Genomic DNA, 115,343 nt, shown 5'->3' on the forward strand with positions numbered 1-115,343 from the left:
TTATTTGTATTTTTTTTAACCTCAACTTTAAGTTGATTTTTAAGCCTGGCCTGTCTCTCTTCCTTTGATTCAAGTTTTAATTCAGGAAACTGCTCATCTACACCATATCTTGGATTTTTTGTAAGGACGGCGTAAAAATAATCATTTTGGTTCCAGATATTCTGGTATTCAAAAAATGTCACTTCCGCATTTACATCCTTAGAAAGCCTAGAAATTACTTCAAAATCGATATCCTCATCGACGGGCTGCAAACCTTTAGGATTGTTCTTTTGCAACCAAAGTTGATGGAATTTTGAGGGGCATGCCATGATTATTCTTCCTTGAGAGCTTAATATTTTGTTCAAAGAAAGATTGAATGCCTGACGATTATCTTTTGGAATATGTTCATATACATCGATCATGACAATTATATCAAAAAGGTTTTCCGGTAATTCCCTTGTAACATCCAGTGTTTCAAATCTTAGGTTTTCCCTTGAAAACAATTTACTGGCAGTATTGATTAAAACCGGACTTAGATCGACTCCTACTACCTTAGAATGGGGTAATGCTTTTGCAAATTCATGAGTGCTCCAGCCTATTCCACATCCAATATCGAGTATATTTTCAGTACTAGAAGGAATAAAACTACCAAGATTAATTATGGCCGATTCCATTCTTTTATTACTGATAGTATAATCACTAATCAATTTCGATTGAAAATTATTATAGAACTCCCTGGGTTTTGACATAAGTTTAATAGTATTTATATAAATCAAGATTTAGAGATAATTGTTCATCTAATTGTCGATTAGAATCATAATATCGCCTTGAGACTGTTTTCAGTAATTGTAAGTCTTCTTCGTTAAAAAAATTTCCGATTCGTAAAAAATCTGAATCTTGCCACCAAAACCTAATTTTAGATTGATTAATTATATGTGGAGGAATTATATATTTTTCAGATATTGGTGTCTGAATAAATCTATTCAAATTTTTAAGAAGTCTAAGTTGAAGTCCATCCATACTTCTATAAACAACCTTATTCTTTTTTAAAATTATATTTTCATTTTCGAAAAAATCATTCAGATCTCCGATAAACTCAGTAGGATTAATTTTAAACTTTTCGTAAGGTAAAATTACGATATTGGAATTACCAAAAACCGATTTATACCTATTATAGGTTTCTAAAAAATTAAAGGCATTTAAATCAATACGGTTCATCCCCAAACTATCTTTTTTTAAAAAATTATAAAGGCTATTGGTCCCACCCTGATGTATATATTGTATATAAATTGACCTGAGCAAATCTTCCTGCCTTCTAATCGTAATAAGAACTTTTAGCTCCTTTCCGAAAATTTTGAATAGTCTGTTCGGTATTTCATCAATCATTATTGACCCCTGAAACAATGGGCCTGAAAGATCTTCAAATGATATAAAATTATTATTATTACTACGAAATAATTCTTTTAGATTATCATAATCAATACTTCTATCAGCTTTCCATATTAGATTTATCAGTCCTAATTTCCGAAATTCAGAATGACCTATGAATTTATGGTTTTTTAATTCTTTAAAAACTTCTCTTTGTAAAAATGTGGTGGCGGTTTTAGGATAACCTATGTGAATTTTATTCATTGGAAAAGCTTCTATATTTTGCATCCAAAACAGGAGTATTTCTTCTGCGATTGTCCTTACCCGCTCCAAAATAGTCTCCCGGAACAACCTCGAGCTCAACAGCACCCTCTATAGCATCTAACTTATTTAGAGTATTTTGATTTCCTATTATAATATTTAAAAAGTATAAACCTCCATATAATGGTAGCTTATCAAATTCGAGATCAAAATAGCCTTGGCCTTTTTTTACCTTCAGAAAATAACCTTGTTCATCGTTATTGATTCCGCTTAACATATTTCCATTTCTGTCAAAAAAAGCAATACCAACGATGACTTTATTCAAGTTTTCTTGAGCGTAATAATATAATCTAATTGTACTTTTTAAACCCGAAATGAGTTTGTCAACAGGTCTTTTTGCGGCATTCAAAAACTGAATTTTCTCCAGTTTAACTATTCCGCTTCCTGATCTATCGATTCTATCTTTCAAGCTTTCACCTGCGCTTCGAAGATTTTTTGTTAAATAAAAGTTTATTGCCTCTTCAGTATCGCCGTCAAAACTAATCCCACCATCATCTAAGACAATAACTCTATCACACAATGACTTAATAGATCCCATATTATGGCTAACGAAAAGAACGGTCCTACCCTGTCCTTCCGAAAGGTTCTGCATTTTCCCAATGGCCTTTTTCTGAAATTCAGCATCTCCTACCGCTAATACCTCATCTACCACCAGGATATCTGGTTCAAGATGTGCAGCAACTGCAAAACCAAGTCTTACTGTCATACCACTACTATATCTTTTAACCGGAGTATCTATATACCGCTCACAACCAGAAAAAGCAATGATCTCATCCAGCTTCTTTCTTATTTCGGTTTTAGTCATCCCCAAGACCGCTCCATTCATAAAGATATTCTCCCTTCCCGTAAGTTCCCCATGAAAGCCTGTTCCTACTTCAAGCAAAGAAGCTATTCTTCCTTTTGTTTTAATGCTTCCGGTGGTGGGAGCAGTTACACGGGAAAGCAGTTTAAGCAAGGTAGATTTACCTGCTCCGTTCTTCCCTATGATCCCTAAAACCTCTCCTTCGTTAACTTCAAAATTAATATCTCGTAATGCCCATACATAATCTTCGCCATCAGCCTTACTGTTCCTCTGGTTAACCGCTCCAACTTTTAAAAATGGATCTTCCTTTCCCTGTATCTTATACCAGATTCGTTTAAGGTCCTCTCCTAAAGTTCCCGCACCAACGGTTCCCAGGCGGTATTGTTTGGAAATATTTTCTGCTTTTAAAATCATAAATTAATTAAAGGGAATACTTAATTCTGAAGGTTCCATTAAATTGATCTTTTCAGGATGAGAGACTAAGTAATCATAGTCCAATTTATCTATTCTTGAAAAAATTTCTTCATCAATTTGAAAAGAAACTTCATTAGTTGGCTTATTAATATTTATAATACCAATTCCATAATCTGTATTATATACTTTTATATCTAAAAATGGAATTTTTTCTTGAAGATATACTACAGTCTTCCATACATCACCACACCATTCATTAGTCCAGCCCTGTAAATTAAGATCCCTTGCCTCCTCATAAGATTTAGCCTTTACCGAAGCAGCTTTATTAGGAGGATAACAATCATGCATTACAATAAATCCATTCGTGCATATATATTTTAGGGAATTGAGGACATCCTTTAAACTTGCTCTAAAAGTGTGTAATCCATCAATAAAAATTACCTGTGGTGGTCTATTCTGAAGAGAATCCCTTTGATCCAGAAAAAATTGATCGCTAGTAACTTCAAAATACTGGTTCCTCAAATTATTAAGATCCCTGCGAATATTTCTGAAAATGGTCTTCTTTGTAAAAAGAAAATTTGGATCTACTGCAATCTTATTCCTGCATTTAACTTTAAAAAAGGTTTTTCCATCCAAGACTCCAATTTCTATATACCTTTTTAAATTATGGGCAGATATTAAACTATTTATAATTTCTGTTCTATGCATTTAATTGATTCTTGTATATGGTTCTAAAAACCTTAACCATAAGATTTTTAAATTCATTTAAATTCATAATCTTAATACTACTCCATATTACCAGTCCTAGATTCTCGAAATATAGGTCTTTATTTTTACTAAACTCTCGCTCACAAATTCTAATAACCGTATTCCTGTTTTTAGATTTAAATCGACCGATTTGATTTAATAAAAATCTAAAATATTGCTTCGTGGCTAAGTTTTTAAATGAAGTATTCTTTAAACTTCCAGAAACACTCAATTCGGTAAATCTAACATAAACTTTTGCTTGGTTGATGGAATAGATTTCTTTATCATCTGAAAATTCTAACCATGCTCTATCGTCAGAATGCCATCCAAGCGGGTAATCAAAAAAACCGAACTTCTTATAACTCTCCAATGTAAAGACATGTTCTGAAAGAGAGCTACGATTTCCTTTAGCTAACCTTCTAAAACAAGAACAATATGCGGATTCCCAAACGGGATTGCTTTTATTTATTTGTAAAACTTCACAATTTTCATTTACCAAAATTCTGGAAAATCTTACCACATTGGTTTTATTCAAAAAGGTTGAAATATGGTTGTAAAACTCATTTATTACATTTTCACCTAAATAATCATCATCTCCCAAAATCATAATCCATGTTTCATTATCTATTAAAGAAACACAACGTTCCCACTGTTTTATTAAACTTTTGGATCCCATATTTTCATCGAACCTATGATATTTTATCTTTAAGTAAGATCTATAATATTCAATTATTGAGGTAGGATCTTGAGGAGAATTGTCATCTCCTATATACACTTGAAAATTATTATTTTCCTGCTGTTTAAGTGATTCTAAGGTTTTTGCGAAAAATTGAATTTTATAATATGGGATAACTATAGCAATCATAGAATGCTTCTATTTAGTATATCTTTGGTTCAGCCTATTAATATTCCAGGAATTTGAACTACCCGCTGTTTCCTGATAATAAAGTTCATTTTTTGTTAATTGCTGCTCATCACGATACCACGGTAAATGCTTCGCCATATAAGGTTCATTGGTCCTAATAGCCTTATAACTCACGCTCTTTACACCTGGCCTATAGAGCGCGAAAGTTGTATCAATTTCAGCTATAAAATCTCCATTTTTATTTTTTTTAACCCAGTATTTTTTTTCCCATTCAATAATATTCTTTTTTAACGGATTTTCGTTTGGTAGATCATCGATTTGGAGACTAAATCCTACCTTTTTCACTTCTGGATTTCCATCTAAAATTTTCATAAAGTGTTTTAAAAAATCTGAAGGACAATTTTGATTTGGCAATATATCTGGATCTGTAAGGACAAAATAACCATTGGTGAATTTTTCGAATAAATTCATTTTTTTCCAAAATACTCTATAACCATAATTCTTGTCAAGCCTAAAAATTTTGATTCTATCTTCTATTGAATTGTAATAATCTAATAAAGGGGGATATGTTGAATTATTATCAATTATTTTAATATTTCTATAATTATGTTTCCACAAATAATCAATTAGTCTTTTCATATAGTCCAACTGATTAAAACTGATAATAAATATTGGAATCCTTTTATAATCTAACTTTTGGGCACGAAAGGATTTATGAAAGAAAAATTTAAGAAGATTTGTAAATTTTAATTTCAATTTACGAAAGAATATTCGGGACTTATTTACTTTTTCAGGATTCAAAGATGGAAACTTTTAAAGAATATAAATAAAATTTGGTTCCTACTTTGAAATTTTTACTTATCATCAATTTAGCAAACATTTTAAAGGATTTGAAGTATTTTTTTTCCTTATTGTAACTCGAGATCAAACCAATTTTATATTTTAAAAGCGATTTTTCTAAATCGTGGACCTTATCCTCAAATTCTGTGATTGAATAAATATTCTTTAGAATTTGGAAATTGATTTCACCTATTTTACTTTTTTGATTTCTTAACACAGCTGAAGTACCAAAATCCTTACGATAAACAGCAGTTATATCTGGCATAAAATAGACCTTTCTATTATTTCTTAGGACCCATAAATAAGTTGGCCAGTCACAATAAGGTAGTTCACACATCCAGCTTTTCATAGATCCTGGTAATGGATCGTTTCTGAACATTACAGTAACCGAAGCTATATAATTAGAATAAACTAATTCCTGGAAATCACTTATTTCAGGAATCTTCTTTGCATTCCTAGGATATTTCTTCGTGGAAGGAAAAAGATTGTAATTATTTGTAAAACAGATTCCGAAATTTTGGTTTTTCTCCAAAAAATTCGCCTGCTTTTGAATTTTGTAAGAATCTATCCAATAATCATCGGCATCACATATAGCCACATATTTTCCTTTACACCTATCTAAGGTTTTTACATAATTCGATCCAATCCCCAAATTTTTATCGTTAAGAACTAGGGTGATTTTGTCAGGATATTTTCTTTGATAATTTTCACATATCTCCCTGGTACCATCTGTACTTTTATCATCGCCAATTACAAGTTCAAATGGAAAATCTGTACGTTGGGATAAGATGCTTTCTATTGACTGGTTGATATAATCTTTTTGATTATACGCCAACATAAATACACTTACTAAGGGAATACTCATCTATTTTATTAAACGCTGGAATTTACAATATTAAGAAATAATTATTGTGCCGACTGTTGAACATGAATACTTAAAAGTAAAATTATCATAGATTTGAAATTAGATCTAATACAGAGATGACAAAAATTAAAAATGCTATAATAATCCATGGGCCGGGAAAAAGCGGCACTACATTGATCAATAACATTTTAGGAACACATAAAGATCTTTATTGGATTTCCACTTACCTAAATAAATTTCCGAAAATTCCGGCTTTGTCCCTGTTCAACGGCCTTACACAAAATAATTTGATAGGTGAAAAAATTAGAAGATTAGATAAATCACCAAAACCAGCGGAAGCCTATAATTTTTGGTCTACCTATTTAAAAGATTTTCGATTTAATGATTCTAAATTCAGTAAAACCGATATTCAGAATACTGCGAAAGTCATAAATAAGATTAAACATTTTCAAAATAGGAATAGATTCTTAACCAAAATAACTGGCCCATCGAGATATAATTTTATTGATGAGTTATTTGAAGAGCCATATATAGTTTGGTTAGACAGGGACCCAAGGGCCATAATTTCATCCTACTTTACCAGTAACTGGAGATATAAAAATTCAAATTCACCTAGCGGCAAATCAAGAAAAGAGGTTATCAAAGAATATGTAGAGTATTATAAATGGTTGCACATAGAAAAAGAATGCTTGAAGGAATTTAATTTTAGACTTTTTAATTATGAACATTTGGTTAATGAACCCAAAGAATTTTTCGAAGATCTATGCGAATTCCTAAAATTGGAGAGAGATAACTCTTTCTTTCAATCGATCGAAGACTGGAAATTAGATAGAAGCAAAAATGAAAAATTTCGAAAGGTTTTTAGCAAAAAAGAATTAATGTATATAGAAGAGTTACTAAAATAAAACCACCTATTACTTTGGAAGACTATATATAATTACCTGGCTTCTTGCTAGGGGTCTATTGATAAACATCGGCAAATTTGACTCTGCTTTTAAAGCCTTTCTCCGGAAAGCCTCTCTCTTTTTACCCCATTTCATAAATCGACTAAATCTTTCCAAAGTTCCTACCGGGTAGATTTGAATTTCTCTAAAAAATTCTTTTCCGGCCAATTCGAAATGTTTCGAACTAAAACTTCGATCTGGATGAGGATCATTATCCTTCCATTTTTTAAATTTATTTTTATCCAATTTAGATGGCCTATTTCCTACGGGTATATACCATCTAATTTTATCAAGGATTTTTAGATTAACTGCAGGCTCAAAAAACCTTGCCTGTCCGTTGACTTTTAATAAACGAGCGGTCTCCTTTAAAAATAATCTTTCAAGTGGAATATCCAGGTGATGTAAAAATGCTTTACCTACAACCAAATCAAAACTCGAAGATTCTAGCTTGTTTTCAATGAAGTCTCCAGGAATAAATTTAATAGGAAATTTAAATTGACAATGTTTATTTAACTCCTCGACTATTTTACCACTTGAGGAAGCAATATCATTTGCATAAACTTCAGCACCCAATGCAGCCATAACGCCTGCATTCAGACAATTGCCACACCCCATTTCAAGAACTTTTTTTCCCTTCAATTCATATCTAAGCCCATCCTTATATAAGGCATGCCAACTTGTATCAGTTTTTAGAGAAGCGTCAAGAAACGCATCAAGATTCTCAAGCCAGTATAAAATATTCTTTATATTATATTTAGCATGAATCTCCTCATAATGCTCCTTGTTTCTAATTCTTGAATCTTCAGTTTTCATAAAATTCCTTTAATGACTGTGAATGGACAAGATTCCAATAGTTTCTCTTTAATATTTTCAATATCCTTAGTCCTTGGCAAATTAGGATATGACTCAATTAAAACCATCCATTCTCTCAATCCTTTAGCACTTTCTGATTTTATTGGTTCATAAAACTCAACATTTACCGATTGTAAATAATCATAATATTTTATGTCATTCCCGAAAATTTTATTTGAAAATTTCACCCATAAACTTGGTATGGCATAGGCGTGGGATACAATAAGACCATGCAAGGAGGAAGAAATGGTTCTTTCACAAACTAAAATTTGATCGGTAACAGATTCTATATCATTTGTCATAAGATCAATCACTTTAATTTCAGAATTATTCTTATATGCCTCCCTTACCATTTCATAATCCTGATAATGAGGTATAATGCCCAGAGAGAATCTTTTTGGTAGATTTGGGTTATAAATACTTGGCAGCAATAAAGCTGGGTCTCCATATACTTCAGGACATTCATATCCGAAATTCAACAAATATTTACGGGTTTGAGGACCTCTAACAGCTAAGAAAGTTGCTTTACTTATTAATTGATCATTATCGATAATACCGCTACCCCATACAACACTTTTCTCCGTGGCATGATGAATTATACTTCCAGTTGATAGATAGTTTTTTTTGTTTCGTTTAAACCAGGATTGCTTCTTAGGTTGAACCCATTCAACTGTTTTTTCTGAAATTTTCTCTACAATATATTTAGAGAGCAAATCTCCATAATTTTCCCTCTGCTTTCCCATAAGACGGGATTCAGACCACCAAAAAAGAGGTATTTTAGCAGAATTTGACTTCATAAAGGGATTTAAAATTAATGTAGTTACACTGTATCAATAAAATTCTTTTCAGTTCGATTAAAAATGAGCAATCCTAACAAAAAGATAAAAATTGACAATATAAAAGTGTAAATAAAACCCTGCCAGGAAAAAATTCCGGTATCGAGAATCATATAACGAAACCCTTCTATTATTTGAGTTAATGGATTATATTTTACTAACCAAGCCCAATCTGGCATTTTCTTAGAAACTTCGCTCAGCGGATATGGCACCGCTGAAAAATAGACAAGTAAAGAGGTAGCGAAACCAACCAAGACATTTAAATCCCTGTATTTTGTTGTTAGAGCGGAAATCGTCATCCCAAGACCCAAGCCTAATAATGCCATCATAAGCACATATATTGGAAATAAAATTAGGTTAGAATTAGGACTTATTTCAAGCCCGTTAAAAACAAGATAGACATAGATAACAATCAATATTCCCAGTTGGATTCCAAACTTAAAAAGACTGGTTATTACACTACTCAAAGGCATAATAACTCTTGGAAAATATACTTTTCCAAATATGCCTGCATTAGATCTAAAAGTATTAGAGGTTCCAGTAAAACATTGATTAAAATAATTCCAGGCAGTGATCCCAGTAAGATTAAATAAAAATGGTGGAATTGCACCTGTTGGAATATTTGCTATATTGTTAAAAACCAGAGTAAAAGTTAAAGCTGTAAATAAAGGTTGAATTAAATACCACAACGGTCCAAGTATGGTTTGTTTATAAACCGTAATAATATTTCTTTTAACGAACAGAATTAATAGATCCCGGTAATTCCAAATCTCCTTAAAATTAAGATCAATTAAACTTCTTTTTGGGCTTATTTCGTATAGCCAATCATTATTTTCCTTCTCCACCAATCCTAATTCTTTAACATTACTCAAAATTCCTCATAAATTTTTTCCAGGATGCCTTAATTTGGGATATTTTATTTGGAGCAGCCCCGTAATAACCTTTGGCATATCTGTTATAACCATAACCGTAACCATAGCCATAACCATAGCCATAACCATAACCGTATTTAGCGCTATGTACAAAATGGTTCAGCACAAAACTGATATTTTTTATTTCACCTTTGGCATATTTTTGATTTATGGTTTCCAGCATTCCCCTTTTAGTATAATCCTGTCTTACCATATATAATGTTGCATCGGCATGTTTAACCAAATTCAATGCATCTGCTACCATACCGATTGGAGGTGTATCTAAAATTATATAATCGTATTCATCCTTAAGGGATTCTATAAGGTCATCCATTTTTTTTGTAAGTAGTAATTCTGAAGGATTAGGAGGTACCGGTCCCGATGTAATAACATCTAAAAAAGGAATTCTACTCTGTTGTATAATCTCTTCTGGGGTTGCTTGATCGATTAAATAATTTACGATCCCAAGATCATTATTCAATTCAAAGTCATCGAAAATCTTTGGTTTTCTAAGGTCCACCCCAACCAGCACGGTTTTCTTTTCACTTAGAGCGAAAACAGTAGCCAGGTTCATAGCACAAAAAGTTTTTCCTTCTCCAGATACTGATGAGGTAATGAGTACTGTCTTAGAACCCGTAACCCCCTGCCTTTTATACATAAATTGTAGACTAGAGCGAAGTCCTCTAAAACTTTCGGCGATAGAGGATTTAGGCGATTCAAATACTGCAAGATTGCTACTCATCTTATTTTTCCCTATTAAACCTATAATAGGAATAGGAGACAATCTGGTTATTTCCTGGGCATTATGAATATTAGTGTTTAGAAAAACTAGTAAGAAGACAAAACTTAAAGGTATAAGACCACCAACCATAATAGCCATTACATAGTTTAGTTGGGTATCTGGGCCTATTCTTCCTCCTCCGGTATCTTTAGCATTATCTATAACTAATACATCGCTTACATTGGCTGCTTTGATCAATCCTGCTTCACTTCTCTTCTCAAGGAACATATTATAGGTTCGCTCATTAATAGCATATTTTCGTTGGATTTTTAGAAGGTCCTGTTCTTCTTGAGGTAGTTTTTTTACCTGGCTTTCTAATCTATTAATTCTGGAATTCAGATCTTGCAGTTCACTTCGAATTAAACTTTTTGAACTTGAAATATTTTCAATTAGAATAGATTTCACTGAATTGATCTGACGATCTATATCATCAAATACCGGTGAGTTTTCTTTTAAGGTATATTGATAATTTTGTCGTTCCTCAGCTAACTGAATAATCTTTTGGACTCCTGCAGAAATACTCCCTTCCTGAATACCAGCAACGGAAGGAGCAGGAACATTTGAATAATCCGTTCTCGTTTGAAGATATTCTTCTAAATTATTATAATAAGAAAGTCGTCGTCTTATTTGCTCTTTTTCAACATCCAATTGAGAAAGCTGGCCTGATAATTCTCCGCTTTCCGCAGAAATATCCATGATCGAATTTTCATTACGAAAATCATTTAATTCATTTTCCACTTCCTTTAATTGTGCAGCCTGTACCGCAAGGCTACTGTCAATAAATCGGATAGTTTTGGTGGCAAAAAGATTTTTCCGTTCCAGCATGTTCTCGCTTAAAACCTGAACCGATCCATTTAAATAGTCTACTATTCGGGGCTTATTTAGGCCTGTCTGACTGAGATTAAGTACCGATGAACCCGGTGACTGAGGAGCAATACTGACACCGCGAAATCTACCCACTGCCGAATTAAAAGGCATAAAGCTTACATAATATACCTTCCCTCGATTTAATGGGTTTTCAGTTCTTTTTAAGTAACCCGAAAAAAAAGGTAGATTAATAGGATCTCCAATTTTATAATTTCTACTAAACTCTCTGGGTTCCACAGTTCTATTATCCGTTTCTGTAGTAGTGTAGTTCGTACGACTTAGATTTCCAGGTACCTTTGCTGTAATATTATAGGTGATATCATCAACCATACTAATCTGCATGGTTACGTTGTTTGCCTGATAAACATTGGTATCGGCTACAACTTTAAACGGGGTATACCCATAAGCATCTACTCGTTGATATTCTCCTTGTTGAAGATAATTTATATAGAATTGTAATTTTTGGACTACCTCCTCATTGTGGGACCGTGAGCGTAAAATGGTCATCGCCGTATTTACCTTATCTGAGGTTCCTCCCCAGTTAAAAGTTAAACTGGTATTGGAAGTGAAAAATGGGTTCTGATCATCCTTAATGGAGATGGTATTCCCCAGTCTGTAAACAGGTAGTTTTCTTACGTTGTTATAGTATGCCACTGCAAGACTAATCCCTACTGAGAGGAGAATAAGTTTCCAATAGCTTATAACTTTAAGAATAAACCCCTTAAAGTCAAAGGTAGAGCCTACATCTGATATATGATCATCTTCATGTGCCATTATCTGGTAGTTAAGAAATAAATTGAAGTTGCTAGTGTAATCAAACTTGTCACTGTTCTGAAGACTTCAAGCCCTGTGGTACCTAGTCCAAGAGCCTTTCTTGGTAGGGGATTCACCACGATCATATCATTAGGTTGTATATAGTAATAGGGGCTTTTCATGATATCGATATCGGTTACATCTACTTCATGAACCTCCTCCCCCTGTGGATACTGCCTGATTATCTGAACATTTTCCCTATCTCCATAATCCGTTATTCCTCCGGCGTTAGCTATTGCTTCCATAATGGTTACCTGGTCCTTATAAACCACCTGGCTTCCCTGCCCAATTTCACCTAGGGTGGTATATCTTATCCCGGCCAGCTTTACGGTCACGAATATATTAGCTTCTTCCTTGAAATATTCCTCGAGTAATTTCTTTTCAATTTTTTCACGCACTTCTTTTTCAGTAAAACCAAGAACATTGATCTCACCCATAGTAGGAACCCTTATATTTCCATGGTCGTCTACAGTAAAACCATCAAAATAGACCGCCTCTTCTGTAGTAGCATTTGGATTTTCGCTACCTATAGGATTAAACATCCCAACAATATCCTGATCCAATGCCTTAACCCTTATACTTAAGAGATCTCCGGTCTGGATTCTATACGGTTTGCGCAATCGCTGTACCTGCACAATACTATCTACTTCTTTCTCATGTTCCTGAAGATAGGACATCTGCTTTGTAGATACACAGGATGATAAGGCTAGTAGGGAAGCGAATAAAAACAAAAAGGATTTGAATCGCATAGGGGGACTTCACATTGTTTTAACAAATATAGTTTTTACGGGCAAATATCAAAACATTCGGATGTAATTATGTTTGGAGTTGGGAGTTTGTGGTTCGTGGTTTATGGTTTGGGGTTTGATGTGGAGAGTGGAGAGTAGAAAGCTTATGTTTATTCGTCGATTTTTATCTGTTGTCTGTTGTCTGTTGTCTGTTGTCTGTTGTCTGTTGGCTGTTAAAAGCTATCAAATATTCTAAAACGATCATTCATAATCCGAATTTATTTACCATTTAAAAAAACCTATTACTATGAAGATAATTAGAAATCTTTTTAAATATAATTTCAACTCAAAATCCTAATTTTCACATTAACTCCCAAGTAATTCGGCCTACCGAAAGTTTCACGTAGATTTTGAAGTGAAGAGATCGTAAAATTTTATGCTGTTCGAGCCGTAACGATGATTAGTAATTTTACGTAAACAAATACCAGAAGGCGAGTTCATAAAATTTAGATCTCGAACAATAAAATCAGGGAAACTTTCGTAAGCCTAGACCTTTTTGTTTCTTTTTCCGGCGATGGGAAAAAGAAAGGACATAATTTTGAAATTAAATAATACCACATTTTGAAGAAGACCCCGTCTCTTAGCGGCAACACAGGCTGAACTTTATGTTGGATGCTATTAATTGACTTTAAAAAATGGAACAAAAGAAATTTCTTTCCTGACCAATCGGGGTCCAAATGACAAAATCAAATTTGAACATTAAGACTCTGAAATAATTCTGACACTTCGGGACGACTGAGAAATCTCTTAGTATAGACATTTATTAATTAGATTTCTCTCTGCAGTTGAAATCATCTGATATAATTAAAGAGTTAAAGAATTTAGAGACCCTGAAATAAATTCAGGGTGACGTTCATAGGGAAGCGTCCTGCTGTTCCGAGGGATCGGAAGTTTCAGCATCTCTTAGAGTCACACCCCCAACTTATAACTGATAAGTGTTTATTAATAATTGTTCCTTGTTACTTCGTACTTTTGCCATCATACTACAGACAAGCGTCTAAAGTCTAAAGACTAAATAACACATGAATTACCTCTCAGTAGAAAATATAGCCAAATCATACGGCGAACGCAGGCTTTTTGAAAATATAAGTTTCGGAATTAACAAAGACCAGAAGGTCGGTTTTGTCGCCAAAAATGGAACCGGGAAGACCAGCCTTTTAAACATCCTGGCGGGTACCGATACTCCCGATGAGGGCCAGGTGATCTATCGCAATGATATCCGGGTAGCTTTCCTTTCCCAGGAACCCAACCTGGATCCTGAACTTACCATTGAGCAAAGTATATTTTCCAGTGAAAACCCAACGCTTAAGGTTGTGGAACAGTATGAAAAAGCCCTGCAAAATCCGGAGGATGCCGATGCTTTACAAAAAGCCATGGACGCCATGGAAGCCAATAATGCCTGGGATTTTGAGACCGAATTCAAACAAATACTTTACAAACTCAATCTTGAAGACCTGCAGGCCGTGGTAAAAAACCTTTCCGGCGGGCAAAAGAAAAGACTGGCCCTGGCCAGAATGCTATTGAAAAAACCAGATTTTATCATTCTGGATGAGCCTACCAACCACCTGGACCTGGATATGATCGAGTGGCTGGAGGAATATTTCAGAAAGCAGGATTTCACCATCTTTATGGTGACCCACGACCGGTACTTTCTGGAAAGAGTTTGTAATGAAATAATTGAACTTGAAGACGGAAAGCTATATACCTACAAAGGAAATTACTCGTATTACCTGGATAAAAAAGAGGAAAGACATCAGCTGGAAGCCACCAATACCGACAAGGCCCAGCAGCTGTATAAAAAAGAACTGGAATGGATGCGGCGCCAGCCTAAGGCACGTACCACCAAGTCTAAATCCCGTATCGAGGATTTCCATGAAATAAAACACAGGGCAAGCCAACGCAGGCAGGATCATAAGGTACAGCTGGAGCTTAATATGGAACGCCTGGGCAGTAAGATCGTGGAGCTTCATAACATCTCCAAGGAATTAGGAGGAAAGCAGCTGATGAAGAATTTCAGCTACACTTTTAAGAAGGGAGAGCGACTAGGTATTATTGGGAAGAACGGAACGGGAAAATCCACTTTCCTGAATATGCTTACCGGCAATATGGAACCCGATACCGGGAAAATAGTGATAGGCGAAACGGTAAAATTTGGATACTACACCCAGAAGGGTATCAAGATAAAACCCGGCCAAAAGGTCGTGGAGGTCATCAAGGAATTCGGAGATTATATTCCCCTTAAAAAAGGAAGGCAGATCTCGGCAGAGCAACTGCTGGAAAGGTTCTTATTCGATCGTAAAAAACAGTATGACTATGTAGAAAAACTGAGCGGTGGGGAAAAGAAAAGATTGTACCTGTGTACCGTTTTAATCCAGAACCCTAACTTCCTTATCCTGGATGAGCCTACCAACGACCTGGATGTACTTACCCTGAACGTGCTGGAGAACTTCCTGATGGACTTCCCGGGATGTATCATCGTGGTGTCCCACGACCGTTATTTCATGGATAAGATCACCGATCACCTTTTTGTTTTTGAAGGAAAAGGCGAGGTATCAGATTTTCCAGGTAATTACACAGATTACCGGGAATACGAGCAATCCAAACCTAAAGACAGCAAACCTGCCTCAGAAGAATCTCCATCGAAAAAAGAAAAAAAGGAATATAAATCGAACAGCTCCGGACCAAGCCTGAGTTATAACGAGAAGAAAGAGTTCAGCAAGCTTGAAAAGGAGATCGCTAAGCTCGAAAAGAAAAAAGAGGAGGTCCAGCAGAAATTCCTGAAGGAACTCAGTGGGGATGAGATCGCAGAGAATTCGATGAAATTAAAAGAGATCGAAGATGATATCGAGACAAAAACTGAAAGATGGTTTGAGTTGATGGAGAAGTTAGAGGCTTAATTTTGAAGTTGTGAGTGGTAGATTGTAGGTTCGTGGTTTGTGGTTTGTGGTTTGTGGTTTGTGGTTTGTGGTTTAAAAATCAAAATATCTTATAAATGGGCAAAATTGAGAAATTTGAAGATCTTGAAGTTTGGCAACTGGCAAGAAAGATTTGCATATCTGTTGACAAGCTACTTAATCAAACACCATTAGGGAAAAATTACGCTCTGGCAAACCAAATGGAAAGAAGTTCTGGTTCAATTATGGACAATATTGCAGAAGGTTTTGGACGAGGAGGAAATCCTGAATTTCACAATTTCCTGAGTTATTCGAAAGGATCGGTTGCCGAATTAAAATCTCAATTCTATAGATCAATGGATAAGAACCTTCTTAATAAAGAAGATTTTGAAAGACTTGAAGCCGATTGTAATTTACTTGAGAACAAACTAGGTGCTTTTATGTACTATCTAAGAAGATCAGATTTAAAAGGTATTAAATTTAAAAAACCAGATTCTAATTAGAGACCTCCAACAATAAACACCAAACAATAAACCATAAACAAAGATTGTACTTCCAACTGCGCTCCTACCTAAACTTCCTCCTGAAAAGCCAGAACCAACACGGCCTCCACTCCCCTTTCGTATACGACCTGGTTACCAAATGTTTTTATGATAAAAGTAATTATGAGCAATATGACCTCATAAAAAACTATCGGAACGATCTTTTAAGAAATAAAGAATTCATCGAGGTAACCGACTTTGGTGCCGGAAGCAGGGTATTCAAATCAAATAAGCGTCCCGTTTTTTCAATTGCCAAAAATGCCGGTATCACTTTACACAGGGCAAAATTGCTATATAGACTAACCAATTACCTCAAAGTAGACAAGGCATTAGAACTTGGCACTTCCCTGGGCATAGCTTCCTCTGCCATCGCCGCTAATAAGAACACCGGGCTTATCAGCATTGAAGGCTGTCCCGAAACCGCAAATATCGCCCGACAACAAGTCCAGAAATACCAGCTTAATAATATAAGGCTCAGAGTAAATGAATTTGAAGCGGAATTAGATCTTCTGATCAGGAAAAATCAGAAGTTCGATCTGGTTTATCTTGACGGGAATCATCAAAAAAAAGCAACCTTAGATTATTTCGAAAAATTATTGCCTTCTGCACATAATGATTCGATATTTATTTTTGATGATATCCACTGGTCTGAAGAAATGGAAGAAGCCTGGGAAGAAATTAAACTACATCCTAAAGTTCAGGTGAGCATAGATACTTTCCAGTGGGGCCTTGTATTTTTCAGAAAAGAACAGGTGAAACAGCATTTCACCATCAGAGTTTAATAATCCACATTTAGAAACTAACCTACTGAAAATTTAGCTAAGAATTTAAAGTGTAAGCACCGTGAAATTTTATGAGAAAATATGATTGAGCAACCACTTTGAAATATTGCAATCCATAAATCTTCAGCAAAAATTTTTTAAACTTTTTTGTAAGTGTAGCATTTCTCTGGCGTTAGAAATTTTTGAAGCCCTCTAAAAAATTTAGCCAGGGAAGTGTGGTTCTAACTTTGTGAGAGCAAAATTGAAAACACCTCCCAAAAAGTGTCCTTTTTTTGATTCGTTTTTTTACATCCGACGACTGAAAGGAGAGGAATGCACGGGAAAAGAAAGATTAGTTGTAACAAAATTTACAAGTTAACGTCCTACAGTTGAAAATTCAGTCTTAATGAGCAAAGTAATCGAGATCCGAAATATTACCAGAGATTTCCCTCTAGGAAATGAAGTTGTGAAAGTTCTTAAAGGAATAGACCTAGACATAGATCGCGGTGAATATGTTGCCTTTATGGGACCTTCAGGTTCTGGAAAGTCTACACTAATGAACCTTTTAGGCTGCCTGGACACTCCAACTTCGGGATCTTATGTTCTTAATGGCAAGGATGTAAGCCAGATGAGCGATGATGAACTTGCCGAGATCAGGAATAAAGAGATCGGCTTCGTTTTCCAGACCTTTAACCTGCTTCCAAGAACTACAGCCCTGGACAATGTGGCGCTACCTATGGTATACGCGGGAGCCTCCAAGACCGAACGCAAGCAGAGAGCCGAAGAAGTTCTTAGAAGCGTTGGCCTGGGCGACCGGATGGACCACAAACCCAACCAGCTTTCGGGTGGACAAAGACAACGTGTGGCCGTGGGCCGTGCCCTGGTGAACAAACCCTCTATCATCCTTGCCGATGAACCTACCGGAAACCTTGATTCAAAGACTTCCGTAGAGATCATGAACCTTTTTGACGAGATTCATGCCGCCGGGAATACCGTGATCCTGGTTACCCACGAAGAAGATATCGCCGAACATGCCCATAGAATTATAAGACTGAAAGACGGGATAGTAGAAAGCGATGAAAGAAAACCGGTGGTCAGTCAGCAGTGATCAGTTAGCAGTTGGCAGTTGGCAAAAAATAAGATTTTGAATTCAGATTTTTTAATCTTGAATTCCTGTTTTTTGAGCTTTTAAAAATCTTTACTACCTTGTATCTAATAAGACCTTAAAAATGATCGATCTGGACCAGGAGACCTGGATTTATCTTGCCATAATAGCTGTTTTTCTAGCTTATTTCCTTTGGAATTCGAGAAAGGCCAAGAATATAAAAAAGCAAAGGAAAAACAGGAACTTCAGGCGCAGGTACATGGAGCGCAAAAAAGAAAAGGAATCAGATTCCCTGGCAAAATAACTCCTTACCAACTCCAATTATCTTCCCCGGCTTTCTTAGCCTACCGAATCTTTGTAACTTTAGGCACCTAAATTCAAACTGAAAAAGACAGGCTGGAAAAGCTTCAGCATTTTCTGAATTTCAGTCTTAGAACACATACCTAAATTTCAAAAATGAAGATCTATACCAGGACAGGAGATAAAGGAACTACCGCTCTTTTTGGCGGCACCAGGGTTCCCAAACATCATATTCGCATTGAAAGCTACGGCACCGTAGATGAGTTGAATTCACATATAGGGCTAATAAGAGACCAGGAGATCGATAAGGAAACCATGAACATGCTTATCGAGATCCAGGACCGGCTATTCACCCTGGGAGCGATCCTGGCCACCGACCCGGAGAAGGAGAAGCTAAAAAACGGCAAGGACCGGCTTAATATTCCTAAGATCTCAGAAGAAGACATCGAAAATCTGGAAAAAGCTATGGACCGGATGAATGAAGAACTTCCGGAAATGACACATTTCATCTTACCCGGAGGTCACCAGAGCGTGTCATTCTGTCACATAGCCCGCTGTGTGTGCCGCCGGGCCGAGAGACTTTCCAGCGCGCTTTATGACATTGAACCATTTGATGAAAGGGTTCTAAAGTACCTGAACAGACTTTCAGACTTTCTTTTTGTGCTGGCACGGAAGTTGTCTAAACAACTACAGGCTGAAGAAATTCAATGGATCCCAAAAAAATCCTGAATCCTTCTCAATGATCAAAAATTCTCTGCAAATCTTGCAAAGAATTAGATTAATTGTTATGTTCTTATTATTATTGTACAAATAATAGATTTTTTTCTTGGCTATTACGGCAAAAAATATATTTTTGCCAAAATTTAAAACCCGATTAATCAATGTATTGGACTTTAGAATTAGCATCCTATTTAAGTGATGCCCCATGGCCGGCAACAAAAGACGAGTTAATAGACTACGCCATTAGAACCGGTGCACCACTGGAAGTTGTCGAAAATTTGCAAGCTATTGAGGATGAGGGAGACTCGTATGATTCTATTGAGGAGATCTGGCCGGATTATCCAACCGATGAAGATTACCTCTGGAATGAGGACGAATATTAAATTGACAACACGCAAAAAATAGGGAAAAGTCTCATTCATGAGGCTTTTTTTTTGCTTAAATTTGAACCCCTTTAAATAAAAAAACCAACATGAGTTTTTTAGATTCTGTATTAAAAGCTTTCGTAGGCGACAAGTCGAAGAAAGATGTTAAAGAAATACAACCCATTGTAAATAAAATTAAGGCTCTTGAGCCTGAATTCGAGGCCCTCAGCCTTGATGAATTAAGAGCAAAGACTTCAGGATTCAAAGCTAAGATCACCGAAGCTACCAGAGAGGTAAAAGAAAAGATCGAAGCCCTGAACAAGGAGGCAGATGAAATTGATGATATAACCCGCAAGGAAGATATCTATGCTGAAGTAGATGCTTTAAAAGACAAATCTTACGAGCTTTCTGAAGCCGTACTTAACGATATTCTACCCGAAGCTTTTGCCACCGTAAAGGAAACCGCAAAACGCTTTGTTCACAACGAAAAATTAAAGGTAAAAGCCAGCAGTTTCGACCGTGAGATCTCGGCAGAGAAAGAATATGTGAACCTGGAGGATGATTACGCCATATGGAACAACTCCTGGGATGCGGCCGGAAAACCTGTTACCTGGGATATGATCCACTACGATGTTCAGCTTATTGGTGGTGTGGCCATGCACCAGGGAAAGATCGCCGAGATGCAGACAGGGGAAGGTAAAACCCTTGTAGCAACGCTTCCTGTGTACCTTAACGCCCTTACCGGGAACGGGGTACACCTGGTAACCGTGAACGATTACCTGGCCAAACGTGATAGCGCGTGGATGGCTCCTATCTTCGAATTTCATGGCTTAAGCGTAGACTGTATAGACTACCACCGCCCTAATTCGGCGGCTCGTAGAAAAGCTTATAATGCCGATATTACCTACGGAACCAATAACGAATTTGGTTTCGATTACCTAAGGGATAACATGTCTCACTCACCAGACGACCTGGTGCAGAGACCACATAACTACGCGATCGTGGATGAGGTGGATTCGGTATTGATCGATGATGCCCGTACACCGCTTATCATCTCCGGACCTGTTCCAAAAGGAGACACCCACGAATTCATGGAGCTTAAGCCTGCGATAGAAAATATCGTGGAAGCCCAGCGAAAATACCTGGTGAAGGTACTTGCCGAAGCTAAAAAACTAATCAAAGAGGGGGATACCAAGGAAGGTGGATTCCAGTTACTGAGAGTTTACCGCGGATTACCTAAGAACAAGGCTCTGATAAAATTCCTTAGTGAGGAAGGTGTGAAGCAGTTGCTGCAGAAGACCGAGAACTATTACATGCAGGACAACAACCGCGAAATGCCGAAAGTTGACGCCGAATTGTATTTCACTATCGAGGAAAAGAGCAACCAGATAGATCTTACAGACAAGGGTATCGAATTCCTTTCCGGTAAGGATGATCCGGATTTCTTCGTAATGCCAGAGATTGGTATGGAGATCGCCAGGATCGAGAAGGAAGGCCTTTCTCCTGAAGAGGAAGCAGAAAGAAAAGAAGAGCTTTATCGCGATTACAGCGTAAAAAGCGAACGGATACATACCATGCGCCAGCTGCTAAAATCCTATACCCTGTTCGAGAAGGATACCGAATATGTGGTGATGGATAACAAGGTGAAGATCGTAGACGAGCAGACCGGGCGTATCATGGAAGGCCGTCGATACAGTGATGGTTTACACCAGGCTATAGAGGCGAAGGAAAATGTGAAGATCGAGGATGCCACCCAGACCTTTGCGACGGTAACCCTTCAGAATTATTTCAGGATGTACCGCAAGCTATCGGGTATGACCGGTACGGCAGTGACCGAAGCAGGTGAATTCTGGGAGATCTATGAACTGGATGTGGTGGAGATCCCTACCAACAGACCTATCGCCAGAGATGATAAAGATGATTTGGTTTATAAGACCAAACGTGAAAAATATAACGCGGTTATAGACCATGTGACCAATCTTTCCAATGCGGGAAGACCGGTGCTAATTGGTACCACTTCAGTAGAGATCTCAGAATTGCTGAGCCGTATGCTGAAGCTTAGAAATGTACCTCACAATGTTCTTAACGCGAAAAGACATAAAAAAGAGGCCGATATCGTTGCCGAAGCCGGTAAATCCGGGATCGTGACCATTGCCACCAACATGGCGGGTCGTGGTACAGATATCAAGCTGAGCAAGGAAGTGAAGGAAGCCGGAGGTCTGGCCATTGTTGGTACAGAGCGACATGATTCGAGACGTGTGGACAGGCAGTTAAGAGGTCGTGCAGGCCGTCAGGGAGATCCGGGAAGCTCACAGTTCTATGTTTCCCTGGAAGATAACCTAATGCGTCTATTTGGTTCAGAAAGGATCGCCAAGCTGATGGACCGTATGGGTCTTGAGGAAGGTGAAGTGATCCAGCATTCGATGATCTCTAAATCTATAGAAAGAGCCCAGAAGAAAGTTGAAGAGAACAACTTCGGGGTACGTAAGAGACTGCTGGAATATGACGATGTAATGAACGCCCAGCGTGAGGTGATCTATAAGCGTCGTTACCATGCTCTTTTTGGTGAAAGATTACGGGTAGATCTTGCCAACATGATCTTTGATATTTCTGAATCTATAGCTGAAACCAACAAAGCGGCAGAAGATTATAAGAACTTTGAATTCGAACTTATCAGGAATTTCTCCATGAGTTCTTCGGTTACCGAAGAAGAATTCAAGAAAATGAACGCTCAAAAGCTTGCCGGTGAAGTTTATAAGGCTGCCTACAAGCATTATGACGAGAAGATGTCTCACAATGCCGAGCGTGCATATCCTGTGATCAAACAGGTTTACGAGGATGAAAGAAACAATTTCGAGAGAATTTCAGTTCCTTTCACCGATGGTAATAAAACCCTTCAGGTGGTTACCAATCTCGAAAAGGCTTATGAAACCGAGGGTAAACAGCTTATCAAGGATTTTGAGAAGAATATCACCCTGGCCATCATAGATGACGCCTGGAAGACTCACCTTAGAAAGATGGATGAGCTTAAACAGAGTGTTCAGCTTGCCGTACACGAACAGAAGGATCCTTTATTAATCTATAAATTCGAAGCCTTTGAACTGTTCAAAGTAATGCTGGAGAATGTGAATCGAGATGTAATGTCCTTCCTGTTCAAGGGAGAAATTCCATCAAGTGGTGCTCCTAATATCCATGAAGCACAACAGACCAGGCAGAAGGAAAAAGTAGAAACTACCAAGGAAGATATTCCTAACCTTGATGAAAGAGCCGCTCAAAGCAGGGCCGCTGGAAACACTCAGCGTCAGCCTGAAAAAGTTGAAACCGTGGTTCGCGACAAACCCAAGATCGGGAGAAACGATAAGGTGACCATCAAGAACGTGATGAGTGGTGAGAACAAGACCATGAAATATAAACAGGCTATCCCAATGCTCGATAAAGGAGACTGGGTGCTTGTAGATGAATAGACGTTAGACGTGAGATGTTAGATGTTAGATGTTAGATGTTAGATGTTAGATGTTAGATGTTAGATGTTAGATGTTAGATGTTAGATGTTAGATGAAATTAAAAATCCTGAAGCGATTCGCTTCAGGATTTTTTTATTCTCTGTATTTTAAGGTGTCATGCTGAACTTGTTTCAGCATCTATATTTTATATACCCTGAAACAAGTTCAGGGTGACATACTTTTTAAAGCCTATACTCATTATCCATAAGTCTTTTTAAAAACGGAACCTGCAAAAAGAATAGGGCTACGAAGGCGATAGCATATTGCATATTCCTTGAAAGATCGATCTTTGGTAAATTGATCCTTTCAAAAAGATCAAAATTGATGCTATAAGGAAAAGAAACCTCTGCATTGATGATGTATAAGCCTAACATGGAGGAGAGCATCACCCCGGCCAGCAGGAACCAGACAGGCGCAGAGATAAGCGGTTTATAGGGAGTAAGTTCTACTTTCCTGGCTTCGATCTTATGTAGAATCTGGGATTTGAAATTAACCGATGGTTTTTCCATTCCTGCTTCATTCAGCAACTTTTTAATCAGCTCGTCTTCTCTGTTAAATCGCTTTTCCATTGCTTTTCGTTATTTCTGGTTCTATATAAACCTGCAGCAGTGAAAATAGTTTCTTACGGCTGCGGTATAATTTAATCTTGATATTGTCTTCTGAAAGTCCGGTCACCTTAGCGACCTCTTTTACCGTCTGTTCTTCGAAATAGAATAAACTGATGATAGCCGCATCTTCTTCCGGCAATGAATCAATACATTTTTTGATAAGCCTGCTCCTTTCCTCGCTAAGCAGATATTCCAAACCGTTTTCGATATGATCCAAAGATTCATCAGTGATCTCTTCATTTATTTCATACGTCCTTTGCCGGTTATTCTTCTTTAGCCTGTCCAGGCTCTTATGATAAACGATCCTGTAAAGCCAGGTGGAAAACTTTGAGTCTCCACGAAAACTATTTAAAGAATCATAGGCCTTAATAAAACTGTCCTGCGCTATCTCTTCGGCTTCTTCCCTAACTTTCAATATCCTCACTGCGATCGTAAACACAAAATCCTGATACCTGTCTATAAGTTCTTCAAAGGCATGAGTATCGCCTTCAAGAGTGCTTTCAATGAGGTATTGGTCGGTTTTTGTGGTCATTATTAATTAAGACGACCTTTCTTAAGGATCGGTTACAAAAGAATCTGAAATAAATTTACATTTTTTTGTAACCGGTTCGAATTTCCAGGCGTCATAATAGCAAACGAACATTATTTTCACATTAAAAACTAAGAAATCATGGGATCAGAAGTTATTATTATGCCAATCATTTTCGGGGTTATTTTCGGGATGTTTTATTTATACATCACCGCCAGGAACCGCGAAAGGCTTGCTTTAATTGAAAAAGGTACCGAAGCCAGTATCTTCTACGGTAAAAGAAAACACGTTACTCCTATCTGGAAAGTTATCGTGATCAACTTGGCTTTGCTGCTGGTAGGGATTGGGATTGGGATCTTTATCGCCAACATCCTGACATATAACATGAATGTGGACGAAGGTGTGGCTTACCCCGGAACTATCTTTCTCCTGGCCGGGCTTGGTCTTTTCGCGGGATTCTTTGCTACTAAAAAACTAAACAAAGACGCCTAATACCCATTAAAATCATCATTAGAACCGGCTGAGAAGAACGCTTTCCAGCCGGTTTTTTTATTTAAGGAGTCCCATCCGGCGATTTTTACTAATTTTAATCCTGCAACCAATCAAACAAGTCAATGAAAAAATTCTCGATCGAAATCAAGTGGGGTATCATCTTCAGCGTGGTCTCACTACTTTGGATGTTCCTGGAAAAAGGACTGGGCTGGCATGATGAAAATATTGCTCAGCATGCTATCTACACCAATCTTTTTGCCATCGTGGCAATCGTTCTCTACGTCCTGGCCCTACTCGATAAAAGAAAGAATTTTTATAACGGGAAGATGACCTGGAGCCAGGGTTTTATATCCGGGATCGTGATTAGTACGGTAGTGGCGATACTTTCTCCGCTTGCACAGTATATCACCCACAAATTTATCACTCCAGATTATTTTAATAATGTGATCGCCTATTCGGTTGAAAGTGGCGCAATGAGCAGGCAGGCTGCCGAGGAATATTTTAACCTTACTTCCTATATCATCCAGTCTTTCTTTTTCGCATTGGTAGTGGGAGTGGTAACTTCGGCTATCGTGGCTTATTTTGTAAAAAGGAAATAAAGCCATAAGATAATATCTACGAGTCTTGCTGAACTTGTTTCAGCATCTCAGGATCAGACCCTGAAACGAGTTCAGGGTGACGGGAAATTTCCAAATATTAGAATCTTTAAGTGCGCGGAAAGTTTCAGCATTTCTTTTTTTGGAGGCTCTGAAATGAATCAGGATGGCAGAAATTCAGCTTTCAGAAGTGATGTTTTCGGGAACAAATGAATGGAAAAAATTTCAATCGCTGTGCTTCTTCAAAATGACATACACTAAAAATCATGAGCCCTGCGTCATTTCGACCGAAGGGAGAAATCTGTTATGAAAGAATATTTTGTCTATATAACAACGAATTAAAACAAATCCGTTTTATATATTGGGATCACAAGCAATCTGAACAACCGCTTAGATCAACATTATCAAGATATTATTAGATCTAAACAATCCTTCGCAGTGAATATAATTGCTATCACCTTATTTATTTTGAAGAGTTTGACAATCCTAACGAAGCCATTATAAGAGAAAAAGGAGCGACTCATTCAGGAATTTAATCCAAACTGGAGGTTTTTAGAAGGGGAAATATTTTGATAGAGATTTCTCAATCGCTACGCTTCTTCGAATTGACCTGCTTAAAAATCAACTATATCTTCAGCAACAAATTAGGGTCAGGGCAATTCTTTAAAAAATTGTCCAGGTCCTCTTTTCTAACCACGCCCGGGTAATCCCCATCCTTGTCTTGCAGATCTTCCATGATCTGGAAATGCAGGTGCGGGGCGTAATCGCCATTCTCATGAAAGTCGCCTAATTCGGCTATTTTTTGTCCGGCCTTTACCTTATCCCCTTTTTTCAGATCTTGTAAAGATGCCCTGGAAAGGTGACCATAGAGTGTAAAGAATTTTCGTCCGTTTTCGAAGTGTTCCAGGATGATGGTAGGACCATAATCCCCAAAATCATCGTTGTCCCTGAAACTGTGTACCTTTCCATCCAGCGGACTTATGATATCTGAATAAGCAGGTACCCAGACATCCAGACCAATATGAATATTGCGGTTTGCCGCCTCATTGTTGAAAAGTTCACTGCGCTGATAAAGGGTTCTTAATTCGTTATAACCTCCATAGGCGGCTTTCGCTTTGCGGTTCCAAAGGTATTCTTCTATAAATATGGAAAAAGCCTCAGCGGAGGCTACTTCAAGCTTTAAAAGATCGCGGTTATTTTCAGAAAGATCTATATAAGCATAATCTTCCTGTTTATAATCTCCACCGATCACGGGGGTAAACCCGCTAGTAAGGCTATCTATGAATTCAGAAAAATCTTGCATATACATCCAGCTTTGAAAAAGCCAAATGTAATGGCTAGAAACTAATTTATCAACACATCGCTAAAATTAGCCTTTATAGTAATATTGGCATTGCCTTCCCTGGATTTATTATAGCCGTTGAGGATCTCGTTGTCATAAGATTTGGTAGATTTCAGCTTAAGGTTCGATGGATGTTTGATGTTGCTTTGCATCCCGTTGAACGTAAAATTGAAAGCAGTATCTGGAATATCAAGTTCCAGGTCGCTGTTCTCCAGGCTGATGTTAAGCGTCTCAAACCCCGCCCCTAGCTTGTTAATATCAAGCTTGCCAAAAGACCCGGTTAACACTCCGGTCTTCTGAAGTTCATTGATCACCACATCGCTGGAGTTAGAATTAAGCTTGATGCTTACGGCCTTATCTATATTACAGGTCTTTACGAACTCGGTGGTAAGCACACCGTAATCCCAGAAGGCAATTTTCACGGGACTGTAGGCCGCTTTTACATTGGTATTCCTGCCCAGGATACGGTTAGCTGAAAGCCGACTGTGTGACAGGTCGGCCTTCAGGTTTTTTACAGTGCTGCCAAGTTTAAGTTCACCGTGGCGCACATTTAGATCTAATTTGGCATCTTTAGGGATCTTCAGTTTTATGGTCTTTTTGGATTTGACGCTTTTGCCGTTCTCCATCACGAACACACGCTGATCTCCATTCTCGAACTGGGCTTCGAACTGCTTACCGAATTGTTCGCCCCAGGCTTCCATTTTCTTTCCGAACTCTTCTCCCCAGGCTTCCATATCCTTTTCGAAATCCTTACCCCAGGCTTCCATTTTCACTTCATATTCCTTTTCCCATTTTGCAGAGTTCTTCTCCATTTCCTTGGCCCATTTTTCCATTTTGGCCTCGTATTCCTTTCCGAATTTCTTTTCGAAATCTGCCTCCCATTTCTGAAGATATTTATCTCCATCTTTTTTATAGGCATCATAATCGAATTTCATTCCCTGCATATCTTCAGCAAAACCAGGTGGTAATGGGTTCTCTGCAATATTATTAAGAATTGGCCCTACCAGGTTATCCATAAGCGGTCCCAGCATATCTGGCAATTCAGACAGGGATCCTTCCAGCGCAGACATATCGATGTTTATGTCCATATCCATATTGCTTCCCCCTCCAGATTCTATAGAGACCTTGCCGGTAGAGGCGGTGGTTTCCAGCTTCCAGGAATCCAGAAGTTTCCTGGTCATTTCCTTATCTCCGGTGTCACCCTCAAGGTATGCCTCGATTTGCACCTCGTTCCTGTCCCAGTTTTCGATGATGATATTAGTGTGACGGGAGTCTAGTTCCAGGTTCACATCTGGGGCGGTCTTATAGGTCTTGCTCAGCTTTTTGGTTTGAGCAAAACTACCTGTGGTGATGAAAAGCAGTGACAGGATCACATATTTAAGCTTCATAGTTCTCATATTTGTTGTTTTTTGATTGTTCGATTTCCTTTAATTTCGTTTTCAATTTCTTGAGGAGATCCAGTCTCAGCTGTAGGTTCGCGATCATCGCTTCAACGGTTTCCTCGTTAATGCCGGTTTCCTGAATTTCAGCGTTCAATGCTATATACTCTTCGTTCAGGGTTTCCAGCTTCTTCATAAATGCATCTATAAGTTCTTTGTTCTCTGGGGTCATATCCAGTTTCGCAAGCTGAATGTTCACACTTGCCATATAATAGTCTTCGATCTTTTTGAATTCAGGAGAAACGTCGCTAAGTCTGTATTCGGTAGTTGGGACTTTTTCCTCTTCAGCGGTTTCCTCTACCGGGCTGTCTGCAACCTGAATATTGTTCTGAACAGGATCCTGGTCTTTATTAAAAAAGAAGAATGCTCCAATTCCCAGGGCCACCACCAAGAGTGCGGCTATCTGAAGAAAACTGCTATAGTTTCTCTTCTTTTTCTCTACAGGCAAAGCTTTGTCCAGTTTAGCCTCAAACCTTCTTTGATGCCCTTTGCTCAGCTTGTCTTTTGTTATATGTTCCTCGTTTCGAAACATCTCTCTAATATCCTGTCCCATTGCTCAGTGTTTTTAGTTCTTCCTGTAATTTCTTTTTTCCTCTATGTACCAGCGTGCGCGAAGCCACCTGGGTAATATTCAGTATCTCGCTTATTTCTTCATGATCATATCCTTCTATGAGATATAACATCAAGGGATATTTATACTTCTCGGGCAGGTTTTCCATTTTTTGTTTCACTTCCTCGATCCCGATTCCGTCATCCACCTGCCAGTTGTTCTCTTCTTCCACTGTTCCCAGTGTCTGCTCGTTGATGGCCACGAGTTCCAGCTTCTTCGCTTTAAGCTTATCCAAACATTTATTGATCACGATACGTTTGAGCCAGGCCCCGAAGGTTACCTCTCCGTTAAACTGATGTAATTTTGAAAAGGCCTTGATAAAGGCTTCCTGCATGGCATCTTCGGCTTCCATCGAATCTTTCAAAAATCGCAATGCCACATAATACATCCCGTCACAATACTTGTTGTACAGCTTGAGTTGAGCCCTCCGGCTGTTCTGCTTACAAGCTTCTATTAGCTTATGCTGTATCAATTTTATTTGTTTTTGATGGGTTAGTTCACTTTAAAGACGAGACGAAAAGTCCCGCGTTGCAAAATTTCCTGAAAAAATTACGATTTTATTTCAAATTCTTACTTTTAGGGCAATATGCCTACCTAAATTGCGTTTGGCCGAATTTTTGAAAAAGCTAATTTCAAAAAAGAAATCATGAGCAGAAATACTAAACTATTCCTGAAGATTGGAGGAGCCATAGTCTTCCTTAGTCTGGTAATGGTGCTGATCTTAAGATATACCACCAAGGCTCACAGCCCTGAAGATACGGTCACTTACCGCGAAAATGGGCTAAAGCTGGAAGTTTTCTATAACCGCCCTTACAAAAAGGAAAGGGAGATCTTTGGAAACCTGGTTCCTTATAATAAGGTTTGGCGTACCGGCGCGAATGAGGCCACTACATTTGAAACTAATAAGGATATCCTCGTAGACGGCAGTTTGCTGAAAGCAGGAAAATACACCCTATGGACCATCCCCATGGAAGAAAGCTGGAAAGTTATTTTTAATGATAAGATGTATCCCTGGGGCATCAATTTAGATGAAGAGGCCTACCGGGATCCCAAATTCGATGCCCTGGTCCTCGAAAGGCCGGTGGAAGAGACAGACCTGAACCTGGAACAGTTCACTATTCTATTCGACGATTCTGGAGATTTCGTGAATATGGTGCTTACCTGGGACAATACCAGGATCAGCATACCCATAAAAAAAGAAGAGGCGCTAACCAGCACCTCTTCAGCAAAATAAATATTTTAAATCCTACTCGTCCAGAAGCAGGTTTAAAGTTACATCTATATTGTCCCTGGTAGCTCTGGAATAAGGGCAAACTTCGTGAGCTTCGTTCACCAGTTTTTCCCCGGTCTCCACATCTACTCCCGGAATATAAGAATCCAGGATCACCGATAGCTGCAGGTTACCAGAATCTGTTTGTCCCAGCTTCACGGTGGCGGTCACGCTGTAATCACCCAGGTCTACTTTATGCTTTTTGGCTACGTGCTCCAGCGCGCTACCGTAACAGGCCGAATAACCGGCTGCGAACAACTGCTCCGGGTTAGAATAATCTCCGCCTGGGCCACCAAGACCTTCAGGCTTTTTAAGTTCCATATCCAGAATACCATCTTCACTACGGGTATGGCCATTACGACCACCTTCGGTAGTTACTTTAGTTTTATACAAATTCTTCATTGCGTGAAATAATTTAAGTAATTTAGTTTTGCATCAATATACCAAGCATTTGATGATGCCTGCAAATCAATTTCATAAATTTCTGCTAAATATTCCCTTGTATTTTGAACGAAGAACAGCATAAATCTGCCTTAAGCGAATCTGGAAGCAATCCCTCCTCAAAGAATGTGAGTGCCGAATCGGCCAAAAGAATCAGGAGTTTCAGGAAGAATAAATTTTCTGAAAAAGATCTGCTGCAAGACCTGCTGAAGGGAAATAAAACTGCCCTGGGCCGGGGAATTACGCTTATAGAAAGCAATCAAAAAAGCCACCAAAAACAGGCAGAATATATTATTGAAGGAGCCTTGCCCCACGCTCACAAATCCATCAGGATAGGGATCACCGGAGTACCGGGAGTGGGCAAAAGCACATTTATTGAAAGTTTTGGTTCTTACCTGATCGAGCAGGGAAAAAAGGTAGCCGTACTGGCGGTAGATCCCAGCAGTTCCGTTTCTCATGGCAGCATCCTGGGAGACAAGACCCGAATGGAAAAACTGGTCACCCAGCCCAATGCCTTTATTAGGCCCTCCCCCAGTGGAGATTCTCTTGGCGGGGTAGCCAGAAAAACACGGGAAAGCATCATCCTGTGTGAAGCTGCGGGATTTGACGTTATCTTGATTGAAACCGTGGGAGTGGGACAAAGTGAAACCACCGTGCATAGCATGACCGATTTTTTCCTATTGCTGAAACTTGCCGGTGCCGGCGACGAATTACAGGGAATAAAACGCGGTATCGTGGAAATGGCCGATGCCATTGTGATCAACAAGGCCGATGGGGATAACCAGAAAGCGGCGCGGGATGCAAGACTGGAATTTAAAAGGGCTTTGCAACTATACCCTCCCAAGGAGAGTGACTGGAAACCGGAGGTGAAACTTTGCAGTGCGCTTTATAACGAAGGGGTTTCTGAGGTCTGGGAGATGATTTCTAGTTTCAAGAACAAGGCAGAGGAAAATGGCTATTTTCAGCATAACCGGCAGGAGCAGAATAAATTCTGGTTGTACCAGACCATCAATGATTATCTTAAAGGCAGGTTTTACGAGGAGCCAAAGATAAAATCGGCATTGAAGGAACAACTGGAACTTATCGAGAACAACAAGACCACCGCCTTCGCGGCAGCAAAATACCTTCTAAGCCTGGCTTAGGTCATTCTTAAGGATCTTTCGGGTAATGTACCGCCTTAACAGGTGGAACAGGTAACCAAAAACGGCACCTATGAACATTCCCGTGATCACATCTCCCGGGTAATGCACTCCCAGATAGATCCTGCTGTATGAGACTACCACTGCCCATATCAAAAGAAAAACGAATAGCTTTGGGTAATGTTTCTTAAAAAGCAGGCTTAGGAAGACCGCTACCCCGGTGGAATTGGCCGCGTGGGCAGAAAAGTAACCAAAACGGCCACATCTTTCTGCCACATATCGAGCATATTCCATTACCCCTTCCTGGCGGCAAGGCCTGGGTCTTTCAAAACCGTGTTTAAAGAGATTCGCCAGCTGATCTGTAGCCGTAATAAGCAGGGCTACCACCACCATGGTGATAAGGCTTGCCTGCCAGCCAAATTTTCTGAAGATAAGATAAAGCAGTAAGGCATACAGAGGAATGGCCATCCACTTATCGCTAATAGCGATCCATAACCAGTCCCATCTTTCTGAACCAAGATTATTCAGAAAAAGAAAAAGTTCCCTGTCTAATTCGGCCAGTTTTTCCATTTAGCCTTCTTCGTATCTGTTAACCTCGCGGTCATAAAATTCGTTGGCCTGGGTAATGAGACTTTCTGCTTCGCTGGAAAGTTCCTTCTCGTCCTCCTTATCAAAATCTTCAAGCCACTCTACCTCATCATCTTTTAGGTCTATGATGAATCTTGGGAATTCGGTATGAATCACGAAAATAGATTCAGGAAAATCGGTGTTATCACCTAATATAAATTTTGGAAGCTCCATATCTTTTAAGCTATTAAGGGTTCTTTGGTTCGAATTAATTTTCGGCTTAAATAATTAAAACGGAAATATAGCAATAATGCCGAGGATGTCAATCCTGCCAGCAGACCCAGCCAGATCCCCATACTTCCCAGCCTTTCGGCCTGCCCGAAATAAAAACTTACCGGAAAGCCGATGATCCAGTAAGAAATAAAACATATCACCGTGGGAATCTTCACATCCTGAAGTCCGCGTAAAGCCCCCAGTATCACCACCTGTACGCCATCGCTTAACTGGAATAGCGCTGCGATGATCAATAGTTGCGCGGCGAGGTTTATCACTTCAATATTGTCTATATAGAAAACCGGTAAAATATCTTTCAGGAGGATAAAGAGAAGGGCGAATACCGCTTCAATCAAAAATACGAGCAGGAAGATGGAATAACCTATCCTGCGCAATTCCCGGTACTGCTTTAATCCTACCTGGTTCCCTACCCTTATCGTCGCCGTAACGCCCAAACCTACCGCAATCATAAAGGTCATGGAGGCCAGGTTGAGGGCGATCTGGTTTGCCGCCTGCGAATTGGTACCAAGGTTCCCGGCAAGGAAAATGGTACCCGTAAATATGGCCACTTCAAAAAGCATTTGCAGCGCTGTGGGAAGCCCCAGGGATAGCAGTCGTTTGAAGATGGTCCATTTCAGCATTTCCTTTTTAGACCATTTGAAATATTCGGCAAATTTCGATTTTCTTCTCAAAATCTCCCAAACGAACCAGAGCATGAAGAACCTGGAGATAAGCGTCCCCCAGGCGGCCCCTTCCAGTTCAAGCCTTGGGAATATCCAGATCCCGTAAATAAGCAGGTAGTTAAAGACCACGTTCACCACATTGGCCAGCAGCGTGGCATACATGGCATAGCGTGTTTGGGAAAGACCATCGGCAAATTGTTTAAAAGCCTGGAAAGCCATCAAGGGCAGCATGGAAAGTGCCACTATATTAAGATAAGGAATGGCCAGCTCCACTACCTCCGGCGGCTGATCCAGGTAATACAAAAGAGGTTTGGCGATAAGCAGTAAAATGAATAATAATAAGCCGTTAATGGTACTCAGAATAAGGCCATGATGAAAATAGCTTCTGCCGCCTTCCAGATCATCGGCTCCATCGGCCTCGGCAATAAGCGGAGTGATAGCAAAGGAAAAACCTATACCCATAGACATGGCGATAAAAACCAGGGCGTTTCCCAGGGATACCGCCGCTAAAGGTGCGGCTCCAAGCCTACCTATCATAAGGTTATCTACCAGGCCAACCATCACATGACCCAACTGGCCAAGCATTACCGGGTAGGCGATATTAAGGTTTTTTCCGAATTCTTTGGTATAGGCCGATAGCTGCAAAACTAAAATTTAGGTCTGCAAAGGTAGCCTCTTTAAAATTCTTTGAAAGATTTAAGAGATAATTTCTTTAAGGGAAACGGAAACCTAATCAGGCATTTCTGTGGTCTCATTGCTGATATTCTCCATGCCATATTTGTCTACCAGATACATTAGGGAAGCCATGGTCGCAGCGCCCAGTTCCAGTTCCCTTTTGTTCACCTTATCAAAGGTATCGTTAGCAGCATGGTGATAATCGAAATAACGCTGAGAATCTGGTCTCAATCCGGCCAGAACGGTGTTCCCTCCTTCCAGCGGACTAATATCGGCTCCACCACCACCTCTTTCGAAATAATGGATTAGGTAAGGTTTAAAGAGTTCTTTCCAGCTCAGGATCTTACTATATTGGGCATCTGTCGCGGTAATTCCGAATCCTCTTGGAGTAAAACCTCCGGCGTCGCTTTCCAGGGCAAAAATATGATCCTCGCCTTTAGAGGCAGCTACTTCGGCATATTTATTACCGCCACGCAGGCCATTTTCCTCGTTCATGAACAATACTACCCTGATGGTCCTTTTCGGCGTATAGCCAGTTTCCTTGAATAGCCTTAGAACTTCCATAGACTGCACCACTCCGGCACCATCGTCATGAGAGCCATCTCCAAGATCCCAGGAATCCAGATGTCCACCTACGACCATGATCTCTTCAGGAAATTCAGATCCGGTGATCTCCCCTATTACGTTATAGGATTGTACATCTTCGTGCTGCTCACAGTTCAGTCTAAAATATACTTCAAGGTCATTCTGAATCTTGAGCAGACTGCTCAAATACTCAGCATCATTGGTAGAAACTGCGGCGGCAGGAATTCTCTGGTTAACCGGCAGGTCGCCATAGCTCATGGAACCTGTATGCGGGAAATCGTCCATTCTTAGGTTCATAGACCTAACGATCACACCAACAGCACCATATTTCGCAGCCTCTTTTGCTCCGGAGTAACGCTGATCTACACAACCACCATAGGCCTCAAAGGTTTGAATATGGTCTGCACGCATGGGACGGTTGTAAAAAACGATCTTACCTTCAATATTTTCACGACCGTATTCTTTTAGATGTTCAATGCCCTGCACCTCTATGATCTCAGCTTTGGTTCCACCTTCGGGAGTGGCAACAGAACCTCCTAGGGCCGTGATATTGATGTTACGGGTTGCACCGGGACCGGTTTGGATATAAGCAAACTCCCTTTCACCACGTGTCCATTTCGGCACCATTACCGGTTGCAGCCAGACCTTATCCAGGCCAAGCTTCTCCAGTTCTGCCTTGGTATATTCCACGGCCTGCTCTGCTCCATAACTTCCGGATAGTCTTCCGCCAATTTCGTTAGATAAATGATCCAGCCAGGAATAACTTTTCCCGTTAAGCAAAGACATATCATATATCTTCCGAATATTTAGAGAGTCATCGATTTTATTTGTTTGCGCAGTAGCGACAAATCCCGAAAAAACCAGGATCAGGCAAAGCCAGAAAGATCTCATTGCAATAAATTTTTGCTGCTAAATAACAGTATTTTTTTTACTTATGCGAGCCTGTGCCTCAATTCTTTTCCTTGCCCAGCAGCTCCCTGTATTCGGAAAGATTCTTCCTTATCTCAGGGGCGAGTTCGGGTTCCTGCACATCTTTATAGGTTGTTAGTTTGTCATAAAGAATTTTCGCCACGAGGTACCTGGCGGTAGGTTTATCATCTGCAGGGATCACGTACCAGGGAGCCTTCTCTGTAGAGGTATTGTTGATGGCTTGCTGGTAACATTTTTGGTATTCTCCCCACAAAGCCCTTTCCTTAAGATCACCGGGTGAAAATTTCCAGTTCTTATTCGGTTTATCCAGCCTTCTTAGCAAACGTTGCCGCTGCTCTTCTTTTGAAAGGTGCAGGAAAAACTTAAAGATGATCATCCCGTTATCTGCGATATGGTCTTCGAATTGCCTGATGTTCTCAAAGCGCTGTTGCCAGAAATCCTCATCTATATCTTCGACCTTATTAATGCCGGGAAGGTTCTCGTTCAAAATATACTCCGGGTGAACCCTGGTAACCAGCACATTTTCATAATGCGTCCTGTTAAACACCCCGAACTTGCCGCGTTCGGGCAAGGCTATATAGTGCCGCCAGAGAAAATCATGTTTCAGTTCCTTGTTTGAAGGTGTTTTAAAACTATGCACCACCACTCCCCTGCTATTAAAGTCCTTGAAAACTTCCCTGATAAGGCTGTCTTTCCCCGCAGTATCCATCCCCTGTAAACATATTAATACCGCATACTTGCTGTGAGCGTACAGGGTATCCTGCCAGTCCCCCAGCTCCTTCCTGGTTTCCTTCAGCTTATCCTTAATTTCATCTTTGTTGGCTTGCAGGTCGATCCTGGTAGCCGTTTTGGAGAGCTCTATCTTAGAGCTCACTTTAAAATCTGAGTGATCTATTTGCTTCATAACAGAGTATATAGGCTTAAAGATACAATCTTTATAAAAGTTAATTTTTTTATCTTCGCGGCAAATACAATTAGCTTGGATAAAATCGAGAGAAAAGATATCATTGAGAAGGTAACAACTTTGCTTAAAGAGATCCCTTCTTCAATGGATGTGGTAAAAAAAGGTGGAAACAGGGACAAAAGATTCGAGTACCTGGCCACCCATATGGTAGATAAAGCTATTGAAAAGGACGCCCTTATTGTTTCTGAAAACAAAAAAGGGATCGCTATTCTTTTTAAGACCAGCAAAAAAGACAATAATATCTGGAAGGACCTGTGGACTCAGCTTGGCCTGGTGATCAATGTTACCGGGGTAAGGAATGCCTACAAGATCATTAAAACCCAGGATTATATTAAAAAACAACGCCCGCAGGAGGGTGAATATCTATACTGCTGGTTCTGGGGTATCCTGAAAGATTCGCGTGGAGCCGATACCCAGGTAGGTAAAGAAATGAAAGATGAGTTCTACAGGAGGGCGAAATTATATAACCTGCCGTTATATGCCGAAACCCGGATGAGAAAGAACGCGATCGTATATCAAAAATTTGGTTTCAATCTTTTCCATGAGTGGGATCACCCCAGTGGGGACACCATGTATTTTTTAAGATACGATCCGCCGAAAGAATAAAATGAAAAACCCGCCGAAGCGGGTTTTTTAATATCTAGAATCTGCTTCCAAAGAGCTGTACATCCTCTTCGGTTATCTCCTTGCCTCCGAGTATAAAGAGCCGCTCCACCACGTTCCTTAGTTCACGTACGTTCCCGCGCCATTCGCTTTTCTTCAGGGCTTCTATCGCTCCCTTGGTAAATTCTTTTTTATTGGTTCCCTGCTCCTTGGCTATCTTCTCGCTAAAATAATCTACCAGTAGAGGAATATCTTCCTTACGGTCCTTTAATGCCGGAACCTCGATAAGAATGACCGCTAGCCTGTGGTAAAGGTCTTCACGGAAATTGTTCTCCTCGATCTCCTTTTTCAGATCCTTATTAGTTGCTGCCACAACCCGCACATCAACCTTGATGTCTTTATCGCTACCTACCCTGGAGATCTTGTTTTCCTGCAGGGCACGCAAAACCTTGGCCTGGGCTGAAAGGCTCATATCACCAATCTCATCGAGAAAGATAGTTCCCTTGTTAGCGGCTTCGAACTTTCCTGCCCTATCCTTATTGGCAGAGGTAAAGGCTCCTTTTACATGTCCAAAAAGCTCACTTTCTATAAGTTCTGAAGGGATCGCGGCACAGTTCACCTCTACCATGGGACCTTTGGAACGATCGCTTTTCTGGTGCAGCCAGTGGGCCACCAGTTCTTTCCCTGTTCCATTGGGACCGGTAACCAGTACACGCGCATCGGTGTGGGCCACCTTTTCGATCATTTCCTTTATATTCTTGATGGCTTCAGATTCCCCGATCATTTCATAATTCTTGCTCACTTTTTTCTTGAGCCTCGTATTTTCTACTACCAGTTCTTTCCTGTCCAGTGCATTTCGAACGGTATTTAAAAGTCGGTTAAGATCTGGCGGTTTGGAGATATAATCAAAGGCTCCCATTTTCATGGTATTTACCGCCGTGTCCAGGTCGCCGTGACCCGAGATCATCACTACCGGGATCTCCGGCTTGATCTTTTTTACGGCTTCCAAGACCTCTACCCCATCCATTTTCGGCATCTTGATATCGCAAAGGATAAGGTCAAAATCTTCATTTTTCACCTTTTCCATGCCTTCAAGCCCGTCTTCAGCTTCGGTTACTTCATAGTCTTTACTTTCTTCAGAAAGGATCTTGTTTAAAACCCTTCTGATAGATGCTTCGTCTTCTATTAATAAAATCTTTGCCATTAGAATATTGTAAATTTTATTCCGGATCTCCCGTAAAATGTGTTAGTCTCGTTAATATTATAAACATCCTGGTTATCTCTGTCGCGCAACCTGATGTCGTTCCTTAGGGTATGCCCCCCATAAAAGTAAAATTTAATATGATCTGTTAAACTGAACTCGTAGCCCAGGCCACTCAATACCACAGTCATGGAAATATTATCCACGATATTATCGTTACCGGTGTTCGAAGGTGTGGCATCAAAATTCTTCTGAACGTTCGCAAAAAATCCATCCAGGGTCACGAAAGCCTGGATCTCATGTTTGTCATTAAAATAATACTTTAAATTGGATTTAGGGGTCCCCAGGGTATAAGACCACTTTTCGTCCCACCTGCGATAGTAATTCACGATAGGCAAGGGAAACGGGAATCCTGTCGTGGTAGAATACTGTAATCCAAGGATCACCCTCCAGGCATTATCGTTTTCCTCATTCTCCTTGGTTTTCACAAAGAAGAACGCGCCGGTGTAGATAAGATCTCCGTTAGTAATATAGCCTTCAGAAAAGTTTGAGGCTATCTTCACCCCGGCCTGCGCTCCAAAGCGCCAATCTGTCCCGAACGGAAAGGTATATCCAAGCACCCCGGTAAAGGACTGGAACCTGTCCAGGTTGCCGGTCTCAAAAGCTTCAGGGTCGTTATATTTAAAATTTACATTTCTATATTCCACTCCCGGCACCAGGTAGGCTCCTTCTTTTTTCAAGGCGATTGGAAAGGCCGCCAGGGCCCTGAACCTCCTGAAGGAATTATCGGAATTTTTCTGCGGGAAGTAGGTGTATTCTACCCGCGCCAGATCTGTAGATTGGGCGAGCAGATTAGGTCCCATAGTGATCATTAGGGCAATTAAAAATAATCTAGGAATCCTCATTGCCTTCCAGCTCTTCTGTTTTCTCAGCATTCCGTGGATAGAACATATGTACATCTCTCTGCGGGAACGGAATGGTAATATTGTTCAGTTTGAATTTATTGTTCACCTTGAACCTGAGTTCACTTTTCACCTTGGGATCCACAAAACTGTCTGAAACATAAAAATGTAATCCAAACAGCAGGGCCGAGTCCCCAAAGTCTTCAAAAAGAACGAAGGGTTCAGGTTTTTTCAGGATACCCTTCTGCTCACGGGAACATTCCAGCAGCACCTCGCGAACCTTTTCCACATCACTTCCGTAAGCAACTCCCACTCTTACCACTTCCCTGGTGGTCTTATGGTTCTGGGTATAATTATAAACGGTATCACTAATGAATTTATGATTGGGAATGATCATAACTTTATCGTCCCTCGTAAGAGCACGGGTAGTTCTAAGTTTGATCTCGAAAACCCTGGCCACGCGGCCGTCCATTTCTATGATATCTCCCACGAGCAGTGATTTATCCAGAATGATAAATATCCCGCCTATAACGTCCTGAAACAGCTCCTGCAAGGCTAGACCAAGTCCCACGAACAGCGCGGCAGAGGCGGTAAGCAAAATGGTCACATCTACCCCGGCAGAACTCAAAGTAATGAGGATCACCGTCAGGTAAACAAAATATTTTATGAACTTAAAGACACTTATGAACTTAAGCTTGTCCTCTTCCATCAGCTTGGAAGTGATAAAAGACCTGATAACCCGTAAGACTACGCTGGTAACCAGGAACGCCAGGATCACAAGTACCACCAGGCCAACGGTGATCCTTAGGTCTTCCCCGCCAATACTGTAACTAAAGCCGGCATTCCAGATCTCCTTGATAAGGCCCCAGATGTCCTGCTCTATTACCTCGGTAACTTTTTCTTTAGTGGTTTGGTCCTGCATACTTAATATTTAAGCCATTTATACAGTTCTTTATAACTTGGTTTCTTACCGTACATCAAAATTCCTACTCTGTATATTTTAGCTGAAAGCCATAGCACGGCAAAATTGGTCGCGATCAATAAAGCAATCGAAATAGCGATTTCCCACCACGGCACCCCGAAAGGAATTCGCATTAACATCACTATGGGTGAGGTAAGGGGGATTATTGAAAATATGGTTGAAACGGTTCCGTGCGGATTCTCCACTACAGAAAAGAAACCAACATAGATCCCTAAGATCAGCGGAAGAATAATAGGAAACATAAATTGCTGGGTGTCGGTCTCGCTATCTACGGCAGCTCCTATGGCGGCATAGATGGCGCTATACAGGAAATAGCCTCCAATAAAATAAATGACGAAAAAGCTCAGCAGGCTGGCATAGGGCAATTTAAGTATATCTATCACCAGCTGGTTTATTTCGGGTTTCATGGCATTATCTATACCTGCTGAAGCGGGACTGCGTGCCGCCGTAGGATCTATGCCCAAAAAGGAAGAAATACCAAAGAGAAGTACCGTTCCCAAAATGATCCAAACCGAGAATTGGGTTAGCCCGGCCAGCGAGGTTCCCAGTACCTTTCCTAACAATAACTGAAAAGGTTTTACCGATGAAACGATGATCTCGATAATACGGTTGGTCTTTTCCTCGATCACGCTGCGCATCACCATGTTCCCGTAAATAATTATGAACATCATGAGCAGGTATCCGGCGGCACCGCCAAAGAACATCTTGATATAATTAGACATCTTCGAGCTTTGTTCCCCGGCAAAATTCTGTATCTGTACGCTAACGTCGGCCCTGGCCTTATCTATTTCAGAAACATCTATTCCCTTGGCGATAAGCTGCTCACGGGTAAGTTTGTCTGATATGGTCTTTTCAATATTTTCTACCGTTCCAAACCCAGGGGTGTCCTTTCCAAAAAATTCGACCTCAGGTTTACCGAAACTAGATTCGATCTTGGAAATATGGATAAGACCAAAATATTCATTTTCCAATACTTCCTGCCGTGCCGTTGCCAGGCTCTTGCTAGAATAATCTAAATACTGCACCTGCTCGCCATCCTTGAATTCAGCGGCAAACATTCCGCTTTCGTCATGAATCCCGATGATCTTTTGCTCAGTACTGTTCAGCATGCTCAAATAAGCAATAAGCAGGATCATCCCCACAAAGATCAACGGACTTAAAAAGGTCATGACGATAAAGGTCTTATTCCTTACCCTAGCCAGGTATTCCCTATTTATGATGAGCCGAAGATTACGCATTTTGAGTAACAGTTTTAATAAAGATATCGTTTACAGAAGGTATTACCTCTACAAAATGATTTACTCTCGCCCGTGACAGCAAATACTGCAGCAGGTCGTTCGAAGATTCCTTCTCTTTTAGCTTGATACTAATCTTCAGGTCGTCCTGTATACTTTTAAATCTGGCCGGGCCCGTCTGGAATTTTTCTTCAAGTTCCCTCAAAAGCGTCTCTTCATCCTGGGCATGCAGTCCCACTTCAAAAGTATTGGATTTATATTCTTTCTTTATATCGGAAACCCTTCCGTCAAGAAGCTTGTTGGATTTATGGATAAGGGCGATATATTCACAAAGTTCTTCAACGCTCTCCATCCTATGGGTAGAGAAAAGTATGGTAGCTCCCTCTTTTTTAAGCTGAAGGATCTCGTCCTTGATAAGATTAGCGTTTACAGGGTCAAAGCCACTAAAAGGCTCGTCGAAGATGAGTAATTTTGGCCGGTGCAATACGGTTATGACAAATTGTACCTTTTGGGCCATTCCCTTGGACAGCTCCTGTATCTTCTTATCCCACCAGGCCTCTATATCCAGTCTTTTAAACCAGTAATTAAGACGCTCTTTTGCCTCGGCCCTGCTCAATCCCTTTAGACGGGCAAGGTATAATGCCTGCTCTCCTACTTTCATGGATTTGTACAGCCCTCGTTCTTCGGGCAAATATCCTATATGGGCAATATCATCTGGTTGCAAAGGCCTGCCATCGAGGTATATCTCGCCCTCGTCTGGCATGGTGATCTGGTTGATAATTCGAAGAAATGTGGTCTTTCCGGCGCCGTTAGGCCCTAACAGACCAAAAATACTTTCTTTGGGAATATTTATTGAAACATTGTTGAGTGCAGTAAAATTTCCGAATCGTTTGTAGACATTTTCTGCAACCAAAAGATTTTCCATAGAAACATTTGAGAAATGTTAAAGATATAGAAATAGGCAGAGAGTTTTAGGCGATTAAGAAGATTTTATAATTTTCGGTTTTACCCTAAAAAACAAAACCCACCCTTAATTGAATTAAGGATGGGAAAAAAATTGCTATGAAAAAGAAAAATTATCACTAAAAGACTTAGTGATTCTCAAATATATAAATTTTTTCTTAAAATGGCCTTTTTAAGAAAACATATCTTTAACTTTTTCAAAGAATGATTTATCACTTTTTTCAGGATTTGGCTGGAAATTATCATCCTCGGCCATCCTTTCAAAAAAGTCTTTCTGTTCGCGAGAAAGGGTCTTTGGCGTCCATACATTTACATGTACCAGCAGGTCTCCCTTGCCATATCCATTGATACTGCTAATCCCTTTGCCTCGAAGTCTTAAAATTTTTCCAGACTGAACTCCTTCTTCGATCTTGATCCTGACCTTACCGGTAACAGTGTCGATCTCCTTAGAAGTACCGAGCGCTGCTTCAGAAAAAGTAATATAAAGATCGTAGTGCAGGTTATCCCCTTCTCTTTGTAAGCTAGGATGCTCCTTTTCCTCGATCGCTACCAGCAGGTCTCCAGGAATACCATTTCCAGGAGCGTCATTACCCTTACCGGAAACTTTTAACTGCATTCCATCTTCTACCCCTGCCGGGATCTTGATAGATACGGTCTCTTCCTGCATTACCAGTCCTTGAGCATCGGCTCCTTCTGGTTTTTTATCTATTATCTGGCCGCTACCTCCACAAGTGGTACAGGGAGAAGCGGTTTGCATTCTACCAAGAATGGTATTGGTCACTCGGGTTACCTGCCCGGTACCATTACAGGTAGTACAGGTTTTATAGGTAGTTCCAGAAGCCTGGACCTTGCGTTTCACCTTGATCTTTTTCTCACAACCATTCGCGATCTCTTCCAGGTTAAGGCTTACACGAATTCTCAGGTTACTTCCCTTGGCACGACGCTGGCCACCGCCAAAGCCGCCACCAAAGCCGGAGAATCCACCTCCAAAGCCACCTCCAAAGATATCTCCAAACTGGCTGAAGATGTCGTCCATATTCATTCCACCTCCGCCAAAGCCACCACTGCCATCAAAAGCCTGGTGACCAAATCGGTCATATTTGGCTCGCTTTTCCTGATTTCCTAATACTTCATAGGCTTCCGCAGATTTTTTGAACATATCTTCAGCCTTCGAATCGCCCGGATTTTTATCTGGGTGATATTTCAATGCCATTTTTCGATATGCCTTCTTGATTTCGGCTGCCGAAGCGTCCTTACTTACGCCTAATATTTCGTAATAATCTTCTTTCATGTTGGGTTTTTACAAATTTTGTAAAAGCGACTCTTATTTTCCGGTAACTACTTTTGGGTATCTAATGATTCTTTCCCCAAGTTTGTATCCGGGCTCTACTACATCAACAATCTTGCCTTTAAGCTTATCTGAAGGTGCAGGAACCTGGGTAATAGCTTCGTGTACTTCAGAATCAAAATCATCACCCTGCTCGATGGTCATTCTCTCCAGGCCTTTCGCCTTAAGGGTTTCCTTGAGTTTGTTGTGAATTAGTTCGATCCCTTTCAGCAGGTTTTCGTCACCAGATTTTTTCAGCTCGTTCATTGCCCTGTCAAAATCGTCCATAACAGGCAGCATAGCTGTCATTACTTCCTGATTGGCAGTTTTAAAAAGTTCCAGCCTTTCTTTGGAAGTACGTCTTTTATAATTTTCAAATTCAGCGAAAAGTCTCAGGAATTTATCCTTTTCTTTCTGAAGGTCTTCTTTTAATGCTTCCTCCTCGGTAAGTTCCTGTTCTTTCGAATCTGGCTGTTCATCTGCATTCTCTCCATTAGCACCTACCTCATCGATAGCCTCTTCCATCGCCTCTTCAACCTGATCTTTAACGTCTTTATGTTCGTCTTTAACTTTATCTTCTTTTCGACTCATTTCTTTAAAATTTACTTACACGCACTTCTGGTCAAAATCACTGCCAATTAGTTTAAAATGTCAAAATGTCACAAGATATTTTTAATAAAAAATTATGAAACGACGAAGCCTTTTCCTCTTACTTTTGGGGCCAAACTTTTTTAAAATTTAACCTGATGAAAAGAATTTTTCTAAATGCATTTGCAATTGCGAGTATTGGACTGGCGATCACCGGATGTAAAAACAACAATAACGAAGCTGAAGTTGCTGAAGCAAAAGAAGCAGCTACAGCCCAGGCTGAAGCCATGGAGTTTTCTGTAGACACCGCGGCTTCTGTGATCGAGTGGGTAGGCGAAAAACCAACCGGAGCTCACACAGGAACCATTCAGGTGGCTAACGGAACTTTCAAAGCTAACGACAGCATCATCGAAAGCGGAACTTTTGTAATAGACATGCAGTCTATCGAGGTAACCGATCTTGAAGGTGACGAAAAGGCTAACCTTGAAGCTCACCTTAAAGGAACTGTTGAAGGTAAGGAAGGTGACTTCTTTAAAGTTCAGGAATTCCCAAAGGCTACTTTTGAAGTAACAGGAATTACCGAAGAGGAAGGGCAGTCTATGTTACAGGGGAATCTTACTATTAAGGAAGAGACCAAGAACATCGCTTTCCCGGTAAATATTTCCCAGGATGGTGAAACTATCCAGATCACCAGTGAAGAATTCACGATAGATCGTACTAAATGGAATGTGAACTATGGTTCAAAATCTGTTTTTGATGGTCTTGGTGATAAGTTCATCAATGATGACGTAAAACTTAAGATAAACCTGAAAGCTAAAAAGGCTTAGTTTATAATTTGAATCTGAAAAAAGCCTCGCAAATGCGAGGCTTTTTTTATGTTAGATCTCCAAGTGCCCTCGAGAGATTGGTGTATTCAAAATTATAACCAGACTCTTCTATCTTTTTGGAACTTACCAGCTGGCTGGAAAGCACGATCTGGGACATTTCTCCTAAGAGGCCCTTCAGGGCGAATTTCGGCACATTAGGCAGCCAGATAGATTTCCCCATTTGGGAAGCCAGTTCTTTGGTCAGCTCTTTATTGGTGACCGGGTTCGGGGCCACGGCATTATAAATTCCGGTAAGCTGATTCTCTATTGCGAAAAGGAAGATCCCGGCCAGGTCTTTAATATGTATCCAGGATTGCCATTGCTTGCCACTACCCAGGGCTGCACCCATGTTCAGGGAAATAGGTTTTTTGATCTTTTCCAGCATTCCTCCATTTTCCGCGAGCACGAGACCCACCCTTATTTTGGCCACATCTATACCCTGCTTTTCGAACTGGTCTGCTGCGGATTCCCATTTCCTAACTACCTCACCTACAAAATTATCGGCTTTAGCCTTATCATCTTCAAAATATAATTTCTCCAGGGAACTGGGATATACCCCTATAGCACTGGCCGAAATGAAATTCTCTACCTGGTGGGTAGAATTCTCCAGCGTTTTATATAGCAGTGCAGCAGTTTCGGTACGGCTTTTAATTATGGTACGCTTATAAGACTGGGACCAGGGCTCAGCGATACTGGCACCGGCCAGGTGAACGATGGTGCGCACACCTTCGAGGCAGCCCTCTTCTATCCTGTCTTCTTTAGGATCCCAGTAAAAACCCTGGTAATCATCTTTCTTTTCGATCTTGGATTTACTGGTAGTTAGATAATTAACCTTGATACCCTTTTCGCGACACATTTCGCTAAGTTTTGAGCCAATGAGTCCTGTAGCACCTGTAATCAATATCCGCATCCTTGGTTTTTCTTGTTAAGATAATAAGAGCGCACGGCTATAGCTTATTTTTTTGAGAGGTTTAACGGCTTTTATTCGAAGATTTAACAGCCCTTAACATTTCTCGTTTTCCCGGTGGGCCGGGTAATTTTTCTACCTGGAAGCCCGTCGCGATCATGGCCCTGCGTACGCTTCCCTTGGCGGCATAGGTTACCAGCACACCATTCTCTTTCAGGGTGCGGTACATGATGCTGAATATTTCTTCGGTCCAGAGATCGGGTTGAACCCTGGCTCCAAAGGCATCAAAATAAATGAGGTCATATAAAGCTTCGTCCTCGATCTCAGAGAACTTCTTCTCCTGTTTTTCCAGGCTAAAATATGACGAGATCTTTGAGCTTTTTTCCCATTCAGTTGAATGGAGTTTCCTGAAAAAATCTGCTTTTTCTTCTGCGTCACAGGCCTCCGGGTAGTTGAGCAGTGCTACTTCCTCTAAAGCAACAGGATAGGCTTCAACTCCAGTATAGTAGATATTTTTCTGAAGCTTTTCGGCCTCCAAAAAAGTAAGAAACGCATTCAGGCCGGTGCCAAAACCAATTTCAAGTATGGATAATACTTCTTTATCATTATTCTCCAAAAAATGATGCAGGCCCATCTTCAGGAAAACATGCCTTGCCTCCTGCACCGCTCCGTGTTTGGAGTGATATTGTTCGTCCCATTCAGGCAAATGAATGGTTACCGAACCGTCACCGGTTTTTATGATCTTTCGTTCCAAATTATTCTTTTAATAGTACACCTATCGCCAGGAAAGCCGGGGATCTCTTAACTTCAGTGATCGCAGCGATCTCCTCTTTAGATCTGCCTGCATCTTCAGCATAATGTTTTTGATCTTCAACCGAGGTTTCTTCCATAAATGCGACACCTTCCACGATCACTTCCCTGCCTTCAATATCTTTGGGTACAAAGAAAGCGTAATCCCTGAACTTCACCATGGGATCGTTATCTTCCTCTGGCAGTTCCAAAGTCATCCAGCAGCCCTTCATTTTACATACCGAATTCACCGTGGTCCTGAACTTGGCCTTGATGCTGTCTCCAGGCTTCAGAGAGGCGTATTCAGCTTTCATCTGTGCGGCGTTAAGAGCGTTGGCAGGCGAGATCTCCTCGCCAAAGCTTTTATAATTATCCTGGCTGGTCTCTAACAAAGCAAGCTCTGAATTCTTTTCAGGATTAGACTGTTTACAGGAAATTAGGCAAACCGATAAAGCAAGAAGTAAGAAGTGAATTTTCATAGTATACGGGTATTATAAGGCATGAAAGCTCAAATTTACCAAAAGTTTAGATTTTGATTCTGCTTTTAATTAGGTAAATTTGTTGCTTATCTTATTAACTATGAAAAATCTCACATCAATGATAGACATACAAAGATCTCCCAATTCTAAAATAAACGATACCAATTTTGACAATCTTGTATTCGGGCAGGTTTTTACAGATCATATGATGGAGTGCGATTTTAAAGATGGTGAATGGCAGACTCCTGTTATCAAGCCTTACGGACCCCTTTCGCTGGAACCTTCAGCGAGGGTTTTCCACTACGGGCAGGCAGTTTTCGAAGGAATGAAGGCTTACAAGGATAAGGATGAAAAGATCTGGCTCTTCAGGCCAGACCAGAACTTTGAAAGGATCAATAAATCCAGTAAAAGACTTGCCATTCCTGAATTCCCAAAAGAATATTTCTTCAACGCGCTTGAAGAATTACTAAAACTGGACAAGGACTGGATCAAAAAAGGATTTGGGAACAGCCTTTATATAAGACCGTTTGTGATCGCTACTGAAGCAGGAGTTTCTGCATCTGCAGCTAAAGAATATAAATTTATGATCATTTGCTCACCTGCTCAGTCATATTACAGCGGCGAAGTAAGGGTGAAATTTTCAGAAAAGTTTAGCCGTGCCGCAGATGGCGGAGTTGGATTCGCCAAGGCAGCCGGGAATTACGGAGCCCAATTCTATCCTACTAACCTGGCCAAGGAGGAAGGTTTCCAGCAGATCATCTGGACAGATGCCAATACTCACGACTACCTTGAGGAAGCCGGTACCATGAATATTTTCTTCAGAATAGGCGACAAGCTTATCACTGCTCCTACCAACGACAGGATCCTAGATGGAGTTACCAGGAAAAGTGTGCTAACCCTGGCCGAAGAATTCAATATTGAAACAGAAGTTAGAAGGGTAAGCGTAAAAGAAGTTGTAGAAGCTGCCGAAAAAGGTGAATTAAAAGAAATGTTTGGTTCAGGTACAGCTACCGTAATTAATCCTATCGTAGGATTTGGTTATAAGGATCAGAAATTTGAACTTCCAAAACTTGAAGATTCCTACGCTAAGTTCTTTAAGGATAAATTGATGAAGATACAGTATAATGAAGCAGAAGATAAGTTTGGCTGGAGATACGAAGTAAAATAAACCCACTAAAATATTAGATATAGATCCCGGCATGCCGGGATCTTTTTTTTGACAACTTTAATAGAGGTCTGCCTTATGGCCTGAAACAGATAGGGCTACTTTTCCAGGATGCTATCAATATCTGGTTTAAAGTAATTCGGGCCTTTCAGCACTTTTCCGTCTTCCCGGTAGATAGGTTTTCCATCTGCCCCCAGCTTGCTCATATTACTGGACTGTATCTCGTTAAAAACCTCCTCTATCTTATGCTGCATCCCGTGTTCTATGATAGTTCCGCAAAGAATATAAAGCATATCGCCCAGCGCATCTGCCACTTCAGTAAGATCATTATTCTTGGCTGCTTCCAGGTATTCCTCGTTTTCTTCCTTCATTAAGTTATACCTAAGTAGGTTCTTGGCCTCACCAAGGTTCGCTACAGGCTTTTCCTGTATCCCAAGTCCAAAGGCGGAATGAAACTCTTTTACGGCAGCAATTTTATTCTTCATATGGCATCAAGCTTTAAAAAGTTAACTTTGCGTAAAAATAACCAAAATGTTTTCTACCGGTCAATTGATCTTCGCAGCCTTCTTTGTCGTCGCTTTTATCATTGTGATGATTTTTAGTTACAGGAAAGATATCAAGCTTCATAAGAAATATTACAGGGGCAGCGTATATGTCCTTGTAGGTTTTATCATTTTTATCCTGCTGCTGTTTTTAATCAAAACCAGGCTGAATCATTAGCCTATAGGAATTAACTTACGCCCGATTTTCTAATTTCTTTATATTAGCAGCTACTAATCTAACCAAACATGAAAATTTTCAAGTACCTCTTTTTCCTTCTTTTGATATTCATTATTGGAGCATCTATCTATATAGCTACCAAAGACGGGAAATTCCAGGTTGAACAAAAGCAAATGATCGCCGCTCCTCAGCAAGTGGCCTTTAATGAAGTGAACGATTTTACCACCTGGAAAAACTGGGAACCCTGGTCTGCCGAGGCTACAGATATGATCATCAATTATGGCGAAAAGACCAGCGGAGAGGGCGCTTCTTATTCATGGAGCAGTGAAGAAATGGGAGATGGCAGTATAACCAATGTCAAATCTAATCCCTATACGAGCATAGACCAGGAGATCACTTTTAAAACACCTTTTGGAGAGTCTACCAGCGATGTTTACTGGGAATTTCAGGAACGCGGAGACAGTACCCTGGTGGTCTGGGGAATGAAAGGGGAACAAAGCTTCATGGAAAAGGCCGCCTTCACCTTCCAGGAGCAAAGCCTATCTGAAATGATGCAACCCATGTTCAAAAAAGGTTTGGACAACCTTGAAGAAGCTTTAAAAAGGAAAATGGAAACCTACTCCATCAATATAGATGGCATCACCCAGCATGGCGGCGGTTATTATATGTATGTGACCACGGCCAGCAAAATAAGCCAGGTCACCGATAGAATGCCGAAGATGATCACCGAGGTAGGTAACTACATGGATGAAAACGGAATCGAAAAAATAGGCAGTCCTTTCGTTCTTTATAACCAATGGAACGAGGAAGCAGGGACAGCGATCTATTCTGCCGGTTACTTTACTCCAAGCGAAGTGGTGACCCCGGCTGAAAGCACAGTACTTACAGGATTTATGCCTAACCAGCGAACTTTAAAGACCACCCTTAAGGGAGATTACAAAAACCTGAAAGAAGCCTGGGATTCAGCCTATCGCTACCTCGAGGAAAATGGTCTTAGCGCCGACGATACTTCACAGCCTTTTGAAGTATACGCTGCGGGACCAGAAGATGTGGCCAACCCGGCTAAATGGATCACGCATATCTATATACCGCTTCAAAAACAAACCACGGCGAAACCATGATAAAAAACCTAATACTTGTTTTTATAGGGGGTGGTCTTGGCAGTAGCCTAAGATACCTCCTCAGCAAGTATTTGAACGCCGGCCAGCTTTTACCTTATGGTACTTTCCTGGTAAATATTCTGGGAAGCCTGATACTGGGAATGACTTTGGGCTGGGCCATCAAATCCAATACGCTCAACAGCCCGACCAACCTTTTACTGGCAGTGGGCTTTTGCGGAGGTTTCACCACCTTTTCCACATTTTCCTTTGAAAATTATTCGCTTATCAAATCTGGAGATTATTTAAGCTTTTCTGTTTATTTCTTCGGAAGTCTTATCCTGGGAATTATTGCTGTTTTTCTGGGAATTCTCATCTCGAAACTGTTCTGATCACTGAACAGAATATCAAATTCTAAATTATTTTAATTTTAAATACATACCCCTAATTTTTTAGGGGTGTTTTTTATTCATATAATAATTCACGTAAGACCACCCCTTCAACACAGGGGTTTTTTAAGTGATTTTTATAAATTTGCATCCGTTATCAAATTTTAATTATGAAAAAAATTGAAGCGATCATTCGTAAATCAGAATTCGATCAAACCAAGGAAGCACTTCACGAAATAGGAGTTACATTCTTTAGCTACTGGGACGTTACCGGGATAGGAAACGAAAAAATTGGCCATGTTTACCGTGGTGTAAGCTACAGTACGGCCGATATCCAGAGAAGATATCTCTCTATCGTGGTGACCGATTCATTTTTAGAGAAAACCATAGACACCCTGCTCGAATCTGCCTACACAGGTAAGGTTGGGGACGGGAAGATCTTTGTTTCTACAATCGATGAGGCATACAGGATTAGGACGAAGGAGAAAGGCGCAGAGTCTTTAAAGTAGAACCAAGAATCAACTAACAAAATTATTATGGATAGCTTACTTACAGTAAATAATATATGGATGATGATCTGTACGGGCCTGGTCTTTTTTATGCACCTTGGTTTTGCATTTCTGGAGATCGGCCTAACCAGGCAGAAGAATACTATCAACATACTTTTCAAGAACCTCTTTATTATCACCATGGGCCTACTGCTTTATTGCCTGCTTGGCTTTAACCTGATGTACCCCGGTGAATTCAACGGGTTTCTGGGTTTCGCCGGCTTTGGTCTAAGCAGCCCAATAGCAGACGGCTCACTGGATCTTGCCTATAATGAAGGTTATACCTATTGGACAGATTTTCTATTCCAGGGAATGTTCGCCGCAACGGCGGCTACCATTGTGTCTGGAGCGGTAGCCGAAAGGATCAAACTCAACAGCTTTTTCATTTTCGTAGTTCTTTATATTGGCCTTGTATACCCTATCGCCGGTTCCTGGAAATGGGGCGGCGGATTCCTTGACGAAATGGGATTCTATGATTTTGCCGGCTCTACCCTGGTACATTCTGTAGGAGGATGGGCCGCGCTGGTAGCCATATGGCTGCTTGGTGCAAGGATCGGAAAGTTCAAGGATGGCAAGATCGGGGCATTCCCGGGACACAATATGCCATTTGCCACCGCCGGGGTGCTCATATTATGGTTAGGATGGTTTGGCTTTAACGGCGGATCTGTACTTTCAGCAGACCCGGAATTAACTTCTCTTACGCTGGTTACCACCTGCCTGGCAGCTGCCGCAGGAGGGGTTTCTTCTTTCATAGTTTCTTCGGTGCGATACAAGAATTATGATATCACTATGTTCCTTAACGGGATCCTGGGCGGCCTGGTAGGAATTACCGCAGGTGCCGACCAGATGTCACCTACAGATGCCATTTTAATTGGCGCCGTAGCAGGAGCAATCATCGTGTTCGGGGTGGCCTTAATAGACAGGATAAGATTAGACGATCCAGTTGGAGCCGTGGCCGTTCACCTTATTTGCGGAATCTGGGGTACACTTGCCGTTGGGATCTTCGGAAACCTGGCCGGAGTGGACCAGTTCGTTACCCAGTTAATAGGCGTTGGCTGTTATGCCATAGTTTGTATTCTTGGTTCCTTCCTGATCTTCTATCCGCTGAAGAAGACAATCGGAATCAGGGTTTCGTCTAAAGAGGAAACTGAAGGCCTGGACATTCACGAGCATGGAATGGATGCCTATCCAGATTTTGGATTAAAGCAACACTAATTCTAAAGTTGGTTAAGTTAAACTGAAAAAGGAGCGTATTAAACGCTCCTTTTTTTAATGCTTTTTATAGGTTTTAACCCCGGCTTCTATCTCTACCTGCAGGTTATTCTCTTCCGGCGGAACGGGACAGGAATATTTCCCGCTATATGCGCAGTAAGGATTATAGGCTTTATTGAAATCAAGGATCACCTCATCAGATTCTGGGATCCTCATATCTATATACCTGCCGCCACCATAGGTAGCCTTTCCATTGGTAAGATCTGTAAAAGGCAGGAACAGGTAATCAAAATATTCCGGGTCCTGCACCAGGTCCTGGTTCTGGTAGACATTCAGCTTCATCTCCTTCCCTTTCAATTCGAAATACAGTTCCCCGTATTTTACATATATGGGTAGCCTGTCGGTGCTGGTTTTCATGGCAAAGGGAGGTTCCGCCGGGGTTCTCAGGAATTCAGCCTTTACGATATAGGCTGGATCCACCGGGAAAAAATCAAGACCTTCGAATTCCTTCAGATCCTTTTCTTCAAGGGGTGTCTCTTCAGGATCTGCGAACTCCCTGTTCAGTTCCTGTTGATACTCTATCGCACTCTTTTCCAGGGCTGATTCCTGGGCATAAATAAATGCGGAATTAAAGAAAGTAATCATAAGGACTATAATGAAAATTTTATTATTCATGTATTTTATTATTGAAAGGCTTTAAAATTAATAATAATACATTCGAAATTAATTTAATTTTGGTCTTTCATCACCAACCATGAAAAAATTATTCCAGTCTTACTTTGAATCTTTTGGAGGTTTACGAAAAGAGATTTGGCTATTATCCCTGATCACCCTCATCAACAGGGCGGGCACCATGGTGATCCCTTTTCTCTCTTTGTACCTTACAAAAAGCAGGGGCTTTTCGCTGGAAGAAGTAGGCTGGATACTCAGCTTTTTTGGCCTGGGCTCGGTGACCGGCTCCTGGCTGGGAGGCAAACTCACAGATAAGATAGGCCATTATCGTACCATGGCCTTAAGCCTTATCCTATCTTCTGTACTCTTTGTTTTACTGCAATTCCCGGAATCTTTCTGGTCTATTTGTTTAGGAATCTACCTGGTGATGACAGTAGCCGATATATTCAGACCCGCAGTTTTCGTGGCCATTAGCGCTTACAGTAAACCTCAGAATAGGACCAGGTCTGTCACCCTCATCAGGCTGGCTATTAACCTTGGCTTTTCTGCCGGCCCGGCCCTGGGTGGTTTGATCATTGCCACCGGCGGATACAGCGGACTGTTCTGGGTGGACGGGCTCACCTGTCTTGCCGCCGGAATCCTCCTATTGAAGCTACTGCATCCCAAACGTTCCAATCCCGAGCCTGAAGATATCATCATTAGGGCAAAATCGGCCATAAGCGATAAATTGTATATGATCTTCATATTAGCGATGATCATCTTTGGCTTTATTTTTATCCAGTATTTCTCGACCATGCCGCTTTTCTATGCCGAACATCATAAGCTGGACGAATTCGAGATAGGACTCTTACTGGGGCTTAACGGACTTTTTATTTTTCTCTTTGAAATGCCGCTCATCAAGTTCCTGGAAAGCAAGGAACATTCAGCCACGGGATATGTGATCCTTGGAACTTTGCTTACGGGCTTTAGTTTCCTGGTGATAAACCTTACCGACTGGGTAGGGATACTGGTAGTGGGGATGCTGCTCGCAACCATTGGAGAGATGATAGGATTTCCGTTTTCCAACAGCTTCGCCCTGAACCGATCAGATGGCAAAAAAAGGGGGTCCTACATGGCGCTTTATAGTATTGCCTTTTCGGTAAGCCATATTTTTGGGCATAACAGCGGAATGCAGCTTATCGATAATTTTGGTTTTGAGTTCACCTGGTATGTAATGTTAGGCCTGGCCATCTTCGCCTGTGCACTTTTATTACTTCTGAAAGGACTTCTAAAAAGGGAAACCGTTATTTGATCTCCTGATCTTTAAAGAATTTAGATTCTCCCAGGTATTTTTTTACGATCCTGTTATATTCCGGAGTGAATTGAAGATCCAGGGCGCCTTCGATATTATAAAGGGATTCCATATCTGAATAACCTGTCTTCAGCAGATCCTCGAGGTATAATAAGGCGGTATCCTGGTCACCATCTGCCGCTGCCAGGGAAATGATATTCAGGTAAGCTTCCGGGGCATTTTTATTGATCGCTGTTCTTAACACACTAATAAAGATCTTAACATCTATAGGAACCTTAACCTCCATTATCGTATTGTATTCCCTTTTGGTTAGAAAGTCCAGGTAACCCACAAGGCGATGAGCCATATTAGATTTTGCTATATCGCTACCCTCCTTCAGCTTCTCCAATTCATCTATCTGGTAGGCCCACCAGCCAATATTCTCAAAATTCACGCTCCTGATATCTGATTCCAGGAGATATTCATATTCCCTTTGCTGCTCCTTCTCAAAAGAAATAGCCTGCCTGAAATCACTGCGCTGGGACCTGAATCCACGGATGGTTTTGATCTCTTTCATTTTATTTTCTATGGTATCTTCAAAACCAAAGCCTTCATATTTTTCTTCCATGCGCTCCAGTTTTTCATAGGCCGCGTAATAATTTCGAGTTCTTCGCAGAGATTCTGCATATTCCATTTCCTTTTCAAAAAGCTGCTGAACAAAGCTGGCATCGTTCGGTCTTAACCCATCTCTTATCGCCTGAAGCGTAAAACCGGTCATCGCATTGGAGACCACAATGGCTTCAGGCCACTCATCTTCCTTTCCGTCAAAATAATGCACCTCTGTAGGAAAATTGAGGTCATCGTAGAATTTCAGGTATTTTTCGATCTCATATACCATATAATCCTTTTTCCCTGCTGCGCCAATGAACATATAAGGACTGGTTTTGTCTATATAAGCAGGGTTAACAAATGAGTTTCCAATAGCCATTACTCCGGCCATGTTCTTATAAATATGTGCCAGCGCCGAGCTCACCTGTGCACCTTCACCCATCCCGGCAGAATATACCAGCTCTGGATCTACCGGCAGGGATTGCAAAATGCCATTAACCATGGAGGTGGCAGACTTAATGATAGAATCTATTGGCTGAGATTTGAGGTCTAGGTTAGCTGAAGCAACGATATATTGCTGCTCCTCGGCCGCCATTCGAAAAAGATTGGCTGTATTGGTACCCCTTCCCTGAGGGTCGAAAACGAAAATAGTAGCCCATTGTTTTTCAGGTGAATAGTCTCTGGGCAAATAAAGGGAATAAGTTTTATCACTATCTCCAGGAATGGGCAGGGAATCTGTTGTTTCTCCCCTTTTGATACGGTATTCCTGGGCAGTAATATTAATGAATGAAAGTACGAATATGGCTAGTAGTAGATTTTTCATAAGCTGCGATTAGGTCTAAATATAATGAAATACCACATTTTTTATTCCACAAAAAAACCCGCCAATTAAAATTGACGGGTTAATCCTTTAAAAATTTATATTTTAATCTCTGTCTACGGGCTGATATTTAACCTTTGGTTTGTCGGGAAAAAATAGTTTGGCCATCAAAGAAACCACTACCAGATCTGCAAAAATCAGGAACATCACTCTAATAACTTCAATTCCCGAAAATGACAATCCGGTAAAACCAATCAATCCTGTGATCAATGTCAGCGTAAAAAATAATAGCGTCTTCTTCTTCATAACTTGTTTTTTACTTACTTTCTTAAAGCAAATTTAAGTACAGATAAGACGATATATTCCTAATAAAATTACAATTAAACCCAATTTAACTAAAAGAAAACGAGTTGATAACCAGCTGTTAATAATAGGCCTGAAACCTACATTTTTTAACATTTGTGCTAGTATCCAGGTTTAATAATCTTTAAGAATTTTCAACTTTGAGCACAAATATCAGAGCCCTGGCCTTATTGGAGCATCTTCTATTACATTAGACAAAATGATATGGGTACGGGTCTCCCCGTAGGTAATAAGTCTATCGATAAGTTTTTCAAGATGTACCTGGTCACGAAGGACCACCTCCATGATGATATTCTCGTTCCCGGTGATACGATAGCAGTTTACAACTTCTTTAAATTCCTTTACTGTTTCCAGGAAAGCCTTAAGTCTTCCGGTAAAAGCTCTCAGGGTGATGATTGCCTTTAACTGGTAACCAGCTTTCTGATGGGAAAGGTTTACCTTATATGAATTTATGATCCCGGCGTCTTCCATCTTTCTAACCCGTTCTGCTACGGCGGGAGAGGTAAGGCCAATTTTTCGCCCTATCTCAGAAAAGGAAACCCTGGCATTTTTCTGCAATTCTTCGAGTATGGCCCAGTTCAGTTTATCCATATAAATTTAAAGTTAAGCGACTTTATATATTTAATTTTTAAAGATAAATAATATTTAGACAAATAATTTAAAAGCCTTGAGAATGATTTCCTGATTAAATTAGTATAAAAATTTGCAGTGAATCACTCAGTAGGAAATCAGGGACGTAGGTATTCGGCTTTATATTTTAAGGCCCAGGAGATCATGAAGATCTCCAGGAGGATATCCGATTATCTTACCCCAGACCTGGCTTCACTGAACGAGAATGGAAGTGAAAGTCGCTACGTATATTTTACGGGCGATATCATCAGGCAATCCCAGTCTCTTATCTGGAATATATCGAAGGCTGAGAATGAATTTTTCCAGGATAGCCGTTCAAGATATATCAGTTCGGTTAGCAAACTGACCGATAGGTTATTCCGCAATTGCGAGAACCTGGAATATGCTAACAGTGATGGAAAGGAATTTCTACCCATCCTTCGCAAGGAATTATTGAAATTCAGAAAACTCCAGCGAACCTGGAGATTGACTTTATAAAGAGAATCCAGAAAAGAATTTGGGGATTTTTCCTTTTACTGATCATTGAGTTTAATCCTGCTTAGATCAATATCCAAAGGCTCGGGAAATTCTATTTTCGTCAGTAATTCCTTAAATCGCTTATCCTCTCTTAAATTATCCATATAAGGATCCTTTTTAATTTGAAAAATATTGCGAATTTTGTTCGAGATGGCTTTTTCCAGCCATTTATAGGCTTCCTTTTTTTTATTTTGATATGCATATGCCTGTGCAACCCCATAAGGATTACTTTCCCCATAAGTTTGAATAAATTGTTCTATAAGTTTCTCCTTATCCGGATCGTTAAAAATAACTGCTAGTATCATAGGTGTATACTTCAGGGAATAATCAAAGGTTTCTTTTTTTAAAGCCTTATAGGCCTCTTCCTTTTTCCCTGCCATAGCAAAAAATTCGGCGTGAAAACCAGCTATGCCTAATGTGTAGGGATAATAAACCAGATAAATATCAAATGCATTTAAACATTCCTCATATTCTCTTTCATAAAACAAAGCAAGTGCTAAATGGAGATAAGAGAGTCCTTCTAGTGGATCGAGCTCTACAGACTTCCTGGCGAGTTTAGTAACCTGAGAAGATTCCAGACCTTGATAGCGACTTAATAATTGTAAAACCGCATCATCATTTGGCTGTAACTTAAAGGCTTTTTCAAAATATTTTTTAGCGGTTACATAGTCTCCTTTTTGTTGATATTTTTCCGCCAGGGAGGCATAAGCATGGGCATAATCAGGATCTATCTTAATAGCTCTTTCGATTTCAGATATTACCCTTTCTAATAATTCTTCTTCTTCCTCCTCCGTAAATTCACGGATATATCCTTCAGAAAGTCTTATACCCGCTTTATATAACCAAATAGGCGCATAATTTGAATCAATTTGCACAGCCTCATTGATTAACCTGCTCGCCCTTTCAAAGGATTCTTTCGTAAATCTTAGATATATCTCCTTCGCTTGAAGGAATTTGTTATAGGCCTCGATATCAACAGAAGGGATATTTAGACCTAGTAAATTCACTTCCAGGTTGCGGGTCACTTTCTCGGCGATCTCATCCTGAATAGCAAAAATATCCTGCATTTTACGGTCGTATGTTTCAGACCAAAGGTGTGCACCATTATTCACCTGTATAAGCTGTACGGTTATGCGTACCATACTATCGGCTTTTCTAACGCTGCCTTCGAGTATATAATTGGTATTTAACTTTTCACCAATAGTTTGAATATCTACAGCTTTATTTTTGAATGAAAATGAGGAAGTGCGGCTAATAACAGTAAGCTCGGGATTTTTCGCCAGGTAATTCAGGATCTCCTCGCTAATTCCGTCTGAGAAATATTCCTGTTCTTCATCTGAAGTCATATTTTCAAAAGCCAGAACGGCGATAGATTTTTCCAACTCCTCTTCAGGATTTTCTTTTAAAACAACTTCCTGAGATTTAGAATTTTCCTGGCTTGAATTTTTATCTGAATAAGTCCCGTAAACGTTTATTGCAAGTAAAATGATCGCTATAGCTAAAGCTCCAAGAATGAGCTTATTGAATTTACTGCTGGTTTCAGCAATTATGGACTGTTCCTTTTTTACATTTTCAGTCTTTTTTAAACCGTCCGGGGTTACTTCATAAACCCAGGCAAAAACAAGCCAGATAGGGAAACCAATAATTAGAATGAAAAGGACGGCCTTCGAAATATTGTTGGGAATTCCGAACATGGGGAAAACTATTGAAATAACCTGAAGAATGATCCAGCATACTACAATATATGCCAGGGCCGCTTTGAATACATTGCGACGCTTAAGTTCCTTATAATAATTGTTCAGGCTCAATAGAAAGTTATTTAAAACCAATAACAGTAGACAGATGGCAGGGACTAACTATTGCATATACAATCTACATAATTAAATTGAACTAATAAATATGTAAAAACCTTTAAATCAAACAAGTATATAGTTGTTGTAAAATAAAAAATCCCAGAAAAAATCCGGGATTATTTTTAAGATTATTATATGATCCTGATATCGCTACGCTTATCGGGATAAGCAGCCTGCACCGCTTTTCATTCATTTCATTCTGTAAAGCGGGCGATCTGCTTACATATTTCTTCTGTACTGTCCTCCTACTTCGAACAGAGCATGGGTGATCTGCCCGAGAGAACAAACCTTGGTAGCTTCCATTAGCTCACTGAAAAGGTTCTCATTATTGATTGCAGCCTTCTGAATTCTTTGCAATGCGGCATCAGCCTTGGATTCCTTGGCCTTATGTAGTGTTTCAAGGGTTTTGATCTGGTGTTCCTTTTCTTCCTTGGTCGCACGGATCACCTCACCAGGAGTTACCGTTGGTGAACCTTCTGAACTTAGAAAAGTATTCACACCTACGATCGGGTAATCTCCATTATGTTTGAGGGTTTCATAATACAGACTTTCTTCCTGGATCTTGCCTCGCTGGTACATGGTTTCCATAGCACCAAGCACTCCACCTCTTTCGGTAATTCGGTCGAATTCGGTAAGTACGGCTTCTTCCACAAGATCGGTAAGCTCTTCGATAATAAAAGACCCCTGGATAGGATTCTCGTTCTTGGTAAGACCTAGCTCCTTGTTGATGATCAGCTGAATGGCCATCGCCCTTCTTACTGAGGCTTCAGTAGGCGTGGTGATCGCCTCATCATAAGCATTCGTATGCAGCGAGTTACAGTTATCATAGATCGCATACAATGCCTGCAAAGTAGTTCTAATATCATTAAAATCGATCTCCTGTGCATGTAAAGAACGTCCGGAAGTCTGGATGTGATACTTCAGCATTTGTGCACGGGCATTCGCTCCATACTTATGCTTTAAGGCTTTGGACCATATTCTCCTGGCCACACGACCAATTACTGCATATTCCGGGTCTACTCCGTTTGAGAAGAAGAAGGATAGGTTTGGACCAAATTTATTGATGTCCATTCCACGGCTCAGGTAATATTCCACATATGTGAATCCATTGGCCAGGGTAAAAGCCAACTGGGTTATAGGGTTCGCACCCGCTTCAGCGATATGGTATCCTGAAATAGAAACCGAGTAAAAGTTTCTTACTTTCTCCTTGATAAAGTATTCCTGAACGTCACCCATCAGCCTCAGGGCAAATTCAGTAGAAAAGATACAGGTGTTCTGAGCCTGGTCTTCTTTCAGAATATCGGCCTGAACAGTTCCACGCACCACGCTAATGGTATCTTCTTTTATTTTTTCATATACATCCTTCGGAAGTACCTGGTCACCGGTTACTCCCAGAAGCATTAATCCAAGCCCGTCATTTCCTTCGGGAAGCTCCCCGCGATATTGCGGACGGTCGATACCCTGGTCGTCATAAAGCTCTTTCAGTTTGGCTTCAACCTTATCCTCCAGTCCGTTTTCCTTGATGTATTTTTCACAGTTCTGGTCTATGGCCGCGTTCATAAAGAAACCTAACAACATAGGCGCCGGACCATTGATGGTCATACTTACCGAAGTCATCGCATCGGCCAGGTCAAAACCTGAATATAATTTTTTCGCGTCATCCAGGCAGCAGATAGAAACACCAGAGTTCCCGATCTTTCCGTAGATATCTGGCCGGTGATCCGGATCATTACCGTAAAGGGTAACCGAATCGAAAGCTGTGGATAGTCTTTTTGCGGGTAATCCCTGGCTCACGTAATGGAACCTACGGTTCGTTCTTTCAGGACCTCCTTCCCCGGCAAACATCCTGGTTGGATCTTCCCCGGTTCTTTTGAATGGATACAATCCCGCGGTATAAGGGAATTCCCCCGGTACATTCTCTTGCAGCAACCAGCCCAGAATATCACCCCAGGCCTTATATTTCGGCAGGGCCACCTTTGGGATCTGGGTGTGAGAAAGAGATTCGGTATGAGTTTCGATCTTGATCTCCTTATCACGAACCTTGAATTTATAAACCGGTTCCTTGTATTTCGTAACCTTTTCGTTCCAGGCCAGGATCATTTCCCAGTTGTAAGGATCCAGGTCCATTTTTACCTTATCGAATTCCGCGAAAAGAAGTTTCAAAAAGTCCTTCTGATCTTCCCCGGCATATTCATAGATCTCTTCCTGGTCGATTCCGTTCTTATCCAGGTATTTTACCTGGTCTTTTCCAAATTCAGACTTTATCCCGGCCACAGTTTCAATGGTCTTATAGATACCATATAACTTCTGAGCTACCTCAACCTGTTTCTGAGCTTTTTCGTCATAGCTGCGGTTGTTTTCAGCAATTTCAGAAAGGTAACGGGTACGCTTCGGAGGGATCACGAAGATCTTCTCGCTCATTTCCTTAGAGATCTCAAAAGTCGAAGAAAGTCCGGAGTCGGTCTTTTCTTCCACCTTATCCATAATGCTCTTATATAGCGTGTTCATTCCCGGATCGTTGAACTGGGAAGCTATGGTCCCAAAAACAGGTAGCTTTTCAGCATCCTCATGCCACAACTGGTGGTTACGCTGGTATTGCTTCTTTACATCCCTTAAAGCATCCTGGGCTCCTCGTTTATCGAACTTATTGATCGCTACCAGGTCGGCAAAATCAAGCATGTCGATCTTCTCCAACTGGGTGGCTGCACCAAATTCAGGCGTCATTACATAAAGGGAAACATCTGAATGATCCAGGATCTCCGTATCACTTTGCCCGATTCCGGAAGTCTCCAAAATTATAAGGTCATACTTAGCTGCCTTCAATACATCAACAGCTTCGGCTACATATTTTGAAAGAGCCAAATTCGCCTGTCTTGTCGCCAAAGAGCGCATATAAACCCGCTCATGGTTAATGGAATTCATACGTATCCTGTCACCAAGCAATGCTCCACCAGTCTTCTTCTTGGAAGGATCTACGGAAATAATTCCAATATGTTTTTCAGGAAAATCCATCAGAAACCTTCTTACCAGCTCATCCACAAGGCTGGATTTCCCTGAACCACCCGTACCGGTTATACCTAATACAGGAGTATTTTCAAATTTATAATTATCATGTTTAAAAGCTTTCAGGAAATCCTCTCGCCTGTTTTCAGCCAGTGAGATAAGGCGGGAAATTGTGGTCACCTCTTTCTTCTGAAGATTCTCCTTAACCTTTTCTGTATCCTTTAAAGATGGCACTTCATTATCTACCCTTTTGATCATATCGTTGATCATGCCCTGAAGGCCCATCTCACGGCCATCATCCGGAGAATAGATGCGATCTATCCCGTAATCCATCAATTCCTTGATCTCTTCGGGAAGGATCACTCCTCCTCCGCCGCCAAAGATCTTGATATGCCCTGCGCCTTTCTCATTAAGCAGGTCGAACATATATTTAAAATATTCTATATGACCTCCCTGGTAAGAAGTCATAGCGATCGCGTGGGCATCTTCCTGGATCGCACAGTTCACCACCTCTTCCACACTACGGTCGTGACCAAGGTGAATTACCTCAACCCCGGTTGCCTGGATGATACGACGCATGATATTGATCGCAGCATCGTGACCATCGAAAAGAGAGGCAGCAGTAACAATTCTTATTTTATTTTTAGGTTTATACGGACTTTGTTGTTCCATTTTTAATGATGTCTGAAAATTTGACCTGCAATTTACGAAAATCGCAATGAAAGCTGTTAATGGTTTTTCTTAAATAGCTCTTTTTTAAGTTTCAGGAAAAAAAATCTTTTTCAGCTATAAATGTAATGATCAAATCCTACTGTTTTCTAAAGCTTTAGTATTAATATAACTTTTTAAAAGCTGGTTAAAAGCTGCTCATTTCTATATTTGAAAAAATTCGAGGTATGAAAAAATTAATCGCTCTTTGCGCAATCTTCCTATTAAGCAGCTGTGCTGAATTACAACAAATTGCCACCCAGCTCCCTAATCCTTACACAATAAGTGACGCTGAAATAAGCTCAGGACTTAGACAGGCGCTTGAGTTTGGAATAGATAAAGAGGTGACCAAACTGGCCCAGGAAGATGGTTTTTTCAACAACGAACTGGTTAGAATAGGCCTGCCACCGGAATTGCAAAAAGTAGATCAAACTCTAAGGGATGTAGGGCTGGATGCTCTCGCCGATGAGGGTCTTAAGGTTTTGAACCGCGCCGCTGAAGATGCCGTTAGCGAAGCCATACCCGTATTCGCCAATGCGGTGAAAGGCATCACTTTTACCGATGCCCGAAATATCCTGTTAGGAGCAGACAATGCCGCAACCGTTTATCTGAATAACAAGACCGAGGAAGAACTTTACACGAAATTCAATCCCATCATAAGCAATTCACTGAACAAGGTTGGAGCTACTAGGATATGGAAAAATATCATCGAAAAATATAACAGCATTCCGTTAACTTCAAAGGTAAATCCAGATCTTCCAGATTATGTGACCAACGAAGCTCTAGATGGAGTTTACCTGATGATCGCCCAGGAAGAAAAGGATATCAGGAGCAGCGTATCGGCAAGAACCACAGATCTTTTACGAAAGGTATTTGCGCTACAGGATAATGCAGAATTTTCTTACAATCTATAATATTTTAACACTTTCAATCTGATTACTGGAGTAATTTAGAACAAACTTAACTCATGATTATCAAACTATAACGTGGAACCTGCTTAGCTTTGTTTCATGCTGAATTGATAAATGTTGAACGGAAAAATTGAAAATGATCATGTTTAGAATTTTTGACAATAAAACGAAGGAAGAGCGCCTGTGCGAAAAATACTCTCAATTAATGGAGCGATCGTATAGGGTGGCTTTGGTCGATAAAAAGAAAAGCGACCAGCTTAACTATCGTGCGCAAAAGATCCTGGCAGAACTTCGCAGGATGAATTGTAATAAGGTCGAAACTAAGAGCGAAGCTTTTTAAAATAATCCATCGCTTCTATTAAGCGGCTGCCATACCAGCTAAAGTATTCTCCATCTACTATTTCAACCTCTTCTGCAATTCCCGAGAATTCCTTTATATGTTCTTCTGCAAAAGGGAAAGGTTCAGAAGACAACAAACAAATATCCAGTTCTAATTCTTTCAATTCCTCAAAGCTCGTTTCAGGGTATCTACTTGATTTTATTACATTTTCAAAGCCAGCCAATTTCAGCATCGCGTTGATAAAAGTACCCTGTCCGGCGACCATTAATGGTTTATTCCAGATAAAATAAGCCACTTTTTTTACTATAGCCTGTTCAACTATTTTTTCCAGTTCTTCTGCCTTTTTCCTGATGGTCCCCACCATGGTAGCGGCCAGCTCTTTCCGGTCAAAAACCTTTCCATACTCCAGCATTAGCCGGTAAGCATCTTCCAGGCTACTAACATCTGAAACATGAACCGGAGCTATCTTTTCAAGCTCTTCTACCATCTCCCGGGTATTCTCTTCTTTATTGCATAAGATTATATCCGGCTGCAGTTCTCTCACCTTTCTTAAGTTTACCTTTTTGGTACCGCCAACACTGGTCTTGAGCTTTTTTAGGACAGGTGGATGAACGCAATAGTGAGTGATGCCCACGAGTGAGCTTTCCAGTCCAAGATCGACCAATAGTTCTGTCTGGCTTGGCACCAGTGAAATAATTCTTTCAGGAGTTTGCTTCAGTTCAATGGTTCGCCCTATTTGATCCTGAATCAGCATATGGAGGCTATAGTTTTTCCAGCTCCAGGGCCATCTGGTTCTGCATGGCTTCAGCTTTGGCTCCTGCAATTTCAGCGAAATTAGAAGAATCTGAGGCATAGATGATCTTGCGCGAAGAATTCACCAGAAGGCCTACATTTTTCGTGATCCCGTATTTACATACTTCCTCAAGGTTACCTCCCTGTGCCCCTACACCGGGAACCAACAGGAAATTTTCAGGGATCATCTTACGGATCTCTGCGAGGTATTCGGCTTTGGTGGCTCCTACCACGTACATAAGGTTTTCAGAGTTGTTCCATTCCCTGGAGGTTTCGATCACCTTTTTATATAACTCTTTATCGTCTGTTTTCAAGGTCTGAAAGTCGAAAGCTCCCTGGTTAGAGGTAAGTGCCAGTAAAATAGTATGCTTGTTCGTAAATTCCAGGAAAGGCTCCACAGAATCTTTCCCCATATAAGGTGCGACGGTCACCGAGTCGAAGCCCAGGTCCTCAAAAAAGGCCTTGGCGTACATCCTGGAAGTATTTCCAATATCCCCACGCTTGGCATCGGCAATGGTATACAGATCTGGATATTCTGAATGAAGGTAATCTATGGTCTTTTTCAAACCTTTCCAGCCATCTACCCCCATGGCCTCGTAAAAGGCGATATTGGGTTTATAGGCAACACAATATTCGTGGGTGGCGTCGATGATCGCCTTATTAAAACTGAAAACAGGATCCTTTTCTGAAAGCAGGTAGGTGGGAATTCTATCCAGATCGGTATCCAATCCTACACATAAAAAAGATTTTTTCTTAAATATTTGCTCGGTTAGCTCCTGTGATGTCATTTATCAGTTATCAGTTATCAGTTATCAGTTATCAGTTATCAGTTATCAGTTATCAGAAAATAAAAATTCTATCATACACTGGAAAGACCTGTTCACAATATCCCACTTCTAATTTCTAACATCTAATATCTAACTAAAGCATATCTGAATTCTCTTTTAGTTTCTGAGTATTTTCCGCCAGCTGCAACTCATCGATGATCTTCTGAATATCACCATTGATGATATTGGAAAGATCATAAAGTGTAAGGTTGATCCTGTGATCGGTCACACGGCTCTGGGCGTAATTATAGGTCCTTATCTTCGCACTACGGTCTCCACTGGAAACCATGGAATTCCTTTTTGCAGCATCGGCTTCCATCTTCTTGGCCAGCTCCATTTCATATAACCTGGAACGAAGCACACGGAAAGCTTTTTCCTTGTTCTTGTGCTGTGATTTCTGATCCTGGCACTGGGCAACCAATCCTGTAGGTTCGTGGGTTAATCTTACGGCTGAATAAGTGGTGTTCACCGACTGTCCTCCAGGTCCGGACGAACAGAAGTAATCGATACGCACATCTTTTGGATCTATCTCCACGTCGAATTCCTCAGCTTCAGGCAGAACCATTACGGTTGCTGCAGAAGTATGCACACGGCCCTGGGTTTCGGTTTGAGGCACACGCTGTACACGGTGTACTCCTGCCTCGAATTTCATGGTTCCGTAAACATCCTCACCAGAAACCTCAAAGATCATCTCCTTGAAACCTCCACTGGTACCTTCACTAAAATCTACGATATTGTGGCTCCAGCCCTTGCTTTCCACATATTTGGTATACATACGGTAAAGGTCGCCGGCAAAGATACTTGCCTCGTCACCACCGGTACCGGCCCTGATCTCGATCACCACGTTCTTGGCGTCTTCAGGATCTTTAGGAATAAGCATCATCCTGATCTTTTCTTCAAGTTCAGGAAGTTGCTCCTTAGCTTCTTCTAGCTGAAGTTTGGCCATTTCGGTCATTTCAGGATCGCTCCCGTCTGAAATGATCTCTTCAGCTTCCTGGATATTATCGGTGAGGCTAATGTATTTCTCGCGCTCATCCATCAGGGCCCGAAGGTCCTTATATTCTTTATTTAATTCAATATATCGCTTCTGGTCTGAAATTACATCCGGCTGAATAATCAAATCGTTCACCTCATCAAACCGCTGTTTTACGATATTAAGCTTATCAATCATATACTACTACTGAATTTAGGAAAGCAAATTTACGATAATTTGCCAGATTTAGCAGGGAAAGCTTTAAAGGCTTTCTAATTCGGCCACAGCCTCGTGGCTCCTGGCGAAAGTAGCAAATTTCACCATCCCCGCTATCCCGAGAATATAGAAAATCCTGTCTGGAAAATAAAATTCGTAGAACTCCAGGTAATATGCGATAAAAGAAGTGATGTCTGAAAATACCAGGCAAAGGCTGGCCGCGGTATAATAAAACGAGGTCTTGTTGGAGTACCGATTGCTATAGGAGATCGCGGCAATAAGCATGGTGATCATGGAAATCCCGTAGGCATAGAAGAGCACGTTCAGGTAAGGATAGCCAAATTTTGGAGGTACCATATCCACCAGCATGAACAACATACCAAGGTTAAGCACAAAAACGACAAAAAAGATGAGCTTCTGAAAAAGACTGCTTTTAAGGTTCTTCAATTCGGGAAGCACCGTAAAAACCAGCATCAGGTAAGCCGATATCCTTAACAGAAAAGTTGCGGTATTGGCCAGTGAATCTTCATAGGAAAATAACAGGGTATCTGAAAGAAGTAACAAAACGAAGGCGGAAAGTATCCTCTTACTATAAACCTTCTGGCAAATTAATAGGAACAGAAATATCCCTGTTGTTATAAGCCGGCCCCAGCGACTGGCATCCTGGCCATATTCATAGATCACAAAACAATTGGAAAGCACTAAAACCAGCGTAAGAACCGGTAGAAATAATTTTGATAACATTTTAATTTGATTGGTTATCAATAATTACGAAAAGAATCAACTTCCGGTTTTACTTAAAATGGGATTTTTAATATTCGAATTCCCCGTGTGCACTTTTAATGGTAAGTTTCTTAGCTTCTGAGGCTTCTACCCTACCAATGATCTTCGCCTCTACATTGAATGATCTCGAAATTTCGATGATCTCTGCAGCTACACTTTCATTTACATACAGTTCCATGCGATGTCCCATATTGAAAACCTGGTACATCTCCTTCCAGTCGGTCTTGCTTTCTTCCTGGATAATTTTGAATAGCGGCGGAGTATCGAAAAGATCGTCCTTGATCACGTGATTCTTATCTATAAAATGAAGAATCTTGGTCTGTGCGCCACCACTACAATGAACCATCCCGTCTATTTTATCGTTCCCAATGTCTTTCAATATCTTCTTGATAATAGGCGCGTAGGTCCTGGTTGGAGAAAGCACTAGTTTCCCGGCATCTATAGGGGAGTTTTCAACCTCCTCGGTAAGCATTTTATTTCCGGAGTAAACCAGCTCTTCCGGGATAGAAGCATCGAACGATTCAGGATATTTTTCAGCAAGAACTTTTGAAAATACATCATGACGAGCAGAAGTTAAGCCGTTACTGCCCATTCCCCCGTTATATTCCTTTTCGTAACTGGCCTGCCCAAAAGAAGCAAGTCCAACGATCACATTGCCGGGCTTGATATTCGCATTATCTATCACGTCCTTTTTCGCCATTCTTGCAGTTACCGTGGAATCTACGATAATAGTCCTTACAAGATCACCAACATCGGCAGTTTCCCCACCGGTAGAATGTATCTCAACCCCGAAATCCTTTAGTTCAGCAATAAGTTCTTCGGTTCCGTTGATAATGGCAGAAATCACCTCTCCAGGGATAAGGTTTTTATTTCTTCCTATAGTAGACGAAAGCAAGATATTATCGGTGGCGCCCACGCAAAGCAGATCATCTATGTTCATGATAAGCGCATCCTGGGCGATACCTTTCCATACCGAAATATCACCGGTCTCCTTCCAGTACATATAAGCAAGAGAAGATTTGGTTCCCGCACCATCGGCATGCATGATCAGGCAATGATCCTCGCTGCCGGTTAAATGATCTGGAACGATCTTACAGAAAGCCTTTGGGAAAAGACCTTTATCCACATTTTTTATGGCATTATGTACATCTTCTTTTCCGGCAGAAACGCCTCTTCCTGAATATCGCTTACTTACTTCTTTGCTCATGACTTTTTCTTAGAGATTTCAAAGATAAATAGTTTAAAGACTTCTGGTAAATAATCGCTGATTTTTAAATAAAAAAGCCACGCTTTTGGGCGTGGCTTTTCAAATTTCAGTTTAACAGAATTATCTAGTGAATAACATTTCTCTGTACTTGGTCAATGGCCAAAGCTCATCGTCTACAAGCAGTTCCAGTTTGTCACAGTGATATCTTATTTCTTCAAAGTAAGGCTTCACATCATCACAGTAAGCGAAAGCTTTCTCTTCAGAATCCTCGATCTTGTTGGCAACTTTTCTTGCTTCGATCATGGCATTCACTTTAGAGTTGATGGTAGCGATGTGCGCAGAAATGCTCTCGATGATCTCCAATTGCTCCTTAGCATGTCTTGCGAATTCTTCTCCGTAGATATCCTTAAGTCCGCGAACGTTCTTGATAAGGATGTTCTGGTAACGAATAGCGGTTGGGATCACGTGGTTACGTGCGATATCTCCAAGTACACGTCCTTCAATCTGAATTCTCATCGCGTACTCCTCAAGTTCGATCTCGTGACGAGCCTCGATCTCTGTCTCGTTCATCACTTCAAGATCCTTATATAACTTGATGGTACTTTTGCTTACCTGGGCTTTAAGGGCCTGCGGAGTAGTACGGTTGTTACTTAGGCCACGCTTTTCAGCTTCTTTTTCCCAGGCTTCCCCATATCCATCTCCTTCAAAACGGATCTTTTTAGATTTCTTGATATATTCTCTAAGCACGTTGAAGATAGCATCGTCTTTCTTCATCTTCTTGCTCTTGATAAGCTTATCTACCTCAACTTTGAATTCTTTAAGCTGCTTGGCAACTATAGAGTTCAATACGGTCATCGCTCCGGCACAATTGGCTAGTGAACCTACGGCACGGAATTCGAATTTGTTCCCGGTAAAGGCGAAAGGAGAAGTCCTGTTTCTGTCGGTATTATCAAGTAAGATCTCGGGGATCTTACCTACCACGTTCAGTTTAAGATCGGTTTTCTCCTGTGGAGAAAGTTTTCCATCAGTAACTTTTTCCAGTTCATCAAGAACCTTAGTTAGCTGAGAACCGATAAATACTGAAAGTATTGCCGGTGGCGCTTCGTTAGCTCCAAGGCGGTGATCGTTAGATGCACTCGCAATGGCAGCTCTAAGCAGTTCTTCATGGTCGTATACTGCCTTGATGGTATTCACAAAGAAAGTAAGGAACTGAAGGTTTTTCATTGGAGTTGATCCTGGAGATAACAGGTTTGTTCCTGTATCTGTAGCCAGCGACCAGTTATTGTGTTTACCACTTCCGTTGATCCCGGCAAATGGTTTTTCGTGCATAAGCACGGCAAGATTGTGTCTTTCCCCAACTTTCTTCATCACATCCATGATCAAGGAATTGTGGTCTACCGCAAGGTTCGCTTCTTCAAAGATCGGTGCAAGCTCGAACTGGTTTGGTGCAACCTCGTTATGACGGGTCTTTACCGGAATTCCAAGCTTCATACATTCGATCTCTAGATCCATCATAAAAGCGATGGCTCTTGAAGGAATAGATCCAAAATAGTGATCGTCTAACTGCTGACCTTTAGCCGGGGAGTGTCCAAGAAGGGTCCTTCCGGTAAGGGTGATATCAGGCCTGGAAGCTACCAGGGCTGAGTCTATAAGGAAGTATTCCTGCTCCCATCCAAGGGTAGCATTCACTTTCTTTACGTTCTTGTCAAAATATTTAGCAACATCTGTAGCCGCATGGTCTACAGCCTGAAGTGCTCTTAATAATGGAGTTTTGTTATCTAGTGCCTCTCCCGTATAAGATACGAAGATGGTAGGGATACATAGGGTAGTTCCCCAGATGAATGCCGGAGAGGTTGGATCCCACGCAGTATATCCACGAGCTTCAAAAGTATTTCTAATACCTCCACTTGGGAAACTTGAAGCATCTGGCTCCTGCTGTACCAATTGACCGCCACCAAACTTTTCGATCGCAAGCCCTTCACTTAAAGGTTCAAAGAAAGAATCATGCTTCTCTGCAGTGGTTCCGGTTAATGGCTGGAACCAGTGAGTATAATGAGTAACCCCTTTAGAGATCGCCCATTCCTTCATTCCTGTTGAAATATGATCGGCTACGTTACGGTCTATTTTCTTACCGGTACGCATAGCTTCGGTCACATTCTGATAAGCCTCCTTGGTCAGGAACTGTCTCATTACAGTTTCATTGAACACATTGGTGGAGAAAATTTCAGATCTTCTTGCAGGCTCTTCAATTTTTAAAGCCTTGCGGTTTAAAGTTTCTTTTAATGCTTGAAATCGTAAAGTCGCCATATTAGGTTTTTAATATTTAAGTTGTTGGTATTTTATCTTTTACCTGATTTTTTTCATCCAAACCGGGGTGAAATAAAAAACCCCGACTTAAAGCTGCGAATATAATATATATGGACTGAATAATTGAAGGTTTAATGCTTAAAAAATGATAATTTTTAATTTTCACCCCTCAAAAAATAGGGGTAATATAAATTTTAACACGATTTTACATTTTAGAACCCCGACATGAGAGGGGTTTAATATTTATTTAATATTATAAAAGCTTTAACATACTCCGTGCTGAATTGAATGATTTCAGTATTAAATGATTTGAAAGACCCGATTTTTTTTTCAGAATAGATCTAAGCGAATCAGGAAAGGATTAGTTTGAAAATCTAATCCCAGGAAGTTTGAAGCACTGAAGCTCCATTCTGGAGCTTTCAAAATAATGGCAATTAGCCAGAAGTAGACTACCTATACTGGAAGACTGTAAAATTTATACCAGGGTAAGAATAATAAAGGTAGAATAACCTATAAGAAGTACGAAGCCTTCTTTACGCCCCATTTCCGAATATTTCGGGATGAGCAGCATAGGCAGCAACACAAAGGCAATCCCCAGCATCCAGAACATATCGCTGGTGAGGATCTTTTCAGACTGCACCACCACTGGTTTAATTATAGCAGTAAGACCAAGAACCGAGGCTATATTGAAAATGTTCGAACCTATGAGGTTACCCAGTGAGATCGCTTTTTCCTTTTTCATGGCAGCGATGAGCGAAGCGGCAAGTTCGGGAACACTGGTACCCACGGCGATGACGGTCACCGATATCACTCTTTCACTTACCCCGAGCTGAGTGGCCAGATCTACCGCGCCTTTTACCAATAGTTCAGATCCTCCCCAAAGGGCGAAAATACCAATAAGCAGCCATATGGTCATTTTAAACCCACGTACATCACGCAGGGATTCGTCTACCTCCTCTACGATCACCTCATCTTTTCTACGTGACCTTCTAATAAGTATAAAAAGATAGATGACCAGCCCCAGGAGCAAAGCCCCGCCTTCTATCCTGGATAAGGTATTGTTGCTTTGAAGGAAAAAATAAAGGATGATAGAAAAGATCATCATGATTGGCCAGTTGATACGGTAGAAGTCGCGGTCTACCATCAACGGGGAAACCATAGCTGTTAATCCCAGCACCAGACCGATGTTCGCAATATTGGAACCTATCACATTTCCCAGAGAGATGTCTGAAAATCCATCAATGGCCGCCTGTAAACTTACCAGCAGTTCTGGAGCCGAAGTAGCAAAAGATACCACGGTAAGGCCTATCACCATCCTGGAAATGTTCAGTTTTAGTGAAAGTGCAACCGAAGATCTTACCAGGAACTCCCCTCCTATTACCAGTAAAACAAAGCCAATGAGTAGAAAAACAACGCTCATAAAACAATTTTTAGCGAAGATAGAAGAAATGACTTAATAAAGGCTCAGAATAAAAAACAACTACTTTTATAGTTTTTAAACTATTTTTATCGTTATATTTGAAACACACTTTTTTTCAAAACCAATATCATGGAGAAATTAACCAATAAGGAAGAAGAGATCATGAGGGTCTTATGGGACTTGGAGAAGGCCTTTGTAAAGGAAGTGCTTCCTGAACTAAAGGATCAGAAATTACATTACAACACCGTTTCTACCATTATCAGGAATCTTGAAGAAAAAGGTTATGTCTCCCATAAGGCTTACGGGAAGACCCATCAGTACTTCCCGATGGTGAGCAAGGAGAAATACCGCAAACAATTCATGAACATGGCCACCAAGCGCTTTTTCGACAATTCATTTAAAAGCGTTGTTTCCTATTTCGCCAAAGAGGAGAAAATTAGCGCCGAAGAGTTAAGAGAGATCCTGGATATCATCGAAAACGAGAAAAAATAATGGAAGCTTTCCTTATCTACATCCTTAAAGCCTCTATCCTGCTGGGAGTTTTTTACCTCTCTTATATATTATTGCTGAAAAGAGAAACTTCATTCGAACTGAACCGTAAATTCCTTATAGGAGGAGTATTCACCTCCTTCCTGCTCCCTCTTATCTATTTTACGCGTAAGATCTATATTGAAGCCAGCCCCTTTGAAAGTAGTTACATTCCCGTATCTTCAGATATTCCCACCGGGCCCGTTGAAGAATCCATAGACTGGTGGCAAATAACCGGAATGCTTTACCTTTTAATCACCGGCTTTTTCTTCCTTAGATTCTGTCTTCAGCTAAGCGGGGTGATAAAACTGATCATTGCCAACAGGTTCGAGAAAAAAGAAGGTTTAAAATATCTACGGATTTCAGAAAACCAGCTGCCGTTTTCGTTCTTCAATTACATCGTCTTTAATCCTGATAAACATTCAGAAAAAGACCTGGCGCTTATCCTGGAACACGAAAAAGTTCACGCCTGCCAGTGGCATTCCATGGATATTTTATTACTGAACCTGGTGAGCTGCGCCTTATGGTTCAATCCCTTTGCCTGGTGGTATAAAAGATCTGTCGAGCAAAACCTGGAATTCATCGCAGACAGGGAAACCGTGAGCAGAACAGAAGAGATCAAGGAATATCAGCATGCGCTGGTGAAAGTTTCAATCGCCGACCTAAGGCCGGCACTTACTAATCATTTTTATCAATCATTCATCAAAAAACGAATTCTTATGTTAAACAAAAGATCATCAAACCAAAGCCCGGCATGGAAGTTAAGCCTGCTAATGCCAGTATTATTAGCTTTCATGCTGCTTTTTAATGTAAAGACCGAAGCCCAGGTTGTAGAAAAAGAAGAGACCCGGAGCCTTCAAAAAACACCTGACCCGAAAACTGAAGAAGCTCCGGAAGTACAAATTGAGCAGAAGGTGGAAACTCAAGAAGATGTGGAAACTCCTAGGGAGATCAGGGTTGAAATTTCTGAAGCTCCGGAGATTAGATGGAATACTGCTACTGCACCAAAACCAGGAAAAAGCCTTACTGAAATAGGCGCGAACCCGCTCTACATCATTAACGGTAAAAGGTATAAGGCTTCCAGACTTAAGAATAAATACATTGGTCTGCGCTCCAGATTAGAGGCCCTGACCGGTGAAGAAGCTAAAGAAAGATTCGGAGAAGAGGCCACGAACGGAGCCATCATTATTAAGGATGCAGAGATCATCAGGAATTTCGACAAAGAAATGGAAAAGATCGAGGGAAGAGCCTTCAACGGCAGGTATCTTATGATCGGAGAGAACGGGAAGCCTAATTTCATAGATATCTCTTCCTCATCTTCAGGAATTCCTAATAGGAAAAGGATATTCGGGAAGAAAAACGGTGATATGGCCAGACTAAGTTATAACCTTAAAAATGATCATTATGCCGTGATGCATGGAGATCTTGCTCCTTCATCAGAAAATATAATCGCTGAACAAAGCATCAACCTGAACTCAACGGGAAAAAACAGAAGTATCTATTTCCGTAAAGCCGATTCACGATCTCCCGGTAAATCAAAAGACAAGTATATTGTTCTTAACCAGGATAATACTCCCCTTTATGTAGTCAACGAGGAAGTAAAAGGCGATGACTTCGATGCAAAATCTATAGACAAAAATGATATCGCCAGCATAAATGTTTTTAAAGGAGATAGCGCAATCAGGTTATATGGCGAAAAGGCAGAAAATGGGGTCATCGTAATTAAGACCAAGGCTTTTGCCAAAGAAAGAAGCAGCATCTTTAAGATCTCCAAAGATTTTAGCGACGATCAGTTGAAAGCTATACAAAAAGAAGCGGAAACAAAAACAGGCTACCAGCTAGAACTGGAGAATATCGAAAGGAACAGCGATGGGTTGATCACCCGTATCGAAGTAAAATTCCATCGTGAAAACAGCATGGTACAGTCCCAGTATTTCAACACCAATGGGATTCCCGATATTCACGTAGGACTTAAGGATAACGGCGGACTCATCATTTCTGCCGCAGATTAGAAATTTGAATTACAGCTTTAAAAAAACCTGCTCTTTCCACGAAAGGCAGGTTTTTTTTAGTTTCTATATCTTTGGTTAAAACCAACTTAGATGAAAAAAAGAATTTTTCGAGCTCTGTCCAGGCTTAACAAGAAGATCTTTCCTAGTTACTCAAAAAAAGGCTTGGATCTTCAAAAAGCCAGCAAATTGCAAATGGCCATTATTGGCTGGAAGCTCTGGGTAACCAAAAATGCGCTGGACTAGGAATATTTTAGCAGGGAAGAAACATTGTAATTTTTCAGTTTTTCTACTCCCTTCAAAAATTCCAGTTCTACGAGAAAATTACATTGCACGATCTCGCCGCCACATTTTTCGATAAGCTTGCAGGTAGCGACTGCCGTTCCTCCCGTGGCCAGGACATCGTCGTGGAGCAAAACTTTCTCCCCAGGTTGTATGGCATCTTCATGTATCTCCAGGGTGTCGCTCCCGTATTCCAGGTCGTAATCTTCGGTATGGGTCCTGTGAGGAAGTTTACCGGGTTTTCTCACCGGAATAAAGCCGGCATTTAATTTTTCAGCCAGAAGCGTGGCAAAGAAAAATCCGCGAGATTCAATCCCTACCACCTTATCAATATTTCGATGAGGCAGGTTTTCCAGGAAAAGGCTTACCGCCCTATGCATCGCCTCTGGGTCTAACAATAACGGAGTGATATCTTTATAGCTAACTCCTTTCTTCGGAAAATCGGGAATATCCCTTACAAATGATTTTAATTCCATTTCAATGATTTATACGGTGACCGCATGATTTAGATAATGCCGGAAAGGTAACATCTCCTGATAAATTTCCACAAGTTTGTCCTGAAAATCCGGCTGCATCACCTCCTTCTGGGTAAGGTCATGCTTTATCGCGAAGGTCTTGTTCCTTAAAAGCTCGATATGCTCATGATCCTGGGAATAGCCTTTGGGAGCGGTCTTTAATTGCTCCTCCTCAATGAGGCCTCCGAAAGTTTCTTTAAATGACTTTTTATTGATGATCTTCTTGAATTCCTCACCATTATAATCTATCGCTGCCCTTATACTATCCAGGATCTCCTTACTGGGCTTATAAAAACCTCCGGCCACCAGGTTCTCATTGATACCAATATGAATATAGAAATCTCCCTTCCCCTTTTCCTTATCCAGGCCCGCTCCAAAATGATCCTTATAAACCGGCTTGTTTGGATGATACAAAAGATTATTATTAATCCGATTTATCGCCTGTTTCCCGGTAGTTGGAGAATAGTCTGGATCTATTTTAGCCAGCCTTATGTCTAATTCGTTCAACCAGTTTATATAAAAGTCCCTTACTTCGTGATATTCGTTACGGTGCTCACCCATCCACTCCTTATTATTATTCTTATTAAGATCACGCAGAAACTGGAATAATTTATTGAAACTCATTTTTTCTTTTAAAGTTAACCATCTTCAATGACAATAAGCAATAGCCTAGCTTTAGACAGCTTATAATGATTTGTGAAAATTTTACTAAATTGACTGCCAGTTAATTGGGTCCACATAAATCCCAATTGAGTTAATACCCTACAGGCTTTTAATGTAAATTGAATTACTTAACCAATAATTTTGTCAGCCATGAGATATCAAAAGCTAGGGGAAGATATTTATATCCCTATTAAAAATGACCTGCCTCTAAAAGACAAGACAAAGATTAAATTCAACTATTATTTATCCAGCCGCATCAATGGAAACCTAATAGACCTGGACATCACTTCCAAGCTTTTCGATGCCGGGAAAATGTATGTTAGGAAATCCGGGTACCGGGTCAAACTTGGTGAAATAGAGAATTGTGTCAAGGCGAACATTATAGAACATATGCTTAGTCTGGGCCTTGACGAGTCGGAGATCCCGAAATCCCTTAAAGAAAAAAATATCACTAATCGCAGTAGAAAGTATTCTAAGGATACTGTCTAAAGCAATTAGTCAACTTTCCTTCAGTAGGAAACGGAACCCTGCCCTATCCAGCAGGGTTTTTTGTTGGAATTAACTCTATTCACACGATCAAATTCCGAAGCATTGCCTCCAAAAGCTTTTCTTACAACATCTTGCATAGGGAGAGTTAAATTCAAAATAACGCAAAGAAATAAATTCATATAACAAATGTAAATAGTACTTTTGCCGAAATTTTAGATTTCTTTAACACAACACCAAACAAACATGAAACGATTATTACTGCTATTTATCGTAGCATTATTAACAAACCTGAGCACAACGGCCCAGGTTACCACAGCCGAGATTAGCGGAGAGGTTTTCTATGAAGAGAACACACCGCTACCAGGAGCCAACGTAACCGCGGTGCACACCCCAACAGGTACTACTTACGGGGCAGTAACCAACTTTGACGGTGGTTTTAAACTTTTGAACCTTCGAGTTGGTGGACCTTACAAGATTAGTGTGAGCTATGTAGGATTTAAGACCTCTGTTCTTGATGGCATCAACCTGAACCTTGGACAGACCTATAATGTAGAGATCGAGATGGTTTCTGATGCAACCCAGCTAGACGCGGTTGTAATTACAGCTACCAAGAACCAGATCATCAATAGCGACCGTACCGGGGCAGAAACCAACATTGGAAGAAGGGAATTGAAGTCCCTTCCTACTATTTCCAGATCGGCTTCAGATTTTTACCGATTAGAGCCAACCGCCTCGAGCAACGGTTCTTTTGGTGGTAGAAACGACCAGTTCAACAACTTCAGTCTTGATGGTTCTATCTTCAACAACCCATTTGGTCTTGATGCTGCAACTCCAGGAGGACAAACCAATGCACAGCCAATTTCCCTGGATGCGATCGAACAGATCCAGGTATCTACCGCTCCTTACGATGTGACCCAGGCCGGCTTTACCGGAGCTTCGGTAAACGCCGTAACCAAAAGTGGTTCTAACGAGATCGAAGGAACAGCTTATGGTTTCTACCGTAACCAAGATATGACCGGAGACAAGGTTGCCGGTGACAAGATCATCGTTCCAGACCTTAAGCAGGCCCAATATGGCTTTAGTATCGGCGCACCGATCATTAAGAACAAATTATTCGTTTTCGCGAACTTCGAAAAAGATGATCGGGAAGACCTTGGCTCGAACTTCCTGGCCAACAGGCCCGGTTTAACCGGATCTAACGTGTCCAGGGTTTCTGCGGAAGACCTTGAATATGTATCAGAACAATTATCCCTACTTGGATATGAGACCGGCGCCTACGAAGGCTACACCCACGAAACTGCTTCTACCAAGGGTATCATGAAGCTGGACTGGAACATTAGCCAGAATCACCGTATGGCTTTTATCTATAACTTCCTGGACGCTTCCAGAGATCTACCTGCGAACCCGGAAGCTATCGGAAGAAGAGGTCCAGACCTTACTACGCTTCAGTTCAGAAATTCAGGTTATACCATTAACAACAAGATAGATTCCTGGTTGGTGGAGCTTAACTCGAACTTCGGAAATAACATTTCTAACAAGTTTCAGGCTGGATATACTTTCTTTGACGATTCCCGTGATCCTTTCTCTGCCCCTGCTCCTCCTATCAATATCCAAAAGGACGGGGTAAGATATATCGTTGCAGGTCACGAGCCTTTCTCTATCAACAACAGGCTTGAGCAGCACGTTTACCAGATCACCAACAATCTTAACCTGGTAGCCGGTAACCATACCTTTACTTTTGGAACCAGCTTTGAAAGGTTCGATTTTGATAACTCTTTCAACCTTGGAGCTTACGATTACAATGGTGACGAAACATTGGGAACCGGACCGGTTAGTACTTTCTTTGACGCTTTCACCAGCGTAAGAATGGATCCTAACAACCCAGGAACCTCTTTTGAAGAGGCTATTAACAATGGTACTATTGAAGCGGCACTGAACAATGCCCAGGACGTTTTTGATAACAGGAATACCAACAACAGCTGGGCTCTTGCTGAGACCAACGTTGGTCAGCTGGCATTTTATGCCCAGGACAGATGGAAAGCTACTGAAGATTTTACCTTTACTTACGGGCTTAGAATCGACAAGCCTTTATACTTCAATACCGAAGATAAGATTCGTGAGAACATCGAGCGTCTTGCCGGGGGAACTTTTCCTGATGGAGACTACCAGCCAGAGATCACCTATTATGATGAAAACGGAGAGGCAGTAAAACTTAACAGTTTAGAGTTGCCTTCAAGCAAGATCCTTTGGTCTCCAAGACTAGGATTTAACTGGGATGTATTTGGTGACAACCAGCTACAGCTTCGTGGAGGAACAGGGATCTTTACCGGAAGGCTTCCTTTCGTATGGATCGGGAACCAGGTTGCTAACCCTGCCTTCTACTTTTACCAGACCACTGCTCCAGATTTTAAATTCCCACAGGTATGGAGAAACAGTCTTGGTGCAGATTACAGATTCGAAAACGGACTTGTTGCGACCACAGACTTCATTTACACCAAGGACGTGAATGCACAAATGGTAAGAAATTACGGTTTGTCTACTCCTTCCGGAACTCTTAACGGTGTAGATAACCGTCCTGTTTACCTGAACGAGGATAAGGCAGTGAACGAATTTGGAGGTCCAACCAACGCCTGGGTATTCACCAATACCGATGCCGGGTACTCTTTTAACTGGTCTCTTAAACTAGCTAAAAGTTTCGAAAAGAATTTCTACGCGAGTATCGCTTATAACTACCTTAAAGCAGAAGATGCTAGTTCCCTGGATGCTGAAATTTCCAGTGATGCTTTCGAAAGAAATCCTGCTTTAGGAAACGTGAATGCAGCCGTGGAAAGCGCTTCAAGATATGGTGACAAGCATCGTATCGTTGGGCAGCTTAACAAGGAGTTCAACTATGGTAAGGACGATCGTTGGAGAACCTCTATTGGTGCGTTTTACGAGTATGCCCAGGGAGGAAGATTCTCTTATACTTATTCTGGAGACATCAACAACGACGGTTCTGTTCTTAACGACCTTATTTACATTCCTACCCAGGATGAGCTTCAGCAATATACTTTCTCTGGAAACCCAGAGGAGCAGGAAGCCCAAAGACAGGCTTTTGAGCAATTCATTCAGCAGGATGATTACCTGAGCGATAACCGAGGGGATTATGCTGAAAAATACGGTATCCTTAGCCCCTGGAGAGGACGCTGGGATGTGAAATTACTTCAGGATTATAACTTCAAGGTTGGTGAAAAGAAAAACACCATACAGCTAAGCCTTGATATCCTGAACTTCGGAAACCTGTTGAATTCAGACTGGGGAGTTATACAGATCCCTGTGAACGATCAGCCGGTGGGCGTTACCGTGGGAGATGATAATACTCCTGTTTACACTTTTGGCAACCAGACCAGGACCTTTGCCAATGATTTCAGCCTTCAGTCGAGATGGCAGGCACAGGTAGGATTACGTTATATTTTCTAAAAACGGCAATTCATACTTATATTGAAAAGCAGCTTCAGCGATGAGGCTGCTTTTTTTTATTTCCGCAAGCTCCTTAAAACCACTTTTTTCTTAGCCGCTTTTTATATCTTTAAGTTTCAGCAAAACACTTGCCTATGAACCGTTGGGACGAAGAGATCGACAAGATCACAGGGAGATTCCTGAATTCATTTAGCATACTTTCTAAAAAAGAGCTCAACTGGAAGCCTGCTCCAGAGGTATGGAGCATCGCCCAGAATATGGATCATCTCATTAACCTCAACGAGACCTATTTTCCGGTTTTCGCCGATCTTAAATCGGGAACCACCAATCTGCCCTTTATCGCCAAGATCGGCCTGGCCGTTAATTTCTTCGGAAAAATGATCCTTAAATCGGTACAGCCCGAAAACAGGAAGAAAATGAAGACCTTTTCTATCTGGGAACCCGGGCATAGTGATTTTGATAAGGGCATCCTGGACCGGTTCGAGGAACACCAGAACAGGCTCAAACAGGAGATCTCAGAGATCGCCGACAAGACCAGGGAAAATGTGGTCATCTCCTCGCCCGCCAATAAAAATATTGTTTACAAACTGGAAACGGCTTTGGATATTCTGGTTACCCACGAAAAAAGACATTACCGGCAGGCGAATGAAGTTTACCAGTTACTTAAAGCCTCAGAAAATAAAGTATCATGAAGAAAATCCTATTTTTTATTGCTGCTGCTATCCTATGCTTTTCTGCCATAGCCCAGCAAAGCCCGGAAGAAAGGCTAAAGGAACTAAACATAGAACTAGGCGAAGTAAGCGAGCCTGTAGCCAATTACATTAAATGGCGGCAGGTAGGGAACCTGCTTTTCCTAGCCGGCGACGGGAGCGACATTAAAGGAAAACTGGGGCAGGACCTGAGTGTAGAAGAAGGTTATGAGGCGGCCAGGAAAACCGGCATCGAGATCCTTACCACTTTAAAAGCGGCCTGTGGTGATCTAAGCAGGATCAAACAATTTGTAAAGGTGCGCGGAATGGTGAATTGCACCCCAGATTTTTACGACCAGCCTAAGGTTATTAACGGATTTTCAGACCTTATGGTGGAGATCTTCGGCGAGAAGGGAAAACATGCCCGCGCTGCGGTTGGCCATTGCTCTCTGCCGTCTAATATCGCGGTAGAGATCGAGGTAGTGGTTGAACTTACAGACTAAGAATTCTTAAATTTAAGCTTCTAAAGAATGATCTATGTGCTACGAAACCTCCCTGAACAAAAAATTAAAGGTGCTGGAGAAAACCTTCGATGCCCAGTTAAAAAAGGATGAAGAATTTGAGCCGTATTATCATAAATCGGGTTTTGTCCATCCCAATCTTTACTGTATTCCCATTGACCAGCCGGGTACCATTTACCCCATGGAATGGGGACTTGTAGCTCCCTGGGGAAGCAAAGATATAAATGCCTTTCGCAAAAAATACAATACCCTAAACGCCAAATCTGAAAACCTGCTCAAAAGCAATATGTACAAAGAGGCGGCCAGGGAAAGAAGATGCCTCATTATAGTGGATGGTTTTTTTGAACCTCACCATGTGAACAAGGTCTCCTACCCCTATTATTGTTACCTGCAGGATCAAAAGATCTTTAGTATCGCCGGCATATATAACGAGCTGGAAGACGGAAAACGTACGCTCAGCCTTATTACTACTGAAGCCAATGATTTCTTTGCCGAAGTACATAATAATAAAAAACGAATGCCTTTATCCATGGATCCCGATTTTGAAGGCAGCTGGCTTGATCCAGGGCTTAGCGACATGAACCTGAAAGAACTTATGCAGGAATGTTTTAGGAAGGAGGCCTTCAAAGCGCATCCGGTTTCCCGTGACCTGTATAAACGGGGAAAGGATACCAATAATCCGGAGATCCTGGAAGAGGTAGACTATAATCCCGATGGGCTGTTTTAGCTACAATAAAATTTCATAGCAATATTCAAAAACTTAAAGATTGAAAAAGATAGTTTATGTAGATATGGATAATGTGCTGGTTGATTTTCAATCGGGCATAGACCAGCTGGACCAGGCCGATCTGGAGGAATATGTAGACAGGCTTGATGAAGTACCGGGTATTTTTGGCTTAATGAAACCCATGGAAAACGCCATTGAGTCTTACAAGCAACTTTGCAGGCATTTCGATGTTTATATCCTGTCTACCTCCCCCTGGGAAAATGAAACCGCCATGCTGGATAAGCTTAAATGGGTTAAGAAATACCTGGGCCAGGTAGCCTATAAGCGACTGATACTTTCCCATCATAAGAACCTGAACAAGGGAGACTTTCTTATCGATGACCGCACTAAAAATGGCGCAGACAAATTTGAAGGAGAACACATACATTTTGGACAAGGTAAATTTCAATCCTGGCAAGACGTAACCTCTTATTTGCTGAACAGGAAATAGCATTGAAACTTCGCTTTAGACTGGAATTTCATTAAGAATCCACTCTTCCTGGTTAATATTTCCTTAAAAGACCGGCCCTTTTTTAGCATTATTTAACTCATAATCTTTTACTAATCTTTTGGGTTTTGTTTAAAGCCCAAGCTAACTTGCGTAAGTCATTTTTTAGGTCCTTAATAGTTATAAGATTAAGCTTTAAGCCTTTGTAAATAAACAGTTGGTACAAGTTTTTTAAATATTCAGCCCCCGAATAATTTGATTATGCAAATAGAGTCTACCCTTAAACAAAATACGGAGATCAATCCATCCCTGTACGATAATAACAGGCTTTTGATGGATCTTCCCATTCCAGTATTCATATGTAATAAAGAGGGATATTTCCATTTCAGGAATAACAGTTTCAATAAGCTTTACAAAACCTCGAGTTCAAAAAATGACAGCATATTCAATAATAAGGTGTTCAGGTTCTATGACGGATCAGGAAATCCTCTTTCCGGCGAAAACTGCCCCTTCAATAAATGCATTAAACAAAACTGCCCGGTAGAGAACTATCCTGTTTTCCTGGATAGCACCTGCCAAAAGGCTTATTCGGTCTCCTCTACCATCCACTCTGAACAGGATGTTGAAAACCAGGCTTTCCAGTTCAATTTTCTGCCTGCAGCTCCCGAAAATAAAAGTGTGGAGGAGTTTAAACTTTCCGCGATCGTGGAATTCTCAAAAGATGCTATTATCAGTAAGGATCTTGAGGGGAATATCACCAGCTGGAATAAAGGGGCCGAAAAGATGTTCGGCTACTCCAAAAAAGAGATGATCGGGAAAAATATATCCATGCTAATTCCCAGATCCAGGCTTAAGGAAAAGGAACAAATCCTGAACACAGTCAAAACAGGGAAATCGCTGGATCATTTTGAAACTTATCGTCTCACCAAATCTGGCGATGAGATCCCGCTTTCCCTCACGGTTTCGCCGATAAGGGACGATAAAGGCAGGATCATTGGCGCTTCAAAAGTAGCCAGGGATATTTCAGAAAAACGAAAACACGAGGAAAGACAGGCCCGTCTTTCGGCCATTGTGGAATCGTCTGAAGACGGGATCGTAAGTAAGGACCTGAACGGGATCATTAAAAGCTGGAACGCCGGAGCCAGCAGGATCTTTGGATATTCAGAATCTGAGGTTATTGGTAAATCTATCACCGTTCTGATTCCCAAAAACCGGCTGAACGAGGAAAAGCTCATCCTGCAAAAGATCAAATCTGGCAAAAGAATAGAGCATTTCGAAACCATCAGGCTTTCTAAAGAAGGAAAAAAGATCCATGTTTCGGTGAGTGTATCTCCTTTAAAGGATAAACAGGGAAATATCATAGGGGCCTCCAAGATCGTAAGGAATATCGAGGAGCAGATCAGGTCTAAAAAGAAGATCGAGAATTATGTGGAAAAGCTCAGGATCCTTAATTCTGTAGGAAAAGATATTTCTTCAAAACTGGACCTAGAGACCGTACTTCAAAAAGTTACCGACGCAACCACGAAATTATCTGGTGCTAAATTCGGAGCTTTCTTTTATAATACCCAAACCGGGCCGGGGGAATCCATGATGCTTTATACCCTTTCTGGCGCACCGAAAGAGGTATTTGAAAACCTGGGTATGCCCAGACATACGCCTGTATTTCATCCAACCTTTACTGGACAGGGAATTCTAAGGGTAGACGACATAAGGAAAGATTCTCGTTACGGTCAAAATGATCCTCATTTTGGAATGCCAGAAGGACACCTGGATGTGGCAAGCTATATGGCGGTACCGGTAATTTCAAATTCCGGCAGCGTAATAGGCGGGCTGATCTTTGGCCATCCCGAGGTGGGCGTCTTTAAAAAAGAACATGAGGTCATGGTGAGAAATATTGCCGCGCAGGCCGCCATTGCCCTGGATAATTCCCAGCTCTTCGAACAGGTAAGATCACTGAGCGAGAAAAAGGATGAATTCATTGCCCTGGCCAGTCATGAACTTAAAACACCGCTAACCACTATTAAGGGTTATTTGCAGATCCTGGAGAAAAAGGTAGAGGAACCAAAATCGAAACTGTTCTTAAGCAAAACCCTGAACCAGGCCAACAGGTTGAACGATCTTATCGACGACCTTCTTAACATGTCCAGGATCGAAGCAGGAAAGCTTGAATTCAATTATGAGGAGTTCGACCTAAGACAGGTATTACTGGACATTAGCGAAACATTTGATTATAGCGAAAGTAGTCACAGGCTTATCACCGGTCTAGGAGAAGAGCCGGTTATCGTCACGGCAGATAAACACCGGATCGAACAGGTGATCAATAACCTGCTGAGCAACGCGGTAAAGTATTCCCCTAAAGCAGATAAGGTTTACCTGAATCTTGAACATGATGAAGAAAAAGTGACCGTCCTGGTGAAAGATGAAGGCCTGGGATTAAGCCAGGAACAGCAAAAGAACGTTTTCAATCGTTTTTACCGGGCTGAGTCTACCAAGGGGATCAACGGGCTGGGCCTCGGGCTTTACCTAACCAAGCAGATCATAGATGCACACCGGGGATGCCTGGAAGTGAAGAGTGAAGAGGGAGTGGGATCTGAGTTCTATTTTAGTCTTCCACTGGGACAAAAAATTTTATAAGAATGAAGCGGGCATTTAACAAAACCTTTTCAGGATTCAATTTTGTAGGAAATTATATTTGCCCTAATTAAATGAAGAATGAAGACAATATTTTTAGTAGAAGACGATCATAGTTTAAGGGATCTCATCTGCTTTCTCTTAACCGATAAAGATTACAGGGTCGAGGCTTTTCCTAACGCCAGCTCATTTGAAGAAGGCATGGAAAATTCGATTCCAGACCTTATACTAATGGATATCATGCTCCCCGATGGTAATGGCGTAGATCTATGCAGGAACCTTAAGAACTCCGAGAAAAAGAGGCAGATCCCTGTCATGCTCATGTCTGCCCATGCAGATCCTTCGATCGCCGATGATTCCGGTGCCATAGACTTTATTAGAAAACCTTTCGATATCGAAGAACTCTACGGCAGAATAGAAAAATTCACCAGCTAGGTTTTCCATTAGTAATTTAAATGGAAATTCATTATTTCGATTCAAAAACAATCTCCCAATTTTAAAAGGATTTTTCAGCAAAGCTTTAAATCCTGAAGTTAGCAAAATATTAATTAGAACTCCTCCTACCGACTAATTTTCAAGCACCTACTAAAATTTTCAGAAAAGCGCATAAGATTTTTTTCATTCAAAATATTGAAATATTTCCTGTTAATACGAGATTAACCGAGACCGTTAGTTTTTTGAGATTTTAATTTATACCTTTCCTGCTTTTTAACACCTATATTATGCACAAGAAATTTTACCTGCCATTAATTATGGCAGTGATGGTTCTTTTGTCTTCATGCCAAAAGGACGAAAATCTTCCCCAGAACGATTTTTCGATAGAATCTGAGGAATTCTTCAAAGTAATTAGCCAGCATCCCAATGGCTGGATCAAAGAAGCCCGGAATTTGGATTATACTCTAGAGGGAAATATTCCCCTTGATGAATTCGAATATTATGAAAATGGTTATATAAAATATGCCAAAGTATATTCCAGTTATCCCCAGCAGCATTTGTCTATGGAAATAAGTCGAAGCGAGGATAATAAGCCTTTATGGTCAAAATATTATACCACCGAAGGTGATCTTTGGTTCGAAACCGAATATGAGGACGGGCTGCCTAAAGAAAAGAAAGTTTATAGCGAAAAAGGTACTGCTGTTCACACCTATTCCGAAGGAGAGTTAATATCTGTGATATTTACTACTGCCGATGGAAATGGAGAAACCACCACTATTTTCGATCCGGTGGCTGGAACAAAAAAGGTCACTATCCTTAAAAACGCAGAAACAATACTGGAAGAAGAATATGCCTACCAGGAAGGTTTTGGAGATGGGATACTTACCAGCAACCAGGTTCCCCTGGCGAATCCATTTACTGACCCAGAGGCTCACTTCAGGCCAGACAATTCCCAGTTCAGTCATAGCCCTATCTGGGAATACAGCGCAGATCCTATCGATGCCATGCCCTATTTTCGCGATTATAGCGAGCTATACTTTCCACCGCGGTATTTTGATTCACGCTTAGCAGTGAACTCAAGCCTTTACCAATCGGTCATAGAACAGTATCCGATTACCGAAGACGAAGTTTTAATTTCGAATTTTAAACACCGTGAAAACAATGGTGACTTTCTCGCTCCATCTGAAGAGCGAAAAGCATTAAAAGAAGAAATGGAAAACGACCCGGAACTTTTCGAATTAAAATACGGTAATGAGTACGTGGAAACCATACATTACGGGAAATATTTCTTTATAATAGGAGCGCTGCGCAATATGCCAACCTCAGAAAAGGCAGCCCAGGAAATTAAAGGTATTGCCCGAAAGCGCATGGATGAAATTCTTAGCGGTAAGGATTACCTGAATGCCCAGGAACGCGAAACTCTAAGCAAAGTATGGTTCGAGGTTAAGTTCTTCTCTAACCTTAAACAACATCATAATGGTATTGTAATGCGTTCTTCCAGTGACTATGATGCAGCCACAGAAGAATTCCTGGATGCCGAATCAACGATCGTGAGAATGGAATATCGCAAATTTGAACATTTGTACTCTGAAAATTGATCTTATAGACAATTAAAACGAAAGCCACCCCGTAGGTGGCTTTTTTTTATAAAAAAAGGTCCTGACCTTAATTTGTATCTATATAAAAACAATTATTCCCAAAGGACATCAAGGCTCGATAAGGGCAAATTTCAATTACAATTAAAAATGCTACATTTAATTTAAAGAAAGCATATAAAACCTGAGGCATGAATAAAATAACAATAGCAGCAATTATATTTTTTATAAGTCTTTTAATTTACTGGCAGGGGATGCGAGTTTACAATAAAAAGAATATTGGTAGGAATATGCACCAACAGTGGAATTCGCGGCTTTACTTCTGGCAGGGAGGCATCTTCATTAGTTCATGTGCAACCTTTCTACTCATGTTTATTTTAAAATGTACGAATTTGGTCAGTTTCTAAAATCGAGGATAACAGCATAAAAACAAAAAAGCGAGCAAAAATTGCCAGCTATTTACTTTTTCTATTAGCTTGATATGGACTATTTAATTGATGACAGCATTAAAAATGGCGCCAAAGATTTTGAAGGTGAATACCTCTATTTCGGCCAGGATAAATTTCCTGATTGGGATAGTGTTGTAAAGTATCTTTTGGAAAAGTAAATTGATTTAGCATATCAACACCATTGCAAATGCCTTGTACCTGCAATACCCAATATTATATCCTACCTATTGCAACCGGCCAGCAACGGCTTTGTCATAAATCATTGTAGAAACCGTTGCAACCGCTAATACCTCAATTGAATCCTCATAATTTCTTTATACTAAAGCCTCCCGATGTAAAAGATTTGAGAAAATTTCGGGGCATGCCTTTTTTAAATAGTCCTCCATTTTATTGTCTAAAATTTTTCAAAGAAATAAGATGGTTATTTAATTTTTCTAAATGGGCTTTGACACTTTTTCTGAAAGCCTCATATCTTCCGGCTTTACGATAATATGCTCTACCTAAAAAATCTTTATACCTGGTCTTCCTACGTAGAAAATATGCCTTCTATTGCAAATTCGAAGTTAGAAGGCCTAGAATGAACCTGAAATATTCTTTGATTAAAAATCACTTTTTTATGAAACCAGGGTATTAGATTTAAATTAATCTTATACCCTGGTAAATTAATTTTTAAATTAGGTTACTGTAGCGCAGCTATTCTTGAAAACGATTGGCCATTATTGATTTTAAGTTGGAAAATATAATATCCGCTTGGAAGACCTTCCCTATAAAAATTCACCTCATAAAATTCATTAGCATGAATTTCTCCTCTATAAAGCTCACCAACCATTCTTCCTGAATAATCATAAACGCATAATACTCCACTGGCATCATTATTAAGGCTAAATTGAACTACTGCATTACTTTGAATCGGATTCGGAGCAATTGACATCGTTTCTTCAATTTCCAAAATTGACTCAGTATCTGAGTTCAATATTGATTGATCTGAATTATTACCACCATTTTTCGGTTTATGGATAACTATAGATCCTCCTGCGATGGCAGTGGCTGGATCCGCGTTTTCTGCAGTATTACCATTTTTAATATTATTATCATAAATCACATTTCCATCGTTCCAAATTTTAATTCTATAACGATCAATATCAGAGCTACCAGTTAATTCACCATCAATTACCGTTACCAAAAATTTGTAAGTCTCATTATGTCCATTAATACTTCCTATTCCTCTGTAGGTTGCTTTAGATCCAGAAATAACTAAAGACATATCTTCATGAGACGAACTTTTAAAATGTAAATCTCCTGCTTTGAACTGAAAATTTGTTTTGCCGTCCACTTCGGCTACATTATTTTTCCCAGATTTATATTTTGCATTAAATCCAAAATTCGCCCTACCTGTAAGGGTAGGATCGGCAGTGTATGCATTTTCGGGAGATTCTATCCAACCTCCTCCGGTTACAAATCCACCATTAGGATCATAAATAACCACATAATCATGAACAAATTCAGCTGTTTCTTCACAATGGTCAGTAACTAAAAGTTTTACACTATATACTCCTGGACTTAGCTGTGGATTGAAAGAATCATTATTGAAAGTATTAATTACATTGCCTTCTACAATTTCTCCATCGAACGTATGTTCAGCTAAATCTAGATCAGTAAAATCTCCATTAGAACTAAAATACCATTGTGCGGCTTTTAAATTATTATCTTCAACGTTAGCCGAGAGAGCAAAAAATGATTCTACCGAAACAGGCGTCAAAGGGGTTTGGATGTTCGTGATTACCGGAACATTGTTAGTTACGGCAACCGTTTGAACCACGGGTTCAGCGGGGTTACCATTGTGATCCATAACATTCCAGGTAATGGTTGTTGTTCCTACCGGGTAAATAGCGTCCAAGGCCAGTCCATCATTTCTTGTTCCGTCGGGGATTCCAACACTACAGTTATCAGTAGCTCCCGGAGGAGTGATAGAAATTATTGCTCCACAAAGAGCAGAATCATTTGCTTGAGTAATAGCAACAGGTGTAGCTATAACGGGAGCAATATTATCCTGAACAGTAATAACGGCCTGTTTTGTAGTCGGGTTACCGTTGTTGTCATAGACTGTTACATCAACAGTGACTCCATCAGCATTAATATCAGAGCAGGTAAAACTGGTCTGGCTAACTGTAGTCAAGGTATTATTTATTCCACAGGCGTCACTTGCCGATTCAATCACGTCAGCCGCTGTTATAGATCCATTTCCATCGGCATCAAGGTTCACCGTACCACCTTTAGTTGTAAGTGCAGGGGCAGTATTGTCCACCACAGTAACAACAGCTTGTTCGGTAGTATCGTTTCCATTGTTGTCATAGACTGTTACATCAACAATGACTCCATCAACATTAATATCAACGCAGGTAAAGCTGGTCTGGCTAACTGTGGTCAACGAATTATCTATTCCACAGGCGTCACTTGCCGATTCAATCACGTCAGCTGCTGTTATAGATCCATTTCCATCAGCATCAAGAATTACTGTAGCAACTTTAGTGGTAAGTGCAGGGTCAGTATTGTCCACCACAGTAACAACAGCTTGTTCGGTAGTATCGTTTCCATTGTTGTCATAGACTGTTACATCAACAGTGACTCCATCAGCATTAATATCAGAACAGGTAAAGCTGGTCTGACTAACTGTAGTCAAAGTAGCATCTATCCCACAGGCATCATTTTCAGATGCAATTACATCAGCCGCTGTTATAGATCCATTTCCATCAGCATCAAGAATTACCGTAGCACCTTTAGTTGTAAGTGCAGGGGCAGTATTGTCCACCACAGTAACAACAGCTTGTTCGGTAGTATCGTTTCCATTGCTGTCATAGACTGTTACATCAACAGTGACTCCATCAACATTAATATCAGCGCAGGTGAAGCTGGTCTGGCTAACTGTGGTCAACGAATTATCTATTCCACAGGCGTCACTTGCTGATTCAATCACGTCAGCTGCTGTTATAGATCCATTTCCATCAGCATCAAGAATTACCGTAGCACCTTTAGTTGTAAGTGTAGGAGGAGTATTGTCTTCTTCTAATATTGTCACTTCTGCACTTGCGGTACAACCGTTCCCATCTTCTACTGTTACGACATATTTTCCTGCGGGTACATCACTGATATCTGAAGTGTTTAGTAAGGAATTCTCCCACGAATAGGTAAAAGGAGCCGTTCCACCAGTAACGGAGGTGTTGACATATCCTGTTTCCGAGTTTGGGCAGATTTTTTCTGAATAAGAATCAACTGCAATTTCGATATTACATGCAGAAACTTCCAGGTCAAATATTTGAGTATTTTGTGGTGGATTGGGATAACCGTGATGATAAATATCTTCTGCAAATACGGTTAATTGGTACGTGCCGACATCTTCAAATGTGGGTGTGCCTGAAAGAGTAGCGGTTCCGTCACCATTATCTGTATAAGATAACCACGAAGGCAAACCTGATATCTTAATTGCCAGGGCATCTCCGTAAGGTATATCCGGGTCAGTCGCTGTAATCTGATACGTATACTCTGTTCCGGCAACAACCGAAGTTACTGGAGCAGAAGTAATACTGGGCTGGGAATTAACGATAATTTCAAATGCATGGTTTCTTTCTTCTTCATAGGAGTCTTGTGCAGTAAACTCAAAGGGATGTATTCCCCAGTCTGACTGTACGGGGTTCCAGGTTACAGTTGTTGAAGTAGGATTTGCTGCCGTTGAAGGAAGCGCTGGTATTGAGGCTCCTGCGGGCAAACTGGCTGTTACAATTTGTACAAGATCTTCGGTATCCGGATCTGAGGCCTGGATTGGCAGAGATATCGCAGTGCCGGGTTCATATTGAACTACAGCAGCATCAGCTAAGGTTGGCGGGACATCAAATTCTGGTTTTAAACTAACCACAATTGTTATTGAAGTTAATGTTTGAACACCATTTAAATCCTGCGCAATAAAATTTATGACAGATGTTCCCAACTGGCTTGCCGTTGGTGTCCAGGAAAAACTGGTTTGAACAGGGTTAGCCACCGAAGGTGGGTTAAATGTAGTGCCAGTGGGCAACCCCACTGCTGAAAGGCTTACCAAATCTCCAGCATCAGAATCTGAAGCTTTAATATCAAAAGTTAAATGATCGTTGGGTCTCAATTCGTAAATTTGTCCATCAGCCGGAGTAATTGAATAGTCAAAAGTTGGAGCAGTAGATTGTCCGGCTACTTTTATAATTAAATCAACAATTGTTTTAGTTTGTCCATCTTCAAGTACGATTGCGGCATTGTACAAGCTTCCTACAGGTTTTCCTACGGTATTAAAACTGACTATCCCTGAAGGAGAAATTGAAAGACCCGCAGGTTGGGTAAATCCATAGCTACTACCGGATACCTCCATACTTGTTGCGAGTCGAAAAGATACGGCATCTCCGTCCGGATCGTTGTAAGGAACTGTAAAAGTGGCTGAAGTCATTTCCCCAGGCAGGTTTACGATAGGAGGTAAATTTCCTATTGGAGGATGGTTTCCTGTACCAACATTAACGGTTGCCTCTATGCGGAAGTAGCCATTTGCATTATTGCTTAGAGTACCTATTCTACAACAAGATTCATGGTATACAAGAAAGTTTCCACTGTTAGCATAAGTATGAGTAAAAGTAGCTGTTCCAAACATCCATTCTGATGTGGAGGATGTAACCGTTGGCTGTACATTGACGCTGTTTCCATCACCTAAATAAATATAATGGTATGGCATGGTTCCCCAGCTCGCTCTATATGCTACATCAAGTTTAAACTCTATGGTATTGGGAGACCCCGCCACAGGACGCCAGGTTAGGGTTCCATATCTAAAGTGAGAAGCGTAAGACGCAGTTGAGGCAAAAAGAGCACAAAAGAGGAATGCTGTGGAAACGATTTTAGGAATTTTAAAATTCCAAATCCTGTCCTTCTGCAAGAACTTTTTGGAGTGAGATAAAGTTGTTTTCATGGTTTAGTTTTATGTTGATTATTAATTTTCTAGAAGGATTTTGGGATTTATACATCTATAGAGATTAAGAATCATTTACGGTAACAAAACCTTGAAAGGACTGTACAAATGTGAAGCAGAAAGGGTTTAATCTGCACTGCCAGACATCTATGTTCCCTGTTAAAAAAATTGTCGCCATAATTGATTTCAGTACATACCAAGGTCTATAGCAGCGCCACGTGAAGAGCCACATATAAAAAATTTGTCTCAAATATCTTTGTAGGGATTAAATATGTAGGGATAAATAATCTGTAAGGATTTTAAATCTATAAAAAATTGATTTTTAATTAATTACGATATTTTGATTTTTGGATAAAGAGTCGATAAAATCTGTCAAAGAATCTTCTTAAAGGTTATTGAGACAAAAAATCCCTACAAATTGCATTGTTAAATGGCTGATCATGAAAAGCTTCAGAATAAAATAGTAGGTGAGTTGGAAGTTCATTTCATAATCAACTGCATCCGCATATCAACTTCATTCTACATTATTAATTTATATTTGCGTCATTCCTTCCCTACAGGATATAACCAGGTCTTGAAAAATCTGGAAAATCAATGAATATTTTTCGATTCACCGTTTGATCAATTCGAAACGGTCATAACGGTTGATTATAAGGTATTTATTGTTTTTGCCTAATTATGAGCTAACGGTAATTAACGGTGAGCTAACGGTCGGGCTAACGGTGGAATTATTATTCTTAAATAAATCATAACTTTAGTGCAGTTTATCTGTCTTAACAACAACTTCAAAAAGAACAACCTACCCAATAAATGGCAAAAGCAGACATTGACTTTGAGAAAGAACTCTGGGATGCGGCTAACGAATTAAGAGGCGCTGTATCTGAAAACAACTATAAGAACTATATATTACCCCTGGTTTTCCTGAAGCACCTTAGCGAACGCTACGAGGCAACGTGGAATAATAATTTTTTCAAGTTTAAAGCTAGAAAAACAACCATCGATTATAGGGAAAGCGGAGCTAATGGAGCAGCCATGAGAATACTCCCTATATTGCTTGCCAATCATAACGATTTCAGATTAATAAAGGAATACATTTTTTCAAATAGTATTATTACACACGGTCATCCGCGTGCTATCGTTAGGGCCATACTCTATGGATTTGCAGTAGATAAAATGCTAAAACAAGATGTCGACAATTTCAACTATCAGTCATTTTTAACTGAACTAGGAAAACAGATAGAAGGTGAATTCAAGCCTCCGTTTATTAATAATGAAAAATATGAAAGCTGGCTAAAAGATTTCAAACGAGGACTTTCTTTCACTTTACGATGCAACTGTGCAAGAATCCCTGCAAGCCCTTAGAAATATATTCATTTATATAAGAGACAAAAAAGGCACAAAAGATTCCCTAGTTAATTTGGTTGCTACGATCCTGAAACTAAAGGATCAGGCATCTCTACTGTTATTGGAGGCATTTATCTTGCTGTAAAATATTATAAGAAACCTCAAAAGGCTATTTTTAAAGCTGTCAACTCCATTGGAACAGATTCAGATAGTATTGCAGCTTTTGCAGGTGGATTGATAGGCTCACTTTACGATTCGGAAATTATTCCTGAAAATTGGAAAGGAGTACAGGATTCAGACTATTTAAGTAGGATTGCGGAAGATCTATTTAAAATTTGGGATCAAGGTATAGCCTCTTCGGCTTCATCTGATTTAGAATTGATATCTAAATCCCTCAATAAAATTGAATCTGACAATTATATGGAAAAAGAACAAATTCATTTTGAACCATTAGGGAAAGGAATCATTACTGGTATTGACAGACAAAAAACACTTACCAAAGGAAAGTACAATTTGATCATTGATGTGAACTTTGATAATGGCCAGTCTTGTAAATTTTCGAAACTATTAGAAATCAAAGAAAACGCTCACATAAAAAGTTTTCAACAGGTTTAAATCTAAATACTATAAATAATGAATTTAGGGCGGTACACCTGGCCATAAAAATCAGCATTAAAAAACCCTAACAATCTTACTATTAGATTATTAGGGTTTTATTCTGTGACCTCGGCAGGATTCAAACCTGCAACCTTCTGAGCCGTAATCAGATGCGCTATTCAGTTGCGCCACGAGGCCTTTAAATTGCTGCTCTGCTGTTCTGCAAAGCGGGTGCAAATATATTGTTTATTTTAAAACCTGAAAAGTTTATGGAGATTTTTTCCTCTAAATTATTTCGGCACTTAATCCCGCATCGAGCAATTTGGAACATCGAGGCTTCAGATCTTCGTAAGGCCCCGTTTTCACGGTGCATTTTCCCTTATAATGTACCAGGATCGAACATTGTTCGGCCTGCTCTGGAGTATGATCGCAGGCATAAATAAGGGTTTCTATTACGTGATCGAAGGTATTATAGTCGTCATTATAAAGTATGATCTCGTTTTGCTTTTTCTTCTTGGTCTTTACGTCAACCTTTTCTAATAATTCTTCTTTCGTACTCATCTTCAAAAATTTCTCTTCTACATGTCGTTAAAGATACAAATTATGATAAAAACCTCAGCGTGAAAACTTTGCAGCCACCCAGTCGTTCCTTTCAAAATTCTCTACAAAATCCAAACCAAGCTTTTCACAGGCTTTGGTAATGGCAGGCAGGTCGGCTTTATAAAAGCCGCTGAAAAATATATTCCCATCTGGATTCAGACATTTCTCATAAATAGGCATATCCCGAAGCAAAATGTTCAGGTTTATGTTAGCCAGGATCATGTCATATTTCCTGCCTTCCAGTAGTTCAGCCCCGCCTTCTTCCACATTAATATGTTCACAATCGTTCCTCGAAATATTCTCCAGGGTGTTCAGATAACACCAGTTGTCTATATCTATGGCGTCTATGCTTTTCGCCCCTTTCATTGCAGTAAGGATCGCCAGGACTCCCGTCCCCGACCCCATGTCGAGAACCGATTTCCCTTCCCAGTCGTTCTTCAAAATGTGCTGAATCATCATATGGGTGGTAGCGTGATGGCCTGTACCAAAAGACATCTTTGGCTCGATCACGATATCGTACTCGGTATCTGGCTTTTCATGAAATGGAGCTCTTACACTGCATATTTCATCCACCAGGATCGGAGTAAAGTTCTTTTCCCATTCCTCGTTCCAGTTAACCCTCTCGATCTCCTTGACATCATAACTAATTTTAAAATCTTCTTCCTGCAGAATATGGACATTAGCCAAAAGGTCTTCTTCATATTCTTCTTCAGGAATATAGGCGGTGATGCCGTCATCGTTTTCCACGAAGCTTTCAAAACCCAGGTAGCCTAATTCGGCAATAAGAATTTCAGAAGCCGGCTGAACCGGCTCTATAGTAAAATGAAATTCCAGATAATTTCCTGCCATTATTAAAATGAGTTTACGATCTCTACAAAATCAACCGCATTAAGGCTGGCACCACCTATAAGGCCGCCATCCACATCTTCCTTGGCAAAGATCTCCTTCGCATTATTCGGCTTTACACTTCCTCCATAAAGGATGGAAGTATTCTCTGCCACTTCTTTACCAATATTCTTCTCAAGCAAAGTTCTGATATGCTTATGCATTTCCTGAGCCTGCTCGGGACTGGCCGTTTCACCCGTACCTATCGCCCATACCGGCTCATAGGCCAGGATGATATTCTTCCAGGCGCTCTTAGGCAAGTTAAAAAGACTTTCCTTCAACTGGCTTTCTACCAGGTCGAAATGTCTGTCGTTCTTACGATCTTCAAGTTCTTCCCCAAAACAGAAAATAACGGTCATTTCCTTATCGATAGCCGTCTGCACTTTTTTAGCAAGAAGCTCATTGGTTTCGTGGAAATAGGCGCGACGTTCACTGTGACCCAGGATCACTGTAGTAACGCCCACACTTTTTAACATCTCTGCGGAAACTTCGCCGGTAAAGGCTCCTTTCTCGCTTTCATGCATATTCTGGGCTGCGACGATCACCGGAGTGTCCTTCAAAGCCTGGAACGTAGGATACAGGTTCGTGAAAGAAGGAGCAACCATCACTGTAGCTTCAGGGTCCTTGACCATCTGAAGTTTTAACTTCCCAAGAAGCTCTTCAGTTTCTGCAAGGTCATTATTCATTTTCCAGTTTCCGGCAACTATTTTTTCTCTCATGATTTTTAATGTTTTGGTTCGAAAGTTCTGTTAACCGCTGAGATGCTCAGCAGCGCTAACAAATATAAGCAAAGCAGAAATTACTGACTCTTAAACCAAAGCCAAACCTTGAATTTTTAGGAAGTTTTCAACGACTTAAAGGGATTTTTTATAATTCGATATCTGAAGCGTCGAACCAGTGTTTTTTCTGGGTTATAGTCCCCTCTCTTAAAGTAAGAAAGCCGGGATTGGAACGCACAATGGTCTTAAGTGCAGTCTCGTCTGTCTGGTAAAAATCGAAATTCAGGTTGTATTCTTTCTTCAGCTCAGTTTGAAATTCGCTGCCTGAAGCTGTAAGTCCTATCACTTTATAGCCTTTTTGCAAGGCTTCTTCGCTAAGGGATTTTACAGCCTTATAGCCTTCAAGTTCGGTAGACCTTAGATTATAGGCCACGATAAGCAAAACTTTATCGGCTTCCAGTACCTCCTGGGTGATATCCCCTTCTTCCCCTTCTATCACGAAATCGTGGATTGGAGGGATGGCATTTTCGCCGGTTTGCGAGGTTTCCACACCAATGAACTCACCATCGATCTGAGGGTAGGCACCCTTATTCTTAATGAGCTTCTCCTCCCCGTTCACCCTGAACTTCCAGGTATAGGTTACTTCTGCCTTTTCAGCGCCTTCCGGAAGTTTCATTTTTTCGGGAATATTATTTTTTATTTTATAGGGTCTGAAATCGAATACAGGCAAATGCATCAAAACATGATAACAAAAGGCAAAACAGGCCATGAAGGACCCAAAAACCACCCATTTATGGTATTTAACAGGGAATATCGGGTTGATATATTTCTGATTAAAAAATATAATGAGTATCAATATCAGTAAGATCACGTCCTTATAAAATGACTCCCAGGGCGTAAGCGGGATGGCATCTCCAAAGCATCCGCAATCGGTCACTTTATTGAAATAAGCCGAATAGAACGTAAGAAACGTAAAGAAAATGATCATTAGCAGCAGGCTCCAGCTGGTGAACTTTGGCGCGTAACCAATAAGCAGCATGATCCCTACTACCAGCTCAAAGATCACTAAAAGTATGGCAATGATGAGGGCAAAGGGTATAAGAAATGGGATATCCAGAACAGGCTCGCTGAAATATTCCTGCAGTTTGTAAGAGAAGCCAACCGGGTCGTTCAGTTTTATAAATCCGGAAAAAATAAATAGAACTCCTACCAGGATCCTGGCGATACTTACAACTGCTTTCATAATAAGGTTATTTGGCTACAGGTTTTTCTTCGGCTTCACTGAAATGGATCATGGCGAAAACAGCATAATTTATCATATCCTGGTAATTGGCCGCAATGCCTTCACTTACCAGGGTCTTGCCTTTATTATCCTCTATTTGCTTTACGCGAAGTAATTTCTGAATGATAAGATCTGTAAGGGAACTAATGCGCATATCTCGCCAGGCCTCGCCATAATCGTGATTCTTGTTCATCATGAGATCCTTGGTCTCCTGGATCTTTTCATCATAAAGAGCTATGGCCTCCTCCGGGTTCAGGTCTGGTTGATCTGCTATGCCTTTGTCCAGCTGAATAAGCGCCATCACAGAATAATTGATGATGCCTATAAATTCTGATTGTTCATCTTCTTCTACCTTGCGAACCTCGCTCTCCTGCAATTGCCTGATGCGCTGCGCCTTTATAAAGATCTGGTCGGTTAGCGACGGCAACCTTAAAATTCTCCAGGCACAGCCGTAATCTTTCATTTTGTTAAGAAACAAACCGCGGCAGCCTTCGATCACCGCATCGTATTGTTTTGAGGTATCCTGCATGAAGTAGATGTAATTTGCGTAAATTTCGGGCAAATATTTCAGATAGTCAAAGTTAATTTCCCGGCTATCCAAAACCTAAAGATTAGCATGTTCATTAACTGCAAAGGAAATTTGATAGATCTCAGTGAGCCTAAAGTCATGGGGATCATCAATATCACTCCCGATTCTTTTTACCGCGGAAGCCGTTCCAATACCGAAAAGGAAATCCTGAACAAGGCAGAACAAATGCTGGCCGAAGGAGCCACTTTCCTGGACCTTGGAGCCTACAGTTCCCGGCCGGGCGCAGATGATATTCCGGTAGAAGAAGAACTTGAAAGAATGCTGCCTGCCATTGAACTTATCCTGAAAGAATTTCCGGAAGCTTTGCTTTCCATTGATACCTTCAGGGCACAGGTTGCTGAAAGATCGATACAGGCGGGAGCTGCGCTCATCAATGATATTTCAGCAGGAAAACTCGATGAAAACATGCTTCAGCTAATTGCCGAATATCAGGTTCCATACATCATGATGCATATGAAGGGTAGCCCACAGACCATGAAAGATCTTAATCAATACGAAGATCTTACGGCCGAGGTGCTTTTCTATTTTTCAGAAAGGATAGATGCGGCGAGAAAACTGGGCATTAACGATATTATCATAGACCCCGGCTTCGGATTTGCCAAGAACATAGAACAGAATTACGAACTTTTATCTAAACTGGAACTTTTCAAAAATCTTGAATTACCGGTGCTGGCAGGAATATCCAGGAAAAGCATGATCTGGAAAAAACTGAACATTTCCGCAGAAGAAGCCCTGAACGGAACCAGCGTTCTCAATACGGCCGCATTGCTAAAAGGAGCCAATATTCTTAGGGTTCACGATGTAAAGGAAGCCGTGGAATGCATCAAATTAACCCGTGAATTGAAGAACTAATTTTAGATTTTCTATTTTTACATAAAACCCCCGCGATTTGGACATCATAGATCTTCGAATTCTCGATATCCTGGATATTGTTTTTGTAGCCCTGCTGCTCTACTATGTTTATAAACTGGTACGTGGTACTGCCGCCGTGAACATTTTTATAGGAATCGTGGTCATTTACCTGGCCTGGCTGCTTACCCAGTTATTACAAATGGAATTGCTAAGCAGCGTGCTTGGAGAGTTCATAGGCGTTGGGGTATTTGCCCTTATCGTGGTTTTCCAGCAGGAGATAAGGAAATTCCTGTTAATGATAGGCTCTACCAATTTCACTCAAAAAGGGAGGTTCTTTAAAAGTTTCAAGTTCAGCCGGGACGATTTTGACTCCAAGATCAACGTAGATGCGATCATTGGCGCCTGTGAGAACATGGGCAAGACCTATACCGGTGCGCTGATGGTGATCCAAAAGAACAATAAGCTTGATTTTGTGAAAAACACCGGCGATAAGATGAAAATAGAACTTAACCAGCCCATCATAGAATCTATCTTCTTTAAGAATAGTCCGCTGCATGATGGTGCCATGGTGATCGAGGAGAACAAGATCACGGCTACCAGGGTGATATTACCGGTTTCCAATGACCGTTCCATTCCTTTAAGATTTGGCTTGAGACACCGTGCTGCCGTGGGAATTACCGAAAAAACCGATGCCCTTGCATTAGTAGTTAGTGAAGAGACTGGACAAACCTCTTATATCAGGGACGGACAGTTCGTGATGTTCGAAACCATGGACGAGCTAAAGGAAAAGATCAAGGAGGATCTGAGCTAAACTCGAAAATTTTAATCTGGAATATTTTTCAGGGAATAATTAGACAAAATAAATTATAGATCTTTTAAGTTTAAAGACCGAGATTTATAGAGCCTCTTCGGCCTTGAACTGTACTTCGTAAAGTTTCTTGTAGTAGCCATCGGCTTTTTGAAGCAACTCTTTATGACTGCCAATTTCAACGATCTGCCCCTCGTCCATCACGATGATCTTATCGGCCTTTTTAATGGTAGCCAGCCTGTGCGCGATGACGATAGAAGTTCGACCCTCGGTGATCTTATCTGTCGCATCCTGGATTAGCTGTTCGCTATAGGAATCCACCGAAGAGGTAGCCTCATCCAGGACCAGGATACTAGGGTTACTTACGTAAGCCCTTAAAAACGAGATCAACTGACGCTGACCAGAAGAAAGCATGGCCCCTCTTTCCTTGACATTATAGTAATAGCCGTTAGGAAGCGAAGTAATAAATTCATGAATCCCGATCTGTTTTGCCGCGGCGATCACATCTTCGTCAGAAATATCAGGGTTGTCAAGGTTGATATTGTTCATGATGGTATCAGCGAAAAGAAAGACATTCTGCAGCACCACCGCGATCTGGGCTCTCAGAGATTTTAGTTTTATATCCTTAACATCGGTATCATCTACCAGGATCTTTCCGCTGTCGATCTCATAAAACCTGCTAAGAAGATTGATGATCGTAGATTTCCCGGCACCGGTCGCACCAACAATAGCCACGGTCTCCCCCTCTTTCACCTTAAAGGATACTCCTTTGAGCACTTCCTCATCTTCAACATAACTGAATCTTACATCCCTGAACTCGATATCCCCTTTCAGATTATCTATCTCTATAGTTCCCTTATCCTCGATACTGGATTCGGTGTCCAGAATTCCAAAAACGCGGTTGGCTGCCACCATTCCCATTTGAAGAGTATTGAACTTATCTGCGATCTGCCTTAGAGGACGGAATAACATCTGGGACAATTCGATAAAAGCCACAATGATACCCAAAGACATTTCATCACCGGCCACGACCCTTAAACCTCCAAACCAAACGATAAGACCAATGGTTATAGAAGTAGACATTTCAGCAATAGGAAAGAAAATAGAGTTATACCATACGGTCTTCACCCAGGCTTTTCGATGTTTATCGTTGATATCTTTAAAATTTTGATATTCGGTCTTTTCCCTGGTAAAAAGCTGAACGATCTTCATCCCGGTAATACGTTCCTGCACGAAAGTATTCAGGTTAGCTACCTGTGTCCTCACCTCTTCAAAGGCCAGTTTCATTTTCTTCTGAAATACCCTGGTTGCATAGATAATAAAGGGAAGTACCGTAAGTACGAGCAAAGTAAGCTGCCAGCTTTTATAGAACATCACGCCAAGTACCACCAGCATTTTCAGTAAATCGCTGATGATCATGAACAAACCCTGGCTAAAGATACTGGCAATGGTTTCTATATCGCTCACCGCTCGGGTTACCAGCCTACCTACCGCAGACTTATCATAATACTTCATGCGGAAGCCGAGCATGTGCTCAAAAAGCTTCACTCTGATATCCCGAACCACGCTTAATCCCAGCCAGTTGGCATAATAGATAAAACAAAACTGGAAAACAACCTCCAGTACCAGCACGCCCAGCATAAGGCTAACGTAATAGATCAGGCTTTCAAAATCTGCCGGGATCAGGGCCTGGTCAACGGTTTCCTGAAGCAGGATAGGCCTAAGAACCGCGAAAAGAGATACAAGAATGGCGGCGATCCCAACAAAATAAAAGATGCGTTTATAAGGATTGGTATATTTAAGCAAACGCTTAAACAGGTCCATATCGAATGCATTTCCCGTTTTTGTAGCCATCTAGTTTATTCTGATATTATCGGGATATTCTATCCCGGTTAAATACAATCCGTGCGCCGGCACCGAAGTTCCGGCCTTGCCCCTGTCCTCACTTTTAATCACTTCGTGAATATGAGACACGGGGTATTTATTTTGTCCAATCTCGACCAGTGTTCCTACAATAGCCCTTACCATATTTCTCAAAAACCTGTCAGCGGTAATATGAAAAACCAGCTTATCTTGCTCTTGCTTCCACTCTGCCCGGTCTATCCTGCAATTGTAGGTATGCACATCTGTCCTGCTCTTGGAAAAGCATTTGAAGTTTTTGTACTCCAATAATGCCGCTGCAGCTTCATTCATTTTATCCACCTCCAGGTGATGCCTCAAAAACCAGGCAAAATCCTTACTAAAAGCGTCCTTTTCCTGGACCAGGTGATATTCGTAGCTCCTGGCCGTGGCATCAAACCTTGCATGTGCATCTTCCCGAACCCTGAATATTTCGGCAATTGCTATATCCTTCGGAAGCATGGAATTGAGCTTATATTTCATTAGATCTTCATCTATGGGAGTGGCTACGTCAAAATGTGCGAACATTTGTTTGGCATGTACGCCTGCATCTGTTCTGCCTGCTCCCACAATATCGATCCTGGACCTGAGCACCTTAGTCAGTTTCTCTTCCAGAACTTCCTGAACACTTATAGAATCAGGTTGATTCTGCCAGCCATGATAAGCCTTTCCAAAATAAGAGAGTTCTATAAAATACCTCAAGCCCCGCTTTCTTTTTATATTAGCGAAATGCAAAGATAAGGCAATTATAACAAGGAGAAAGGCATTGTCCGGGCATCCTTTGTTAAACGAAAATTAAATATTAAAACGATTTGAGAAAAATACTTTTGCTAAGTGATACCCATGGTCATATGGACGACCGCATTCTGCACTATGCTAACGAAGCCGATGAAATATGGCATGCCGGGGACATTGGCAGCCTGGAGGTGACCGATAAGTTAAAAGCCGTTAAGCCCCTTAAGGCGGTATACGGAAATATTGATAATGCAGAGATACGCAAGGAATTCCCGCTGAACAATCGCTTTATGTGTGAAGAGGTAGATGTCTGGATCACCCATATTGGAGGTTATCCCGGCCGGTATTCGCCCGCGGTAAAGGAAGATATCAAAAAAGATCCGCCCAAGATCTTTATTTCAGGACATTCGCATATTTTAAAAGTAATGAACGACAAGAACCTGAAACTACTGCATATGAACCCTGGAGCAGCCGGAAAACAAGGGTTTCATAAGAAAAGGACCATGTTAAGGTTCAAAATAAACGGAAGGGATATAAGCGACCTGGAGGTAATAGAACTGGAATAATTAAAAAACCCGAAGCTAAGACTTCGGGTTTTTCACGCACTAATACTACTAAGATGATAGGCTTATCGTAATCGGTCTACAGATTTTACGAGATCTTCGTCCTTTTTGATGGCCTTATTGGCCAGAACAAGAAAAACGATAGAAATAATAGGAAGAAACATCCCAATACCCTTCTCTGAAATATCCATTTCTCCGGGTAAAGTTAGAGACCAATAAACAAACACTCCTAGTAAAAAAAGGTTCAATATTATATTAAGTCGCCCCAGCACGAACTGGAGCTTCCTGTTTCTAAACATAAAAATGCTCACCAGCGAAATAGCTGCCGAGGCAAGGAACATCCCAAAGGCGATCAACTGGTCCTGAGCATATACAGGCTCACCTGCCGAGTTTTCCCAAAGGGAGAATACGAAAATCAATCCCGCACTCGTAATTGCTGCTAAAAGTAAGTAAATCGTTTGTATTCTTTGAAGCATATTTCTTGCAGTTGCGGGACAAAAATAAAAGATTCTTTTTAGAATTACTGTCTAAAAGTTTAAAATAAAGTTGTATTATTGCAGGAACAATTCGTAACCCATTCAATGTTGGTTACTTAAGTCTCCAAACTTTTTGTTCTTCCTCGAGAAGTTTTAAAATCAACCCAAACAAAATTATTTTTACGCATTCATGTTTGAAATTTCAGAATTAAAAGCTAAAAAGCTTCCTGAACTTAAGGAAATCGCTGAGACCCTGAACGTTCCTAAGTACAAGACCTTAAAAAAACTAGATTTGGTGTATCAGATTCTGGATTACCAGGCATCAAATCCCAATAAAGTCAAAGAAGTTCTTACAGACGACAATCAGGAGCCTGCAAAGCCTAAGCCGCAAAAACCGGCCAAAGTTGGAAGCGACAAAAAGCCTCCGAGATCTTCAGCTGCTTCAAAGTCTTCACAACCAAAACCATCAGCTAAAGACCACTCATCTTCCAAGGATTCCACTCCATCCAATAAAGATGACAACAGAAGCAATACTCCTGCAAAAAGCAGCGGTAGAGACAAAAAGCAGTCTCCTAAAAAAGATACCCGCAGTCGCAACGATAACAGAAATGACAATCGTAACGACAACAGGAACGACAATCGCAATGATAACCGAAACGGGAATCGCAGCGATAATCGTAACGACCATAAAAAGAATAACGGGAATCGTGATAACAGGAACCGTTACCGCGAACCCGATTATGAATTCGACGCCATCATAGAAAGTGAAGGAGTTTTGGACATCATGCAGGATAACTACGGTTTCCTAAGATCTTCAGATTACAATTACCTTACTTCTCCAGATGATATTTACGTTTCCCAGTCCCAAATCAGACTATTCGGATTAAAGACAGGAGATACAGTACAGGGGCAAATCAGACCTCCAAAAGAAGGAGAGAAATATTTTCCACTTATCAAGATCAATAAGATCAACGGTTTGGACCCGCAGGTAGTGAGGGACCGTGTCTCTTTTGAGCACCTTACTCCTCTATTCCCTAAGGATAAATTCAACCTGGCTGAAAAGCAAAGCTCTCTTTCAACAAGAGTGATGGACCTTTTCGCTCCTATTGGTAAAGGTCAGCGTGGAATGATCGTTTCACAGCCTAAGACCGGTAAAACGATGTTATTAAAGGATATTGCCAATGCAATCGCGGCAAATCATCCCGAAGTATACCAGATCGTTCTGCTGATCGATGAAAGACCTGAAGAGGTTACTGATATGCAGCGTAATGTAAAAGGCGAAGTGGTAGCTTCAACTTTCGACAAAGAGGCACACGAGCACGTTAGAGTGGCTAACATCGTTCTAGAAAAAGCCAAAAGGCTTGTAGAATGCGGCCACGATGTGGTGATCCTATTGGATTCCATTACCAGGCTGGCGAGAGCTTACAATACGGTTCAACCTGCCAGTGGTAAGGTATTGAGTGGTGGCGTGGACGCGAACGCCCTGCATAAACCAAAAAGATTCTTTGGTGCAGCCCGTAATATTGAGAACGGTGGATCTTTATCTATTATCGCGACTGCCCTTACTGAAACAGGCTCGAAAATGGACGAGGTGATCTTTGAAGAATTCAAGGGTACCGGTAACATGGAACTTCAATTAGACAGAAGGATCTCGAACAGAAGAATATTCCCGGCCATCGATCTTGTTTCTTCAAGTACACGTAGAGACGATCTATTGCTGGACGACAATACCATACAACGTATGTGGGTACTTAGAAAATATCTTGCAGACATGAATCCTGTAGAAGCTATGGAATTCATTAATGACAAGATCAGAAATACCCGCAACAATGAAGAGTTTCTAATCTCCATGAACGGTTAGACACTGTTAAACTATATTTTTACAGCCACGCCCAAAAAGCGTGGCTGTTTTATTTTTGAAAGATGGTCCTTTCCCTGGAGAGAGAGAATGGAGAAAATAATAATTTCGAGAAGCCGAAACAAGTTCAGCTTGACGTGTCACCCTCAAGCCGCCCTCTTTCTGGAGTTTAGAATTAAAAAAAGCTTCATTATTCAATGAAACTTTTATAGCGGGAGTGATCACGCTCCGAGCACGACATTCAGTAAAAGGATAAACCTTAGATTCCTATCTCCAAAAGACAAATTCTGGTATAAAAAAAGCTCCATCTTTCGATGAAGCTTCTAGAGCGGGAGACCGGGTTCGAACCGGCGACATTCAGCTTGGAAGGCTGACGCTCTACCAACTGAGCTACTCCCGCCTGTGGGTGCAAATATAATCTGAAAGCTTTCCATTTTCCAAAAAAAATTACAGCTTTTTTAAAAAATGATACCCGCGAATAATATAGCCTAATTCCATATAAAATTTGTGAGATCTGAAATTTTCGACATAACTATTCAACTCCATTGTTTCACAGCCTTTTGCGGCTGCATATTTATGAATATATGCTAGTAGAGTTTTGCCGACACCCCTTCCCTGCTCTGCCTCCTCTATAAAAATATGATCTACCTCGCAGGACCTGCCGGCATAATGCCGGGTCATAAACCAGAGCCCGAAAACGCCGATGAGCCTATCTTCCTTATAAATACCAAAACATTCATAGTTCTGGTCGAACATTTCAAGTAGCCTTTTCCCAAGAATATCATCGGCTGGCGGCACTTCATATAGTTTTTTCAGGTACGGCAAAACCAGTGCAAAATCTTCTTTTAAAATCTTGTTAAATGCCACTTGCATGATTCTGTTTTCTGCTAAAATAGTCATATTTTTAGCTTCGACTTATATAAAGAAAAACACTCTTAAATGGATTTCATGAAAAATAAAACCGGAAAGATTCAGGATTTAATCGACATAAAATTATTAGAAAAAAGAAAGATCTACATGTGGGGCGAAGTGAACGATAAAAGCGCCAAATATGTGATCGACAGGCTTGAATATCTTGACCTTGAAGGAGACGAAGAAATCCAGTTGTTTATAAATAGCCCCGGTGGGTATGTTACCGACGGTTTCGCGATCTACGACACCATTATGAACCTGGAGTCTCCGGTTTCGACCATCTGTACCGGGCTCGCAGCATCCATGGGATCGATCTTACTTTCTGCCGGTAAAAAAGGCAGGAGGTTCATCCAACCACATGCGAAAGTGATGATACACCAACCTAGCGGTGGCGCCCGCGGACAGGCTTCGAACATCGAGATCGCTGCGAACGAAATCCTTAAGACAAAGCATTTAAGCGCAAAGATACTTGCAGAAAATTGCGGGCAAACTGTAGAGAAAGTTTTAAAGGATTTCAACAGGGATTACTGGATGGACGCACAGGAATCACTGGATTATGGAATTGTGGACGATGTCTTTAAAAAATAAATATGGAAATTAAGCACAGGGAGAATGACAGCAGAGGAATGTTCTTCATAGAAAATGATAAGGGGATCATAGGCGAGCTTACTTATCACAAGAATGAAGGCAGTGTACTTACCATAGACCATACCGAGGTAAAACGCGAAATGGAGAACCAGGGTATTGGTTCAAGCCTGGTAAAAAAGAGCGTGGAATATGCCCGGGAGAATGATCTGAAGATCCATCCCCTATGCCCTTTTGCTGAAGTACAATTCGATATTCATAAATCTTATTCAGACGTAAGAGCATAAGCCTTACGCCCACCCCTATCTTAACCTAATGCGTAACTGCAAATATCTTTTCCTGTCCTTTTGCCTGCTTATTATCACGGCCTGTAAGGATGACCCAAAAACTGCGGGCATGGAGCAACGCGATGAGGAGGAGGTAGAAGAAATAGCTTTTCTTACAGATTCAGACGAGATTGAAGATTATCTTGAAGATGAATTTCAACCTGAGAAATTCCATTATCGGGATAGGCTTATCGAATTTTACAATAACAATGAATATGAGCCGGTATGGTCTAACCGGAAATTAAGAGATGATCTATTTCGAAATATTGAGAATATCGAAGAAGAGGGATTGTTCTTTGAGGATTACCATGGGGAACAACTTCAGGAACTTTTAACCAGTATAAATACGAATACTGAAGAAGAAAACAATTTGCTGGAAATACTTCTAACAGATTCCTTTTTCCGGCTTTCAGAAGACCTGGCTAACGGTAAGCTCAACCCCAGGAAGATCTACGAGATCTGGGGTTCCCCGGCCAATGAAATTGATCCCACCCAGCTTTTAAAATCTGCCATAGCAAGCGAGGATATAGATGCAGCGCTGGAATCGGTTAAGCCCAATCATATCGTTTATAAAGGCCTAAAAAAAGCCCTTAAAGAATATAAAAAGGAGGACTGGAGAAATACTCCTGCCACCAGGATCGAGCCGGGCAAACTAATCAAACCCGGGGAAGAAGACCCCAGGATATTTTCGGTAACCAAAAGACTGGCGGAACTCGGATATTATAAAGCTGAAATCGATTCATCCAATACCAAATTCAATAAGAGCATACAGGATGCCTTAAAGGAATTTCAGAAAGAGCACGACCTGCAGATAGACGCTTTACTGGGAGAGTCCACCATCAAGAATCTTAATTACACCAAGGAGGATCGCCTGCACCAATTACTGGTAAATATGGAACGCTGGAGATGGTATCCCCGGGACCTGGGAGATCACTACATTATTGTGAACATCCCCAATTACGAACTTAATGTGGTAAAGAATGGCGATACTATAAGGACCCACAAAACCGTGGTAGGAAAGAATTACAGGAAGACTCCGGTTTTTTCAGACCAGATAGAATATGTGATCTACAACCCCACCTGGACCATTCCACCCACGATCAAGAAGAACGACGTGATCCCGGGAGCCTCAAAGGACATTGGCTATTTAAGAAAAAAGAATATCAAAATATATGACGGCAGCGGAAACACCGTAGATCCTGCCAGCGTAGACTGGTCTTCTTCAAAAGCAAGGTCCTACACTTACAGGCAGCCGGCAGGTGCAACCAATCCCCTGGGAATCGTAAAAATCATTTACCCGAACGAACATATGATCTACCTGCACGATACGCCTTCGAAGAATCTATTTGAAGATAATGCCAGGGCGGCAAGCTCAGGCTGTGTTCGCGTTCAGGATGCCCTCGGCCTGGCAGAATACCTGTTGAGCGACCAGGAAAAATATGATAAGAAAAAAATAGAAGATATTTTAAAATCTGGAAAAACCACAGAGATTCCGGTTACCCAGACCGTTAGAGTGCATCATTTTTACTGGACAGCATTCCAAAAAAAAGATACCACCAAATTCATTGATGATATCTATGATCTTGATCGTCAGCTCTGGGAGTTATTAAAACCCAGCGCCTGATCTATACATTCAGAAATTCTGAATTCTTCAGGTAGTTCTGGTCATCCTTATGGATATAAACTACAGAATTCCCTTTTATTTTATGAATTAGTTTCTTGGCTATTTTATTAGGAACCGCGGGACAACCATAACTTCTCCCGAGTCTTCCTACCCTGTCAATAAATTCTGGTTCAGCATAATCTGCTCCGTGGATCACTACATAACGCTCACGGGCTTTAGAATTGAAGCCTTCCTCCATTCCATCTATAAATAATGACAGGCCGTTCTTACCGTAATAAGTTTCGCCGGTCACGTAAAAACCTAAAGAACTCTGGTGAGAATTAGGAGTATTAGAAAACTTGTTAGCGAATTCCAGTCCTGTACCCTGGCCGTGAGCCACGTAGGTATTAAAAAGGACCTGACGGGTGTCCATATCAAGGATCCACATTCTCTTTTTGGTAGAAGAAAGATTAAAATCTATTACGGTAAGAAGTGGATTCGAGATCTCTCCATCTTCATCCAGCTTCATATATCCGCTAATAGCCTTTTCAAATACTGAAAGTTGCGGCATAGAAGAATTCTTAGCTGAAAATGATTCGTAAATCTCTACAACTTTTGCTTCGAAGGTTTTCTCTTCATTCCTGGTTTCAGGAATTTCTGCGGCGATCTCAGCATCTTTATTCTTATTGATCTCGGCTGCACTAGTAAAAGCAAATGAGAAAATTAAAACTCCAACAACCGTAAGGATCCTATACTTCATATATCTGTGTGTTTTTAAAATTCTGTTAATTAAATCCAAAAGCCTTGCCAACATACGAAAATTAAAAAGCAATTTCCAAGTAAGCGTAATTTTAACATTACACAAGCTTAAAAACCTCTACATGAGTTGACTAAGAACAAATCAGATAGTTTTAAAGAACGTTATTTTTAAAGTCTTATTTTACAATTTCGATTTTTTTAGTGTTAAATTTTTAAGGACAAAGTATTCGAGGGTATTAAGAATTATTCTTTGTTAAAAGGGGGGTTCAAAATCAAGGTCGCTGGTATAATTAAAATTCATTGAAATTCTGCAGTTTCATCTCCCTAGAATCTTTCGTAGAAATCATTCGAAAAGCAGGCGGTAGCTCAAGATTAAGCCCAGTTTTAATAAAACATTATAGCCTCCGGCACTGGCATTACATGTAATTGTTTTTATCTTTAGCCCCCAAAGAATTTTACAAATGAATAAGAAGGTCCTTTTAATGATACTGGACGGTTGGGGCATCACTCAAAATGAGGAGGTTTCAGCCGTTGCACAAGCAAAAACCCCTTTTATGGACGCACTTCCAGATAAATTTCCACATGCGTCTCTAAGGACAGACGGAATGAATGTTGGATTACCGGAAGGCCAGATGGGAAATTCTGAAGTTGGCCATATGAACCTGGGAGCTGGCCGGGTGGTATACCAGGATCTCGTTAAGATCAACATGGCCGTAGAAAAGGATACTTTAAAAGACGAGCCAGTCCTTGAAGAAGCCTTGAATTATGCGGTAAAGAATAATAAACCTGTCCATTTTATGGGACTGGTTAGTAATGGCGGGGTGCACTCCCACATCAATCACCTCAAAGGCCTGCTTTCTGCTGCTGATAAGCTTGGGGTAAAAAATAAATATGTGCATGCCTTTACCGATGGGCGCGATGTAGACCCGCATTCGGGCAAAGGCTTTATTGAAGACCTGCTTCCGCATCTTGAAAAAACCAACTCCAAACTGGCTTCAGTTATTGGCAGATATTATGCTATGGACAGGGACAAAAGATGGGAACGCGTAGAAAAGGCTTACGATCTTATTGTAAAGGGTGAAGGTAAAAAGACCACAGACCCTCTTGCAGCCATTCAGGAAAGCTATGATGAAAATATTAGTGATGAGTTCATCAAACCTATTGTAATTACAAATGAACAGGGAGAAGCGGTGGCTAAGCTTTCAGAAAAAGACGTGGTGATTTATTTCAACTTTAGGACAGACCGCGGAAGACAACTTACCCAGGCGCTGTCTCAGGATGATTTCCCTGAATACGACATGAGGAAGCTTACGTTGTATTACGTGACCATGACCAAATATGATGACAGGTTCAAGAATGTAAATGTCATTTTCAAAAAATCGAATATCAAAGCTACCCTAGGTGAAGTACTGGAATATGAAGGAAAGAAACAGATAAGGATAGCCGAAACCGAAAAATACCCGCATGTCACCTTCTTTTTTTCAGGTGGACGCGAGGAACCTTTTCAGGGAGAAAAGAGGATCATGTGTAATTCTCCTAAGGTAGCTACCTACGATCTTCAGCCTGAAATGAGCGCTTTCGAAATCAAGGACAAGATCCTTCCTGAGATCGAAAAAGAATCGGCAGATTTTATCTGCCTAAATTTCGCCAATCCAGACATGGTTGGACATACAGGAGATTTTGATGCTGCTATTAAAGCCTGCGAAACCGTGGATACCTGCGCTAAGGCCGTGGCAGAAAAGGCTTATGACCATGGCTATTCTGTAATAATCATTGCAGACCACGGTAACAGCGAAGTAATGAGAAACCCTGACGGAAGCCCTAATACAGCCCACACAACCAATCCAGTTCCACTAATTCTAATGGATAAGGATGCAAAAAGTATCAAAGAAGGTAAGTTAGGTAACATTGCCCCGACTGTTTTAAAACTTATGGGAATTGAACAACCAGATTTAATGACCGAAGACCCATTAATTTAATCCTTATGAATAAATTTTTTATACTGCTTGCGGTGATTACCATCAGCTGTGCCAACACTGTAAGTAATAGTCCGAAAACCAATGTAACAGCAGAAATAGAAGAAAACGAAGTGCAAAAAGACATGCTTCTTGGTGAATTCACCAAGAAGGATCTTCAGAAAAAACCTTTTTCCAAGTGGTTTGAACCAAGATATACGAATTTCACCCCTGAGAGTGAGGCTATGGAAACCATCAGGAAAAATATCAAAGATTATGATATTAAGGTTCTTATGGGGACCTGGTGCGGGGACAGCAAGAGAGAAGTTCCTAAATTATTAAAGATCCTCGACAACTCAGATTTCGACTACGACCAATTAGAGATGGTGGCTGTAGACTATAATAAAACCACGCCTTCCATGATAGAAAAAGAACTGGATGTACACCGTGTACCCACCATAATATTCTATAAGGATGGTAAAGAAGTAAACAGGTTCGTAGAATATTCTCAGGAAGAAAGCATCGAAGAAGACCTGGCGAAAATCGTTAACGGGGAAACGTACAAAAATTCCTACGCAGACTAACTTATAGCTAAGCTTAAACCTCAAATTAGAAAATATTAACTAATTTCGTATTATGCCCAATTCTCTTACCATAGCGGTTGACTTTGACGGGACTATAGTGGAGAACAGATTTCCTGAAATAGGAAAACCTATACTTTTTGCTTTTGAGTCTTTGAAAAAATTGCAGAACGAAGGTCATCGCCTTATATTATGGACGTACCGTCATGGGGAGCGCCTTAATGAAGCCGTTGAATTTTGCGAGCAACACGGCATCAAATTCTACGCGGTAAATAAAAGTTATCCTGAAGAGGAATTTGACAATAGCATAAGCAGAAAAATACTAGCTGATATTTTTATTGACGACCGTAATATTGGTGGGCTAAAAGGCTGGGGGGAAATTTGCCAGATGCTAAGCATTGAAAATCCTCAAAAAGTAAAAAAGAAAAAGAAAAGGACCGGTTTATTCGGCAGATTTTAGAAAACTATGATAATACCTAAATCCAGAGAAGAAATAGAATTAATGCGTGAGAGCGCACTAATAGTTTCCAAAACTTTAGGGATGCTTGCTCCAGAGATCAAACCTGGAGTGACCACTCTTCAACTGGATAAAATGGCCGAGGAATTCATCAGGGACCATGGTGCAGAACCAGGATTCCTGGGGTTATACGATTTCCCAAATTCCCTTTGTATGAGCCCTAACGCCCAGGTGGTTCACGGTATTCCAAATGATACCCCTCTTAAAGACGGGGATATCATTTCTATAGATTGTGGAGCTATCAAGAATGGTTTCTATGGAGACCACGCTTATACTTTTGAAGTTGGTGAAGTTGCGCCTGAAGTAAAAAAGCTTCTGGAAGTTACCAAGGAATCCCTGTATGTGGGCATCCGTGAATTCAAAGCGGGGAACCGTGTTGGAGATGTTGGTTATGCCATACAGAAGTATACCGAGGACCATGGCTACGGAGTCGTAAGAGAACTTGTAGGCCACGGGCTTGGAAGAACCATGCATGAAGATCCTGAAATGCCTAATTACGGGCGCAGAGGAAGAGGAAAGAAATTTGTTGAAGGAATGGTCGTGGCCATAGAGCCTATGATCAACCTCGGAACCAAAAGAATCAAGCAATTACCAGACGGATGGACAATTCTTACAGCAGACAATAAGCCTAGTGCCCATTTTGAGCATGACGTGGCCCTTGTTGATGGTAAACCCGAATTGCTGTCCACATTTAAATATATTTATGAATCTTTAAAAATCAATTCACAAGAAGAAGACGAATTTAGAGCCAAAGTTTATGATTAAAAGTTACAGACAGGAAATCTGGAAAACCCTACACAAAGATTCCTGGGAAGACCGCTTTGTCTATGAAGTCTCAAATTTCGGAAGGATGATCAGTTATCTGAAAAACCCCGAAGGAGACCTAATGAAAGGCGGAAAAGTAGGTGGATATTTAAACTTCGCGGTAAAATTGAAGAATGGTAAGCACAAGACTTATTACATTCATCGCATTATTGCAGAAATGTTTTTAGAGAAGAAAGAAGGCGACCAGTACGTGATTCACAAGAATTTCGTGAAAAACGACAATCGTGTTTCTAACCTGGCCTGGGCCACCAAAGATGAGTGGGTCCAGCATCAGTACAACAGTCCTAAGGTTAAGGAGAACAAGAAAAAAAGGAAACTTAGAAAAGTGACCTCTTATTCTAAACTTACCTATGCACAGGCTGTAATCTTAAAGAAAAAACTTTTAGATCCCGAAAGGAAAACCCGGATCAGGGTACTTGCCAAACAATTTGGAGTATCAGAGATGCAGCTTTATCGCATCAAATCTGGCGAAAACTGGGGAGATATCGAAGTATAGCTAATGAGTAATCTTTTTAAACTGGCCTTAAATTCAATTCCCAGGCCTGTTCTTATTAGAGCCAGTTACCTGGTAAGGCCGTTTTTAAAGATTTACCTTCATGGCAATCGATATATAGATCCCATTGACGGGAGCAGCTTCAGAAAGTTTTTACCTTACGGTTACGAAAATCAGCGGGAAAATGTTCTTTCCCCCTCTACCCTTTCGCTAGAAAGGCATAGGCTGTTATGGCTTTATCTGAAGGAAAAAACCAATTTTTTTACGAGCAGTCACAAGGTCTTGCACTTCGCACCAGAACAGGCGTTTTATAAGAGGTTTAGGAATTTGAAGAATCTGGATTATACCACGACAGACCTGAACTCTCCCCTGGCTGATGTAAAGGCAGACATCTGTGATCTGCCTTTCAAAAATGAAAGTTTCGATTTTATTTTATGCAACCATGTGCTGGAGCATATCCCAGACGATCGTAAGGCCATGGAAGAAATATACCGTATCCTGAAACCAGGGGGTACAGCGATACTCCAAATCCCGCAGGATCTAAAACGGGCTAAAACATTCCAGGATGACTCCATAACCGATCCTGAGGAGCGCGCCAAAATATTTG

114 protein-coding genes, 2 tRNA genes and 1 pseudogene (2 of these 117 cut by a window edge) are annotated in these 115,343 nt (G+C 40.7%); 54 read left to right on the plus strand and 63 right to left on the minus strand.

The genetic code is table 11. The annotated features are described in order from the left end of the window. From FLP08_RS04345 to FLP08_RS04375, 7 genes are all read right to left on the minus strand, one after another. Positions 1 to 728, minus strand: the 5' portion of a protein-coding gene (locus tag FLP08_RS04345) for a class I SAM-dependent methyltransferase (RefSeq protein ID WP_156274425.1). The gene continues 55 nt to the left of window position 1, outside the view; 728 of the gene's 783 nt are visible here — the first part of the coding sequence; the start codon lies at positions 726 to 728; the stop codon falls past the left edge of the window. Positions 729 to 732: 4 nt separating this feature from the next. Beyond that, complete coding sequence (locus FLP08_RS04350) at positions 733 to 1,635, minus strand: sulfotransferase domain-containing protein (protein WP_156274427.1); 903 nt, start codon at positions 1,633 to 1,635, stop codon at positions 733 to 735. Beyond that, entirely contained in the window at positions 1,604 to 2,884 is a 1,281-nt protein-coding gene (locus tag FLP08_RS04355) for an ABC transporter ATP-binding protein (RefSeq protein WP_156274429.1), read from the minus strand. The genes FLP08_RS04350 and FLP08_RS04355 overlap by 32 nt, the downstream gene beginning before the upstream one ends. A gap of 3 nt (positions 2,885 to 2,887) precedes the next feature. Further along, positions 2,888 to 3,592 carry a class I SAM-dependent methyltransferase gene (locus FLP08_RS04360; protein WP_156274431.1) on the minus strand — a complete coding sequence of 235 codons (705 nt, stop codon included), beginning with the start codon at positions 3,590 to 3,592 and terminating at the stop codon, positions 2,888 to 2,890. Further along, a complete protein-coding gene (locus tag FLP08_RS04365; protein WP_156274433.1) occupies positions 3,585 to 4,496 on the minus strand; it encodes a glycosyltransferase family 2 protein in 912 nt (303 codons plus the stop codon). The genes FLP08_RS04360 and FLP08_RS04365 overlap by 8 nt, the downstream gene beginning before the upstream one ends. Positions 4,497 to 4,505: 9 nt before the next feature. Then, a complete protein-coding gene (locus tag FLP08_RS04370; RefSeq protein WP_156274435.1) occupies positions 4,506 to 5,135 on the minus strand; it encodes a glycosyltransferase family protein in 630 nt (209 codons plus the stop codon). 151 nt (positions 5,136 to 5,286) lie between these two features. Continuing rightward, positions 5,287 to 6,201 carry a glycosyltransferase gene (locus FLP08_RS04375; protein ID WP_156274437.1) on the minus strand — a complete coding sequence of 305 codons (915 nt, stop codon included), beginning with the start codon at positions 6,199 to 6,201 and terminating at the stop codon, positions 5,287 to 5,289. A gap of 116 nt (positions 6,202 to 6,317) precedes the next feature. Between FLP08_RS04375 and FLP08_RS04380 the strand changes: the two genes are divergently transcribed. Continuing rightward, the gene (locus FLP08_RS04380) at positions 6,318 to 7,106 is read left to right on the plus strand and encodes a sulfotransferase (RefSeq protein ID WP_156274439.1); all 789 of its coding nucleotides are present in this window, start codon (positions 6,318 to 6,320) and stop codon (positions 7,104 to 7,106) included. Between the two features lie 9 nt (positions 7,107 to 7,115). On the opposite strand, the gene FLP08_RS04385 is transcribed toward FLP08_RS04380, so the two are convergent. Genes FLP08_RS04385 through FLP08_RS04405 form a run of 5 tightly spaced genes read right to left on the minus strand, consistent with a single transcriptional unit; the run spans position 7,116 to position 12,954 of the window. Further along, complete coding sequence (locus FLP08_RS04385) at positions 7,116 to 7,958, minus strand: class I SAM-dependent methyltransferase (protein WP_156274441.1); 843 nt, start codon at positions 7,956 to 7,958, stop codon at positions 7,116 to 7,118. Further along, positions 7,955 to 8,794: a polysaccharide pyruvyl transferase family protein gene (locus FLP08_RS04390; RefSeq protein ID WP_238388439.1), complete on the minus strand. Its 840-nt coding sequence runs from the start codon at positions 8,792 to 8,794 to the stop codon at positions 7,955 to 7,957. Before FLP08_RS04390 ends, FLP08_RS04385 begins: the two co-directional genes overlap by 4 nt. 23 nt (positions 8,795 to 8,817) lie before the next feature. Beyond that, positions 8,818 to 9,705 carry an ABC transporter permease gene (locus tag FLP08_RS04395; RefSeq protein WP_425549993.1) on the minus strand — a complete coding sequence of 296 codons (888 nt, stop codon included), beginning with the start codon at positions 9,703 to 9,705 and terminating at the stop codon, positions 8,818 to 8,820. After that, a complete protein-coding gene (locus FLP08_RS04400; protein WP_156274443.1) occupies positions 9,698 to 12,166 on the minus strand; it encodes a GumC family protein in 2,469 nt (822 codons plus the stop codon). Before FLP08_RS04400 ends, FLP08_RS04395 begins: the two co-directional genes overlap by 8 nt. Beyond that, a complete protein-coding gene (locus tag FLP08_RS04405; RefSeq protein ID WP_156274445.1) occupies positions 12,166 to 12,954 on the minus strand; it encodes a polysaccharide biosynthesis/export family protein in 789 nt (262 codons plus the stop codon). The genes FLP08_RS04400 and FLP08_RS04405 overlap by 1 nt, the downstream gene beginning before the upstream one ends. Before the next feature lie 1,061 nt (positions 12,955 to 14,015). Between FLP08_RS04405 and FLP08_RS04410 the strand changes: the two genes are divergently transcribed. The 8 genes from FLP08_RS04410 (at position 14,016) to secA (ending at position 23,144) form a co-directional block, all read left to right on the plus strand. Beyond that, complete coding sequence (locus FLP08_RS04410) at positions 14,016 to 15,890, plus strand: ABC-F family ATP-binding cassette domain-containing protein (protein WP_156274447.1); 1,875 nt, start codon at positions 14,016 to 14,018, stop codon at positions 15,888 to 15,890. Positions 15,891 to 15,985: 95 nt separating this feature from the next. Further along, a complete protein-coding gene (locus tag FLP08_RS04415) occupies positions 15,986 to 16,390 on the plus strand; it encodes a four helix bundle protein (RefSeq protein ID WP_156274449.1) in 405 nt (134 codons plus the stop codon). 44 nt (positions 16,391 to 16,434) lie between these two features. Continuing rightward, entirely contained in the window at positions 16,435 to 17,211 is a 777-nt protein-coding gene (locus tag FLP08_RS04420) for an O-methyltransferase (protein WP_156274451.1), read from the plus strand. A gap of 385 nt (positions 17,212 to 17,596) precedes the next feature. Further along, positions 17,597 to 18,298, plus strand: coding sequence for an ABC transporter ATP-binding protein (locus FLP08_RS04425; RefSeq protein ID WP_156274453.1), 702 nt, complete (start codon positions 17,597 to 17,599; stop codon positions 18,296 to 18,298). A 121-nt stretch (positions 18,299 to 18,419) separates the two neighbouring features. After that, a complete protein-coding gene (locus FLP08_RS04430; protein ID WP_156274455.1) occupies positions 18,420 to 18,599 on the plus strand; it encodes a hypothetical protein in 180 nt (59 codons plus the stop codon). A 152-nt stretch (positions 18,600 to 18,751) separates the two neighbouring features. Then, complete coding sequence (locus FLP08_RS04435) at positions 18,752 to 19,324, plus strand: cob(I)yrinic acid a,c-diamide adenosyltransferase (RefSeq protein WP_156274457.1); 573 nt, start codon at positions 18,752 to 18,754, stop codon at positions 19,322 to 19,324. A gap of 152 nt (positions 19,325 to 19,476) precedes the next feature. Further along, the gene (locus tag FLP08_RS04440; protein ID WP_008272287.1) at positions 19,477 to 19,698 is read left to right on the plus strand and encodes a DUF2795 domain-containing protein; all 222 of its coding nucleotides are present in this window, start codon (positions 19,477 to 19,479) and stop codon (positions 19,696 to 19,698) included. A gap of 89 nt (positions 19,699 to 19,787) precedes the next feature. Further along, positions 19,788 to 23,144, plus strand: coding sequence for a preprotein translocase subunit SecA (gene secA / locus FLP08_RS04445; RefSeq protein ID WP_156274459.1), 3,357 nt, complete (start codon positions 19,788 to 19,790; stop codon positions 23,142 to 23,144). A gap of 221 nt (positions 23,145 to 23,365) precedes the next feature. Here secA and FLP08_RS04450 read toward each other — a convergent pair whose 3' ends face one another. Continuing rightward, positions 23,366 to 23,752, minus strand: coding sequence for a hypothetical protein (locus FLP08_RS04450; protein ID WP_156274461.1), 387 nt, complete (start codon positions 23,750 to 23,752; stop codon positions 23,366 to 23,368). Next, positions 23,736 to 24,323: an RNA polymerase sigma factor gene (locus FLP08_RS04455; RefSeq protein WP_156274463.1), complete on the minus strand. Its 588-nt coding sequence runs from the start codon at positions 24,321 to 24,323 to the stop codon at positions 23,736 to 23,738. Before FLP08_RS04455 ends, FLP08_RS04450 begins: the two co-directional genes overlap by 17 nt. A 138-nt stretch (positions 24,324 to 24,461) precedes the next feature. Between FLP08_RS04455 and FLP08_RS04460 the strand changes: the two genes are divergently transcribed. The 3 genes and pseudogenes from FLP08_RS04460 to FLP08_RS16455 all read left to right on the plus strand — a co-directional run. Beyond that, positions 24,462 to 24,812, plus strand: coding sequence for a DUF6249 domain-containing protein (locus tag FLP08_RS04460; protein ID WP_156274465.1), 351 nt, complete (start codon positions 24,462 to 24,464; stop codon positions 24,810 to 24,812). Positions 24,813 to 24,934: 122 nt separating this feature from the next. Then, positions 24,935 to 25,411 (plus strand): DUF4199 domain-containing protein, encoded by a 477-nt coding sequence (locus FLP08_RS04465; protein ID WP_156274467.1) that lies wholly within the window; start codon positions 24,935 to 24,937, stop codon positions 25,409 to 25,411. A 351-nt stretch (positions 25,412 to 25,762) separates the two neighbouring features. Beyond that, a pseudogene (locus FLP08_RS16455) lies at positions 25,763 to 25,912 on the plus strand (GIY-YIG nuclease family protein); the annotation flags it as partial. 121 nt (positions 25,913 to 26,033) lie between these two features. On the opposite strand, the gene FLP08_RS04475 reads toward FLP08_RS16455, so the two are convergent. From FLP08_RS04475 to FLP08_RS04490, 4 genes are read right to left on the minus strand one after another with little or no spacing between them, the layout of a single operon-like run. Continuing rightward, positions 26,034 to 26,711 (minus strand): peptidoglycan DD-metalloendopeptidase family protein, encoded by a 678-nt coding sequence (locus tag FLP08_RS04475; RefSeq protein WP_156274469.1) that lies wholly within the window; start codon positions 26,709 to 26,711, stop codon positions 26,034 to 26,036. Between the two features lie 41 nt (positions 26,712 to 26,752). After that, the gene (locus tag FLP08_RS04480) at positions 26,753 to 28,147 is read right to left on the minus strand and encodes a hypothetical protein (protein WP_156274471.1); all 1,395 of its coding nucleotides are present in this window, start codon (positions 28,145 to 28,147) and stop codon (positions 26,753 to 26,755) included. Further along, the gene (locus FLP08_RS04485; RefSeq protein WP_156274473.1) at positions 28,128 to 28,742 is read right to left on the minus strand and encodes a hypothetical protein; all 615 of its coding nucleotides are present in this window, start codon (positions 28,740 to 28,742) and stop codon (positions 28,128 to 28,130) included. Before FLP08_RS04485 ends, FLP08_RS04480 begins: the two co-directional genes overlap by 20 nt. Further along, positions 28,726 to 29,271, minus strand: coding sequence for an RNA polymerase sigma factor (locus FLP08_RS04490; RefSeq protein WP_156274475.1), 546 nt, complete (start codon positions 29,269 to 29,271; stop codon positions 28,726 to 28,728). Before FLP08_RS04490 ends, FLP08_RS04485 begins: the two co-directional genes overlap by 17 nt. Before the next feature lie 174 nt (positions 29,272 to 29,445). On the opposite strand from FLP08_RS04490, the gene FLP08_RS04495 reads away from it, so the two are divergent. Beyond that, a complete protein-coding gene (locus FLP08_RS04495) occupies positions 29,446 to 30,033 on the plus strand; it encodes a DUF2911 domain-containing protein (RefSeq protein WP_156274477.1) in 588 nt (195 codons plus the stop codon). 12 nt (positions 30,034 to 30,045) lie between these two features. Here the strand turns inward: FLP08_RS04495 and FLP08_RS04500 are convergent, their stop codons facing one another. After that, on the minus strand, positions 30,046 to 30,471 hold the full coding sequence (locus FLP08_RS04500) for an organic hydroperoxide resistance protein (RefSeq protein ID WP_156274479.1): 426 nt from the start codon (positions 30,469 to 30,471) through the stop codon (positions 30,046 to 30,048). Between the two features lie 104 nt (positions 30,472 to 30,575). Between FLP08_RS04500 and meaB the strand changes: the two genes are divergently transcribed. Further along, on the plus strand, positions 30,576 to 31,652 hold the full coding sequence (gene meaB, locus FLP08_RS04505) for a methylmalonyl Co-A mutase-associated GTPase MeaB (RefSeq protein WP_156274481.1): 1,077 nt from the start codon (positions 30,576 to 30,578) through the stop codon (positions 31,650 to 31,652). Here meaB and FLP08_RS04510 read toward each other — a convergent pair. The 5 genes from FLP08_RS04510 to FLP08_RS04530 form a co-directional block, all read right to left on the minus strand. Next, positions 31,638 to 32,219 (minus strand): phosphatase PAP2 family protein, encoded by a 582-nt coding sequence (locus FLP08_RS04510; protein ID WP_156274483.1) that lies wholly within the window; start codon positions 32,217 to 32,219, stop codon positions 31,638 to 31,640. The two genes, meaB and FLP08_RS04510, sit on opposite strands and share 15 nt — an antisense overlap. Beyond that, the gene (locus FLP08_RS04515) at positions 32,220 to 32,450 is read right to left on the minus strand and encodes a DUF8828 family protein (protein WP_156274485.1); all 231 of its coding nucleotides are present in this window, start codon (positions 32,448 to 32,450) and stop codon (positions 32,220 to 32,222) included. Positions 32,451 to 32,455: 5 nt separating this feature from the next. Beyond that, complete coding sequence (locus FLP08_RS04520; RefSeq protein WP_156274487.1) at positions 32,456 to 33,817, minus strand: MATE family efflux transporter; 1,362 nt, start codon at positions 33,815 to 33,817, stop codon at positions 32,456 to 32,458. An 84-nt stretch (positions 33,818 to 33,901) separates the two neighbouring features. Continuing rightward, the gene (locus tag FLP08_RS04525; RefSeq protein WP_156274489.1) at positions 33,902 to 35,323 is read right to left on the minus strand and encodes a M20/M25/M40 family metallo-hydrolase; all 1,422 of its coding nucleotides are present in this window, start codon (positions 35,321 to 35,323) and stop codon (positions 33,902 to 33,904) included. Between the two features lie 58 nt (positions 35,324 to 35,381). Next, positions 35,382 to 36,266 carry a PPK2 family polyphosphate kinase gene (locus FLP08_RS04530; protein WP_156274491.1) on the minus strand — a complete coding sequence of 295 codons (885 nt, stop codon included), beginning with the start codon at positions 36,264 to 36,266 and terminating at the stop codon, positions 35,382 to 35,384. A 75-nt stretch (positions 36,267 to 36,341) separates the two neighbouring features. Between FLP08_RS04530 and FLP08_RS04535 the strand changes: the two genes are divergently transcribed. After that, entirely contained in the window at positions 36,342 to 36,932 is a 591-nt protein-coding gene (locus tag FLP08_RS04535) for a hypothetical protein (protein ID WP_156274493.1), read from the plus strand. Positions 36,933 to 36,966: 34 nt separating this feature from the next. On the opposite strand, the gene FLP08_RS04540 is transcribed toward FLP08_RS04535, so the two are convergent. The 7 genes from FLP08_RS04540 to FLP08_RS04570 form a co-directional block, all read right to left on the minus strand. Further along, positions 36,967 to 38,133, minus strand: coding sequence for a sigma-54-dependent transcriptional regulator (locus FLP08_RS04540; RefSeq protein WP_156274495.1), 1,167 nt, complete (start codon positions 38,131 to 38,133; stop codon positions 36,967 to 36,969). After that, entirely contained in the window at positions 38,133 to 39,002 is an 870-nt protein-coding gene (locus FLP08_RS04545; RefSeq protein ID WP_238388440.1) for a DUF6268 family outer membrane beta-barrel protein, read from the minus strand. The genes FLP08_RS04540 and FLP08_RS04545 overlap by 1 nt, the downstream gene beginning before the upstream one ends. A 19-nt stretch (positions 39,003 to 39,021) precedes the next feature. Continuing rightward, positions 39,022 to 39,954 (minus strand): mechanosensitive ion channel family protein, encoded by a 933-nt coding sequence (locus FLP08_RS04550; RefSeq protein WP_156274500.1) that lies wholly within the window; start codon positions 39,952 to 39,954, stop codon positions 39,022 to 39,024. A 2-nt stretch (positions 39,955 to 39,956) separates the two neighbouring features. Continuing rightward, positions 39,957 to 41,252, minus strand: a complete 1,296-nt coding sequence (locus tag FLP08_RS04555) for an ABC transporter permease (RefSeq protein ID WP_156274502.1) — start codon at positions 41,250 to 41,252, stop codon at positions 39,957 to 39,959. Continuing rightward, positions 41,245 to 42,174, minus strand: coding sequence for an ABC transporter ATP-binding protein (locus tag FLP08_RS04560; protein ID WP_156274504.1), 930 nt, complete (start codon positions 42,172 to 42,174; stop codon positions 41,245 to 41,247). The genes FLP08_RS04555 and FLP08_RS04560 overlap by 8 nt, the downstream gene beginning before the upstream one ends. 210 nt (positions 42,175 to 42,384) lie before the next feature. After that, positions 42,385 to 43,503 carry a molecular chaperone DnaJ gene (dnaJ, locus tag FLP08_RS04565; RefSeq protein WP_156274506.1) on the minus strand — a complete coding sequence of 373 codons (1,119 nt, stop codon included), beginning with the start codon at positions 43,501 to 43,503 and terminating at the stop codon, positions 42,385 to 42,387. Between the two features lie 33 nt (positions 43,504 to 43,536). Beyond that, positions 43,537 to 44,130, minus strand: coding sequence for a nucleotide exchange factor GrpE (locus tag FLP08_RS04570; RefSeq protein WP_156274508.1), 594 nt, complete (start codon positions 44,128 to 44,130; stop codon positions 43,537 to 43,539). A 155-nt stretch (positions 44,131 to 44,285) separates the two neighbouring features. Here FLP08_RS04570 and FLP08_RS04575 point away from each other — a divergent pair, with 155 nt between their 5' ends. Next, positions 44,286 to 44,954 (plus strand): YceI family protein, encoded by a 669-nt coding sequence (locus FLP08_RS04575; RefSeq protein ID WP_156274510.1) that lies wholly within the window; start codon positions 44,286 to 44,288, stop codon positions 44,952 to 44,954. 46 nt (positions 44,955 to 45,000) lie between these two features. Here FLP08_RS04575 and FLP08_RS04580 read toward each other — a convergent pair whose 3' ends face one another. The 3 genes from FLP08_RS04580 to FLP08_RS04590 all read right to left on the minus strand — a co-directional run bounded on the left by FLP08_RS04580 (position 45,001) and on the right by FLP08_RS04590 (position 47,168). Continuing rightward, positions 45,001 to 45,903: a TIGR01777 family oxidoreductase gene (locus FLP08_RS04580; protein ID WP_156274512.1), complete on the minus strand. Its 903-nt coding sequence runs from the start codon at positions 45,901 to 45,903 to the stop codon at positions 45,001 to 45,003. Between the two features lie 61 nt (positions 45,904 to 45,964). Then, the gene (gene mnmC2, locus FLP08_RS04585; RefSeq protein ID WP_156274514.1) at positions 45,965 to 46,654 is read right to left on the minus strand and encodes a tRNA (5-methylaminomethyl-2-thiouridine)(34)-methyltransferase MnmC2; all 690 of its coding nucleotides are present in this window, start codon (positions 46,652 to 46,654) and stop codon (positions 45,965 to 45,967) included. A gap of 1 nt (position 46,655) precedes the next feature. Next, the gene (locus tag FLP08_RS04590; RefSeq protein WP_156274516.1) at positions 46,656 to 47,168 is read right to left on the minus strand and encodes a DUF4920 domain-containing protein; all 513 of its coding nucleotides are present in this window, start codon (positions 47,166 to 47,168) and stop codon (positions 46,656 to 46,658) included. Between the two features lie 100 nt (positions 47,169 to 47,268). Between FLP08_RS04590 and FLP08_RS04595 the strand changes: the two genes are divergently transcribed. Next, positions 47,269 to 48,336 carry a branched-chain amino acid aminotransferase gene (locus tag FLP08_RS04595; RefSeq protein ID WP_156274518.1) on the plus strand — a complete coding sequence of 356 codons (1,068 nt, stop codon included), beginning with the start codon at positions 47,269 to 47,271 and terminating at the stop codon, positions 48,334 to 48,336. A gap of 95 nt (positions 48,337 to 48,431) precedes the next feature. On the opposite strand, the gene FLP08_RS04600 is transcribed toward FLP08_RS04595, so the two are convergent. Beyond that, on the minus strand, positions 48,432 to 48,818 hold the full coding sequence (locus FLP08_RS04600; protein ID WP_156274520.1) for a pyrophosphohydrolase domain-containing protein: 387 nt from the start codon (positions 48,816 to 48,818) through the stop codon (positions 48,432 to 48,434). A 46-nt stretch (positions 48,819 to 48,864) separates the two neighbouring features. Between FLP08_RS04600 and FLP08_RS04605 the strand changes: the two genes are divergently transcribed. From FLP08_RS04605 to FLP08_RS04625, 5 genes are all read left to right on the plus strand, one after another. Continuing rightward, complete coding sequence (locus FLP08_RS04605; RefSeq protein WP_156274522.1) at positions 48,865 to 49,053, plus strand: hypothetical protein; 189 nt, start codon at positions 48,865 to 48,867, stop codon at positions 49,051 to 49,053. Positions 49,054 to 49,121: 68 nt separating this feature from the next. Beyond that, the gene (locus FLP08_RS04610) at positions 49,122 to 50,174 is read left to right on the plus strand and encodes an SRPBCC family protein (protein WP_156274524.1); all 1,053 of its coding nucleotides are present in this window, start codon (positions 49,122 to 49,124) and stop codon (positions 50,172 to 50,174) included. Beyond that, positions 50,174 to 50,542, plus strand: a complete 369-nt coding sequence (gene crcB, locus FLP08_RS04615; protein WP_341484992.1) for a fluoride efflux transporter CrcB — start codon at positions 50,174 to 50,176, stop codon at positions 50,540 to 50,542. Before FLP08_RS04610 ends, crcB begins: the two co-directional genes overlap by 1 nt. Before the next feature lie 167 nt (positions 50,543 to 50,709). Next, the gene (locus FLP08_RS04620; RefSeq protein ID WP_156274528.1) at positions 50,710 to 51,048 is read left to right on the plus strand and encodes a P-II family nitrogen regulator; all 339 of its coding nucleotides are present in this window, start codon (positions 50,710 to 50,712) and stop codon (positions 51,046 to 51,048) included. Positions 51,049 to 51,075: 27 nt separating this feature from the next. Next, a complete protein-coding gene (locus FLP08_RS04625; protein ID WP_156274530.1) occupies positions 51,076 to 52,302 on the plus strand; it encodes an ammonium transporter in 1,227 nt (408 codons plus the stop codon). 54 nt (positions 52,303 to 52,356) lie between these two features. Here FLP08_RS04625 and FLP08_RS04630 read toward each other — a convergent pair whose 3' ends face one another. Next, positions 52,357 to 52,974 (minus strand): DUF1684 domain-containing protein, encoded by a 618-nt coding sequence (locus tag FLP08_RS04630; RefSeq protein WP_156274532.1) that lies wholly within the window; start codon positions 52,972 to 52,974, stop codon positions 52,357 to 52,359. Positions 52,975 to 53,053: 79 nt separating this feature from the next. Here FLP08_RS04630 and FLP08_RS04635 point away from each other — a divergent pair, with 79 nt between their 5' ends. Then, on the plus strand, positions 53,054 to 54,262 hold the full coding sequence (locus FLP08_RS04635) for an MFS transporter (protein ID WP_156274534.1): 1,209 nt from the start codon (positions 53,054 to 53,056) through the stop codon (positions 54,260 to 54,262). Here FLP08_RS04635 and FLP08_RS04640 read toward each other — a convergent pair. The 3 genes from FLP08_RS04640 to FLP08_RS04650 all read right to left on the minus strand — a co-directional run bounded on the left by FLP08_RS04640 (position 54,255) and on the right by FLP08_RS04650 (position 56,630). Continuing rightward, positions 54,255 to 55,673: a hypothetical protein gene (locus tag FLP08_RS04640; protein WP_156274536.1), complete on the minus strand. Its 1,419-nt coding sequence runs from the start codon at positions 55,671 to 55,673 to the stop codon at positions 54,255 to 54,257. The two genes, FLP08_RS04635 and FLP08_RS04640, sit on opposite strands and share 8 nt — an antisense overlap. A 102-nt stretch (positions 55,674 to 55,775) precedes the next feature. Continuing rightward, positions 55,776 to 55,976 (minus strand): DUF1328 domain-containing protein, encoded by a 201-nt coding sequence (locus FLP08_RS04645; protein ID WP_156274538.1) that lies wholly within the window; start codon positions 55,974 to 55,976, stop codon positions 55,776 to 55,778. A 210-nt stretch (positions 55,977 to 56,186) separates the two neighbouring features. Further along, positions 56,187 to 56,630 (minus strand): AsnC family transcriptional regulator, encoded by a 444-nt coding sequence (locus FLP08_RS04650; RefSeq protein WP_162430978.1) that lies wholly within the window; start codon positions 56,628 to 56,630, stop codon positions 56,187 to 56,189. Between the two features lie 111 nt (positions 56,631 to 56,741). On the opposite strand from FLP08_RS04650, the gene FLP08_RS04655 reads away from it, so the two are divergent. After that, positions 56,742 to 57,140 carry a hypothetical protein gene (locus tag FLP08_RS04655; protein WP_162430930.1) on the plus strand — a complete coding sequence of 133 codons (399 nt, stop codon included), beginning with the start codon at positions 56,742 to 56,744 and terminating at the stop codon, positions 57,138 to 57,140. A 35-nt stretch (positions 57,141 to 57,175) separates the two neighbouring features. On the opposite strand, the gene FLP08_RS04660 is transcribed toward FLP08_RS04655, so the two are convergent. Together FLP08_RS04660 and FLP08_RS04665 are read right to left on the minus strand one after the other, a co-directional pair. After that, the gene (locus FLP08_RS04660; RefSeq protein WP_156274542.1) at positions 57,176 to 58,987 is read right to left on the minus strand and encodes a TPR end-of-group domain-containing protein; all 1,812 of its coding nucleotides are present in this window, start codon (positions 58,985 to 58,987) and stop codon (positions 57,176 to 57,178) included. 264 nt (positions 58,988 to 59,251) lie between these two features. After that, positions 59,252 to 62,707 (minus strand): methylmalonyl-CoA mutase family protein, encoded by a 3,456-nt coding sequence (locus FLP08_RS04665; protein WP_156274544.1) that lies wholly within the window; start codon positions 62,705 to 62,707, stop codon positions 59,252 to 59,254. A 224-nt stretch (positions 62,708 to 62,931) separates the two neighbouring features. Between FLP08_RS04665 and FLP08_RS04670 the strand changes: the two genes are divergently transcribed. Together FLP08_RS04670 and FLP08_RS04675 are read left to right on the plus strand one after the other, a co-directional pair. Further along, positions 62,932 to 63,657, plus strand: coding sequence for a DUF4197 domain-containing protein (locus FLP08_RS04670; RefSeq protein WP_156274546.1), 726 nt, complete (start codon positions 62,932 to 62,934; stop codon positions 63,655 to 63,657). Positions 63,658 to 63,796: 139 nt separating this feature from the next. Beyond that, positions 63,797 to 63,994 (plus strand): Lacal_2735 family protein, encoded by a 198-nt coding sequence (locus FLP08_RS04675; RefSeq protein ID WP_156274548.1) that lies wholly within the window; start codon positions 63,797 to 63,799, stop codon positions 63,992 to 63,994. On the opposite strand, the gene FLP08_RS04680 is transcribed toward FLP08_RS04675, so the two are convergent. The 7 genes from FLP08_RS04680 to FLP08_RS04710 all read right to left on the minus strand — a co-directional run bounded on the left by FLP08_RS04680 (position 63,975) and on the right by FLP08_RS04710 (position 72,519). Next, entirely contained in the window at positions 63,975 to 64,748 is a 774-nt protein-coding gene (locus FLP08_RS04680; RefSeq protein ID WP_156274550.1) for an ABC transporter substrate-binding protein, read from the minus strand. The two genes, FLP08_RS04675 and FLP08_RS04680, sit on opposite strands and share 20 nt — an antisense overlap. Before the next feature lie 7 nt (positions 64,749 to 64,755). Beyond that, positions 64,756 to 65,574 (minus strand): orotidine-5'-phosphate decarboxylase, encoded by an 819-nt coding sequence (pyrF, locus tag FLP08_RS04685; protein ID WP_156274552.1) that lies wholly within the window; start codon positions 65,572 to 65,574, stop codon positions 64,756 to 64,758. Between the two features lie 133 nt (positions 65,575 to 65,707). Further along, on the minus strand, positions 65,708 to 66,784 hold the full coding sequence (gene prfA / locus FLP08_RS04690; RefSeq protein ID WP_156274554.1) for a peptide chain release factor 1: 1,077 nt from the start codon (positions 66,782 to 66,784) through the stop codon (positions 65,708 to 65,710). A gap of 63 nt (positions 66,785 to 66,847) precedes the next feature. Then, positions 66,848 to 67,546, minus strand: a complete 699-nt coding sequence (locus FLP08_RS04695; RefSeq protein WP_156274556.1) for a lysoplasmalogenase family protein — start codon at positions 67,544 to 67,546, stop codon at positions 66,848 to 66,850. 67 nt (positions 67,547 to 67,613) lie between these two features. Beyond that, positions 67,614 to 68,792, minus strand: coding sequence for an AIR synthase related protein (locus tag FLP08_RS04700; RefSeq protein WP_156274558.1), 1,179 nt, complete (start codon positions 68,790 to 68,792; stop codon positions 67,614 to 67,616). 120 nt (positions 68,793 to 68,912) lie between these two features. Next, a complete protein-coding gene (locus FLP08_RS04705) occupies positions 68,913 to 71,099 on the minus strand; it encodes a glutamine synthetase III family protein (protein ID WP_156274560.1) in 2,187 nt (728 codons plus the stop codon). Positions 71,100 to 71,574: 475 nt separating this feature from the next. Further along, positions 71,575 to 72,519: a calcium/sodium antiporter gene (locus tag FLP08_RS04710; protein WP_156274562.1), complete on the minus strand. Its 945-nt coding sequence runs from the start codon at positions 72,517 to 72,519 to the stop codon at positions 71,575 to 71,577. A 129-nt stretch (positions 72,520 to 72,648) separates the two neighbouring features. On the opposite strand from FLP08_RS04710, the gene FLP08_RS04715 reads away from it, so the two are divergent. The 3 genes from FLP08_RS04715 (at position 72,649) to FLP08_RS04725 (ending at position 75,302) form a co-directional block, all read left to right on the plus strand. Next, entirely contained in the window at positions 72,649 to 73,011 is a 363-nt protein-coding gene (locus tag FLP08_RS04715) for a BlaI/MecI/CopY family transcriptional regulator (protein ID WP_156274564.1), read from the plus strand. Continuing rightward, positions 73,011 to 75,059, plus strand: coding sequence for a M56 family metallopeptidase (locus FLP08_RS04720; protein ID WP_156274566.1), 2,049 nt, complete (start codon positions 73,011 to 73,013; stop codon positions 75,057 to 75,059). Before FLP08_RS04715 ends, FLP08_RS04720 begins: the two co-directional genes overlap by 1 nt. A 90-nt stretch (positions 75,060 to 75,149) precedes the next feature. After that, positions 75,150 to 75,302, plus strand: a complete 153-nt coding sequence (locus FLP08_RS04725; protein WP_156274568.1) for an SsrA-binding protein — start codon at positions 75,150 to 75,152, stop codon at positions 75,300 to 75,302. Here FLP08_RS04725 and FLP08_RS04730 read toward each other — a convergent pair. Beyond that, entirely contained in the window at positions 75,299 to 75,814 is a 516-nt protein-coding gene (locus FLP08_RS04730; protein ID WP_156274570.1) for an adenine phosphoribosyltransferase, read from the minus strand. The two genes, FLP08_RS04725 and FLP08_RS04730, sit on opposite strands and share 4 nt — an antisense overlap. Before the next feature lie 9 nt (positions 75,815 to 75,823). Beyond that, complete coding sequence (locus FLP08_RS04735) at positions 75,824 to 76,477, minus strand: DUF2461 domain-containing protein (protein ID WP_156274572.1); 654 nt, start codon at positions 76,475 to 76,477, stop codon at positions 75,824 to 75,826. Between the two features lie 189 nt (positions 76,478 to 76,666). On the opposite strand from FLP08_RS04735, the gene FLP08_RS04740 reads away from it, so the two are divergent. From FLP08_RS04740 to FLP08_RS16520, 10 genes are all read left to right on the plus strand, one after another. Next, the gene (locus tag FLP08_RS04740) at positions 76,667 to 77,005 is read left to right on the plus strand and encodes a hypothetical protein (protein WP_156274574.1); all 339 of its coding nucleotides are present in this window, start codon (positions 76,667 to 76,669) and stop codon (positions 77,003 to 77,005) included. Positions 77,006 to 77,248: 243 nt separating this feature from the next. Then, positions 77,249 to 80,464 carry a TonB-dependent receptor gene (locus tag FLP08_RS04745; protein WP_156274576.1) on the plus strand — a complete coding sequence of 1,072 codons (3,216 nt, stop codon included), beginning with the start codon at positions 77,249 to 77,251 and terminating at the stop codon, positions 80,462 to 80,464. Positions 80,465 to 80,598: 134 nt separating this feature from the next. Then, positions 80,599 to 81,156 carry a DinB family protein gene (locus FLP08_RS04750; RefSeq protein WP_156274578.1) on the plus strand — a complete coding sequence of 186 codons (558 nt, stop codon included), beginning with the start codon at positions 80,599 to 80,601 and terminating at the stop codon, positions 81,154 to 81,156. After that, positions 81,153 to 81,656 carry a RidA family protein gene (locus FLP08_RS04755; protein WP_156274580.1) on the plus strand — a complete coding sequence of 168 codons (504 nt, stop codon included), beginning with the start codon at positions 81,153 to 81,155 and terminating at the stop codon, positions 81,654 to 81,656. Before FLP08_RS04750 ends, FLP08_RS04755 begins: the two co-directional genes overlap by 4 nt. A gap of 34 nt (positions 81,657 to 81,690) precedes the next feature. Next, positions 81,691 to 82,401 carry an SOS response-associated peptidase gene (locus FLP08_RS04760; RefSeq protein WP_156274582.1) on the plus strand — a complete coding sequence of 237 codons (711 nt, stop codon included), beginning with the start codon at positions 81,691 to 81,693 and terminating at the stop codon, positions 82,399 to 82,401. A 40-nt stretch (positions 82,402 to 82,441) separates the two neighbouring features. Then, positions 82,442 to 82,891: a 5' nucleotidase, NT5C type gene (locus FLP08_RS04765; protein ID WP_156274584.1), complete on the plus strand. Its 450-nt coding sequence runs from the start codon at positions 82,442 to 82,444 to the stop codon at positions 82,889 to 82,891. A gap of 258 nt (positions 82,892 to 83,149) precedes the next feature. Further along, positions 83,150 to 85,522, plus strand: coding sequence for a PAS domain S-box protein (locus tag FLP08_RS04770; protein ID WP_156274586.1), 2,373 nt, complete (start codon positions 83,150 to 83,152; stop codon positions 85,520 to 85,522). Positions 85,523 to 85,600: 78 nt separating this feature from the next. After that, positions 85,601 to 85,954, plus strand: coding sequence for a response regulator transcription factor (locus FLP08_RS04775; protein ID WP_156274588.1), 354 nt, complete (start codon positions 85,601 to 85,603; stop codon positions 85,952 to 85,954). Positions 85,955 to 86,241: 287 nt separating this feature from the next. Beyond that, a complete protein-coding gene (locus tag FLP08_RS04780; protein ID WP_156274590.1) occupies positions 86,242 to 87,552 on the plus strand; it encodes a hypothetical protein in 1,311 nt (436 codons plus the stop codon). Positions 87,553 to 88,030: 478 nt separating this feature from the next. Beyond that, positions 88,031 to 88,156 (plus strand): hypothetical protein, encoded by a 126-nt coding sequence (locus tag FLP08_RS16520; protein WP_262885519.1) that lies wholly within the window; start codon positions 88,031 to 88,033, stop codon positions 88,154 to 88,156. A 521-nt stretch (positions 88,157 to 88,677) separates the two neighbouring features. On the opposite strand, the gene FLP08_RS04785 is transcribed toward FLP08_RS16520, so the two are convergent. After that, positions 88,678 to 92,973 (minus strand): putative Ig domain-containing protein, encoded by a 4,296-nt coding sequence (locus FLP08_RS04785; RefSeq protein WP_156274592.1) that lies wholly within the window; start codon positions 92,971 to 92,973, stop codon positions 88,678 to 88,680. 810 nt (positions 92,974 to 93,783) lie between these two features. On the opposite strand from FLP08_RS04785, the gene FLP08_RS16325 reads away from it, so the two are divergent. Both FLP08_RS16325 and FLP08_RS04795 read left to right on the plus strand, forming a co-directional pair. Continuing rightward, on the plus strand, positions 93,784 to 94,335 hold the full coding sequence (locus FLP08_RS16325) for a type I restriction-modification system subunit M N-terminal domain-containing protein (RefSeq protein ID WP_162430932.1): 552 nt from the start codon (positions 93,784 to 93,786) through the stop codon (positions 94,333 to 94,335). A 102-nt stretch (positions 94,336 to 94,437) separates the two neighbouring features. Next, on the plus strand, positions 94,438 to 94,932 hold the full coding sequence (locus tag FLP08_RS04795; protein ID WP_500681170.1) for an ADP-ribosylglycohydrolase family protein: 495 nt from the start codon (positions 94,438 to 94,440) through the stop codon (positions 94,930 to 94,932). Positions 94,933 to 95,038: 106 nt separating this feature from the next. Here FLP08_RS04795 and FLP08_RS04800 read toward each other — a convergent pair. The 6 genes from FLP08_RS04800 to FLP08_RS04825 form a co-directional block, all read right to left on the minus strand. Further along, positions 95,039 to 95,112 (minus strand) — tRNA-Arg (locus tag FLP08_RS04800). Between the two features lie 87 nt (positions 95,113 to 95,199). After that, positions 95,200 to 95,475 (minus strand): ATP-dependent Clp protease adaptor ClpS, encoded by a 276-nt coding sequence (locus tag FLP08_RS04805; protein ID WP_156274596.1) that lies wholly within the window; start codon positions 95,473 to 95,475, stop codon positions 95,200 to 95,202. Positions 95,476 to 95,529: 54 nt separating this feature from the next. Beyond that, on the minus strand, positions 95,530 to 96,363 hold the full coding sequence (gene prmA / locus FLP08_RS04810) for a 50S ribosomal protein L11 methyltransferase (protein ID WP_156274598.1): 834 nt from the start codon (positions 96,361 to 96,363) through the stop codon (positions 95,530 to 95,532). A 2-nt stretch (positions 96,364 to 96,365) separates the two neighbouring features. After that, on the minus strand, positions 96,366 to 97,118 hold the full coding sequence (gene tpiA, locus FLP08_RS04815; protein ID WP_156274600.1) for a triose-phosphate isomerase: 753 nt from the start codon (positions 97,116 to 97,118) through the stop codon (positions 96,366 to 96,368). Positions 97,119 to 97,266: 148 nt separating this feature from the next. Further along, positions 97,267 to 98,361 (minus strand): BT_3928 family protein, encoded by a 1,095-nt coding sequence (locus tag FLP08_RS04820; RefSeq protein ID WP_156274602.1) that lies wholly within the window; start codon positions 98,359 to 98,361, stop codon positions 97,267 to 97,269. Between the two features lie 7 nt (positions 98,362 to 98,368). After that, positions 98,369 to 98,929 carry a DUF1599 domain-containing protein gene (locus FLP08_RS04825; protein ID WP_156274604.1) on the minus strand — a complete coding sequence of 187 codons (561 nt, stop codon included), beginning with the start codon at positions 98,927 to 98,929 and terminating at the stop codon, positions 98,369 to 98,371. Between the two features lie 87 nt (positions 98,930 to 99,016). Between FLP08_RS04825 and folP the strand changes: the two genes are divergently transcribed. Beyond that, a complete protein-coding gene (gene folP / locus FLP08_RS04830; protein ID WP_156274606.1) occupies positions 99,017 to 99,841 on the plus strand; it encodes a dihydropteroate synthase in 825 nt (274 codons plus the stop codon). A gap of 37 nt (positions 99,842 to 99,878) precedes the next feature. Then, on the plus strand, positions 99,879 to 100,652 hold the full coding sequence (gene cdaA / locus FLP08_RS04835; RefSeq protein ID WP_156274608.1) for a diadenylate cyclase CdaA: 774 nt from the start codon (positions 99,879 to 99,881) through the stop codon (positions 100,650 to 100,652). 84 nt (positions 100,653 to 100,736) lie between these two features. Here cdaA and FLP08_RS04840 read toward each other — a convergent pair whose 3' ends face one another. Together FLP08_RS04840 and truA are read right to left on the minus strand one after the other, a co-directional pair. Then, positions 100,737 to 102,503, minus strand: coding sequence for an ABC transporter ATP-binding protein (locus tag FLP08_RS04840; RefSeq protein ID WP_156274610.1), 1,767 nt, complete (start codon positions 102,501 to 102,503; stop codon positions 100,737 to 100,739). Further along, positions 102,504 to 103,250, minus strand: a complete 747-nt coding sequence (gene truA / locus FLP08_RS04845) for a tRNA pseudouridine(38-40) synthase TruA (RefSeq protein WP_156274612.1) — start codon at positions 103,248 to 103,250, stop codon at positions 102,504 to 102,506. A gap of 110 nt (positions 103,251 to 103,360) precedes the next feature. Between truA and FLP08_RS04850 the strand changes: the two genes are divergently transcribed. After that, entirely contained in the window at positions 103,361 to 103,849 is a 489-nt protein-coding gene (locus tag FLP08_RS04850; RefSeq protein ID WP_156274614.1) for a metallophosphoesterase family protein, read from the plus strand. A 62-nt stretch (positions 103,850 to 103,911) separates the two neighbouring features. Here FLP08_RS04850 and FLP08_RS04855 read toward each other — a convergent pair whose 3' ends face one another. After that, positions 103,912 to 104,322: a DUF4293 domain-containing protein gene (locus tag FLP08_RS04855; RefSeq protein ID WP_156274616.1), complete on the minus strand. Its 411-nt coding sequence runs from the start codon at positions 104,320 to 104,322 to the stop codon at positions 103,912 to 103,914. A gap of 190 nt (positions 104,323 to 104,512) precedes the next feature. Between FLP08_RS04855 and rho the strand changes: the two genes are divergently transcribed. Continuing rightward, positions 104,513 to 106,183: a transcription termination factor Rho gene (gene rho, locus FLP08_RS04860; protein WP_156274618.1), complete on the plus strand. Its 1,671-nt coding sequence runs from the start codon at positions 104,513 to 104,515 to the stop codon at positions 106,181 to 106,183. Between the two features lie 324 nt (positions 106,184 to 106,507). On the opposite strand, the gene FLP08_RS04865 is transcribed toward rho, so the two are convergent. Further along, positions 106,508 to 106,580 (minus strand) — tRNA-Gly (locus FLP08_RS04865). Positions 106,581 to 106,627: 47 nt separating this feature from the next. Then, positions 106,628 to 107,053: a GNAT family N-acetyltransferase gene (locus FLP08_RS04870; protein ID WP_238388441.1), complete on the minus strand. Its 426-nt coding sequence runs from the start codon at positions 107,051 to 107,053 to the stop codon at positions 106,628 to 106,630. Between the two features lie 75 nt (positions 107,054 to 107,128). Between FLP08_RS04870 and FLP08_RS04875 the strand changes: the two genes are divergently transcribed. Genes FLP08_RS04875 through FLP08_RS04885 form a run of 3 tightly spaced genes read left to right on the plus strand, consistent with a single transcriptional unit; the run spans position 107,129 to position 109,627 of the window. Beyond that, positions 107,129 to 107,680 carry a ClpP family protease gene (locus FLP08_RS04875; RefSeq protein ID WP_156274622.1) on the plus strand — a complete coding sequence of 184 codons (552 nt, stop codon included), beginning with the start codon at positions 107,129 to 107,131 and terminating at the stop codon, positions 107,678 to 107,680. Between the two features lie 2 nt (positions 107,681 to 107,682). Next, entirely contained in the window at positions 107,683 to 107,964 is a 282-nt protein-coding gene (locus FLP08_RS04880; RefSeq protein ID WP_156274624.1) for a GNAT family N-acetyltransferase, read from the plus strand. Positions 107,965 to 107,992: 28 nt separating this feature from the next. Beyond that, positions 107,993 to 109,627, plus strand: a complete 1,635-nt coding sequence (locus FLP08_RS04885) for a L,D-transpeptidase family protein (protein WP_156274626.1) — start codon at positions 107,993 to 107,995, stop codon at positions 109,625 to 109,627. 1 nt (position 109,628) lies between these two features. Here the strand turns inward: FLP08_RS04885 and FLP08_RS04890 are convergent, their stop codons facing one another. Beyond that, positions 109,629 to 110,366, minus strand: coding sequence for a murein L,D-transpeptidase catalytic domain family protein (locus FLP08_RS04890; protein WP_156274628.1), 738 nt, complete (start codon positions 110,364 to 110,366; stop codon positions 109,629 to 109,631). 460 nt (positions 110,367 to 110,826) lie between these two features. Between FLP08_RS04890 and gpmI the strand changes: the two genes are divergently transcribed. The 6 genes in view from gpmI to FLP08_RS04920 are tightly spaced (at most 52 nt apart) and all read left to right on the plus strand, a layout consistent with a single transcriptional unit that may run on beyond the window. Further along, positions 110,827 to 112,344: a 2,3-bisphosphoglycerate-independent phosphoglycerate mutase gene (gene gpmI / locus FLP08_RS04895; protein ID WP_156274630.1), complete on the plus strand. Its 1,518-nt coding sequence runs from the start codon at positions 110,827 to 110,829 to the stop codon at positions 112,342 to 112,344. A 5-nt stretch (positions 112,345 to 112,349) separates the two neighbouring features. After that, positions 112,350 to 112,904, plus strand: coding sequence for a TlpA family protein disulfide reductase (locus FLP08_RS04900; RefSeq protein WP_156274632.1), 555 nt, complete (start codon positions 112,350 to 112,352; stop codon positions 112,902 to 112,904). Between the two features lie 52 nt (positions 112,905 to 112,956). Beyond that, positions 112,957 to 113,361, plus strand: a complete 405-nt coding sequence (locus FLP08_RS04905; RefSeq protein WP_156274634.1) for a BT0820 family HAD-type phosphatase — start codon at positions 112,957 to 112,959, stop codon at positions 113,359 to 113,361. A gap of 6 nt (positions 113,362 to 113,367) precedes the next feature. Further along, a complete protein-coding gene (gene map / locus FLP08_RS04910) occupies positions 113,368 to 114,183 on the plus strand; it encodes a type I methionyl aminopeptidase (protein ID WP_156274636.1) in 816 nt (271 codons plus the stop codon). Then, positions 114,176 to 114,739, plus strand: a complete 564-nt coding sequence (locus FLP08_RS04915; RefSeq protein ID WP_156274638.1) for an HNH endonuclease — start codon at positions 114,176 to 114,178, stop codon at positions 114,737 to 114,739. Before map ends, FLP08_RS04915 begins: the two co-directional genes overlap by 8 nt. 3 nt (positions 114,740 to 114,742) lie before the next feature. Then, a protein-coding gene (locus FLP08_RS04920; protein WP_156274640.1) for a class I SAM-dependent methyltransferase crosses the window boundary here: on the plus strand, positions 114,743 to 115,343 show its 5' portion. 164 nt of this gene lie beyond the right edge of the window; 601 of the gene's 765 nt are visible here — the first part of the coding sequence; it begins with the start codon at positions 114,743 to 114,745; the stop codon falls past the right edge of the window.

The sequence above is a fragment of the Christiangramia aestuarii genome (assembly GCF_009735585.1).
Classification (GTDB): Bacteria; Bacteroidota; Bacteroidia; order Flavobacteriales; family Flavobacteriaceae; genus Christiangramia; species Christiangramia aestuarii.

What these genes read in the sequence shown, in the direction of transcription:
- FLP08_RS04590 (WP_156274516.1), bottom strand. Translation starts at nt 47,168, where the DNA reads ATGAAAATTCACTTCTTACTTCTTGCTTTATCGGTTTGCCTAATTTCC.
- FLP08_RS04705 (WP_156274560.1), bottom strand. Translation starts at nt 71,099, where the DNA reads ATGGCGACTTTACGATTTCAAGCATTAAAAGAAACTTTAAACCGCAAG.
- FLP08_RS04600 (WP_156274520.1), bottom strand. Translation starts at nt 48,818, where the DNA reads ATGAAGAATAAAATTGCTGCCGTAAAAGAGTTTCATTCCGCCTTTGGA.
- FLP08_RS04570 (WP_156274508.1), bottom strand. Translation starts at nt 44,130, where the DNA reads ATGAGTCGAAAAGAAGATAAAGTTAAAGACGAACATAAAGACGTTAAA.
- FLP08_RS04500 (WP_156274479.1), bottom strand. Translation starts at nt 30,471, where the DNA reads ATGAAGAATTTGTATAAAACTAAAGTAACTACCGAAGGTGGTCGTAAT.
- FLP08_RS04550 (WP_156274500.1), bottom strand. Translation starts at nt 39,954, where the DNA reads ATGCAGGACCAAACCACTAAAGAAAAAGTTACCGAGGTAATAGAGCAG.
- FLP08_RS04890 (WP_156274628.1), bottom strand. Translation starts at nt 110,366, where the DNA reads ATGAAGTATAGGATCCTTACGGTTGTTGGAGTTTTAATTTTCTCATTT.
- FLP08_RS04580 (WP_156274512.1), bottom strand. Translation starts at nt 45,903, where the DNA reads ATGCGGATATTGATTACAGGTGCTACAGGACTCATTGGCTCAAAACTT.
- FLP08_RS04725 (WP_156274568.1), top strand. Translation starts at nt 75,150, where the DNA reads ATGAAAAAAAGAATTTTTCGAGCTCTGTCCAGGCTTAACAAGAAGATC.
- FLP08_RS04900 (WP_156274632.1), top strand. Translation starts at nt 112,350, where the DNA reads ATGAATAAATTTTTTATACTGCTTGCGGTGATTACCATCAGCTGTGCC.
- FLP08_RS04855 (WP_156274616.1), bottom strand. Translation starts at nt 104,322, where the DNA reads ATGCTTCAAAGAATACAAACGATTTACTTACTTTTAGCAGCAATTACG.
- FLP08_RS04775 (WP_156274588.1), top strand. Translation starts at nt 85,601, where the DNA reads ATGAAGACAATATTTTTAGTAGAAGACGATCATAGTTTAAGGGATCTC.
- FLP08_RS04515 (WP_156274485.1), bottom strand. Translation starts at nt 32,450, where the DNA reads ATGGAGCTTCCAAAATTTATATTAGGTGATAACACCGATTTTCCTGAA.
- FLP08_RS04435 (WP_156274457.1), top strand. Translation starts at nt 18,752, where the DNA reads ATGAAGATCTATACCAGGACAGGAGATAAAGGAACTACCGCTCTTTTT.
- FLP08_RS04665 (WP_156274544.1), bottom strand. Translation starts at nt 62,707, where the DNA reads ATGGAACAACAAAGTCCGTATAAACCTAAAAATAAAATAAGAATTGTT.
- FLP08_RS04475 (WP_156274469.1), bottom strand. Translation starts at nt 26,711, where the DNA reads ATGCAAGATTTTTCTGAATTCATAGATAGCCTTACTAGCGGGTTTACC.
- FLP08_RS04735 (WP_156274572.1), bottom strand. Translation starts at nt 76,477, where the DNA reads ATGAGTTTCAATAAATTATTCCAGTTTCTGCGTGATCTTAATAAGAAT.
- FLP08_RS04485 (WP_156274473.1), bottom strand. Translation starts at nt 28,742, where the DNA reads ATGGGACAGGATATTAGAGAGATGTTTCGAAACGAGGAACATATAACA.
- map (WP_156274636.1), top strand. Translation starts at nt 113,368, where the DNA reads ATGATAATACCTAAATCCAGAGAAGAAATAGAATTAATGCGTGAGAGC.
- FLP08_RS04700 (WP_156274558.1), bottom strand. Translation starts at nt 68,792, where the DNA reads ATGAGCAAAGAAGTAAGTAAGCGATATTCAGGAAGAGGCGTTTCTGCC.
- FLP08_RS04825 (WP_156274604.1), bottom strand. Translation starts at nt 98,929, where the DNA reads ATGCAGGATACCTCAAAACAATACGATGCGGTGATCGAAGGCTGCCGC.
- FLP08_RS04455 (WP_156274463.1), bottom strand. Translation starts at nt 24,323, where the DNA reads ATGACCACAAAAACCGACCAATACCTCATTGAAAGCACTCTTGAAGGC.
- FLP08_RS04510 (WP_156274483.1), bottom strand. Translation starts at nt 32,219, where the DNA reads ATGGAAAAACTGGCCGAATTAGACAGGGAACTTTTTCTTTTTCTGAAT.
- FLP08_RS04905 (WP_156274634.1), top strand. Translation starts at nt 112,957, where the DNA reads ATGCCCAATTCTCTTACCATAGCGGTTGACTTTGACGGGACTATAGTG.
- FLP08_RS04645 (WP_156274538.1), bottom strand. Translation starts at nt 55,976, where the DNA reads ATGAAGAAGAAGACGCTATTATTTTTTACGCTGACATTGATCACAGGA.
- FLP08_RS04355 (WP_156274429.1), bottom strand. Translation starts at nt 2,884, where the DNA reads ATGATTTTAAAAGCAGAAAATATTTCCAAACAATACCGCCTGGGAACC.
- FLP08_RS04715 (WP_156274564.1), top strand. Translation starts at nt 72,649, where the DNA reads ATGGAGAAATTAACCAATAAGGAAGAAGAGATCATGAGGGTCTTATGG.
- FLP08_RS04495 (WP_156274477.1), top strand. Translation starts at nt 29,446, where the DNA reads ATGAGCAGAAATACTAAACTATTCCTGAAGATTGGAGGAGCCATAGTC.
- FLP08_RS04675 (WP_156274548.1), top strand. Translation starts at nt 63,797, where the DNA reads ATGTTTAGAATTTTTGACAATAAAACGAAGGAAGAGCGCCTGTGCGAA.
- FLP08_RS04915 (WP_156274638.1), top strand. Translation starts at nt 114,176, where the DNA reads ATGATTAAAAGTTACAGACAGGAAATCTGGAAAACCCTACACAAAGAT.
- FLP08_RS04410 (WP_156274447.1), top strand. Translation starts at nt 14,016, where the DNA reads ATGAATTACCTCTCAGTAGAAAATATAGCCAAATCATACGGCGAACGC.
- FLP08_RS04465 (WP_156274467.1), top strand. Translation starts at nt 24,935, where the DNA reads ATGAAAAAATTCTCGATCGAAATCAAGTGGGGTATCATCTTCAGCGTG.
- folP (WP_156274606.1), top strand. Translation starts at nt 99,017, where the DNA reads ATGTTCATTAACTGCAAAGGAAATTTGATAGATCTCAGTGAGCCTAAA.
- FLP08_RS04350 (WP_156274427.1), bottom strand. Translation starts at nt 1,635, where the DNA reads ATGCAAAATATAGAAGCTTTTCCAATGAATAAAATTCACATAGGTTAT.
- tpiA (WP_156274600.1), bottom strand. Translation starts at nt 97,118, where the DNA reads ATGAGAGAAAAAATAGTTGCCGGAAACTGGAAAATGAATAATGACCTT.
- FLP08_RS04370 (WP_156274435.1), bottom strand. Translation starts at nt 5,135, where the DNA reads ATGAAAAGACTAATTGATTATTTGTGGAAACATAATTATAGAAATATT.
- FLP08_RS04840 (WP_156274610.1), bottom strand. Translation starts at nt 102,503, where the DNA reads ATGGCTACAAAAACGGGAAATGCATTCGATATGGACCTGTTTAAGCGT.
- rho (WP_156274618.1), top strand. Translation starts at nt 104,513, where the DNA reads ATGTTTGAAATTTCAGAATTAAAAGCTAAAAAGCTTCCTGAACTTAAG.
- FLP08_RS04450 (WP_156274461.1), bottom strand. Translation starts at nt 23,752, where the DNA reads ATGGAAAAGCGATTTAACAGAGAAGACGAGCTGATTAAAAAGTTGCTG.
- FLP08_RS04440 (WP_008272287.1), top strand. Translation starts at nt 19,477, where the DNA reads ATGTATTGGACTTTAGAATTAGCATCCTATTTAAGTGATGCCCCATGG.
- FLP08_RS04875 (WP_156274622.1), top strand. Translation starts at nt 107,129, where the DNA reads ATGAAAAATAAAACCGGAAAGATTCAGGATTTAATCGACATAAAATTA.
- FLP08_RS04545 (WP_238388440.1), bottom strand. Translation starts at nt 39,002, where the DNA reads ATGATCACTATGGGACCTAATCTGCTCGCCCAATCTACAGATCTGGCG.
- FLP08_RS04635 (WP_156274534.1), top strand. Translation starts at nt 53,054, where the DNA reads ATGAAAAAATTATTCCAGTCTTACTTTGAATCTTTTGGAGGTTTACGA.
- FLP08_RS04385 (WP_156274441.1), bottom strand. Translation starts at nt 7,958, where the DNA reads ATGAAAACTGAAGATTCAAGAATTAGAAACAAGGAGCATTATGAGGAG.
- FLP08_RS04625 (WP_156274530.1), top strand. Translation starts at nt 51,076, where the DNA reads ATGGATAGCTTACTTACAGTAAATAATATATGGATGATGATCTGTACG.
- FLP08_RS04555 (WP_156274502.1), bottom strand. Translation starts at nt 41,252, where the DNA reads ATGCGTAATCTTCGGCTCATCATAAATAGGGAATACCTGGCTAGGGTA.
- FLP08_RS04730 (WP_156274570.1), bottom strand. Translation starts at nt 75,814, where the DNA reads ATGGAATTAAAATCATTTGTAAGGGATATTCCCGATTTTCCGAAGAAA.
- FLP08_RS04560 (WP_156274504.1), bottom strand. Translation starts at nt 42,174, where the DNA reads ATGGAAAATCTTTTGGTTGCAGAAAATGTCTACAAACGATTCGGAAAT.
- FLP08_RS04460 (WP_156274465.1), top strand. Translation starts at nt 24,462, where the DNA reads ATGGGATCAGAAGTTATTATTATGCCAATCATTTTCGGGGTTATTTTC.
- FLP08_RS04770 (WP_156274586.1), top strand. Translation starts at nt 83,150, where the DNA reads ATGCAAATAGAGTCTACCCTTAAACAAAATACGGAGATCAATCCATCC.
- FLP08_RS04680 (WP_156274550.1), bottom strand. Translation starts at nt 64,748, where the DNA reads ATGCTGATTCAGGATCAAATAGGGCGAACCATTGAACTGAAGCAAACT.
- FLP08_RS04870 (WP_238388441.1), bottom strand. Translation starts at nt 107,053, where the DNA reads ATGCAAGTGGCATTTAACAAGATTTTAAAAGAAGATTTTGCACTGGTT.
- FLP08_RS04595 (WP_156274518.1), top strand. Translation starts at nt 47,269, where the DNA reads ATGAAAAATCTCACATCAATGATAGACATACAAAGATCTCCCAATTCT.
- FLP08_RS04720 (WP_156274566.1), top strand. Translation starts at nt 73,011, where the DNA reads ATGGAAGCTTTCCTTATCTACATCCTTAAAGCCTCTATCCTGCTGGGA.
- FLP08_RS04780 (WP_156274590.1), top strand. Translation starts at nt 86,242, where the DNA reads ATGCACAAGAAATTTTACCTGCCATTAATTATGGCAGTGATGGTTCTT.
- FLP08_RS04380 (WP_156274439.1), top strand. Translation starts at nt 6,318, where the DNA reads ATGACAAAAATTAAAAATGCTATAATAATCCATGGGCCGGGAAAAAGC.
- gpmI (WP_156274630.1), top strand. Translation starts at nt 110,827, where the DNA reads ATGAATAAGAAGGTCCTTTTAATGATACTGGACGGTTGGGGCATCACT.
- dnaJ (WP_156274506.1), bottom strand. Translation starts at nt 43,503, where the DNA reads ATGAAAGAAGATTATTACGAAATATTAGGCGTAAGTAAGGACGCTTCG.
- FLP08_RS04415 (WP_156274449.1), top strand. Translation starts at nt 15,986, where the DNA reads ATGGGCAAAATTGAGAAATTTGAAGATCTTGAAGTTTGGCAACTGGCA.
- prfA (WP_156274554.1), bottom strand. Translation starts at nt 66,784, where the DNA reads ATGATTGATAAGCTTAATATCGTAAAACAGCGGTTTGATGAGGTGAAC.
- FLP08_RS04640 (WP_156274536.1), bottom strand. Translation starts at nt 55,673, where the DNA reads ATGAAAAATCTACTACTAGCCATATTCGTACTTTCATTCATTAATATT.
- FLP08_RS04695 (WP_156274556.1), bottom strand. Translation starts at nt 67,546, where the DNA reads ATGTTATCAAAATTATTTCTACCGGTTCTTACGCTGGTTTTAGTGCTT.
- secA (WP_156274459.1), top strand. Translation starts at nt 19,788, where the DNA reads ATGAGTTTTTTAGATTCTGTATTAAAAGCTTTCGTAGGCGACAAGTCG.
- FLP08_RS04710 (WP_156274562.1), bottom strand. Translation starts at nt 72,519, where the DNA reads ATGAGCGTTGTTTTTCTACTCATTGGCTTTGTTTTACTGGTAATAGGA.
- FLP08_RS04430 (WP_156274455.1), top strand. Translation starts at nt 18,420, where the DNA reads ATGATCGATCTGGACCAGGAGACCTGGATTTATCTTGCCATAATAGCT.
- FLP08_RS04425 (WP_156274453.1), top strand. Translation starts at nt 17,597, where the DNA reads ATGAGCAAAGTAATCGAGATCCGAAATATTACCAGAGATTTCCCTCTA.
- prmA (WP_156274598.1), bottom strand. Translation starts at nt 96,363, where the DNA reads ATGGCAGGAAATTATCTGGAATTTCATTTTACTATAGAGCCGGTTCAG.
- FLP08_RS04630 (WP_156274532.1), bottom strand. Translation starts at nt 52,974, where the DNA reads ATGAATAATAAAATTTTCATTATAGTCCTTATGATTACTTTCTTTAAT.
- FLP08_RS04820 (WP_156274602.1), bottom strand. Translation starts at nt 98,361, where the DNA reads ATGAAAGCAGTTGTAAGTATCGCCAGGATCCTGGTAGGAGTTCTATTT.
- FLP08_RS04620 (WP_156274528.1), top strand. Translation starts at nt 50,710, where the DNA reads ATGAAAAAAATTGAAGCGATCATTCGTAAATCAGAATTCGATCAAACC.
- FLP08_RS04375 (WP_156274437.1), bottom strand. Translation starts at nt 6,201, where the DNA reads ATGAGTATTCCCTTAGTAAGTGTATTTATGTTGGCGTATAATCAAAAA.
- FLP08_RS04400 (WP_156274443.1), bottom strand. Translation starts at nt 12,166, where the DNA reads ATGGCACATGAAGATGATCATATATCAGATGTAGGCTCTACCTTTGAC.
- FLP08_RS04740 (WP_156274574.1), top strand. Translation starts at nt 76,667, where the DNA reads ATGAGATATCAAAAGCTAGGGGAAGATATTTATATCCCTATTAAAAAT.
- FLP08_RS04605 (WP_156274522.1), top strand. Translation starts at nt 48,865, where the DNA reads ATGTTTTCTACCGGTCAATTGATCTTCGCAGCCTTCTTTGTCGTCGCT.
- FLP08_RS04805 (WP_156274596.1), bottom strand. Translation starts at nt 95,475, where the DNA reads ATGAGTACGAAAGAAGAATTATTAGAAAAGGTTGACGTAAAGACCAAG.
- FLP08_RS04390 (WP_238388439.1), bottom strand. Translation starts at nt 8,794, where the DNA reads ATGAAGTCAAATTCTGCTAAAATACCTCTTTTTTGGTGGTCTGAATCC.
- FLP08_RS04360 (WP_156274431.1), bottom strand. Translation starts at nt 3,592, where the DNA reads ATGCATAGAACAGAAATTATAAATAGTTTAATATCTGCCCATAATTTA.
- FLP08_RS04365 (WP_156274433.1), bottom strand. Translation starts at nt 4,496, where the DNA reads ATGATTGCTATAGTTATCCCATATTATAAAATTCAATTTTTCGCAAAA.
- FLP08_RS04755 (WP_156274580.1), top strand. Translation starts at nt 81,153, where the DNA reads ATGAAGAAAATCCTATTTTTTATTGCTGCTGCTATCCTATGCTTTTCT.
- FLP08_RS04525 (WP_156274489.1), bottom strand. Translation starts at nt 35,323, where the DNA reads ATGAGATCTTTCTGGCTTTGCCTGATCCTGGTTTTTTCGGGATTTGTC.
- FLP08_RS04610 (WP_156274524.1), top strand. Translation starts at nt 49,122, where the DNA reads ATGAAAATTTTCAAGTACCTCTTTTTCCTTCTTTTGATATTCATTATT.
- FLP08_RS16520 (WP_262885519.1), top strand. Translation starts at nt 88,031, where the DNA reads ATGGACTATTTAATTGATGACAGCATTAAAAATGGCGCCAAAGATTTT.
- FLP08_RS04670 (WP_156274546.1), top strand. Translation starts at nt 62,932, where the DNA reads ATGAAAAAATTAATCGCTCTTTGCGCAATCTTCCTATTAAGCAGCTGT.
- FLP08_RS16325 (WP_162430932.1), top strand. Translation starts at nt 93,784, where the DNA reads ATGGCAAAAGCAGACATTGACTTTGAGAAAGAACTCTGGGATGCGGCT.
- FLP08_RS04540 (WP_156274495.1), bottom strand. Translation starts at nt 38,133, where the DNA reads ATGGCAAAGATTTTATTAATAGAAGACGAAGCATCTATCAGAAGGGTT.
- FLP08_RS04745 (WP_156274576.1), top strand. Translation starts at nt 77,249, where the DNA reads ATGAAACGATTATTACTGCTATTTATCGTAGCATTATTAACAAACCTG.
- FLP08_RS04785 (WP_156274592.1), bottom strand. Translation starts at nt 92,973, where the DNA reads ATGAAAACAACTTTATCTCACTCCAAAAAGTTCTTGCAGAAGGACAGG.
- FLP08_RS04480 (WP_156274471.1), bottom strand. Translation starts at nt 28,147, where the DNA reads ATGAGAACTATGAAGCTTAAATATGTGATCCTGTCACTGCTTTTCATC.
- pyrF (WP_156274552.1), bottom strand. Translation starts at nt 65,574, where the DNA reads ATGACATCACAGGAGCTAACCGAGCAAATATTTAAGAAAAAATCTTTT.
- FLP08_RS04880 (WP_156274624.1), top strand. Translation starts at nt 107,683, where the DNA reads ATGGAAATTAAGCACAGGGAGAATGACAGCAGAGGAATGTTCTTCATA.
- FLP08_RS04760 (WP_156274582.1), top strand. Translation starts at nt 81,691, where the DNA reads ATGTGCTACGAAACCTCCCTGAACAAAAAATTAAAGGTGCTGGAGAAA.
- FLP08_RS04750 (WP_156274578.1), top strand. Translation starts at nt 80,599, where the DNA reads ATGAACCGTTGGGACGAAGAGATCGACAAGATCACAGGGAGATTCCTG.
- FLP08_RS04405 (WP_156274445.1), bottom strand. Translation starts at nt 12,954, where the DNA reads ATGCGATTCAAATCCTTTTTGTTTTTATTCGCTTCCCTACTAGCCTTA.
- FLP08_RS04530 (WP_156274491.1), bottom strand. Translation starts at nt 36,266, where the DNA reads ATGAAGCAAATAGATCACTCAGATTTTAAAGTGAGCTCTAAGATAGAG.
- FLP08_RS04575 (WP_156274510.1), top strand. Translation starts at nt 44,286, where the DNA reads ATGAAAAGAATTTTTCTAAATGCATTTGCAATTGCGAGTATTGGACTG.
- FLP08_RS04885 (WP_156274626.1), top strand. Translation starts at nt 107,993, where the DNA reads ATGCGTAACTGCAAATATCTTTTCCTGTCCTTTTGCCTGCTTATTATC.